Annotated in this window: 103 protein-coding genes and 3 tRNA genes (1 of these 106 running past the window's edge); 82 read left to right on the top strand and 24 right to left on the bottom strand. The window is 54.8% G+C overall.

The window, feature by feature from the left end; genetic code table 11:
• From NFR25_RS04765 to NFR25_RS04745, 5 genes are all read left to right on the top strand, one after another.
• On the top strand, window positions 1-184 hold the end of the coding sequence (locus NFR25_RS04765; RefSeq protein ID WP_251198108.1) for a hydrogenase small subunit. Its footprint begins 1,037 nt before the window's first position; the window shows 184 of its 1,221 coding nt (coding positions 1,038-1,221); its start codon lies beyond the left edge, outside the window; the stop codon is at window positions 182-184.
• Window positions 185-186: 2 nt separating this feature from the next.
• Window positions 187-1,890 carry a nickel-dependent hydrogenase large subunit gene (locus NFR25_RS04760; RefSeq protein ID WP_251198107.1) on the top strand — a complete coding sequence of 568 codons (1,704 nt, stop codon included), beginning with the start codon at window positions 187-189 and terminating at the stop codon, window positions 1,888-1,890.
• Window positions 1,891-2,583 carry a cytochrome b/b6 domain-containing protein gene (locus tag NFR25_RS04755; protein ID WP_251198106.1) on the top strand — a complete coding sequence of 231 codons (693 nt, stop codon included), beginning with the start codon at window positions 1,891-1,893 and terminating at the stop codon, window positions 2,581-2,583.
• A gap of 264 nt (window positions 2,584-2,847) precedes the next feature.
• On the top strand, window positions 2,848-3,279 hold the full coding sequence (locus NFR25_RS04750) for a viscotoxin-A3 (RefSeq protein ID WP_251198105.1): 432 nt from the start codon (window positions 2,848-2,850) through the stop codon (window positions 3,277-3,279).
• Window positions 3,280-3,295: 16 nt separating this feature from the next.
• Entirely contained in the window at window positions 3,296-3,781 is a 486-nt protein-coding gene (locus NFR25_RS04745) for a hydrogenase maturation protease (RefSeq protein WP_251198104.1), read from the top strand.
• Between the two features lie 47 nt (window positions 3,782-3,828).
• On the opposite strand, the gene NFR25_RS04740 is transcribed toward NFR25_RS04745, so the two are convergent.
• A complete protein-coding gene (locus NFR25_RS04740; RefSeq protein ID WP_251198103.1) occupies window positions 3,829-4,608 on the bottom strand; it encodes a YczE/YyaS/YitT family protein in 780 nt (259 codons plus the stop codon).
• Window positions 4,609-4,683: 75 nt separating this feature from the next.
• Window positions 4,684-5,355, bottom strand: coding sequence for an endonuclease III (nth, locus tag NFR25_RS04735; RefSeq protein WP_251198102.1), 672 nt, complete (start codon window positions 5,353-5,355; stop codon window positions 4,684-4,686).
• A 173-nt stretch (window positions 5,356-5,528) separates the two neighbouring features.
• Between nth and mfd the strand changes: the two genes are divergently transcribed.
• Window positions 5,529-9,134 carry a transcription-repair coupling factor gene (mfd, locus tag NFR25_RS04730; protein ID WP_251198101.1) on the top strand — a complete coding sequence of 1,202 codons (3,606 nt, stop codon included), beginning with the start codon at window positions 5,529-5,531 and terminating at the stop codon, window positions 9,132-9,134.
• A 195-nt stretch (window positions 9,135-9,329) separates the two neighbouring features.
• On the opposite strand, the gene NFR25_RS04725 is transcribed toward mfd, so the two are convergent.
• From NFR25_RS04725 to NFR25_RS04705, 5 genes are all read right to left on the bottom strand, one after another.
• Window positions 9,330-9,731 carry a PaaI family thioesterase gene (locus tag NFR25_RS04725; protein ID WP_251198100.1) on the bottom strand — a complete coding sequence of 134 codons (402 nt, stop codon included), beginning with the start codon at window positions 9,729-9,731 and terminating at the stop codon, window positions 9,330-9,332.
• 153 nt (window positions 9,732-9,884) lie between these two features.
• A complete protein-coding gene (locus NFR25_RS04720) occupies window positions 9,885-11,114 on the bottom strand; it encodes a 4Fe-4S binding protein (RefSeq protein ID WP_251198099.1) in 1,230 nt (409 codons plus the stop codon).
• Window positions 11,115-11,184: 70 nt separating this feature from the next.
• Entirely contained in the window at window positions 11,185-12,681 is a 1,497-nt protein-coding gene (gene gltX / locus NFR25_RS04715; RefSeq protein WP_251198098.1) for a glutamate--tRNA ligase, read from the bottom strand.
• A gap of 93 nt (window positions 12,682-12,774) precedes the next feature.
• Window positions 12,775-13,557 (bottom strand): lipoprotein intramolecular transacylase Lit, encoded by a 783-nt coding sequence (locus NFR25_RS04710; RefSeq protein WP_251198097.1) that lies wholly within the window; start codon window positions 13,555-13,557, stop codon window positions 12,775-12,777.
• A 1-nt stretch (window position 13,558) separates the two neighbouring features.
• Window positions 13,559-14,956 carry an ATP-grasp domain-containing protein gene (locus NFR25_RS04705; RefSeq protein WP_251198096.1) on the bottom strand — a complete coding sequence of 466 codons (1,398 nt, stop codon included), beginning with the start codon at window positions 14,954-14,956 and terminating at the stop codon, window positions 13,559-13,561.
• 297 nt (window positions 14,957-15,253) lie between these two features.
• Here NFR25_RS04705 and NFR25_RS04700 point away from each other — a divergent pair, with 297 nt between their 5' ends.
• From NFR25_RS04700 to priA, 3 genes are read left to right on the top strand one after another with little or no spacing between them, the layout of a single operon-like run.
• Window positions 15,254-16,744, top strand: coding sequence for a radical SAM protein (locus NFR25_RS04700; protein ID WP_251198095.1), 1,491 nt, complete (start codon window positions 15,254-15,256; stop codon window positions 16,742-16,744).
• Between the two features lie 16 nt (window positions 16,745-16,760).
• Window positions 16,761-18,017: a methionine adenosyltransferase gene (gene metK / locus NFR25_RS04695; protein ID WP_251198094.1), complete on the top strand. Its 1,257-nt coding sequence runs from the start codon at window positions 16,761-16,763 to the stop codon at window positions 18,015-18,017.
• A gap of 39 nt (window positions 18,018-18,056) precedes the next feature.
• The gene (gene priA, locus NFR25_RS04690; RefSeq protein ID WP_251198093.1) at window positions 18,057-20,330 is read left to right on the top strand and encodes a replication restart helicase PriA; all 2,274 of its coding nucleotides are present in this window, start codon (window positions 18,057-18,059) and stop codon (window positions 20,328-20,330) included.
• Between the two features lie 48 nt (window positions 20,331-20,378).
• Here the strand turns inward: priA and cysK are convergent, their stop codons facing one another.
• Entirely contained in the window at window positions 20,379-21,305 is a 927-nt protein-coding gene (cysK, locus tag NFR25_RS04685; protein WP_251198092.1) for a cysteine synthase A, read from the bottom strand.
• A gap of 301 nt (window positions 21,306-21,606) precedes the next feature.
• Here cysK and NFR25_RS04680 point away from each other — a divergent pair, with 301 nt between their 5' ends.
• On the top strand, window positions 21,607-23,022 hold the full coding sequence (locus NFR25_RS04680; protein ID WP_251198091.1) for an alanine/glycine:cation symporter family protein: 1,416 nt from the start codon (window positions 21,607-21,609) through the stop codon (window positions 23,020-23,022).
• On the opposite strand, the gene NFR25_RS04675 is transcribed toward NFR25_RS04680, so the two are convergent.
• From NFR25_RS04675 to NFR25_RS04665, 3 genes are all read right to left on the bottom strand, one after another.
• Window positions 22,962-23,429 carry a DUF488 domain-containing protein gene (locus NFR25_RS04675; protein WP_251198090.1) on the bottom strand — a complete coding sequence of 156 codons (468 nt, stop codon included), beginning with the start codon at window positions 23,427-23,429 and terminating at the stop codon, window positions 22,962-22,964. The genes NFR25_RS04680 and NFR25_RS04675 overlap by 61 nt on opposite strands.
• A gap of 121 nt (window positions 23,430-23,550) precedes the next feature.
• Window positions 23,551-24,003: a PIN domain-containing protein gene (locus NFR25_RS04670; protein ID WP_251198089.1), complete on the bottom strand. Its 453-nt coding sequence runs from the start codon at window positions 24,001-24,003 to the stop codon at window positions 23,551-23,553.
• Window positions 23,987-24,301, bottom strand: coding sequence for a hypothetical protein (locus NFR25_RS04665; protein ID WP_251198088.1), 315 nt, complete (start codon window positions 24,299-24,301; stop codon window positions 23,987-23,989). The genes NFR25_RS04670 and NFR25_RS04665 overlap by 17 nt, the downstream gene beginning before the upstream one ends.
• Before the next feature lie 133 nt (window positions 24,302-24,434).
• Here NFR25_RS04665 and NFR25_RS04660 point away from each other — a divergent pair, with 133 nt between their 5' ends.
• Window positions 24,435-25,094 (top strand): nucleotidyltransferase domain-containing protein, encoded by a 660-nt coding sequence (locus NFR25_RS04660; RefSeq protein WP_251198087.1) that lies wholly within the window; start codon window positions 24,435-24,437, stop codon window positions 25,092-25,094.
• Between the two features lie 25 nt (window positions 25,095-25,119).
• Here NFR25_RS04660 and NFR25_RS04655 read toward each other — a convergent pair whose 3' ends face one another.
• Complete coding sequence (locus tag NFR25_RS04655) at window positions 25,120-25,668, bottom strand: M48 family metallopeptidase (protein WP_251198086.1); 549 nt, start codon at window positions 25,666-25,668, stop codon at window positions 25,120-25,122.
• Window positions 25,669-25,765: 97 nt separating this feature from the next.
• Complete coding sequence (locus NFR25_RS04650) at window positions 25,766-26,308, bottom strand: DUF2510 domain-containing protein (RefSeq protein WP_251198085.1); 543 nt, start codon at window positions 26,306-26,308, stop codon at window positions 25,766-25,768.
• A 179-nt stretch (window positions 26,309-26,487) separates the two neighbouring features.
• Here NFR25_RS04650 and NFR25_RS04645 point away from each other — a divergent pair, with 179 nt between their 5' ends.
• The 19 genes from NFR25_RS04645 to NFR25_RS04555 all read left to right on the top strand — a co-directional run bounded on the left by NFR25_RS04645 (window position 26,488) and on the right by NFR25_RS04555 (window position 45,727).
• Window positions 26,488-27,684 (top strand): glycosyltransferase, encoded by a 1,197-nt coding sequence (locus NFR25_RS04645; RefSeq protein ID WP_251198084.1) that lies wholly within the window; start codon window positions 26,488-26,490, stop codon window positions 27,682-27,684.
• 14 nt (window positions 27,685-27,698) lie between these two features.
• Window positions 27,699-28,202, top strand: coding sequence for a phosphatase PAP2 family protein (locus tag NFR25_RS04640; RefSeq protein WP_251198083.1), 504 nt, complete (start codon window positions 27,699-27,701; stop codon window positions 28,200-28,202).
• Between the two features lie 428 nt (window positions 28,203-28,630).
• Window positions 28,631-29,818, top strand: coding sequence for an RNA polymerase sigma factor RpoD (gene rpoD, locus NFR25_RS04635; protein WP_420840608.1), 1,188 nt, complete (start codon window positions 28,631-28,633; stop codon window positions 29,816-29,818).
• A gap of 11 nt (window positions 29,819-29,829) precedes the next feature.
• A complete protein-coding gene (rlmKL, locus tag NFR25_RS04630) occupies window positions 29,830-32,154 on the top strand; it encodes a bifunctional 23S rRNA (guanine(2069)-N(7))-methyltransferase RlmK/23S rRNA (guanine(2445)-N(2))-methyltransferase RlmL (protein ID WP_251198082.1) in 2,325 nt (774 codons plus the stop codon).
• A 51-nt stretch (window positions 32,155-32,205) separates the two neighbouring features.
• On the top strand, window positions 32,206-32,544 hold the full coding sequence (locus NFR25_RS04625; protein WP_251198081.1) for a hypothetical protein: 339 nt from the start codon (window positions 32,206-32,208) through the stop codon (window positions 32,542-32,544).
• A gap of 164 nt (window positions 32,545-32,708) precedes the next feature.
• The gene (locus NFR25_RS04620) at window positions 32,709-33,572 is read left to right on the top strand and encodes a DegV family protein (RefSeq protein WP_251198080.1); all 864 of its coding nucleotides are present in this window, start codon (window positions 32,709-32,711) and stop codon (window positions 33,570-33,572) included.
• A 37-nt stretch (window positions 33,573-33,609) separates the two neighbouring features.
• Window positions 33,610-34,086: a MarR family winged helix-turn-helix transcriptional regulator gene (locus tag NFR25_RS04615; RefSeq protein ID WP_251198079.1), complete on the top strand. Its 477-nt coding sequence runs from the start codon at window positions 33,610-33,612 to the stop codon at window positions 34,084-34,086.
• Window positions 34,087-34,091: 5 nt separating this feature from the next.
• Window positions 34,092-34,310: an acyl carrier protein gene (locus NFR25_RS04610; protein ID WP_251198078.1), complete on the top strand. Its 219-nt coding sequence runs from the start codon at window positions 34,092-34,094 to the stop codon at window positions 34,308-34,310.
• Between the two features lie 17 nt (window positions 34,311-34,327).
• The gene (locus NFR25_RS04605; RefSeq protein ID WP_251198077.1) at window positions 34,328-35,299 is read left to right on the top strand and encodes a DUF561 domain-containing protein; all 972 of its coding nucleotides are present in this window, start codon (window positions 34,328-34,330) and stop codon (window positions 35,297-35,299) included.
• Window positions 35,300-35,313: 14 nt separating this feature from the next.
• Window positions 35,314-36,237, top strand: a complete 924-nt coding sequence (locus NFR25_RS04600; RefSeq protein WP_251198076.1) for an ACP S-malonyltransferase — start codon at window positions 35,314-35,316, stop codon at window positions 36,235-36,237.
• Window positions 36,238-36,250: 13 nt separating this feature from the next.
• Window positions 36,251-37,078: a beta-ketoacyl-ACP reductase gene (locus tag NFR25_RS04595; RefSeq protein WP_251198075.1), complete on the top strand. Its 828-nt coding sequence runs from the start codon at window positions 36,251-36,253 to the stop codon at window positions 37,076-37,078.
• A 37-nt stretch (window positions 37,079-37,115) separates the two neighbouring features.
• A complete protein-coding gene (gene fabF / locus NFR25_RS04590) occupies window positions 37,116-38,393 on the top strand; it encodes a beta-ketoacyl-ACP synthase II (RefSeq protein WP_251198074.1) in 1,278 nt (425 codons plus the stop codon).
• A 10-nt stretch (window positions 38,394-38,403) separates the two neighbouring features.
• Window positions 38,404-38,847, top strand: coding sequence for a 3-hydroxyacyl-ACP dehydratase FabZ (gene fabZ, locus NFR25_RS04585; protein WP_251198073.1), 444 nt, complete (start codon window positions 38,404-38,406; stop codon window positions 38,845-38,847).
• Between the two features lie 95 nt (window positions 38,848-38,942).
• Window positions 38,943-41,495: an acetyl-CoA carboxylase carboxyltransferase subunit alpha gene (locus NFR25_RS04580; RefSeq protein WP_251198072.1), complete on the top strand. Its 2,553-nt coding sequence runs from the start codon at window positions 38,943-38,945 to the stop codon at window positions 41,493-41,495.
• A 267-nt stretch (window positions 41,496-41,762) separates the two neighbouring features.
• The gene (locus NFR25_RS04575) at window positions 41,763-42,404 is read left to right on the top strand and encodes a succinate dehydrogenase/fumarate reductase transmembrane subunit (RefSeq protein ID WP_251198071.1); all 642 of its coding nucleotides are present in this window, start codon (window positions 41,763-41,765) and stop codon (window positions 42,402-42,404) included.
• Window positions 42,405-42,412: 8 nt separating this feature from the next.
• Window positions 42,413-44,284, top strand: a complete 1,872-nt coding sequence (gene sdhA / locus NFR25_RS04570) for a succinate dehydrogenase flavoprotein subunit (protein WP_251198070.1) — start codon at window positions 42,413-42,415, stop codon at window positions 44,282-44,284.
• Window positions 44,271-45,050, top strand: a complete 780-nt coding sequence (sdhB, locus tag NFR25_RS04565; protein WP_251198069.1) for a succinate dehydrogenase iron-sulfur subunit — start codon at window positions 44,271-44,273, stop codon at window positions 45,048-45,050. Before sdhA ends, sdhB begins: the two co-directional genes overlap by 14 nt.
• Before the next feature lie 89 nt (window positions 45,051-45,139).
• A complete protein-coding gene (locus tag NFR25_RS04560) occupies window positions 45,140-45,634 on the top strand; it encodes a PaaI family thioesterase (RefSeq protein WP_251198068.1) in 495 nt (164 codons plus the stop codon).
• An 18-nt stretch (window positions 45,635-45,652) separates the two neighbouring features.
• Window positions 45,653-45,727: transfer RNA gene (locus NFR25_RS04555), tRNA-Val, on the top strand.
• A gap of 131 nt (window positions 45,728-45,858) precedes the next feature.
• Here the strand turns inward: NFR25_RS04555 and NFR25_RS04550 are convergent.
• Window positions 45,859-46,866: a PspC-like choline-binding domain-containing protein gene (locus NFR25_RS04550; RefSeq protein WP_251198067.1), complete on the bottom strand. Its 1,008-nt coding sequence runs from the start codon at window positions 46,864-46,866 to the stop codon at window positions 45,859-45,861.
• Between the two features lie 317 nt (window positions 46,867-47,183).
• Between NFR25_RS04550 and NFR25_RS04545 the strand changes: the two genes are divergently transcribed.
• Window positions 47,184-48,092: a patatin-like phospholipase family protein gene (locus NFR25_RS04545; protein ID WP_251198066.1), complete on the top strand. Its 909-nt coding sequence runs from the start codon at window positions 47,184-47,186 to the stop codon at window positions 48,090-48,092.
• Window positions 48,071-48,748, top strand: coding sequence for a putative ABC transporter permease (locus tag NFR25_RS04540; RefSeq protein ID WP_251198065.1), 678 nt, complete (start codon window positions 48,071-48,073; stop codon window positions 48,746-48,748). Before NFR25_RS04545 ends, NFR25_RS04540 begins: the two co-directional genes overlap by 22 nt.
• Before the next feature lie 114 nt (window positions 48,749-48,862).
• Here the strand turns inward: NFR25_RS04540 and NFR25_RS04535 are convergent, their stop codons facing one another.
• The 3 genes from NFR25_RS04535 to NFR25_RS04525 all read right to left on the bottom strand — a co-directional run bounded on the left by NFR25_RS04535 (window position 48,863) and on the right by NFR25_RS04525 (window position 53,274).
• Window positions 48,863-50,911, bottom strand: a complete 2,049-nt coding sequence (locus NFR25_RS04535; RefSeq protein WP_251198064.1) for a PAS domain-containing hybrid sensor histidine kinase/response regulator — start codon at window positions 50,909-50,911, stop codon at window positions 48,863-48,865.
• A 216-nt stretch (window positions 50,912-51,127) separates the two neighbouring features.
• Entirely contained in the window at window positions 51,128-52,567 is a 1,440-nt protein-coding gene (locus NFR25_RS04530; protein WP_251198063.1) for a sensor histidine kinase, read from the bottom strand.
• Complete coding sequence (locus NFR25_RS04525; RefSeq protein WP_251198062.1) at window positions 52,564-53,274, bottom strand: response regulator transcription factor; 711 nt, start codon at window positions 53,272-53,274, stop codon at window positions 52,564-52,566. The genes NFR25_RS04530 and NFR25_RS04525 overlap by 4 nt, the downstream gene beginning before the upstream one ends.
• A gap of 189 nt (window positions 53,275-53,463) precedes the next feature.
• On the opposite strand from NFR25_RS04525, the gene NFR25_RS04520 reads away from it, so the two are divergent.
• Window positions 53,464-54,243 carry a C39 family peptidase gene (locus NFR25_RS04520; protein WP_251198061.1) on the top strand — a complete coding sequence of 260 codons (780 nt, stop codon included), beginning with the start codon at window positions 53,464-53,466 and terminating at the stop codon, window positions 54,241-54,243.
• Between the two features lie 143 nt (window positions 54,244-54,386).
• Here NFR25_RS04520 and NFR25_RS04515 read toward each other — a convergent pair whose 3' ends face one another.
• Together NFR25_RS04515 and NFR25_RS04510 are read right to left on the bottom strand one after the other, a co-directional pair.
• A complete protein-coding gene (locus NFR25_RS04515; protein WP_251198060.1) occupies window positions 54,387-55,250 on the bottom strand; it encodes an aldo/keto reductase in 864 nt (287 codons plus the stop codon).
• Window positions 55,251-55,384: 134 nt separating this feature from the next.
• Window positions 55,385-56,431, bottom strand: coding sequence for a helix-turn-helix transcriptional regulator (locus NFR25_RS04510; protein WP_251198059.1), 1,047 nt, complete (start codon window positions 56,429-56,431; stop codon window positions 55,385-55,387).
• A gap of 564 nt (window positions 56,432-56,995) precedes the next feature.
• Between NFR25_RS04510 and NFR25_RS04505 the strand changes: the two genes are divergently transcribed.
• From NFR25_RS04505 to NFR25_RS04485, 5 genes are all read left to right on the top strand, one after another.
• A complete protein-coding gene (locus tag NFR25_RS04505; RefSeq protein ID WP_251198058.1) occupies window positions 56,996-57,604 on the top strand; it encodes a hypothetical protein in 609 nt (202 codons plus the stop codon).
• 39 nt (window positions 57,605-57,643) lie between these two features.
• Entirely contained in the window at window positions 57,644-58,525 is an 882-nt protein-coding gene (locus NFR25_RS04500; protein WP_251198057.1) for a hypothetical protein, read from the top strand.
• A gap of 44 nt (window positions 58,526-58,569) precedes the next feature.
• On the top strand, window positions 58,570-58,821 hold the full coding sequence (locus tag NFR25_RS04495) for a hypothetical protein (RefSeq protein ID WP_251198056.1): 252 nt from the start codon (window positions 58,570-58,572) through the stop codon (window positions 58,819-58,821).
• Between the two features lie 2,350 nt (window positions 58,822-61,171).
• A complete protein-coding gene (locus NFR25_RS04490) occupies window positions 61,172-62,170 on the top strand; it encodes a PspC-like choline-binding domain-containing protein (RefSeq protein WP_251198055.1) in 999 nt (332 codons plus the stop codon).
• 787 nt (window positions 62,171-62,957) lie between these two features.
• Window positions 62,958-63,365, top strand: a complete 408-nt coding sequence (locus NFR25_RS04485; RefSeq protein ID WP_251198054.1) for a YraN family protein — start codon at window positions 62,958-62,960, stop codon at window positions 63,363-63,365.
• A gap of 324 nt (window positions 63,366-63,689) precedes the next feature.
• Here the strand turns inward: NFR25_RS04485 and NFR25_RS04480 are convergent, their stop codons facing one another.
• Together NFR25_RS04480 and NFR25_RS07475 are read right to left on the bottom strand one after the other, a co-directional pair.
• Complete coding sequence (locus tag NFR25_RS04480) at window positions 63,690-64,772, bottom strand: AAA family ATPase (protein WP_251198053.1); 1,083 nt, start codon at window positions 64,770-64,772, stop codon at window positions 63,690-63,692.
• On the bottom strand, window positions 64,765-65,016 hold the full coding sequence (locus NFR25_RS07475; protein ID WP_420840607.1) for a helix-turn-helix domain-containing protein: 252 nt from the start codon (window positions 65,014-65,016) through the stop codon (window positions 64,765-64,767). Before NFR25_RS07475 ends, NFR25_RS04480 begins: the two co-directional genes overlap by 8 nt.
• 182 nt (window positions 65,017-65,198) lie before the next feature.
• Here NFR25_RS07475 and NFR25_RS04475 point away from each other — a divergent pair, with 182 nt between their 5' ends.
• Both NFR25_RS04475 and NFR25_RS04470 read left to right on the top strand, forming a co-directional pair.
• Window positions 65,199-66,083, top strand: coding sequence for a hypothetical protein (locus NFR25_RS04475; protein WP_251198052.1), 885 nt, complete (start codon window positions 65,199-65,201; stop codon window positions 66,081-66,083).
• Window positions 66,084-66,168: 85 nt separating this feature from the next.
• On the top strand, window positions 66,169-67,437 hold the full coding sequence (locus NFR25_RS04470) for a tyrosine-type recombinase/integrase (RefSeq protein ID WP_251198051.1): 1,269 nt from the start codon (window positions 66,169-66,171) through the stop codon (window positions 67,435-67,437).
• Window positions 67,438-67,536: 99 nt separating this feature from the next.
• On the opposite strand, the gene NFR25_RS04465 is transcribed toward NFR25_RS04470, so the two are convergent.
• Both NFR25_RS04465 and carB read right to left on the bottom strand, forming a co-directional pair.
• A tRNA-Asn gene (locus NFR25_RS04465) sits at window positions 67,537-67,611 on the bottom strand.
• 94 nt (window positions 67,612-67,705) lie between these two features.
• Window positions 67,706-70,939, bottom strand: coding sequence for a carbamoyl-phosphate synthase large subunit (carB, locus tag NFR25_RS04460; RefSeq protein WP_251198050.1), 3,234 nt, complete (start codon window positions 70,937-70,939; stop codon window positions 67,706-67,708).
• Window positions 70,940-71,190: 251 nt separating this feature from the next.
• On the opposite strand from carB, the gene NFR25_RS04455 reads away from it, so the two are divergent.
• The 6 genes from NFR25_RS04455 to NFR25_RS04430 all read left to right on the top strand — a co-directional run bounded on the left by NFR25_RS04455 (window position 71,191) and on the right by NFR25_RS04430 (window position 78,849).
• A complete protein-coding gene (locus NFR25_RS04455) occupies window positions 71,191-71,679 on the top strand; it encodes a hypothetical protein (protein ID WP_251198049.1) in 489 nt (162 codons plus the stop codon).
• A 179-nt stretch (window positions 71,680-71,858) separates the two neighbouring features.
• Window positions 71,859-71,933 (top strand) — tRNA-Ile (locus tag NFR25_RS04450).
• A gap of 154 nt (window positions 71,934-72,087) precedes the next feature.
• A complete protein-coding gene (locus NFR25_RS04445; protein WP_251198048.1) occupies window positions 72,088-72,594 on the top strand; it encodes a heme-binding protein in 507 nt (168 codons plus the stop codon).
• A gap of 115 nt (window positions 72,595-72,709) precedes the next feature.
• Entirely contained in the window at window positions 72,710-73,756 is a 1,047-nt protein-coding gene (gene trpS, locus NFR25_RS04440; protein ID WP_251198047.1) for a tryptophan--tRNA ligase, read from the top strand.
• 16 nt (window positions 73,757-73,772) lie between these two features.
• On the top strand, window positions 73,773-74,207 hold the full coding sequence (locus NFR25_RS04435) for a hypothetical protein (protein ID WP_251198046.1): 435 nt from the start codon (window positions 73,773-73,775) through the stop codon (window positions 74,205-74,207).
• 253 nt (window positions 74,208-74,460) lie between these two features.
• The gene (locus NFR25_RS04430; protein WP_251198045.1) at window positions 74,461-78,849 is read left to right on the top strand and encodes an acyl-CoA dehydratase activase; all 4,389 of its coding nucleotides are present in this window, start codon (window positions 74,461-74,463) and stop codon (window positions 78,847-78,849) included.
• 329 nt (window positions 78,850-79,178) lie between these two features.
• On the opposite strand, the gene NFR25_RS04425 is transcribed toward NFR25_RS04430, so the two are convergent.
• Window positions 79,179-80,435: an acyl-CoA dehydrogenase family protein gene (locus NFR25_RS04425; protein WP_251198044.1), complete on the bottom strand. Its 1,257-nt coding sequence runs from the start codon at window positions 80,433-80,435 to the stop codon at window positions 79,179-79,181.
• 517 nt (window positions 80,436-80,952) lie between these two features.
• On the opposite strand from NFR25_RS04425, the gene NFR25_RS04420 reads away from it, so the two are divergent.
• From NFR25_RS04420 to NFR25_RS04245, 36 genes are all read left to right on the top strand, one after another.
• Window positions 80,953-82,119 (top strand): acyl-CoA dehydrogenase family protein, encoded by a 1,167-nt coding sequence (locus tag NFR25_RS04420; RefSeq protein ID WP_251198043.1) that lies wholly within the window; start codon window positions 80,953-80,955, stop codon window positions 82,117-82,119.
• A 106-nt stretch (window positions 82,120-82,225) separates the two neighbouring features.
• Entirely contained in the window at window positions 82,226-82,981 is a 756-nt protein-coding gene (locus tag NFR25_RS04415) for an adenine nucleotide alpha hydrolase family protein (RefSeq protein ID WP_251198042.1), read from the top strand.
• A gap of 23 nt (window positions 82,982-83,004) precedes the next feature.
• Window positions 83,005-83,889 carry an electron transfer flavoprotein subunit alpha/FixB family protein gene (locus NFR25_RS04410; RefSeq protein WP_251198041.1) on the top strand — a complete coding sequence of 295 codons (885 nt, stop codon included), beginning with the start codon at window positions 83,005-83,007 and terminating at the stop codon, window positions 83,887-83,889.
• Between the two features lie 65 nt (window positions 83,890-83,954).
• The gene (locus tag NFR25_RS04405) at window positions 83,955-85,271 is read left to right on the top strand and encodes an FAD-dependent oxidoreductase (RefSeq protein ID WP_251198040.1); all 1,317 of its coding nucleotides are present in this window, start codon (window positions 83,955-83,957) and stop codon (window positions 85,269-85,271) included.
• Entirely contained in the window at window positions 85,268-85,570 is a 303-nt protein-coding gene (locus NFR25_RS04400) for a ferredoxin family protein (protein WP_251198039.1), read from the top strand. Before NFR25_RS04405 ends, NFR25_RS04400 begins: the two co-directional genes overlap by 4 nt.
• 203 nt (window positions 85,571-85,773) lie before the next feature.
• The gene (locus tag NFR25_RS04395; RefSeq protein WP_251198038.1) at window positions 85,774-86,706 is read left to right on the top strand and encodes a LysR family transcriptional regulator; all 933 of its coding nucleotides are present in this window, start codon (window positions 85,774-85,776) and stop codon (window positions 86,704-86,706) included.
• A 169-nt stretch (window positions 86,707-86,875) separates the two neighbouring features.
• Window positions 86,876-88,924, top strand: coding sequence for an ABC-F family ATP-binding cassette domain-containing protein (locus NFR25_RS04390; RefSeq protein ID WP_251198037.1), 2,049 nt, complete (start codon window positions 86,876-86,878; stop codon window positions 88,922-88,924).
• 161 nt (window positions 88,925-89,085) lie between these two features.
• On the top strand, window positions 89,086-89,562 hold the full coding sequence (locus NFR25_RS04385; protein ID WP_251198036.1) for a tRNA (cytidine(34)-2'-O)-methyltransferase: 477 nt from the start codon (window positions 89,086-89,088) through the stop codon (window positions 89,560-89,562).
• A gap of 12 nt (window positions 89,563-89,574) precedes the next feature.
• Window positions 89,575-90,237, top strand: coding sequence for a site-2 protease family protein (locus NFR25_RS04380; RefSeq protein ID WP_251198035.1), 663 nt, complete (start codon window positions 89,575-89,577; stop codon window positions 90,235-90,237).
• A gap of 16 nt (window positions 90,238-90,253) precedes the next feature.
• Window positions 90,254-91,114 (top strand): segregation and condensation protein A, encoded by an 861-nt coding sequence (locus NFR25_RS04375; RefSeq protein WP_251198034.1) that lies wholly within the window; start codon window positions 90,254-90,256, stop codon window positions 91,112-91,114.
• The gene (scpB, locus tag NFR25_RS04370; protein WP_251198033.1) at window positions 91,114-92,094 is read left to right on the top strand and encodes an SMC-Scp complex subunit ScpB; all 981 of its coding nucleotides are present in this window, start codon (window positions 91,114-91,116) and stop codon (window positions 92,092-92,094) included. Before NFR25_RS04375 ends, scpB begins: the two co-directional genes overlap by 1 nt.
• Before the next feature lies 1 nt (window position 92,095).
• Window positions 92,096-92,845 carry a pseudouridine synthase gene (locus NFR25_RS04365; RefSeq protein WP_251198032.1) on the top strand — a complete coding sequence of 250 codons (750 nt, stop codon included), beginning with the start codon at window positions 92,096-92,098 and terminating at the stop codon, window positions 92,843-92,845.
• 55 nt (window positions 92,846-92,900) lie between these two features.
• Window positions 92,901-94,031 carry a prephenate dehydrogenase gene (locus NFR25_RS04360; RefSeq protein WP_251198031.1) on the top strand — a complete coding sequence of 377 codons (1,131 nt, stop codon included), beginning with the start codon at window positions 92,901-92,903 and terminating at the stop codon, window positions 94,029-94,031.
• 3 nt (window positions 94,032-94,034) lie between these two features.
• Entirely contained in the window at window positions 94,035-95,357 is a 1,323-nt protein-coding gene (gene aroA / locus NFR25_RS04355) for a 3-phosphoshikimate 1-carboxyvinyltransferase (RefSeq protein ID WP_251198030.1), read from the top strand.
• Window positions 95,354-96,040: a (d)CMP kinase gene (gene cmk, locus NFR25_RS04350; RefSeq protein WP_251198029.1), complete on the top strand. Its 687-nt coding sequence runs from the start codon at window positions 95,354-95,356 to the stop codon at window positions 96,038-96,040. The genes aroA and cmk overlap by 4 nt, the downstream gene beginning before the upstream one ends.
• Window positions 96,041-96,202: 162 nt before the next feature.
• On the top strand, window positions 96,203-97,036 hold the full coding sequence (locus NFR25_RS04345; protein WP_251198028.1) for a lysophospholipid acyltransferase family protein: 834 nt from the start codon (window positions 96,203-96,205) through the stop codon (window positions 97,034-97,036).
• A 2-nt stretch (window positions 97,037-97,038) separates the two neighbouring features.
• Entirely contained in the window at window positions 97,039-97,884 is an 846-nt protein-coding gene (ispH, locus tag NFR25_RS04340) for a 4-hydroxy-3-methylbut-2-enyl diphosphate reductase (RefSeq protein ID WP_251198027.1), read from the top strand.
• A gap of 13 nt (window positions 97,885-97,897) precedes the next feature.
• Window positions 97,898-99,208 carry a ribosome biogenesis GTPase Der gene (gene der / locus NFR25_RS04335; RefSeq protein ID WP_251198026.1) on the top strand — a complete coding sequence of 437 codons (1,311 nt, stop codon included), beginning with the start codon at window positions 97,898-97,900 and terminating at the stop codon, window positions 99,206-99,208.
• A 3-nt stretch (window positions 99,209-99,211) separates the two neighbouring features.
• Window positions 99,212-99,865 carry a glycerol-3-phosphate 1-O-acyltransferase PlsY gene (plsY, locus tag NFR25_RS04330; protein WP_251198025.1) on the top strand — a complete coding sequence of 218 codons (654 nt, stop codon included), beginning with the start codon at window positions 99,212-99,214 and terminating at the stop codon, window positions 99,863-99,865.
• Window positions 99,865-100,872 (top strand): NAD(P)H-dependent glycerol-3-phosphate dehydrogenase, encoded by a 1,008-nt coding sequence (locus tag NFR25_RS04325; protein WP_251198024.1) that lies wholly within the window; start codon window positions 99,865-99,867, stop codon window positions 100,870-100,872. The genes plsY and NFR25_RS04325 overlap by 1 nt, the downstream gene beginning before the upstream one ends.
• A gap of 9 nt (window positions 100,873-100,881) precedes the next feature.
• Window positions 100,882-101,394 carry a methylated-DNA--[protein]-cysteine S-methyltransferase gene (locus NFR25_RS04320; protein ID WP_251198023.1) on the top strand — a complete coding sequence of 171 codons (513 nt, stop codon included), beginning with the start codon at window positions 100,882-100,884 and terminating at the stop codon, window positions 101,392-101,394.
• On the top strand, window positions 101,394-102,089 hold the full coding sequence (rpe, locus tag NFR25_RS04315) for a ribulose-phosphate 3-epimerase (RefSeq protein ID WP_251198022.1): 696 nt from the start codon (window positions 101,394-101,396) through the stop codon (window positions 102,087-102,089). The genes NFR25_RS04320 and rpe overlap by 1 nt, the downstream gene beginning before the upstream one ends.
• 6 nt (window positions 102,090-102,095) lie before the next feature.
• Window positions 102,096-103,313 (top strand): cysteine desulfurase family protein, encoded by a 1,218-nt coding sequence (locus NFR25_RS04310; protein ID WP_251198021.1) that lies wholly within the window; start codon window positions 102,096-102,098, stop codon window positions 103,311-103,313.
• Window positions 103,304-104,119 carry a histidinol-phosphatase HisJ family protein gene (locus tag NFR25_RS04305; RefSeq protein WP_251198020.1) on the top strand — a complete coding sequence of 272 codons (816 nt, stop codon included), beginning with the start codon at window positions 103,304-103,306 and terminating at the stop codon, window positions 104,117-104,119. The genes NFR25_RS04310 and NFR25_RS04305 overlap by 10 nt, the downstream gene beginning before the upstream one ends.
• A 17-nt stretch (window positions 104,120-104,136) precedes the next feature.
• Entirely contained in the window at window positions 104,137-105,015 is an 879-nt protein-coding gene (locus tag NFR25_RS04300) for a Nif3-like dinuclear metal center hexameric protein (RefSeq protein ID WP_251198019.1), read from the top strand.
• Window positions 105,016-105,045: 30 nt separating this feature from the next.
• The gene (locus NFR25_RS04295; protein WP_251198018.1) at window positions 105,046-105,783 is read left to right on the top strand and encodes a zinc ribbon domain-containing protein; all 738 of its coding nucleotides are present in this window, start codon (window positions 105,046-105,048) and stop codon (window positions 105,781-105,783) included.
• 3 nt (window positions 105,784-105,786) lie between these two features.
• Entirely contained in the window at window positions 105,787-106,839 is a 1,053-nt protein-coding gene (locus NFR25_RS04290) for a deoxyguanosinetriphosphate triphosphohydrolase (RefSeq protein ID WP_251198017.1), read from the top strand.
• 268 nt (window positions 106,840-107,107) lie between these two features.
• Window positions 107,108-107,809 (top strand): AzlC family ABC transporter permease, encoded by a 702-nt coding sequence (locus NFR25_RS04285; protein ID WP_251198016.1) that lies wholly within the window; start codon window positions 107,108-107,110, stop codon window positions 107,807-107,809.
• Window positions 107,796-108,119 (top strand): AzlD domain-containing protein, encoded by a 324-nt coding sequence (locus tag NFR25_RS04280; protein ID WP_338024381.1) that lies wholly within the window; start codon window positions 107,796-107,798, stop codon window positions 108,117-108,119. Before NFR25_RS04285 ends, NFR25_RS04280 begins: the two co-directional genes overlap by 14 nt.
• A 342-nt stretch (window positions 108,120-108,461) precedes the next feature.
• The gene (rplS, locus tag NFR25_RS04275) at window positions 108,462-108,806 is read left to right on the top strand and encodes a 50S ribosomal protein L19 (protein ID WP_251198015.1); all 345 of its coding nucleotides are present in this window, start codon (window positions 108,462-108,464) and stop codon (window positions 108,804-108,806) included.
• A gap of 100 nt (window positions 108,807-108,906) precedes the next feature.
• Entirely contained in the window at window positions 108,907-109,689 is a 783-nt protein-coding gene (locus tag NFR25_RS04270) for a ribonuclease HII (RefSeq protein WP_251198014.1), read from the top strand.
• Between the two features lie 173 nt (window positions 109,690-109,862).
• Window positions 109,863-110,327, top strand: a complete 465-nt coding sequence (locus tag NFR25_RS04265; RefSeq protein ID WP_251198013.1) for a YraN family protein — start codon at window positions 109,863-109,865, stop codon at window positions 110,325-110,327.
• A 7-nt stretch (window positions 110,328-110,334) separates the two neighbouring features.
• On the top strand, window positions 110,335-111,894 hold the full coding sequence (locus tag NFR25_RS04260; RefSeq protein ID WP_251198012.1) for a YifB family Mg chelatase-like AAA ATPase: 1,560 nt from the start codon (window positions 110,335-110,337) through the stop codon (window positions 111,892-111,894).
• Window positions 111,895-111,945: 51 nt separating this feature from the next.
• Complete coding sequence (dprA, locus tag NFR25_RS04255) at window positions 111,946-112,863, top strand: DNA-processing protein DprA (protein ID WP_251198011.1); 918 nt, start codon at window positions 111,946-111,948, stop codon at window positions 112,861-112,863.
• A 12-nt stretch (window positions 112,864-112,875) separates the two neighbouring features.
• A complete protein-coding gene (gene trmFO / locus NFR25_RS04250; RefSeq protein ID WP_251198172.1) occupies window positions 112,876-114,333 on the top strand; it encodes a methylenetetrahydrofolate--tRNA-(uracil(54)-C(5))-methyltransferase (FADH(2)-oxidizing) TrmFO in 1,458 nt (485 codons plus the stop codon).
• Window positions 114,330-115,298 (top strand): tyrosine recombinase, encoded by a 969-nt coding sequence (locus tag NFR25_RS04245; RefSeq protein WP_251198010.1) that lies wholly within the window; start codon window positions 114,330-114,332, stop codon window positions 115,296-115,298. Before trmFO ends, NFR25_RS04245 begins: the two co-directional genes overlap by 4 nt.
• Window positions 115,299-115,343: the final 45 nt, after the last annotated feature.

Below are 115,343 nucleotides of genomic sequence, written 5' to 3'. Positions count from 1 at the left end.
TATTGCTTGGACCGTTACCGGTATCCTCGCAGCAGCGCTCGTGGTTCATGGCTTCGGCATGAAGAAGGCTGGCCGTACGGACGGCGGTGCTCCATTCGAGAAAGAACGCGAGTGGGATATGAAGCATCCAAATGAATCCATTGGTATCTACACCCTCGATGACAACTCGAAGGGAGGCAACTAATCATGGCTCGTTCTATCATCGATCCCGTTACTCGTATCGAAGGCCATCTCCGTGTGGAAATGGAAGTCGATGGCGGCGTCGTAACTGATGCTTGGGTTTCTGGTGGTTGTTTCCGCGGCATGGAGCTCGTAGTTCAGGATCGTACTCCTGAAGACGCTGCACATATCGTTCAGCGCATCTGCGGCGTTTGCCCGGTCTCTCATACTCACGCTTCTTCTATCGCAGCTGAAGCAGCCTATGGCATCGTCATTCCGAACCAGGCTCGTATCATTCGTAACCTGGTCGAAGGCGGTCAGTTCCTCCACAGCCACATCCTGTGGCTCTACACCCTGGCGGCACTGGACTATGTCAATCCGCTGAACGCTCTGAATGCGAACGTCGGCAAAGCTTATGACCTGATGGAGGCTGCAGGTACTTCCTGCAACACCGACCTGAAGAGTCTCATGAGCACCCTTACCAAGTTCGCTAACAACGGTCAGCTCTCCATCTTCAGTGGTGGCTGGTTCCTGGATGGCTTGGCTCCTGAAGCATTCAAGCTCGATCCTGAAGCAGACCTCATCTGCACCGCTCACTATCTCGAGGCTCTTAACATGCAGGCTAAGGCTTCCGAGATCTGCGGTCTGATCGGTGGCAAGATGCCGCACATCATGACGCTCGTTCCTGGTGGCACGGCATTCGTTCCGACCGAGGAGAAGCTCGACGAGCTCTATGCGCTCGTTCGTGAACTCCGCGACTGGATCGACTCCACCATGCTTCCTGACACCAAGATCATCGCAGCTGCTTATCCTGAAGCTCTCGGCTTCGGTCGTGGTTGCGGTCGTTACGTTGCTTGGGGCGTCTTCCAGCGCCCGAACTTTGAGATGGCAGACCGCTACATGCCTTCTGGTGTTGTTTACACCAATGGCGAGCTTCGCCTCGAAGATGTCGATGAAGCAGCGATCAAGGAATACGTCGGCCACTCTTGGTATGTTGGCGACTCTGACTTGAACCCGCGTGAAGGTGTTACCGATCCGCTGTACACGGAATACTATGTCGCTGGCACCGAGCACGAGGAAAATGGCCATATGGTCGGTACGGTCAACGATCGTTACACCTGGTCTAAGGGCCCCAGCTACAATGGCGAATGCATGGAAGCTGGTCCGTTCGCTCGCGTTCTCGCAGCTTATCTGCGCGGTGGCGAGAAGAACCAGTATGTTGTGAACTCGCTCGACAAGCTCATGGCTGACCTGGGTCTTACCCTGCCTCAGCTCCAGTCCACGCTCGGTCGTGTGGCTGCTCGTCAGGTTGAATGCTCCTACATCGCTCACCTTATGGTCGATTGGGTCGACGAACTCATCGCTGCCCTCAAGGAAGGCGACAGCGAGTACTTCCGTGCTCCTGAGCATCTCACCGGTTCTGGTACGGGCTTCTGGGAGGCACCTCGTGGCGCTCTCTACCACACCGAGCATGTCGACAACGGTCGCATCACCGGCTACCAGATCATCATTCCTACTACTTGGAATATCGCTCCTCGTAACGCAGAGGGCGTTCGCGGTCCTATGGAGCAGGCGCTCATCGGAACCCCTGTTACCAATGTTGATGCTCCTATCAACGCACTGCGTACCGTCCACAGCTTCGACCCATGTACTGCTTGCGCTGTTCATGTGTCTGAACCTGCAACGGGTAAGCACTTCGAAACCGTTACAAGCCCTTGGGGGGTGAGGTAAATGGCACACCTCGCACACTATAAGCAGGCGCATCCATTGCCTATGAAGGTTACCCACTGGGTCAACCTCTGTTGCATGGCGCTGTTGATCTTCACCGGTTTTCTGATCCACTTCCCGTTCTGGGCAGCGCTTACCGGTGTCGCTCGTGGCGTGCATGTCTTCTGCGGTATCATCCTGGTGCTCAACTGCATCGTTCGTATCGTCTTGTCGTTCCTGCTCACGTCTTCCCCTACGGGTGGTACGCGCAACATGGTTCGCGACTTCAAGACCTACCTGCCGCAGGCTGACAACAAGCATCAGCTCATTCCGTGGATCAAGTACTACTTGTTCATCAAGAAGGATCATCCGCTCTCAGCAAAGCTGGGCGTGCCCCAAAAGCTCTCCTATCTCTTTGTCTGTCTGCTGATCTTCATCATGGGCTACACTGGATTCTGCCTGTGGGTCCCGACCGCTTCTTGGACCTTCTTCGCAGCAGGTACTTCGCTGGTCGGCGGTATGATGTCCATGCGCATCATCCACTACTTCCTCATGTTCGTCTTCATCTGCTTCTCGATGATCCATATCTATCTGGTATTCATCGAAGGCACTGCGAATGCTGCGAACATGCTCGCTGGCAAGGAGCATGGCGGCCTGGTCTATGACCCAGAGCGTCACTGCATCATCGGTGAGGATCACAGCGTTGATGCTCACTAATCGCACTGCTTAGCGAAACCAGCCAAATGGCTAACACCACTGGCTATGAAGGGACCCCGCATGGGTCCCTTCTTTTTTGGGGACGGGTTCAATTCTGTCCCGGACAAAATGGGGACAGGTTCAGCTTGACCTAGGCGGTTGTTCGGTCTGGTCCGTCTGATCTATTTCATGGGTCGAATCGATGCCGTTCGGGTGGTGTGGGACGGACGGACTGGTCGCGGTGCTTGTATGATGGAAAGGAACGAAAACATAGAGAGGGTTGGCATGAAGAAGGAAGAAAAGAAGGAGAAGTCCTATCGTGAAGAGCTGATGAAGGGGCTCCTTCCTATCAATTTGGGCGCGCTATTCATGCCGCCTATCTGGGGTCCTGCCAACGGTATCTGGATCACCATCCTGTATTACCCGCTGTGGCTCTTTGCTGACAATCTCTTCTATGAGGCGCTCATGAACCCTACGACGCTCAGCGTTGTGTTCGCGATTGTTGTTGCGGTGTTGCTGGCGGTGGTGACCATCGTGTTCGCTCGTGTTTCTCAAGGATATGCATGCGAGCGTGCCATCAATATGGGAAAGACCAAGGAATGGTATATCAAGCGCCAGCGTGTGTGGGCTGTTGCAATGGGCATCCTTGCTGTGGTGATGATCGCGGCAGCTACCTATTACAATCTGGTGATTCGCCCTGGAATGCCCGTAGCTTAGTGGGTAAGGAGCATCGATGAAGATCGCAGTGTTTTGCGTAGGAAACCGTTTGATGCTCGACGATGGCATCGGACCAGCGGTCTATGACGAGCTTATCGAGCATTACCAGATTCCTGAGAACGTGGACCTGCATGATATGGGCTGCATGACCATGAGCCTTATCGGGAAGGTGAACGAATACGATTTCATCATCGCGGTAGATGCGGTCGATGGTACGGATGCTGAGCCAGGAACGGTGTTTCGCTATAAGCCCTATGACATCGCACGTCATGGGAGTGCGATGGCATCGCTGCACGAATTGAAGCTGGCCGATCTGTTCGATGCGGCTGCGCTCTTGGGGTATGAGTGCGATGGCATCTGCTATGGCATGCAGATCGAGAACATGTCGCCTGCTGAGTTGACCGAAGGATTAACACCTAAGGTATATGATCGCCTGCCATTCTTGGTCGAATCGGTCGTAGCTGAGCTTGATCGCCAAGGCGCGACTCTTATTCGTAAATAGTCTTTCTGGCACCTGGCTCTTCTTGCTGTTGTTGGGATCTTTTCGGTCTATTCGGAATCTTCGTGTTTGGCGCGGGCTTCGGCGGCTAGCTCTTTTACTGGTTTACCAGGGGCTTCCAAGGTGGCCGCAGTGAGCGTCTTGTGGCCTTCGAGCGGAACGATCTTCTCGAAGTTGGGGAAGAGCTTGTTGAACAGCCCGATGATGATGCCAACGAACAAAGCAGAGATGATGGTACCTTCACGTACGCCGTAAAGGCCACTCATCACTACGAGCGAGATAACGGCGCCGATGATGGTCTGCGATGTGTCGAAGGCGACCTTCAGTTTGGGGAAGGGGATCTTGCTCGCGTTGGCAATGGCGAGCACCACACCTTCACCAGGGAGCGTCAAGATAGAGGCTTTCACTTGCAAGAAGATGCCAAAGGCGGTCATGAAGCACCCGAGCGCCATATAGAAGAATTCGAAGCCGTAATTCGGCATAGGAATGGTATCGCAAAAGGGCACGAAGAAGTCGATCATCGCCGAGAATACGAAGACGAATGCTACTTGCAACCATTGGATGGGCTGGAAGTTTCGGCGCAGGATGGCAACTTGGATGAGCACGAGCAGCACATTGAAAAGGAAGGTCCATACGCCGATGCTCCATACAGTAGCGAAGCTGAGCACCGCAGGGATGCATGAGATGGGCGAGGTGCCAAGACCTGAAGCGCGCGTGAGTGCAACGGATGCTGCAACGAAAGCAAGGCCGATGAACATGACGACCAGGCGGAGGATCATATTGGGAACAGGTTTATTGGAGAACACGTGCCAACGTGCTGCAAGTCTCATGTGCGCTCTTTTCTCGGATGTGCTCGCTAGATTCTTGTGCTCATTCAATTGTACGTTGCAAGATGGCAGGTGCAGCTAGGACGTGGGGTCTTTTACGTAAATGGGGCTTGAAGGGCAGATGTCATTGAGGAAGCAGTCGGCGCACTTGGGACGGCGCGCGATGCAGGTCTCGCGCCCGAAGAGCACCCACTGATGGTTGATAGGCCCCCAGTATTCGCGCGGGTAGAGCTTGAGCAGGTCTTGCTCAGTTTTTAGCGGTGTGTCGGCGTTCGAGAACTTCAGGCGATGCGCAATACGGAATACGTGCGTGTCCACCGCGATGCCCTCAACGATGCCGAAGCCTTCGTTCAGTACGATATTCGCGGTCTTGCGCCCTACGCCAGGCAACTTTTGTAGGCTTGCCATGTCGCGTGGAACCTCGCCGCCAAAATCACTCATGATCATTTGCGCGCACGCCACGCAGTTCTTCGCCTTGTTTCGATAGAAGCCGAGCGAATGGATGATCTCGGCCACATCTTCAACACTGGCCTGTGCCATGGATTCGGGCGTGCCGAAGCGTGCGAACAATTCAGGGGTGACCTTGTTCACGTTCACGTCGGTGGTCTGTGCTGAAAGCGCCACCGCAATGGTGAGCGTGAAAGGCGTAGTATAGTCGAGCGCGCATTCGGGTTCAGGGTAGTGCAGGCTCATGCGTCGCGCTACCTCGATCGCTCGCTTTTCTTTTTCGGCCTTCTTCTCACGTGCCATGTGCGCTCCTTGCATGTTCGGTCTCTTCGCATTGTAACAGGTGCGTTGCAGGTGTGGGAATGCGCGCGCGATGCGGTGTTCGAGCGTGGTAGACTGGTTGCACCGATGATGCCGCTTTTGCGGCTTTTCGTGTTGGTCTTTACGTGGCTGCAGGTGCACGGGAAGGAAATAGCATGCTCATCAATCTGTTGGCCGATACGCTCGAGCGCTCGGGGGCGCTGGAACATTTTTGGGGCAAGCTCGATGCGGGTCAGGACGCCACCATCGGCGTAGCTTCTTCGGCGCGTCCGTTCCTGGTGGCCGCGCGTTTTGCATTGCATCCGCAGCCTACCTTGGTGGTGGTGCCGGGCGAAGAGGGCGCAGAGACCTTCGCGCGCATGCTGGGTGCCTATATCGGTGAAGAGAATGTCTATCTTTACGAAGAGCTTTCCGAAAACCCCTTCACGCTCGTGCCGCTTGGCGGGGTGAAGGATTTCGAGAAGCGCGCACGTCAGAGCGCTCACCGTTTAGAGGCGCTGTGGGCGCTCCAGAGCGGTAAGCATTGTGTGGTGGTGGCATCGGCTCGTGCGCTCTTGCGCAAGGTGGTTCCTGCGGCTGAGAAGATCGCAGCTCCGCTGGTGCTGCGTGCGGGCGAAGAGTTGTCCGATCAGGGGATCCTTGGTGTTGAAGAATATGAGGACCTGGTCATCAAGCTTGTGGACATGGGGTATGAGAACACGGGTAAGTTGGCTGGGCCTGGTACGTTCAGTGCGCAAGGCGGAACCATCGATGTGTTCGCAGGCAATCTGGTGAATCCTGTTCGTCTGGATTTCTTCGGCGATGAACTGGAAGAGATCCGCAGCATCCTACCAGGTACTGGTCAGACCTTTTCATCGCGCGAGATGGTGGAGATATTCCCGGTGCGCGAATACGAGATAACGGGCCGAGGCGTAGGGCAGGCGCGAGCGCGGTTGGTGCCGCAATCGACCACTACGCCGATCTATCGCGACTTGATCGATGCGCTCGATAAGACCGAGCTCTATCAGCCGCAAGCGCTGCTGCCGTATCTGTATGAGGAAGCTGGTTCGGTAGGCGAGTATCTTGCTCCAGGGTCGTTGACAGTGGTGGTAGAGCCGCGCAGCTTGATCGACGATGCGCTTCATTACCGTGAAGAGCTGCTGAAGAAAGCCGATGCTTCGGTATTGCTGCTCGAAGAGATGTTCTTCACGCCACAGGAATTGAATTTCGGCGCGAACCAACGAGCCACCTATGTCTCGATCATGCGCGTTGGTGTGGAGCTCGATGATGAACTGGTGGTCAAGCGCGTGGATGTGGCGGGCGACCAGGATAAGCTCTTCGGAAAGTTGCTCTCGCTGACGCAAACAGGTTTCACGGTGGTGTTCTCGGTGCCGCATTTTCGTGCCCGCCAAGAGATGAAATTGGAATTGGTCGATCGAGGTATCCCGATCAAAGAGGAGCTCGATGTGCTCACCTCGGGGGATTTAGAGGCTCCTGGGGCGAGCGAAGCGGCTGGCAGCGATGTTGGGGATACTGGAGATGTTGGGCGTGGTACGCCTGAAGAGGATATCGCACCCAAGGATACGGCATCAGCTGTGAAGGAACCGCGCAAGCCGAAGCTTCAGCGCGGGCTAGTGAACATCGTCGATGTGGATATCCCTCTTGGCATGATCTTTCCTGCTGCTAAGTTGGCACTGGTCTCGCTCGCTGATACGCAGGGCAGCATGGCGGTTCGACGCGCTCGTCGCATCGATGTGACGGACGTGACGTTTCCCTATAAGCCCGGCGACTACGTCGTGCATGCTCATCATGGCGTGGCATTCTTCCGTGATCTGGTGCGTCGCGATGTTGGTGGCGTTGAGCGCGATTATCTGTTGCTGGAATATGCGGAAGGCGACAAGCTCTACGTGCCCGTCGAGCAGTTCGATCGCGTTACGCGCTACGTTGGTCCGGAAGGGTCGAGTCCGCGTCTGACGCGTTTGAACACGTCGGACTGGTCGCGCGCTATCGGGCGTGCGCGCAAAGCGACCAAGAAACTAGCCTTTGACCTGGTTGACGTGTATACGCGCCGCTCAGCAACGAAGGGCTATCAGTACAAGGAAGACACGCCGTGGCAGCATCAGATGGAAGAGGCATTCCCGTATCAGGAGACGCCTGACCAGCTGGCGGCCATTGCAGATGTGAAGACCGATATGCAGTCCATCCATCCTATGGACCGCCTGGTCTGTGGCGATGTGGGCTTCGGCAAGACCGAGGTGGCCTTGCGCGCGGCATTCAAAGCTACGCAGGACCACAAGCAGGTGATGGTGCTGTGTCCAACGACCATCTTGGCACAGCAGCATTACACCACCTTCAAAGAGCGCTTCGATCCCTTTGGGGTACGCGTAGAGGTGCTCTCGCGCTTTCGCACGCCCAAGCAGCAGAAGAAGACGCTCGAAGATTTCGCCAATGGGGAAGTGCAGGTGCTCATCGGTACGCATCGCTTGCTCTCGCGCGATGTGAATCCGAAGGACCTGGGGCTCGTGATCATCGACGAGGAGCAACGTTTCGGCGTGGGTCACAAGGAACAGCTGAAGAACATGCGTGAGTCCATCGATATCCTCACGCTTTCGGCGACGCCTATCCCGCGCACCATGCAGATGGGGCTTTCGGGCGTGCGCGACATGAGTCTGATCATGTCGCCGCCCGATGATCGCCGCCCGGTCGAGGTGCATGTGGGTGAGTGGGACCCTGACCTGGTGGCGGATGCGATCCGGCGCGAGCTCGACCGTAAGGGACAGGTCTACTACGTGAGCAATCGTGTGCGCTCGATCGATGAAGCGGTGAAGCGCGTGCGAGCAGCGGCGGGCGAGGCGCGCATCGGCGTGGCGCATGGCAAGATGTCCAAAGAAGAGCTCGAGATCGTGATGGAAGATTTCTCGGCGGGTCAGATCGATGTGCTGGTGGCCACGACTATCGTGGAAAGCGGCTTGGATAATCCGCATACGAATACGCTGATCATCGAAGATTCGCAGCGATTGGGCCTTGCGCAGATGTACCAGCTGAAGGGGCGCGTGGGGCGTTCGTCGACGCAGGCGTATGCGTACTTCCTGTTCCCCGATAACGTTCCGCTGACGGAAGAAGCGCGTGAGCGTTTGATCGCCATTGATGAGAATGCGGATCTGGGCAGCGGCATGCGCATCGCGATGAAGGACTTGGAGATTCGCGGCGCGGGCAGCATCCTGGGCGCCGAGCAGAGCGGCAACATGTCGGCGGTGGGCTTCGACCTGTACGCGCAGATGCTCGCGCAGGCGGTCACGCTCACGCGCGAGGGCGCGACCATCGCGGACAACTATCTGCCTGAAGCGCTTTCTGATATCGTCATCAACGTGCCTGATCACACGTATATTCCTGAAGAATACGTACCCGATGCCGATGAACGCGTGATGTTCTACCGCAAGTTGGCGAGTGCGGACAGCATTCCGATCGTCGATGAGCTGGCAGAAGAGATCGTGGCGAAGCACGGTGAGATGCCGCCTGCCACGGTGAATCAGTTCCAGAAGGCGCGCTTGAAGGCATTCGCAAGTGAGCACAACATCGAGTCGATCTCGGTTACGGGTGGTCGTTTGGTGGTCGAGCCTATCACGCTCACGAAGGCGCAGGCTTCGCAGATCCGCAAGAAGTCAGGCCGATACCTGGCTGACAAGAAGAAATTGATGGTGCCTATGCGCGTAGTAGGCCAAAGCGAAGACGGCACCACCCTAACCGCCGTCCAATCATTCCTGGAATCCCTCTACACCTAATTGGGGACGGGTTCAATTCTGTCCGGGACGAAAAGGGGGACAGGTTCAAAACGTCCAACAAACACCTTTGAACTAGATGTGATTCTGCTCGGGACAGAAAAGCGCTAGAGACAAAAAGAACGACCAAGGATTAGCCCTGGTCGTTCTTTTTTGCTCGTTATTGTCTGACAGGTGTTTCGCGAGCGCTTCAACGGTCTAGCTGCGGTGGGCAGTGCAGACGAATTGGGCGACGTTGGTGCCGAGTTCGTCGGCGATATCGACGGTGTAGAAGCCAACGCTACGGCCACCCTTGTTGGTGCTGCCGGTGGCGATGAGCTTCTGGCCTTTAGCAGGCGAGAAGAAACGGATGGTGCAGTCGATGGCGACGGTGGGCTTGTTGTCGAGATTCGAGATGACCGCCATAGTGAAGTCGGCCAGCGTGAACATAGCACCACCCATCACGGTGCCGTTCGCGTTCAGGTGGTTCGGCGTGATGGGCATTTCGCAGATGGCGTGATTAGCTCGGGCTTCTACGATCGAGCACTGGGCCTGAGCTGCATATTTGTCTTGTGCGAAGTATTCGCGGATCTCTTCCAAGCTGTTGGTTTCGTCTACCATGGTCGCTCCTTTTGAAGTTGAATCGATGGATCGAATGAGGGTTTCCCTCTTATTCGATTATAAACCTTGGCAAGTGTCACTAACCAAGAACCCTGCGAGGCCTGCCCCCAAACTGTCCGGGACAAAATGGGACCTGTCCCCGAAGTGTCCGGGTTATTCTGCTTCGGAGATCTCAGGGGATTCGGGGAGGAAGATGCGCGCGTCGGTTTCGTAGAGGTAGGCAGCGCCAGTGGGGCAGTAGAGGGCGCAGTTACCGCAGGCGATGCAGAGATGAGCGTCCACGGCGATGGTGCCAGCTTCGTCGACGGCGCGTGCGCCAGCGGGGCAGTGGGAGAAACAGGGTTCGTAGCAGTGTTCGCATAGGGCTTCATCCACAGCGGCGAAATAGCGGGGGATGTTGGGTGCGATATCAGGATGCGCTTCAACCGTGTTCGTGATGAGCTGTAGGCGAGGCCAGACCTTCTTCAGCGGTTGGTTGGCGCGTGACGGCACGTGATAATGATGGTGGCGATTCTTCGCATGGCCTTGTGCGCGCATGGCCTCTTTGCGTGCGTGAAAGCTGTTCAACGTATCGGAATTGCGCTTGCGGTGCTTGCCTGACGCGATATCCTCTACTTCATTGATGAGCGAAGTGGCGATCCCTCGGCGATGGTATTCATCTGAGGTGGCATCGAAGAAGCGCGTGAGCAGATCGGCTTTTTCGGGCAGGCGGTCTGCTTTGCCCATATGGATCTGCGTCCACTGCTCGCCAAGGTTCACCGCATGGGTGAAGAACGCGCGAGCATCGGGTCCAGCGGTGGGGCAATCCTCGCAGAGCGCAAAGTTGCAATAGATCTGGAGTTGCGGAGCAGCTTCGAGCGCTGCAGCCCAAAATTCGGGGGCAACTGCACCGATGCAGGGCAACACGATCACATTAGGGTGCACCTCGAAATCATCAGGGATCTGGTCGTAGCAAGTGAAGAAGACCGGCTCGCCATCAGCGGAAAGGCGCTCCACCTTCTCGAGCAGATCGTTCATGGTGATGCGCTCGGTCACGAAGGTGTCGCATATGCCACAGCAGAGCCCGCAGCGGGTGCAGAAATCGGTCTCGATCTGGGGGCGATTCTCTTCATCGAAGGAGATCGCACCATAAGGGCACACATAGGTGCAGCGATCGCAGGTGCTACCCGCAAGACGCGTACAGAATCCTGGCAGTACGGTGATAGGGAAGCGTGGATCTTCTTGCCGAGCTTCAGTTTCGCTCGCGCGGTTCTCCCTGGATGAGCTTGGAGCAGTCTTAGGAATAGCCGTGGATAGCCCAGAGCCACTCTTAGTAGCACTTGAACCAGCAGCGAACGCTTCGAGCGCCGCAGCGTTGATAGGTATGCTCTTATCGTCGCTCATGAACCCCCTGGTCAAAAAGAAAATGGGACACTTTGGTGACGGAGGCAAAAGTGTCCCATGTCGTGCGGGTCTAGGCGCCGAAGACCTCGGCGAGGGTGTAGTCGATGCGGGCGAGCACGTCATCGCGGTCCATCAGCTCGATGCTCTCGAACAGTGGCGGGGAAACCTGCGAACCGGTGACCGCTACGCGAACAGGCTGGAATACCAGCTTGGCCTTCAGGTCGAGTTTCTCGGTAAGTTCGCGCACCTTATCCTGCAGCGGGTCGCATTCCCAGGGGATGGACTCGTCAGCCAGGATCTCGCGCACTTCGCGCAATACCTCATCGGCGCGGCAACCTTCCTTGAGCAGGTTCTTTTGCACGGATTTCTCGTCGAGCGTGACGTTGGGGCCGTCGAAGATGAAGGCGAGCTTTTCGGGCGCTTCGGTCAGGCGCTTCATGCGTTCAGCGACCAGCGGATAGAGCTTCTCGAACCATGCGCGATTCTGTTCGATGTCTTCCGCGGTGCACAGGCCAGCTTCGATGAGGAATGGTGCCACGGCATCGACCCACGCGGATGCGCCCATGTTCTGGATGTAGATACCGTTCATCCAGTCAAGCTTTTCCTCGTCAAGGATCGCGTCCTTCTTCGTGATGCGGTCAAGCGAGAAGTTCTTGGTGAGCGTATCGCGGTCGATGATGGTGGTCTCGCCGTCGAGCGACCAGCCCAGCAGCGCCAGGAAGTTGATGAGCGTGTCGGGCAGATAACCCATTTCCTTGTACTGCTCAACTGACGTGGCGTTGCGGCGCTTGGAGAGCTTGCGGCCGTCGGGGCCCAAGATCATGGAGAGGTGGGCGAATTCGGGCACGTCGTAGCCGAGCGCTTCGTAGATGAGTACCTGGCGCGGCGTGTTGGAGAGGTGGTCGTCGCCGCGGATGACATGCGTGATGCCCATGTTGGCATCGTCGCAGACCACTGCGAAGTTGTAGGTAGGGGTGCCATCGGAGCGCACCAAGATCATGTCATCCATCACGTCGATGGGGAAGCTCATGGGACCATAGACCGCGTCATCGAATTCGACTGGGCCGTGATCCAGCGGCACCTTCAGGCGCCAAACATGGGGTTCACCTGCGTCGATGCGCACCTGTGCTTCCTCAGGGGAAAGCGAGCGGCAGGTGCGGTCGTAGCCAGAATAGCCGCCTTCGGTGGCTTCGGCTGCAGCGCGCTTGGCATCAAGCTCTTCTTTGGTGCAGAAGCATGGATAGACCATGTCGCGCTCTTTGAGCACTTCGAGCGCAGCTGCATACGTATCGAAGCGTTCGGTCTGCAGGTAGGGGCCGAAATCGCCGCCGACCTCAGGGCCTTCATCCCAATCAAGGCCGAGCCACTTCATGGCGCGCAGGATGATCTGCTTGTTCTCTTCGGTGGAGCGCTCGGGATCGGTGTCTTCGATGCGCAGGATGAACGTGCTGTTATTTGCTCGAGCAAACGCCCAGTTATAGATTGCAGTGCGTGCGCCGCCGATGTGCAGCTCACCCGTGGGCGAGGGGGCGAAACGGACGCGTACAGGTTTTTCAGCTGAGGTCATTGCGATCCTTTCAGGTGTCGCTTTCAGTGTTCGAAGTGCTTGTATTTTACAACGGCGCGCTCTCGCGCAGGCGTGCGGTCGGGCGGGAGGGGGCTATCGTTTCACGAAGCGCCCGATAAGGCATACCACAAGACACGCAAGGATGCTGATGAACACCCATACCACGCCCATGCCCATCCAGAATGCTTCAGGGAAGAGCGTGATGAGCAATGAATCGGCGGGGAATATCCAAGTGCCGTTCGCGAAGAAGAGCCCATGAAGCGCGGTGAATAGCGAATCGAAATCAACGAAAGCCCAGATACCAAGCGCGGCGATCGTAGCGATGACCACCAACGGCGTGACGAACAAGACCCAGCCTGCAAGCTTGCGGCGGCGGCGGATGATGAGCAGCACTACGCCCAAGAGGGCGAAGACCAAGCTCAAGATGATGGCGATGCGTGATGTGACGAAGATGGGGATGCAATCTTGCAAATGATCGACCGCGCTCGCAGGGAGCGTATAGACCGAGATGACGTTCCCAATGCCAAGGCCTCCTGCGAAGAGGTTGCCGCCAACATTCTGGTTCGCGCCATCGAGTTCGCCGCCGCGATTGAGCGATGCACTGATCTCGGGGTAGTGCTCGGCCAGCGCGCCAGCAACGGCATCTTCGAGCGCTTGACGCCCCGTGTCCTCGATGGAAAAAGAACGGACCGCTTCGGCAAGCTCTTCCATGGTCTCTTGAGGGTAAGTGGCATCGTTCCAACCCGAGAAGTTGTCTCCTAAAAGCTGCGTGGTCTGCGGCAGCATGCACGCGACCAGGCCCGAACCGAAGAGGCCGAACGCGAGCAGCAATGCCGTCAGAGCGGCGATGACTATGTCGAGCGAGCGCTTGACCAAGCTAAGCCCTATCGAGCACGCGAATGGTGGCTGCGGTGATGCCTTTGTGCTCCTTGCTGATGGCAGGTAGTGGCCCTAAGCGCGAGAATACGCCTGTGAAGGTGCCGTTGAACAAGTACAGTCCGCTGATGTTGTTGTAGGGCACTCCCTTGATGGGCTCACCAGGAACAGGTTCTTCCATGAAGCCATGCTCTACGAGCCAGGGGATATCCGAATCTGGTGGGAGCGTGAGGGTCTTGAATGGCGTGATATAGCGCTGCACCAAGAAAGGCGCGCCAGCTGCACCGTTAGCATAGCGATCGATCAGGTGGTCCCACTCGCTTTGGCTGCAAGCGATGCCCGCATACACATCCCGAGCTCCGTAGCTATCGGTAGGTTTGATGATCCAAGCATCCTTGTTCGCACGAACAGCCTCAAGATCGCAGTCGTCATCGGCAAGGAAGTACGTTGCAGGGACCTGACTTTCGATGAAAGCGTTCTCCTCTTCGGTAAGGAAGGCTTTGGTCAGGGGGTTTCGCAGCGCTTCGAAGATCTGCTTGTCGTGGATGATATGACCAGAAAATGCTCCGATCAGCGCCACGGCTCCTTCGCGCACGGCATTGATGAGGTCTTGGGATTCATCCCAGTGCTCGATCACGTCATTGGTCACGCTCCGGCGCCAGATGGCGTTGATCACGCGCCCTTCGCTATCGCACAGGTCGGTACCATCGAAATACAGATCGCGTACGTCGGCTACAACGCATTCATAACCTGCAGCTTTGAAGTAATCGCTGAAGATGCGGAATTCGTCGACCACGCCTACATCCAGGTAGTCACAGATAGCGAAGCGGGGGTTGTCCACCTTGTGGTCGAAGGTGTTGTAGATGCGGATGAATTCCTGCACCCAGGTTTCGAACAATTCACAGGAAGCGAGCGTGTGCTGTTCGGCGAAGCTACGGAAGGTGGCGCTCTGCTCGATGGAGTGAACGATCTCGCGATCTTCGTTCAGACCAGCTGAGCCATCACCGTTGATCTCGCAAAAGGCGCTCTCGAGCGTATTCTCATCGAGGAAGATATCCAGACGCGCAAAGGGAAGCACCGCGTCGTAACCGCGCGGGAGCAGCGCAAGCTCTACCAAACGTGGGTCGTAGTCGAAGATCTGGCGATAGTCCTCGTCGCTGCGGTACCGTTCGATCACCTTACAGAGGATGGTATGGGTGGTCTCGGCCACATAGCGAAAACGCTCCCAGACCACATCATTGTAGAGGCGTGGTACGAAGGTCGAGCCTACCACACGATGATGAACGATGGCGCTCGAAGCGTCCATATACGCTTGAGCAGCCGCGCGCCCTTCCGCATCGCCATCTAGGGCGTTCATCGTATCGAAGTATTCTTGAGTGAGCTTATCGTCGCTTAGCATGCGAACCCTTTCTTGTCAGGCGAACCACAACAGAACTTTCGTTATCTCAAGATGCTGCTGACCTGGTCTGCAGCTTGAAGACCGTTCGTCTGCGCGTTCCTCTTGAACATGGTAACCCAAGGAAGACAGGCGAAGCAGTTTCGTCGGGTAACTTCACAGGGAATTCTCTATGGCTAGAAACGCATCGAAAACCGAGAGCTGCCTGTAAGGACCCGTGAAAAAGTGGCATAATACTAGGTTATACGTTTGCGAAAGGCAGGTGCAAGAGCGCCCGCAACAAGAGAAGAGGAGGGGTTTGTGAAAGCAACTGACACTATCAAAAGGGCAGCGCTCAACAAGTTAGTGAACTACCTTCTTGATGATCCAGAGACGAACATCAACAAGATCATGGATGCTCTTGATAAATTGGTCCCAAATGCTCTGTTCACCGAACAGCGTGCGGCATTCCGCAACTCGATCGAGTCAAAGAACAATTGGTATCAACTTATTATGAAGCTCATGGACCTTAATCCTGAGGTGCGCGATGAACTGCTCAGGACATTCATCGTGGATGCGAATATCCTTGCATGGGGAACGCAAGAGCAGAATCGCACCAAGTACGACTGCAATATCCCGTGGGCCATCTTGCTCGACCCCACCAGTGCTTGTAACTTGCATTGCACGGGCTGCTGGGCGGCAGACTATGGTCATGCGCTCAACTTGTCCTATGACGATATCGATTCCATCATCAAGCAGGGCAAAGAACTGGGCGTGCATGTTTACATCTACACAGGTGGCGAGCCGCTGGTGCGCAAGAAGGACCTGATCAAGCTCTGCGAAGCTCATCCTGATTGTGCGTTTTTGTGCTTCACGAATGCCACGCTGATCGATGAGGAGTTCTGCCAGGAGATCATCCGTGTGAAGAATTTCGTACCCGCGATCTCTGCTGAAGGTGACGAAGCCGCGACCGATTCTCGCCGTGGTGAAGGCACCTATCAGAAGGTCGATGAAGCCATGGATCTTCTGCGCAAGCATAAGCTGCCCTTCGGTGTTTCCATCTGCTATACCTCAGAGAATTCCGCGAGCGTCACGCAGGAGGAATACTTCGATTGGTTGATCGACAAGGGCGCACTGTTCGCATGGATCTTCACCTATATGCCGGTGGGCAAGGATGCTCCCACCAGCCTGATGCCAACGCCTGAACAGCGTGAGAAGCTCTATCTGTTCGTTGACAAGATGCGTCAGACCAAACCCCTGTTCACGCTCGATTTCCAGCATGACGGCGAATACGTGGGTGGCTGCATCGCGGGTGGCCGTCGCTACCTGCATATCAATGCGGCGGGCGATGTGGAGCCATGTGTGTTCATCCATTATTCGAATGCGAACATCCACGATATGTCGCTGCTCGATTGCCTGCGTTCGCCCATCTTCATGCAGTACTATCATGAGCAGCCCTTCAACGACAACTACATGCGTCCCTGCCCGATGCTCGAGAATCCTGAGTGCTTGGAGTACATGGTCGCTGAATCGGGCGCGCATTCTACCGATCTGGTGGCGCAAGAGAGCGCTGAAGAATTATGTGCGAAGACGAAGCCTGCTGCTGAAGCTTGGGCTCCTGTAGCTGAGCGCCTCTGGACTGACGAGCATGGCCCGCGTACGGCGAACCGCGAACGCGATAACATCGGCATGGCAGAGACCGACATTGCGAAGTTCAAGCAGATCGGGCGTACCATCCATGGTGCATGGGACCCCGACCGCGATCTTCGATCGGTAGTTGCCCAGAAGACGGAAACCCCTGTTCAAGAGTAGGAAGCGCAAGACCAACATGGCGAATTCGTTCATCTTCACCTCGGAATCGGTTACCGAAGGTCACCCTGATAAGATCTGCGATCAGATCTCAGATGCTATCTTGGACGCGATCTTGGAAAAGGAGATCGCGCTAGCGGCTGACGGCTACATTTCTCCTTCGGGAGCGCCAGCCGACCCCACTGCGGTACGTTGCGCCTGTGAGACCGTGGCTACTACGGGCATGGTGCTGGTCACCGGCGAGATTCGCACTCAGGCTTATGTCGATGTGCCTTCGATCGTGCGCGATGTGGTCAATGATATCGGCTACAACCGTGCGAAGTTCGGCTTCGATGCTACTACCTGCGGCGTTTTGAATGCGATCCATGAACAGTCGCCCGATATCGCGATGGGCGTCGATCAGTCCTATGAGGCTCAGCATGGCGAAACCGAAGGCGACGCGCTCTCAGAGATCGGTGCGGGCGACCAGGGCATGATGTTCGGTTATGCCTGCAATGAGACGAAAGAGCTCATGCCGCTACCTATACATGCGGCTCATCGTTTGTCCGAGCGTTTGACGCGTGTGCGCAAGGAAGGCGTGCTACCGTACTTGCGTCCCGATGGGAAGACCCAGGTCAGCGTGCGTTACGAAGACGGCAAGCCAGTAGCTATCGACAAGATCGTCGTTTCCACGCAGCATTCTGAAGATGTTGAGACTGAGCAACTTCGTCGTGATGTGGTGGAGCAGGTGATCGACCCGGTCTTCGACGAACTGGGAATCTCTTATGAGGGTGCTGAGCTGTTCATCAATCCTACGGGACGATTCGTAGTGGGTGGCCCTATGGGCGATGCTGGCCTGACCGGCCGTAAGATCATCGTGGACACGTATGGCGGCATGGGTCGTCATGGTGGCGGCGCGTTCTCAGGTAAGGACTGCACGAAGGTGGACCGTTCAGGTGCCTATGCTGCACGCTGGGTGGCAAAGAACGTAGTGGCAGCTGGTTTGGCTGATCGCTGCGAGGTCCAGATCGCGTATGCCATCGGTGTTGCCCATCCCGTTTCAGTGATGGTCGATACGTTCGGCACGAACCATGTTCCTCAGGAAGAGATCGAGGCGGCGGTCGCTCAGGTGTTCGATCTGCGCCCAGCTGCCATCATCGAGGCGCTCGATCTGCGTCGTCCGATCTATCGCAAGACTGCAGCTTATGGACACTTTGGTCGTGAATTGCCCGAGTTTACCTGGGAACAGACCAATAAGGTCGAAGATTTGAAGGCAGCGTGTCCTTCGCTTTCGTAGCTGCGGAACGTACGCGTTGCGGTATATACTAGGGGCACCATGTATGCCTCAGTGATCCTGGACATCCCTACACAAGCGCTTGATAGTGCTTATACCTATGCGCTCACGCCCGAGACCGCTCATGTGCGGGTCGGTTGTGCGGTGCTCGTGCCCTTTGGCGGCCGACCTGCGGTCGGTTATGTGGTGAGCCTTACCGACGAAACGCCTGCGAATGTTGCGCGCGTGAAGCAGGTGGAGTCGGTCCTTTCCGATTCTTATTTCGACGAAGCTGGCGCTCAGTTGGCTTTCTATCTTTCCGATCGTTATATCGCGCCGCTCTCTTCGTGCGTGCGCTTACTGCTTCCACCAGGGGCAACGCCGAAGATGAAGCGCGTGGCTGGTTCGTGGGAGGTGCTCTACCCGAAGGTCCAACAGGTCGATGAGCGATGGGCGGTGCGTCTGCCTGCAGCCGACCAGTACGAACCACGACGCAGCGCCGTGAAGCAGATCGCCATCCTAGAGGCTCTCAAACAGGGTGATCTGCGCGTTGCAGAGCTCACAGCAGAATACGGTTCGGTCTCTTCGGTGTTGAAGGCGCTCGAATCGAAGGGTGTCGTAGCTATCGAAGAGCGCAGGCGTGTGCGCGGGAATGCGCAGATCAGCCCCGCATTCGCCAAGCGCATCCATGAGCGACCCGAGCTCACTTCTGCCCAACGTGATGCGCTCGAGCTCATCGGTAGTGCACAGCAACGAGCTGATGGGGAAGTGATCGTGCTCGATGGCGTGACTGGCTCTGGCAAGACCGAAGTGTTTCTGTGCGCCATCGAAGAGGAGCTGAAGCGGGGGCGCAATGCCATCGTGTTAGTGCCTGAGATATCGCTCACGCCGCAGACGGTCGCGCGTTTTCGAGGCCGCTTCGGCGACACAGTGGCGGTGCTGCATTCGCGCATGAGCCCTGGTGAGCGCTTCGACCAGTGGGATCTTATCCATTCGGGCGCGATCCGCGTGGTAGTGGGAGCGCGGAGCGCATTGTTCGCTCCGCTTGCGAATGTGGGCATGATCATCGTCGATGAGGAACACGAAGGTAGCTACAAACAGGATCAATCGCCACGTTATGTGACGCGCGATGTGGCGGAATGGATCGCCAAGCGCAACGGGGCAACGCTCATTCTGGGGTCGGCCACACCTTCCATCGAGGCGCTCTATCGAGTCGAGTCTGACAAGGATTGGCACTTGGCAGTGATGGGGGAGCGTGCGAATGGCAAGCCGTTGCCATCCATCCAAGTGGTGGATATGGCTCGTGAATTCGGCGGTGGCAATCGCAAGATGTTCTCGAAAGCATTGCAGGCGGCGCTCAACGAAACGCTGGATAAGAACGAAAAGGCCGTGCTGCTACTGAATCAACGCGGGTTCGCTCAGTTCTTGCTCTGTCGCGATTGCGGTTACGTGCCTGAATGCGATTCGTGCTCAACCTCGCTCACGTTCCATGAAGAGGGCAACAGGCTGGTGTGCCATCATTGCGGGCAAGAGCAGCCTGCCCCAGCGGTTTGCCCTGAATGCGGTTCACCTTATCTGAAACGCTTCGGCGCAGGAACCCAGCGTGTGGAGGCGGAATTACGCGCGTTCTTGCAGGATCGCGAACGCCCCGTAGAGATCGTGCGCATGGATGCTGATACAACGGCCCACAAGGGCGATCATCAGCGTCTGCTCGAGCAGTTCGCGAAGGCTGAAGCAGCGGTGCTCTTGGGCACTCAGATGATCGCGAAGGGCCTGGACTTCGATGACGTTACGCTGGTGGGCGTGATCAATGCGGACACCATGCTGCATCTTCCTGATTTTCGCAGTTCAGAGCGCACGTTCGATCTGATCGAACAGGTGGCTGGTCGTTCGGGTCGTGCCGATCTTCCTGGTAAGGTGATCGTGCAGACCTATAGTGCTCAGGAAGTTGCGGTCAGGTCGGCCGCGCGCTATGATCGCGAAGGTTTTCTCGAGCATGAGCTCAAGATGCGCAAGGATGCGAATTATCCACCATATGTGCGCTTGGCGAATGTGCTCATTTGGGGAGAGCGCGAATCCGAAGTGATCGGAGTGGCGCAGAAGCTGTTCTTCGATTTGATGCAACTTGCTGAAGAGCAGGGACTCCAAGGGGTTCAGGTCTATCCTCCAACGCCGTGCGTCCTTTCACGGCTGAAGAAGAACTATCGTTATCATATCCTGATAAAAGCCCAGCCTGAATGCGATATCTCTGCATTCTGTCGCGAGTATTTCCGCACCCGCAAGCCCGATAAGACCGTCAACGTCTCCATCGACATCGACCCTGTGAGCGTTTTGTAGCTTTTGACCGAAGGCCGAGGGCTATTGCGCAAGCAGAATGTCTGGTACTTAGGCGAAGAGATCGGTCGAGAAGTAGCGCTCGCCCGTGTCGGGGAGGATGGTGACGACCGTTTTACCAGGGCCAAGATGCGTGGCAAGACGACGGGCAACCGCAACGTTCGTGCCCGAAGAGATACCGCACAGGATGCCTTCCTTCTGAGCAAGTTCGCGGCTCGTTTCGATGGCTTCTTCGTCGCTCACCAGGCAGATCTGATCGTAAATGTCATTATCGAAGATAGCAGGGATAAGGCCATCGCCGATACCCTGCTGCATGTGCGAGCCGATAGGACCACCTGAAAGGATCGCGGCCTTGTCGGGTTCGGCCACCCAGATGACCAGATCGGGATAGGCCTCACGCAAGATCTTGCCAACGCCAGAGATGGTGCCTCCTGTGCCGAAGCCTGAGCAAAACCCATCGATGGGCGTATCGATATCGCTGAGGATCTCTTGTGCGGTGGTAGTGGTGTGAGCAAGAAGGTTGTCGGGGTTTTCGAACTGCTGGGGAATGTAGACATTGGGGTCGCTTGCCTCCATCTCTTCTGCAAGAGCAATGCAGCGTTCGATGCACTCTCCGATATCGCCTTCATCGTGAACCAAGATGACCTCAGCGCCATATTGCGCGACCAGTTTGTGTCGCTCTGCCGAGACAGAGTCGGGCATGATGAGACGCGCCTGATAGCCTTTTACGGCGCAGACCAGCGCAAGTCCGATGCCTTGGTTGCCGCTGGTCGGCTCTACGATGATGGAGTCTTTGGTAAGGACGCCACGCTCTTCAGCGCCTTTGATCATCTGCAGCGCAGTGCGCGTTTTGATCGAGCCACCTACGTTCAAGCCCTCGTATTTCACCACGATGCGAGCCTGATCGGGCGTTGTCATGGTATTGAGTTCGATCAGCGGCGTGTTGCCAACATAATCCAAGATCGTGTGATAGACCATAGGGCTTCCTTCAGGAGCTAGTGGTGCGATTTCGTTCTTCACATCATAGCCGATTTGTCTTTGGTTTCTGGCTACACTTCGCTTTGGAAGCGCTTTAGCTTGGGGAACTCTGCTGCCAGCGTGTGTCGATGTTTGGGAGGATCTATTGCCAGCGTGCGCCTGACGGCATCGTTGCATTCTGGCCTGTCCCCATTCTGTCCCGGACAAAATGGGACCTGTCCCCAATGTGTCTGGGTGAAGACTTCCCGCTTGCGCGAAACGTGAAGTGGGTCATGCGGCATTAGGGGATAATGGGAAGGCAATGGAGATCCTCGATCAAATAGACGCTTTCGTATGGGGTCCAGCAATGATCGTATTGCTGCTGGGTTCGCATCTGTTCCTTACTTTCCGCACGCGCTTCATCCAGCGAAAGCTCCCTGAAGCTATCAAACTTTCGTTCAAGAAGAACGACGGCGAAGGCGACATCTCTCCTTTTGGCGCTCTTGCAACAGCGTTGGCGGCAACGATCGGCACTGGTTCGATCGTTGGTGTGGCTACCGCCATCCTGGCTGGTGGTCCTGGTGCGATCTTCTGGATGTGGCTCACGGGCGTGTTCGGCATAGCGACCAAGTATTCCGAGGTGTTCGTGGCGATCAAGTATCGCGTGAAGGACCATAACGGCAACATGCTCGGCGGTGCGATGTATGCCTGGCAGCGCGGCTTCATGAAGAACGGCAAGACCCCCTGGTATGCGCGTTTGGGTGCCGTGGCTTTCGCGCTATTTGCGGCCATCGCAGCCATCGGCACGGGGTCCGCCGTGCAAGCATCAGCTATGACGGGCATCCTCACCTCGAGTGGCATCGAGCTAGAGTCTTGGATCATCGGACTGGTCATCGTCATCTTGGTGGCAGTGGTCATCTTCGGCGGCGTGCGCATCATATCTGATGTGTGCGAGCGTCTTGTACCGGTGATGGCTATCGGTTATACGCTCGGGTGTTTGATCATATTGATATTGAACTGGGCGTATCTCTGGGATGCGATCGTGCTCATCTTCGAGTGCGCATTCACGGCGAAGGCTGCTTTTGGCGGCGCGGTGGGATCGGGCATCATGGTGGCGCTCCAGTTCGGTTGCGCACGCGGTCTGTTCTCCAATGAATCGGGCCTGGGTTCGGCTCCCATCATCGCGGCAGCTGCGAAGACCAAGAACCCTGCTGAGCAGGCACTCATCGCCATGACGGGCACATTCTGGTCCACGGTGGTCATCTGTGCGCTCACGGGAATCGTATTGGTCTCCACCATGCTTGCATATCCGAGCATCCAAGAGCAGATCTTAGTGGATCCTTCGATCTTCTCGGGCGCACAATTGGCAAGTCTGGCGTTCTCTCAGATTCCCTTCATCGGCACGCCGCTTCTGGTGCTGGGCATGGTGGCATTCTCTTATTCCACCATCCTAGGTTGGTCGTATTACGGTAGCCGTTGTATCACGTACCTGTTCGGCAAGCATGCGATCAGGCCTTATCAGGTGGTCTATGTGGCGGCAGCGTTCTTGGGAACGCTCGGTATCGGTGATATGGTGTGGACCATTTCCGATATCGGCAATGCTTTGATGGCTATTCCGAACATCATCATGGTGCTCTTGCTATCAGGACTCATTGCGCGCGAGACGAAGTATTATGTCTACGATGGCAATATCGATGTTGAGGACGAGGTTCCTATCCCAACGGTCGAATCCAAGTGACTTTCGACTAATTCATGGAGCACTTCGGCATGAGAACGGCGTTTCTTCGTGGCGGTGCCGATAAGAACGACCGAATCGTATTCGCCATATCGCTCGATGAAGTCATTGATGGCATTGCGCTCTTCCATTTCCTTTTGGTACTCCGCAAAGTATTCTTCCCAGGTGAGTTGGTGGTCGAGATACTTCGCAAGCGTAGTGGTGGCGGGGGAGAATTCGACATCATGAGCATAGTTCGCGTTCAAGATGCGATGCGTGAAGTACTCGATGTCGTGTAATTTCGTGAAGCCTGCAAGCTGGTTGGTGTTCTTCAGGCGGATATCCACTACCATGTCCACATGCCAAGCCTCGAGTTGTTCGAAGAATTCTTGTGCGCTGGTTTCGTAGGCGCTGATAACGTTGAGCTTCATCGCGTGCTCCTTCAAATGCGATTTGCGCTTCATGGTCGAAGCGCCTTACTCTTCATAGTAGTGAATCTGCGCAGATTAGGTGTCTACAGCCTCGAATCAATACCGAAATGTTGAGATGAACTCAAAGCGATAGTGATAGTTCCTCGTATTCGATATCGTATTTGGTCTTAAGCATCGAGAAAAATTCTGCAGGATTCAGGACGGGTACTGGTGAATCGACGAACCCGTGTAGGTCGCGGGTGATAAGGTAGTCTGCTTTGATGCGCTCGGCACACCTTGCGATAAGAAAATCTTCCAAGTCGGGCCAGGTCGACATAAGAGCGTCTTCAACATCAGCAGCCTCAAACGTAGCAATCTGAAGAAAATCCAGGCTCTTAGCCATCTTTTCGCGAACTTTTTGCACGGGATGTATTCTTCCGAGGATATATTCGATGTCGGAAAATGATTGAGCACTTGCCCATAATTCAGCATCTCCAAAAAAGTCGACAATACGAAGCTTATTCGCTTCTTTGCAGAACGGTTCGCGCTGCGCAAAGTAGTCAATAAGGATATTAGTATCAAGAAAGATTTTCATAGGACTCTCTCAATGCGTCAGCCAATAAGTCGTCGTACGTGGTGTTCTCGAAATATGATTCGGGGGTAGGGAGGGTGGTTTCCTTGATGCTGTTCATGAGACTGGACAGTGCAGCTCGAGAAAACTTACGTTTGCCAGGGCGCGGAGCTTCGATAGCAGAGGGCAATTGTCGCGTTTTGAGGAAGAACTCGTAAGCGCTATTGATCAGCTCGGTCGGAGACGACCCCGCTTTGCGCAATTCTTTGTTCACCTGATCTCTGAGTTCAACGGGAACTCGAGCTGATACCATTGGGTCCATACATACTCCTGTCATACCGTATGACAATCTTAACATAGGAATTGATACTTGAGAGCTTCAAGCAACAGGTTGTTGCTTGATGTGGGCTAGGGGATTTGCGAGAATGAAAGCGTATTGTCGAGGGATGGTTTGCATGGTGGAGATCGATGTCAATAGCTGGATGCGTGAACTGCGGGCGAAGCTTGTAGATGCGTTCGGGAATCGCTTGGTGCTTGTGGGAATCCAGGGGAGCCGCGCACGCGGGGAAGAACGTGAGACCAGCGATATTGATTCGGTCGTGGTTATCGAGGAACTTACGGCAAAAGATATCGAAGTCTTTCGTGGCGTCGTTGGAACAATGCCCCATGCGGAACTTGCCTGCGGTTTCATTGGTTCACCCGAGGTGTTGGCTGCTTGGCCGCGCTACGATGTGTTCAACCTCGTAAATGATACGCGCGTCCTTCAGGGGTCGTTCGATTTCATGAATACGAACTTCACGACCAACGATGCGCTGCTTTCAGCAAAAGCGGGTGCTTCGGAGATCTATCACACGCTTTGTCATACTCTGGCGTTCGAATCTGAAACGCTCGAGGCGGTGGTCGAAGCGTGCGTGAAAAATACGTTCTTCGTCATGCGTGCGCTCGTGTTTGCGCGAAGTGGTGAATACCTCGTGAGTCGCGCGCGGATGCGCTCATTCGCCAGCGACCAGGAGCTTGTTTTCTTAGATGCGTATGACGCAGATGAAGCGCTCGATGCTGCTGCACTCGCAAACGTCCTGATCGAGTGGGCGCAAGTCGTTATCACGCAGACATAAGCCCAGCTGATCCTAATTACACACGTTAATTCAGCTTCTTCTTGCGGGTGCGCCAGTCGGGCATGACGCGGTCCATCAGGGCGTGGAACCCAGGGCCGTGGTTCGCTTCCAAAAAATGGCACAATTCGTGTACGACCACGTATTCCAGGCACTCAGGAGGATAGAGCGCCAGACGAATGTTGAAGCAGAGCCGCCCTGTTTCTGGCTGACAGCTGCCCCAGCGACTTTTCATGTTGCGATAATCGATCTTCTTCGGGTGAACGCCTAGGATGGGCGCCCACTGCTCAACAAGTGGTGGCACGCAGGCTTTCACCACGGCACGCCAGGCCTCGATCTCTTCCTTGCTCGCGGATTGCGCATGCGCGGCAGGGGAGGCGGCGATCCGTGCTCGTTGGACACGTATCCAGTCGATGCGCGAGGCAGCGAAGCGCTCCAGTTCAGCGTTCGTCACATGGTACGGAGCCGACATGCATACCTCGCCTCCAGGCGACTTCACCTTCAGGCGCACGGTCTTCATGCGTTTGCGCACGATCGAGATAGGGATCCCTTCAACATGGAGCGTAGTTTCTTTCATGTTCTTAGTATGCCAAGCGCACGTACAAAAGAAAAGCAGCACCCGTGATGGATGCCGCTCAAGAAGATCGAACGCGTACAGGGCTGCACAGGGCAATTTATTGTACGGGTGGGTTGTTGCCAGGGTCACCTGCAGGTGCTTGATCCCTGTTCGAAACAAGCAGCAAGATGCCCGAGACCAGGTTCACGAAGATGAGCGTGCAAACACCGAAGGCAGTGGTGTTGGGGCGCTTGCCCTTGTAGAGGCTCCAGCTGTAGATGGTCATCGGCACCATCCATGCCAATGGGAGGATGGCCCATGCAGCACATACGCACGAGACGATGTTCAAGATGAAAGCGATAAGGCGCAGCGTGCGATCTTGGCTGGTCATAGGGTAGATCTGTTCAGCATCGAACGTTTGGTAGTTCATATTGGATGTGGCAGAAGTGGCATAGGGTGCAGCGCCCTGAGTTGCACCTTGAGTCCCGGTATTCGCACCAGTCGGGGCTGACGTACCAGCTGACGCGGTATCAGCGCTCGCACCTGCTTGTGCAGCGCCAGGAGCAGCGGTATAGTCGCTGGTCCATTGGGTTCCATCCCAGTAACGCAAGCGAGTCGTATCGCCCTCTGGATCGGGATACCATCCTGCAACTGCTGCCATATGCTTCTCCTTTTGCTTGTGAGCGACCACTTCGTGTCGCGATTTGCGTGTCTTCGGTGAGTGTTGAATAGGATACCCCATCCTTGGCGTAAAATGAGAACAGCCCACCAAATTGTCACCTGGTGGTGCCGCTTCCCTGCGAGGAAGCTTCGACCTCGACGAAGAAGGACCTCACACACGTGGAGACCAACTACGTTAACCCGCACCAGCCCCTGAAGTTCGTTGACGAAAGTCGTATCGATGGGATCGACTATGCAGATCCTACGCTCGAGCCAGTGGTCTCGGTGGTAGTGCCCATATTCAATGCAAGCTATACGCTCGATGAAGCGCTAGCCAGCCTTGAGGTGCAAACTATGGACAACATCGAGATCATCTGCGTCGACGATGCGTCAACGGATCGTTCGCGCGCCATCATCGATGCGCATGCTTCCCGCGATGGGCGCTACGTGGTCGTTTCCCATGCACGCAATTGCGGCTATGGTGCGTCCATGAACGATGGCATTGCCGCAGCTCGCGGCCAGTGGATCGCCATTCTCGAGCCTGATGATTATGTGCTCCCCGATATGTATGAGAAGCTGCTTGCCACGCCTGCTGAAGTCGACGCGACCGATGTCGAGATCATCAAGTCTCCCTACATTCGCGAGATCCGTGAAGATGGCGTGCGCCGCGGCGATGTGGCGAAGACGCATCTGAACTGTCGCTATCGTGGGCTCATAGAGCCCTCATGGCAACCATTCTCCATGAAGGATCCAGGTGTTACCCATTTGCTGCGCCATCATCCTTCGATCTGGTCGGCGCTCTACAGCACGACATTCCTCGCTGAATATGGGCTGCGTTTCGTGGAATATCCTGGCAGCGGCTGGGCCGACAATGAATTCTTCTATGACACGCTGCTGCGTGCTCGCCGTATCGTCTATCGCGATGAGCCATTCTATGTCTATCGCGAAGAGACACCCGCTGAATTTGATTCGTTCGCACGCGATCGCAAGCTCTTGCGGTTCGAACGCTGGCAATCGATGGCCGACATCATCGAAGAACTTGGCATCGATGATGAGGTGATCCGCGCGAGCCATGTATCGAAAGGCTTTACCTATCTAGGCGAACAGATCTCTACATGGGGTGAAGACGACCCTGAGGTGCGTCAGGCCATGGAGAAGATGTTCGCGCGCATGGATCCTCGCTTGGTGGAGAAGGAGCGCCGCGTTTCCCCGCATCTGAAGAAGCTCTATTTCGAGGCGCGTGGTATCCCGCATCGCAGCGCTGGCGATCGCCCCCGCTATTATCGAGCGCTGGCTAAGGAATTCGTGCACACGCTCCGGAGCAACGGTATACGCTATACTGCCGACCAGGTGAAACAAACGATCAAGCGCCACTAGCGCCAAGGAATTTCGTGAACGAGCAACGCTATCAGGCTATCAGCCGCCCCTTCCAAGAAAACCCCAACGCCGCCCTATGGTTGATCTGGGCGAACAAGGCTCTTACGGTGGTTGGCTACGTGGCTTACCCCGTGCTGCTCATTGCTGTTGCGCTTGCTGGTGCATGGATGGATCTGGTTAAGTTCGTCGTCGTACCTGCGCTCGCTTTCGCGCTGTTGAGCGTGTTCCGTGCGCGCTATAACGCCCCGCGTCCTTATGAAGTGCTTGCCATCGAACCCATCATCCACAAGGACACGATAGGGAAGTCTTTCCCCAGCAGGCACACCTTCTCTATGATGATGATCGCTTGTTCTTGGCTGGCGTGGTTCGCTCCGGTAGGTATAGCATTGATCATCTGCGCGTGCGTTATGGGAGCTCTCCGCGTGATCGGTGGGGTGCATTTCCCTCGTGACGTGGTAGCAGGCGCGCTCTTCGCAGTAGTTTGCGCATCGATCGGCTATTGCATCATTCCCTGGTAGGGCGCCTTCTGAGTTCACGCGATGATGACCTGCATTCGTGAAACCTGTGTATGGTGCTGCGTCCTTACCCTGCGGCCGTAGCGCCTCATGGTCTTCACCGAAAGGGGCGAAAATACCCCCTTTTGAGATGGGGTGCTTTTTTATATAATAGTTCGATGTCTTATAAACCCTAAGACGCATTTCATTGGTAAACGAAGGGACTAAGTGTGGCTAAAACCTCTTCAAAAGCTAGTAAGAAAACTACCGTAGAGGCCGAAGAAGGCACAGCAACGAAGAAGGAAACCAAGAAGTCCAAGACAACCGCCAAGAAAGCAACGCCAAAGAAGGCTGCCACCAAGAAATCAACGAGCAGCAAGAAAACAACGAAGAAAGCTGTTGCAAAAGAGCAGGTTGTCGAAGAGGCGATCCAAGAAGAGATCCAGGAAGAGATCAAAGAAGAACTTGAGGAAGCGATCGAAGCAGATCTGCTCGAAGACGATTCCATCGAACCCGATCTTTCCAAATCAGACGAAACAACCGCAGAGGAAGCCGATGTCGAAGCTGACGCTAACCTTTCCGATGACGAGCTGCTCGAGGGCATCCCGCAGGAGGAATTGAAGGCCAGCACAGAGATCGCTGTTCCGCGCGTTTCGTCAAAGACCAAGACGGCACGCACTCGCAAATACAGCTCAGATGGCTCGGTGGCTATGCTCACGGGCGATCCTGTTCGCATGTATTTGAAGGAGATCGGCAAGGTATCTCTGCTCACTGCAGCAGAAGAGGTTGACCTGGCCATGAAGATCGAAGCAGGCGTTGAAGCTATGGCGCAGCTCGATGCATCCGAAGAAGAGGGCGGTGTACCCTTGGAGCGTCGCGAGCGCAGGCGCCTGAGCCGTATCGAGCAGGTGGGCCTGGACGCGAAACAGCAGCTCATCGAAGCGAATCTGCGCTTGGTCGTGTCCATTGCGAAGCGCTATGTTGGCCGTGGCATGCTGTTCCTCGACCTGATCCAGGAAGGCAACTTGGGCCTTATCCGCGCGGTGGAGAAGTTCGACTACACCAAGGGCTTCAAGTTCTCCACGTATGCAACGTGGTGGATCCGTCAGGCTATCACCCGCGCTATCGCCGACCAAGCACGTACCATCCGTATTCCGGTGCACATGGTCGAGACCATCAACAAGCTCGTTCGCATTCAGCGTCAGCTCTTGCAAACGCTCGGCCGTGAACCAACTCCTGAAGAGATCGCAGAGGAAATGGGCCTTACCCCTGAGCGCGTTCGTGAGATCCAGAAGATCTCGCAAGAACCGGTCAGTTTGGAAACGCCCATCGGTGAAGAAGAAGATTCTCAGTTAGGCGACTTCATCGAAGACGATGCTGCGGTGGTTCCGCCTGATGCGGCAAGCTTCTCCATGTTGCAAGAACAGCTGGCGAAGACCCTGGAAGGCTTGGCTGAACGCGAGCGCAAGGTCATCACGTTGCGCTTCGGTCTGGAAGACGGGCATCCGCGTACGCTCGAAGAAGTCGGTCGCGAATTCGGCGTGACCCGTGAGCGCATTCGTCAGATCGAGAGCAAGACGCTTGCGAAGCTGCGCCATCCTTCCCGTTCTCAGAAGCTCAAAGATTATCTGGAAGATTAAGGGCTGCTTCTTTGGAGTCGAGTGAACTAGAGTTCTATGCGATGTGCCCGGCTGGGTTCGAGCAGGTCGTTTCCGAAGAATTGAAGAGCCTTTCAGCGAAGCGAATACGCCCCCTTCAAGGGGGCGTTGCCTTTTTTGGCGCGCTGGAAGATGGCTTGCGTGCGTGCTTGTGGCTGCGTAGTGCTTCGCGTGTGTTGCTGGTCTTAGCGCGCGTGGACGCGAGCAGTGCCGATGCGCTCTATGAAGGTACGCGCGAACTTCCCTGGCAAGATCATATCAACGAAGGCTCGACCATTGCGGTGCATGTCCGCGGAACCAATGCAGAGCTGCGAAATACCCAGTTCAGTGCCGTGAAGGTGAAGGATGCGATCGTAGATGAGCTTCGCGCGACCACGGGCAAGCGTCCAGAAGTGAGCAAGCACCATCCTGATGTAGCCATTCAGGTCTTGCTCCATGCGAAGAAGGCCACCATTACGCTCGACCTGGCAGGCGATCCGCTCCATCGACGCGGCTATCGAGCCGAAGGCGAGAGCGTGGATGCACCACTCAAGGAAGCATTGGCGGCGGGAATGTTGCTGATATCGCCCTGGGCAGACGCGGTGCGTTCGCTGCGGGCAGGGGAATGCGCACCCGAAGCGTGCCTGCTCTACGACCCTTTTTGTGGCAGCGGTACGCTCGTGATCGAGGCGGCTATGCTGGCTGCCGATATGGCACCGGGTATCCTGCGTGACTACTGGGGATTCACGGGTTGGAAGCAATTCGACCCTACCGTATTCGAAGGCCTGTTGGCTGAAGCAGATGAGCGCCTTGAGGCGGGCCTTAGGAAGATGCCGCAGCTTTACGGTAGCGACAAGGATGCGCGCGCAGTAGCGATCGCGCAAGCTCAAGCAGCACGTATAGGTTTGGGCGATCGTATATCGTTCACCTGCGCCGACTGTTCCCACATGGACGAGACGTTGAGCTCGCTTAGGGCTGGGGCTGCTGCGACGGGTTGTTTGGTGGGCAATCCTCCTTATGGCGTGCGCTTGATGAGCAGTGATCTGGATATCTTCTACGGTGCGTTGCAAACAGGCTTGAAGAAGTTGCCGGGGAGCTGGACGTTCACCGCTATCACGCCTGACGAGCATTTCGATGATTACGTAGGCGCGCAGCCTATCAGCGAGAAGCCAGTCTATAATGGCGCGCTCGAGACCTCCATCCGCACCTACCGATTAGGGGACGTGACGCAAAAGACGCTCGAACTGGTCACGCTCTCCGGCAAGGATCTGAGCATCCCTGTCATATCCGATCACCCTGACCAATTCGCTGCACGCTTGCGCAAGAATGCCAAGGCGCGTCGCAAGTGGGCCGAAAAGCAGCATGTTCATGCGTTCAGAATCTATGATGCCGATCTGCCTGATTACGCGGTCGCTATCGATCTGTTCATGGCGACCGATGAACTTCGTACGCCTGAAAACAAGCGGACGTTCGATGTTCCTTACCTGGTCATATCTGAATACCAGGCACCTAAGAGCATCGACGCGAACAAAGCGTATCGCCGCTTCGAGGACGCGGTGCGCATCGCTGCAGCCTTGCTCGAAGTACCACGGGCGCATGTGTTCACGCGCGTGCGCAAGCAAGAGCGGGGCGGCAGGCAATATGCTCTCAAGAAACGTGCGCCCAAGCAGGTGCTCACGCGTGAATCAGGACTTACCTTCGAGCTCGATCTGGCAAGTTATGTGGATGTGGGATTGTTCTTGGATCATCGCATCACGCGTCAGTTCATCGCGGCTCAGGCGCGCGAAAAGGATGTGCTCAACCTGTTCGCCTATACGGGTAGCGCGAGCGTATATGCAGCTGCTGGCGGTGCGAAGAGCGTTACCACGGTCGACCTTTCCCAAACCTATCTTGATTGGGCGCGTCGCAATATGGAATACAACGGATTCACGGGCAGTGCTTATCGCTATATCAAGGCTGACGTGCGCCAGTGGTTGCGCGATGAACGCGATGGCCGGCGTTCGAAGAATGGCGCTTCGCGCCGCTATGATCTTATCTTCGTCGATCCGCCCACGTTCTCGAATTCCAAGTCCATGGGAAAGCGCACATGGGATATCCAGCGCGACCACTTCTATATGCTGCGCGATGTAGCGCGCCTTCTGCGCCAGGATGGTGTCATCATCTTCTCGGGCAACCTGCGCAGCTTCAAGCTCGACGAAAAGGCGCTTATCGATCTGGGCTTCAACGTGCTCGATATCACCGCGAAGACCATCCCTGAAGACTTCGCGCGCAATGGGAAGATCCACTTCTGCTACCTGCTGCAACGCCGTCCGCGTGAGGATGCCCGTGATACAATCTAAGGGCATTTGAAGCTCGATCAGATCACGTGATCGTAAGGGAAGGGGAGACCCATGGTAGAACAGATCTGCGAAAAATGCGGTGCGCGCTATTCGATGTATGCGCCCGCTTGTCCGAAGTGCGGCGAACCTTCGCCTCAACCCGCTAAGAAGACTGGTTGCCCACAGGCTCCTGCGCCAACTAAGCCTGCGCCGAAGCCAAAACCAGCCGAAGGAGCGAACACCGCAGCCCAACCTGCGGCTCAGCAGGCATCAGGCGCGCCCGAAGCTCTTGCATCGGTCTCGGTCGAGGGCGCTTCGTCTTGTCCGGTCTGCCAGCTTGGCCTGGCCCCATTGGCGCTCATCGGTGCCATTGTGGCGGTGGTCGGTATCTTGAAGCTGTTCAAGAAATAGTTAGACGCTCAAATCATTTGACAATCTAATCGTTTGTTCGATAATGGCAAAGGGCACGGTGCTTCGTCTGTTGAAGGCTGTAGCCCTTTTGTTATATCGAAGGACCTAAGAGCGCCCGCGCAAGAGATCCTCCGTGCGAATGAACGTTAGGATGGAAAAAGAACATGAGTTTGGCGATCGTTGTAGATTCTGTTGCAGACATGAACTTCGATGAGTGCGAACGCTACGGCTTCGTAGCGGTCCCGCTCACCGTAGAGGTGGGTGGCGAGCGTTTCAAGGACCAATATGAGATCACTTCTGATGAATTCTATGATCGCATGATCGCAGCAGAAGATCTGCCGAAGTCTTCGCAACCTGCCCCTACTGAATTCATCGAGGCTTACAACAAGCTTGCCGATGAAGGTTATGACAAGGTCCTTGCTCTGCATCTCGCAGCGGTGCTTTCGGGTACGCTCGAATCTTCCAACCTTGGCGCAAGCCAGGTCGAAATCCCTGTGGCTGTGGTCGATACGCTCAACGCAAGCGCTGGTCAGGGTCTTCTTGCCATCCTTGCATCTGAGTTGCGCGAAGCTGGCGTACCTGATGATCAGATCATCCAGCGCGTGGAGGACGCTCGCAGCCAGACACGCTTCTTCATCGCATGCGGTACGCTCGAGAACCTGCTGAAGAATGGTCGCCTTTCCGCTTCTGAGGTGGAAGGTGCCACCATGCTGAACATCAAACCCATGATGTCCTTCGATGAGCAGGGCGTTCTGCGCGCCATCGACAAGGCGAAAGGCATGAATGGCGTCATCAAGAAGTATGTCGAGAAGATCCAGCAGCTCACCGAAGAAGAAGGCATCCAACGTATCCGTTTTTGCCATACACGCAATGAAAAGGGCGTTGCTAAGCTCAAGAAGTCCCTCGAAGAAGCAGGCGTAGAGTATCTTGACTACGGTACGTGTCAGTGCGGTCCCACCGTGGCAACGCACCTGGGCATGGAAGCGCTCGGGTTCGGCTCGATGCCCGATTCGCTCGCGCACGTTTAGTTCACGAATCCACGGAGTTACGGAGTTCACATCACGCATGGAAAACACCGTTAACAACATCGATCGTAGTTCCATCGACGAGATGCTCACGAGCACCTTCAATTCGATCTTGCGCATCGAAGAGCGCTCGCTCAACAACCGTTTGACCGAAGGCCTTTCGATCGCTGAGCTGCATACCATTTGCGCCATCGGTCTTCACGAGGCGAATCCCATGAAGGTCGTTGCCAATCGCCTGGATGTGACGCTTGCCACTCTTACGGTGATGATCAACAAGTTGGTGAAGCGCGGTTACGTGCAGCGCGAACGTGATGAGGCTGATAGAAGGCAAGTTCTCATCTCTCTTACCATCAAGGGCCGCAAGGCGATGCGCGCCCATCGCGCCTTCCACAAGAATATGATCGAGAGCGCACTGGCCGATTTGCAGCCAGACGAAGAAAGCGCGTTCGTGAAAGCCATCACTAAGGTTAAAATCTTCTTTGATAAAGAAAGCCAGAAGGAACGAACGAAAGGATAACCATCATGGCAACTCTTGAAACCATCCAGAAAGTCCTCAACGAAAACCTCGACATCGAGCCCGAGACCGTTACGGTCGAAGCTACCCTCGAAGGCCTGGGCGTCGACTCTCTCGACATGGCAGAGCTCATCTGCAGCCTGGAAGAGGAGCTTGACGTTGATTTCGGCGAGCCCGAAGGCATCGAGACCATCGGTCAGCTGGTCGAGTACATCGAGACCCTCTAAGAGGTAGCGATACTTATATGAAGACACGTGTAACGGAGCTGCTCGGTATCGAGCAGCCGATCATTCAGGGCGCTATGGCGTGGATCGCCGATGCTCGTTTGGCAGCTGCGGTCAGTAATGCTGGTGGTCTCGGCATCATCGCATGCGGTTCAGCGCCGCTTTCGTGGGTGCGCGAACAGGTAGAGCTGGCTCGCAGTCTTACCGACAAGCCATTCGGCGTGAACATCATGCTCATGAACCCTGATGCTCCCGAACTTGCACAACTTCTTGCTGAACTCAAGGTGCCCGTCATCACGACGGGCGCTGGTAGTCCAGCCCCTTATGTGGAGATGTGGAAGGAAGTGGGCGCAAAGGTAGTGCCAGTCGTGGCATCTGCTGCATTGGCCAAGCGCATGGAGCGCTGTGGCGCTGATGCGGTGATCGCAGAAGGCTGCGAAGCAGGTGGCCATATCGGCGAGCTTACTACCATGGCTCTTACGCCTGCAGTGTGCGAAGCGGTCTCCATCCCTGTTATCTGCGCTGGCGGCGTGGCTGACGGTCGCGGTATGGTGGCAGCATTCGCGTTGGGCGCGGAAGGCGTGCAGATCGGTACGCGCTTCCTTACCGCTCATGAGTGCGGCATCCATGAAGCTTACAAGCAGAAGGTGCTGGCAGCTAAGGATTCTGACACCATCGTCACGGGTCGCGACAATGGACACCCCGTGCGCCAGCTGAAGAACAAATTCTCGCGCGGTATCCGCAAGATGGAAGTGGACACGCAGGTCTCTCTCGAAGAAGTCGAGCAAGCTCTTGCTGGTTCGTTACATCGTGCGGTCACTGGCGATGTTGACAATGGCTCTCTCATGTCTGGCCAGGTGGCATGCTTGGTCAAGGACGAAAAATCCGCTCAAGAGATCGTGGACGATCTGATGCGCGAAGCGCAAGCATGGTCCGCGAAGAACCTTGAAGCCATGGCGCAGGCGAACGCAACGCGCTCGTGGCGTTCCTAGGAGAAGAAGGCAAGATGACTGTTTGGATGTGCTCGGGGCAGGGCGCTCAAAGCGTTGGCATGGGCGCTGACCTGCTCGACGTTCCCGAGGTGTATCAGGTTTTCGAGCGTGCTTCTGAAGTGCTCGATATCGACTTGGTTCGCCTGGTGAAAGAGGGGACCGAAGAAGAGATCAACGATCCGTTCAATGCTCAGGTCCTTACCATGGTGCTCTCAGTAGCTATTGGCAAGGCTATCTTGGCCCAGGCGAAAGGCCCCGATGCCATCATCGGTTTTTCGCTCGGTCAGATCAGTGCGCTCGCGATAGCGGACATCCTTACGCTCGATGACGCGCTCAAGCTGCTGAAGGTACGTGCTTCGGCCATGGCGGAAGCGTGCGAGGTGCGCGACGGCGCGATGCTCGCATTGCTCGGTGCGACTCACGAAAACGCTGAAGCGGTATGCGCAGCATGTGCGGGGGATGACCTGCTCATCGCTGCGAACTATAATTGCCCTGGTCAGGTTGTCATCTCGGGCGATGTTGCCGCGATCGATCGGGCTGAGGAGCATTGGAAGGGCCTGAAGAAGAAGTGCGCTCGCTTGAAGACGGCTGGCGCGTTCCATAGCCCTTTGATGCAGCCTGCAGCCGATGCGCTTGCTGCTTATTTTGCCAGCGACGAAGCCCCAGAATTCAAAGAGGGCACCATGGTGCTCTTATGCAATACCGATGCGCAGCCTTTCAAGGTCAGCGAAGCCGCCGATCGATTGGCCAAGCAGGTCATCTCTCCGGTCCGCTTCGAACAGAGCGTCGATGCGCTCATCGCTCAGGGAGAAAATGAATTCGTCGAGATCGGTCATGGGGGAGTGCTCTTCAATCTGGTGAAGCGCATCTCCAAAGATGTCGATCGTCGCCGTGTGGGCAACCGCGAACAGCTCGATGACTATCTCAGCACATTATAAGTAGGAGTTTCTGATGACAGGATCCACGCAAGCAACAGAAGAACAGGCACCCATCAGGCGCGTTGCCTTGGTCACAGGTGCAAGCCGCGGCATTGGTGCTGCTATCGCACGTCGTTTCGCGCTCGATGGCTATTCGGTGGTATTGAATTATGCTTCGGATTCCAGTGCTGATGCGGTAGCCAGCCTGTGCGCCGAGCTGGACATCCTCGCTCGCGAACAGGACGCTCGCGCGCTCGACATCGACGAACCTGAAGAGCCCCAGCGTTTCGTTGGCATGCAGGCCGACGTTTCGCTCTTCGATGCTGCGAAGAACCTCATCGCTGATGTGAAGGAGCAGTTCGGCCGTATCGACGTGCTGGTGAACAATGCGGGCATCACCCGTGATGGACTGCTCATGCGCATGAAGGAAGATGCTTTCGATCGCGTGATCGAAGTGAACCTCAAGGGCGCTTTCAACTGTCTGCGTCACACAGCTCCCATCATGATGAAGCAGCGCTATGGCCGCATCGTTTCGGTATCGAGCGTAGTGGGTGTGGCTGGAAACGCAGGTCAGGTGAACTACGCTGCCTCTAAGGCGGGTATCATCGGCATGACCAAGGCGGCAGCGAAGGAACTGGCAGCACGCGGCGTTACAGCCAATGCGGTCGCTCCTGGCTTCATCGATACCGCCATGACCGATGCGCTCTCTGATGCTATGAAGGAACAGATCCTCGGTCGCATCGCTAGCGGAGAATTCGGTCAGCCCGACGATGTGGCGAATGCGGTCGCATTCTTCGCTGATCCTGCAACAGGCTATGTTACTGGCCAAGTTCTGTGCATCGATGGCGGTATGTCGCTTTAAGCATTCGAAACTCGTAAGAGACGATCAGGAGACCCTCATGAGCCAACAAACCAATCCGAACATGAAGACAGCACCTGTCCACCGCGTGGTCATCACGGGTATGGGGGCTATCTCACCCGCGGGAACAGGTGTCGATACCTTTTGGGATGCAGTACTGCATGGCAGATCATGCATCCGTCCGCTCACGCCTGAAGAGCAGGAGCGCTTCGGCATCACGGCCTCTGCACGCGTCCCAGATTACGATCCTATCGAGGCGGGTTTCACGAAGAAGGAATCGCGCCGCCTCTCGAAGTTCTCGCAGTATGCCATCATCGCTTCAGATGAAGCTATGGCGCAGGCGGGCATCGACATGGAAAAGGAAGATGCAGACCGCTTCGCTTGTATCTTCGGCAGCGGCATCGGCGGCATGGAGATCTTCGAACGTGAATCGGTGGTGCTCAACACCAAAGGTGCTAAGCGCGTGAATCCGCTGTTCATCCCCATCATGATCCCAAACATGGCGGCTGGCAATCTTTCTATCCGCTATGGTCTGAAGGGTGATTGCTTCACCATCGTTACCGCATGTTCGACTGGTGCGCACTGCATCGGCGAAGCGTATCGCTTGATCAAGCACGGCTATGCTGATGCTGCGCTTGCGGGAGGCACTGAAGAGGGCGTGAACCCGGTTTCGCTCTCTGGTTTTGGCAACTTGGGTGCGGTCACCAAAGAGACCGACGTTACGAAGGCTTCGCGTCCCTTCGACAAGAACCGCGCTGGCTTCGTCATCGGCGAAGGTGCGGGTGCGCTCGTGCTGGAATCGCTCGAGCATGCCAAGGCGCGCGGTGCTAATATCATCGCCGAGATCACCGGCTTCGGCTCCACGGGCGATGCGTATCACATGACCGCTCCTGATCCAGACGGCGCGGGTGCTATCCGTGCGATGGAGCAAGCACTGGCTGAAGGCGGTTTTACCTCTGATGACCTGGGGCACCTGAATGCTCATGGCACCTCTACTGCAGCAAACGACAAGACCGAGGCAAAAGCGCTCCAGGGGTTGGCGGGCGATCGTGCTGCCGATATCCCGGTCACGTCCGTGAAGGGTGCGATGGGGCACACCTTGGGTGCTGCTGGTGCGCTCGAGGCCATCGCTACTACGCTTTCGGTGGTCAATTCGCTCGTTCCGCCCACCGTGGGCTTTTCCGAACCTGATCCTGAAGCGCCCGTGCGCGTCTTGACCGAAGTGCTCACCGACTATCCGCAGAAGGTGGCGCTTTCGAATTCGCTCGGCTTCGGCGGGCATAACGCATCGTTGGCGATCTCTCCCTATACCGAATAAGGAGCTTTCCATGGACTTCACCTTCCCGTGCGATCAGGAAGTGGTCAAACAGCTGCTTCCACATCGCGATCCGTTCTTGTGGGTCACGCGCATCCTTGAATGCGAACCAGGTGTCTCTATCGTGGCCGAGCTTGACGTTGATCCAGACTTGCCGCTGTTCAAAGGCCATTTCCCTGATTATCCAGTATTTCCTGGCGTGCTCATCATGGAGGCATTGGCTCAGGCGGCATCATGCTGCTTGCTCGCTCAAGATGACAAGGCTGGATCGCTCGGCTTCTTCGCTGGTATCGACAAGGCGAAGTTCCGCGAGCAGGTGCGCCCAGGCGACACCATTCGCTTGGAAGCTACCATCACGCGCAATTCTTCGCGTATGTGCGTTGCTGATGTGGTGGCGTACAAGGGCGATAAGGTCTGCGCGCAAGCTACTCAGAAATACGTGATGGCGCGCGCCTAGCTCGAACGCTCCATCGATCGATCGCGCGACCGCGCGGCCAAGCACTGTGCTAACAGGACATCTTTCGAGATCATAAATGACTAGGATAGGCTGCTATGTGTGCTCAAAAGAACTACATCAAGATCGAATCCGCGGATGATTCCAAGGCTGCTGCGCAAGATACCCAGCAGGGTGCTGCGCCTGTGGCTGAGATCGATCCAACGCTCGTTGCTTATCAGCTTGGCTCGCTCATCCAGGCTGCAAAGGTGATGGATTCCAATACGCCTGCCATCTTGCTCGCTGGCTTTGGGTCGCCGCTCAAGGAAGCGGTGCGCGCCATCAAGCAGGCAGGTGCCGAAAGCGTGTATGTTACGGGCACGGCAGACAAGGAACGCGCGTTCACCTTCTCGGGTTTCGCGAAGGTCATCGATCTGGGCGAGAAGTTCGACAAGCGCCTGTTCAGCAACGCATATTCTTTGGTCGAAGCCGCCAAGGAATGCGGTGCTCGTTATATGTTGCTTTGCGATGGGGACGCGGTTTCTGAGCTGCTCTTGCAGGCAGCAGCCGAACACGATATCCGCGTACTTTGTCCTATGCAGGGCGACCGTTCCTTCAATAACTGGGTGCTCATGCGTCCGCAGGATCCTCGTCCTGTTGATGCCGAGCCATTTCAATGGAAGAAGTGCCCGCATTGCAAGTTGAATCATGAAGCGAGCGAAGTGATGTCCGATGGCGGCACGTGCCCAACGTGTGGCGGCCTGTATCGACTCACTTCAGAAGAGCGTATCGCGTACCTCTTCGACCCTGATACGTTCGAAGAGTGGGAAACGGGCTTGCCCGAGACCGATCCGCTGGGATTCCCTGGATTCGAAGAGCTCATCAGCAAGAACCGTGCCAAGAGTGGCCGAGAGGAATCGGTGCGCTGCGGTAAGGCGAAACTGGCTGGCATGGAAGTTGCTCTTTGCGTGATGGAGACCACGTTCATGATGGGATCCATGGGTTCGGTCGCAGGTGAGAAGGTCACCCGTACCGTAGAGCACGCTACGGCTATGGGCTTGCCGCTGGTAATCTTCTCAGCATCGGGTGGCATGCGCATGCAAGAAGGCTTGGTGTCGCTGATGCAGATGGCTAAGATATCGGCCGCGGTCGAGCGCCATGGGCGCGCAGGCTTGCCTTATATCTCGGTCATCACTGACCCCACTACTGGTGGCGTGACCGCGTCGTTCGCGACCGAGGGCGACATCGTGGTCTCTGAGCCTAATGCGCTCATCGGCTTTGCGGGTCGTCGCGTCATCGAAGATACCATCCGCCAAACGCTGCCCGAAGGCTTCCAGACAGCTGAATTCGCACTGGAGCATGGTCTTATCGACGCGATCGTCGATCGTAGCGATCTGCGCAGTTTCCTTGCGCATGTGCTGGCCATCCATATGGCTTCAGTGCAGGAGCGCAAGAATCAAGAGAATCGTGCTGCTACCATGGCTGCTCTTGGTGCAGAAGAGAATCTTGGTCCTTCGGCTACGGTGATGAAGGACGCAGAGGTTGCTCACGAAACATTCGGGTTCCTGCCCGCCAGCGAAGATGTGGTGGACATCAAGATCTATAGCCATCGCATGGTCGAAGATAATCTGAAGGATCCTTACAGCGTGTATGCGCAAGAGGGTCATACCATGCAGGCTATCCAGGATGCGCCTGCTGCGGCTCCTACTGGACGCAAGAAGAAGGGCATCCTTTCGGGTATCACGGGCCTGTTCAAGAAGAGCAAGACCCCAGAGTCGGAAGGCTCTGCGATCCGCCGCGAGCTTTCCAAGCGCGGCGTTGCTGATGCTCCGAGCGTAAAGCCGCTCGCAGATAAGGAATTGCGCGACGCACAGCAGGCAAGCGAGGACGAAAACGCTGCTTGGGATAGCGTGCTGCTCGCACGTAACGTGCATCGTCCTACGGCGAAGTATTACATCGACCACATCGTCGATGGGTTCATCGAACTTCATGGTGACCGCGCGTTCGGCGACGATGGCGCTATCTTGGGTGGTATCGGTTGGATCCAGGGTTATCCGGTCACGGTCATTGCTGAAGAGAAGGGTGAAGACCTGAATCAGCGCATCGCGCGCAACTTCGGCTGCCCTCAGCCTGAAGGCTACCGTAAGAGCTTGCGCTTGATGAAGCAAGCAGAGAAGTTCGGCAGGCCTATCGTGTGCCTGGTCGACACCCAGGGCGCATATTGCGGCATGGAAGCTGAAGAGCGCGGTCAGGGCAATGCTATCGCTGACAATCTGGTGGCCCTTTCGGGCATGGATGTGCCAGTGATCAGCGTGGTGCTGGGCGAAGGCGGATCTGGTGGTGCGCTGGCCTTGGCAGTGGGCAACAAGGTTGCCATGCAGAAACATGCGGTCTATTCAGTGCTCTCACCTGAAGGGTTCGCTTCCATCTTGTGGAAGGATCGTTCTCGCGCGGCTGAAGCGGCTGCGGTTATGAAGATGAGCGCAGATGAAGCCTGCGAGATGGGCATCATCGAAGAAGTGCTCTCTGAAGGCGATGGTCCTGCCCACGAAAACCCCGAGCAAGCGGCCGACCAGGTGCGCAACTTCATCGTACGCAGCCTGCGCGAACTTTCCCCGCTCACTCCTGAACAGCTCCGCAACCAGCGCTACGCCCGCTTCCGCAAGTTCTAACGGGGGACGGGTTCATTTCTGTCCCGGACACTTTTAGATCCGTCCCCATTTTGTCTGGGACACTTTGGGGACAGGCCAGAAGTACCAAATGGGATCTCTGGCCTGTCCTTTTTTTCGTCCGGGACAGTTTTGGACCTGTCCCCAACCTGTGTCTTAGGCAGTTCGAGAGATGACCTCACCCATGCAACCTTACCGCCTGCGCAGAGCGGTGAGCCCAAGATGAAGTGTGGTAATCTGTAGAACAGGGCACACGAACGAGGGGATGATATGGCGGAGCCTACGCTCTTGCAACAGGGAAGGCGCATCAACTTCTTGAAGAAGCTGCAGTCGCTTTGCGGTGTGGTGCCGCTTGGCATCTTCTTCTGCTTCCATTTGGTTGCGAACTATACGCTCACCTGGTCCATCCCTGCTTATGATGCTTTCAGCCACTTCCTCGAGACCATGCCCTATAAGGATCTGCTCGAGATCGTGGTCATCTTCCTTCCGCTTCTCTTCCACGCGATCATCGGCATCTATATCGTCTTCACAGGCAGCAACAATGTGAGTACCTATGGCTATATGCGCAACTGGCGCTATCTTTTCCAGCGCATCACAGGCGTTATCGCTTTCGCCTTCTTGGTATGGCATGTTATTGGCCTGAAGTGGGCGGTAAGCCTCATGCCTGATGGAGGCTCCACGTTCAGCATCCTGCAGACAGCGGTAGCGAACCCCGTGGCGCTGGTTGCCTTCATCATCGGCGTCTATAGCTGCCTTTATCACTTCGTGAACGGTCTGTGGACCTTCTGCATCACGTGGGGCATCACCCTAACGCCGCGCTCCCAGCAGATAACTTCTTATCTCTGCTTGGCTCTGTTCGTTGTTGGCGCATTCTTCGTGGGCCAGATGATTTTCTGCATGGTAACTGGGTAGGGTGAACGATGAGCGATCGTCATAAGAACAGCGGGAAGACCATGAACCACAGCGAGGCGACCATGAATGAAGCGCAGGCGAAATACGTAGGCGGCACTGGTCGTGCCGTGGTGGTTGGCGGTGGTCTTGCAGGCCTGATGGCTACGCTCAAATTGACCGAGGCAGGCATCCCTGTTGATCTGTTCTCCGTGGTGCCCGTGAAGCGCTCGCATTCGGTGTGCGCGCAAGGTGGCATCAATGCGGTACTCGATACCAAGGGCGAAGGTGACACGGTGTGGGAACATATCGACGACACCATCTACGGAGGCGATTTCCTAGCAAACCAGACCATGGTGGCGCGCATGTGCGAAGCTGCACCTGCCATCATCAATCTGTTCGACCGCATGGGTGTGATGTTCAATCGCACGCCTGAGGGCTTGCTCGACCTGCGTAGGTTCGGCGGTACTCAGAAGCGACGCACTGCGTTCGCGGGAGCTACCACAGGCCAGCAGCTGCTCTATGCGCTCGATGAACAGGTGCGCGCGCAAGAGGTCGCAGGCATGGTGCGCAAGTTCGAATTCTGGGATTTCGTTTCCGCCATCATCGATGATGGGGTATGCAAGGGCATCGTTGCCCAGGACCTTGCTTCTATGGAAGTGCGTGCATTTCCTGCAGACGCGGTGGTGGTTGCCACGGGCGGACCAGGCGCCATCTTCGGCAAGTCCACGAATTCCACCATCAACACGGGTTATGCGGCGGCCAAACTCTATAAGCAGGGCGCGATCTATGCCAATGGCGAATTCATCCAGATCCATCCCACTGCCATCCCAGGGGCGGACAAGAATCGTTTGATGAGCGAATCGGCCCGTGGCGAAGGCGGCCGTATTTGGACCTACAAGGATGGCAAACCGTGGTATTTCCTCGAAGAGAAGTATCCTGCTTATGGCAATCTGGTCCCGCGCGATATTGCCACGCGCGAGATATATGACGTGATCTATGACCAGCACCTTGGCGTGAACGGGGAAGACGTGGTCTACCTGGACGTTTCGCATATCCCTCCTGAGGTGCTCGATAATAAATTGGGCGGCATCTTGGAGATATACGAGAAGTTCGTAGGCGACGATCCGCGCAAGGTCCCCATGCGCATCGCGCCGAGCGTGCATTATTCCATGGGCGGCCTGTGGGTCGATGTCGATCAGCGCACGAACATCCCGGGCTTGTTCGCGGCAGGGGAGTGTGATTATTCTCAGCATGGCGCGAATCGCTTAGGCGCGAATTCGCTGCTGTCAGCGGTCTATGGTGGCATGGCGGCTGGGCCAACTGCGGCGAAGTGGGTGAATGCGCTCGAGGGCTCTGCCTCTGATTCGCTCTACGTTGATGCGCAGGCGCAAGAGATGGCAGCTTATCAGGCGTTGCTCGCGCTCGATGGCCCTGTGAATCCCTATGAGCTTTATCAGCGCTTAGCAGAGCTCATGACAAAGAACGTAACGGTGGTGCGCAACAATGTGAAGTTGCAAGAGACCTTGGTCGAGCTCGATCACCTTGCGCAAGACTATCAGCGCATCGGCATCGAAGACAGGTCGACCTGGAACAACACCACCACGGTGTTCGTGCGTGAATTAGGCGCGATGATCGACCTGGCGAAGGTGATCACAGCAGGCGCGCTCGCGCGCGACGAGAGCCGCGGTTCTCACTACAAGCCGGAATTCCCTGACCGCAATGACGAAGAATGGCTGAAGACCACGTTGGCCACATATGACCCCAGTCTTGATGGGCCTGTGCTCAGCTATGAGCCCGTGGATACTTCGCTCATCGAGCCACGCAAGCGCGACTATACTACGGTTCACGAAGTAGGCAAGCCTCGCACTTCCAAGGAGGTGGACGAACATGGCAACCGATAGCTCCCGCATCATCAAGATGCGCATCAAACGTCAAGACAGTCCTGATGCTCCTAGTCGTTGGGAAGATTTCGAGATTCCCTGGAAGCCGAACATGAATGTGGTATCGGTGCTGATGGAGATCCGCGCTCATCCTGTGCTTGCAAACGGCCAGACCACTACGCCTGTGGTGTGGGAGAGCGTATGCCTTGAAGAGGTTTGCGGTGCTTGTACGATGCTGATCAACGGCGTAGCGCGTCAGGCTTGCTCGACGCTGATCGATTCGCTCGAGCAGCCTATCAAGCTCGAACCGCTGACGAAGTTCCCGCTGGTGCGTGACTTGAAGGTGGACCGCCAGAAGCTCTTCGAGCATCTCAAGCAAGTGCATGCTTGGATCGATATCGATGGCGTGTTCGATCTTGGGCCAGGCCCGCGTATGTCGCAGCATAAGCGCGATTGGGCCTATGAGCTTTCTAAGTGCATGACCTGCGGCTGTTGCTTCGAAGCATGCCCGAACACGAAGCGTGCAGATGGGCCTGCGAATTTCATGGGTCCCGCACCGCTTTCGCAAGTACGCCTGTTCAACGCGCATCCAACAGGAGCGATGCATGCGGGAGTGCGACTGAATGCTATAATGAACGACAATGGCGTGTCGGGTTGTGGCAATGCGCAGAATTGCGTGCGCGTGTGCCCTAAGAGCATCCCGCTGACCACCTCGATAGCCGACATGAACCGTCAAACCTTGAAGCAATCTTTCAAGAATGCTCTTGGTTCATTCGGTGGGAAATAGCCAAACGTCCAGTTACGCAAGGCGCAGCAAGACTCGAAAACGAGGGTCGAGGAAACAGGACTCAGGCAAAGGATCCAGAGAGGAACCCTATGAAGCTCAATCCAAAGCATATCGAAGAAGTGATCGAACTGATCAATCAAGGACCTTATTTCCAGTTGCTCAATATCGATATCCAAGTGCTAGAGGAAGGCCACTGCCATGTAGAGGCGAACATCGAACGTAAGCACATGAACTGCTTTGGCGGCATGCATGGCGGCGTGTATGAATCCATCATGGACACAGCCGCTTATTGGGCGCTCTATGCGGAAATGCCCGAAGACGCGGGTTTCATCACGCTCGATCAGAACGCGAACTTGGTGCGTGCGGTCCAGGAAGATACGCACGTTCGTTGCGAGGGGCGCGTGGTCAAGCGCGGTGGCTCGATCTGCATCTGCGAGGCCGAGATGTTCGATGATCAGGACCGACTGCTTGGAATAGCCACATCGAAGATATTCGTTTCCCCTGGTTTGCAGCCTATTAGCGCTGCGATCGACTCACTCGATCCCGCGCGCAAGCTTCCTCCGAAATTTCTGCCAGAATCGTGATAGAATAGGTTCTCACACGGACGCTTAGCTCAGCGGGAGAGCATCGCCTTCACACGGCGGGGGTCGCTGGTTCAAACCCAGTAGCGTCCACCACTAAAAACGCAGGCCAGGAAGCATTTTGCAACCTGGCCTGCTTTCTGCTTTGCTCGGTAAATCCGAAAACTATCACAGAACTGTCACACTTTGTTTGTTCGTGAGTGTATTCAGGAATGATCAGCTGACAATCATCGTGTCCAAACGCCGTTGCTGTCTACCCAGTACTTGCCCTGGACCCAGGTGTTCGTCTTCATCACGCCAGAGCCATCATGGTAGTACCACTTGTTGTTGGTCATGCGCCAACCCGTGTACATCTCACCAGTTGAACGCAGATAATAGGTCTTGCCAACCTTGGTCATAAGGCCCGTTTGCATAACGCCCGTGGTGGGGTGCAGGTAATACCACTTGCCCTTGACCTTGCACCAGCTGGTAGCCATTTCACCTGAGCTCTTGTAATAATGCCATTTGTTCGAGATCATGCGCCAGCCCGTATAGACTTCGCCAGTGCTGCGGAAATAATACTTCTTCGTGCCGATGGTCTGTTCGCCGGTCTTCATCGCGCCCGTGACGGAGTCCATGTAGTAGCGCTTGCCCTTCACGGTGGTCCAGCCCTTCGCCATTGCGCCCGATCCGTTATGGTAGTACCACTTGTTCGACACCATGCGCCAACCCTTGTACATCGCACCCGATTCGGTGAGATAGTAGGTCTTGCTGTCGATATCCTGCATGCCGGTCTTCATCGCGCCATCGCTGCCCAGATAATACCAGTTAGTGCTAGGTTTCACCCAACCCGTGCGCATCGCACCATCAGAGCCGAAGTAATAGCGCTTACCGTTGATCGTTGCCCAACCCGTGCGCATGTAGCCTTGGCTGTTGAAGCTGTAGCGCTTGCCGCCGATGGAGAGCCAGCAGTCAGTGGGGTAGTCAAGATCGGTGCCCAGGATGGTCTGGGTACGCCAGTCCAGCTTGTACCACCATTGGTTGCCCGACTTCTTCCAAGTGCCGCCTGTTGAGATAGGGGCGGTAGTGGGGTCTTGGGCTTGCAGCATGCCCGAACCTGCGCCCGCCTGAGCATCGGCTGCATAGGCAGGTTCAGTATCAGCCGCAGCAAGGGCGAATGCGCAGAGGAACGCTGCCAATGAAGCAGCCAGGAATCGTTTGATGGTCTTTGATGTGGAGAAAACAGCAGTTTTCATGAGCAGGATCCTTACCAGAATCGAAAACGTGGAGCCATTCGCGCAAAGAGCGCAATATGCCCCTTTATTCTACTCTCCTGAACGCAAGATATACAGAGGGCAATCTGTAATATCATGGGGTTTTCATAGGGTGGCGAACGGGCATTGACGCAGCATTCTGTGGATTTCTAACAGCTTTTGAACAGATGGGTATATTTTTCAGTATCACGCTGCATAAAATCTCAGCTGGACTATGCTAGATATTGTGAATGAGGGCTCTGAGGAACGAGTCAAGGTCCTTGCTGCTCATCAAGGACGAATCAAGTAAGGCAAGAACAGTGACAGACCGCGATCTGGACATAAACATCGACGATGTGGCGCTCATCTTCGAGGGTGGCGGCATGCGCGCAAGCTACACGGCGGGCGCGGTGGTCACGTTGTTGGAGAACAACCTGAACTTCGGGAAGGTCTATGGCATCTCGGCGGGATCGAGCCACACCGTGAATTATGTGTCGCGCGATGCTGCGCGTGCCAAGGCGTCTTTCGTCGATTTGGTGAACGATCCAGACTTCGGCGGTGTAGGCAGCTTCCTTGCGGGCAAAGGATACTTCAATGCGCATCACCTATATGAGGGCATCGCTGAAGATCTGGCAGGCACCGATGAGCTGTTCGCGTTCGATTTCGATACCTTTTGCGCCAATCCAGCCGATGTGCACATCGAAGCGTTCGATCGCGATACTGCAGAAACGGTTGGCTGGACCAAGGCAGACATGCCCACCATGCGTGACATGATGCTGCGCGTACGCGCTTCTTCGACGATGCCCATCTTCATGCCTCCGCTGGAGATAGAGGGCCGCACCTATATGGATGGCGGCCTAGGGTCGAGCTGGGGCATTCCACTGGAAGCGGCTATGCGTGATGGTTATGAGCGCTTCTTCATCGTGCGTACGCAGCCGCGTGGGTATCGCAAAGGACCTATCAGCGGGGGTGCGCAAGCACTGTTCAAACTGGTGTTTCGCAAGCATCCTGCGGTGTGGCAGAACACCGTTGCGCGCCCGAGCCTTTACAACGATCTGTGTGACCAGATCGAAGAGCTCGAACGAACTGGCGCGGCATATGTCTTCTATCCCGAAGAGATGAAGCTCACGAATCGAACGACTGATCACAACTTGCTGCAAGCTGCTTACGAAGCAGGCTATGATCAGGCGCAACGCGAACTTGATGCATGGCAGAAGTGGTTGTCATGACCGAATTCAAAGATTTTGCATTAACCGAAGACGACGAGCGGAAGTATTTCGCGCCGAAGACCTGGTTCTTTTGGCGCGGCATCATCATCTGCTTTTGCTTGTTCTCGTTGGTGGGCCATTGGCTCGAGATTCCCTACTGCATGTTCATGGATTGGGCTTTCGGCGTGGTTGAGGACGATTACGATGTGTGGACCGACCCGCTGTGGGTGCCTTATTGGGTCTATGGAGTGGGCACTGCGGTGATCACGCTCACTTTATTCCCGTTGAAGATCCACATCATGGAGCAACGCAAGACCATGGTAGGGGCGATAATCCAGTATTTCGTCATTGCGGTGGCGGCCTGTGCAGTTCTTGAGCTGGTGCTGGGTCTGATATTCAACCAGCCTGACGCAACGGGGAAGTATCCCTTCTGGGATAACTCAGTGCTGCCCTTCAATATCTTCGGCCAGGCATGGTTGGTCAATGATGTCATCTTGGGTTTGGTTTCGGTGTTTTATGTATTCGTGGCGTTCCCGTTCATTCAGAAGGCCTTTTCGGTGATCAAGCCACGCACGGCTCACCACTTGTTCATCTTCGTGTTGATCTTCACCGCATTCATCTGCGTGCTCACCTACGTGGTGCCGCTCATTCCTGACCTCTACGACTTCTTAACCTAATTGGGGGACGGGTTCATTTTTGTCCGGGACAAAAAGGGGACAGGTTTAAACTTGCTGCTTGGCAAGCTGAACCTGTCCCTAAACTGTCCGGGACAAAAATGAACCCGTCCCCGATTAGAGATACTGTTCTAGGGTGAAGAGCAGGTCGGTCACGTTGATGGGCTTGGCCAGGTGGGCGTTCATGCCGCTTTCGAGCGAGAGACGCTTATCTTCATCGAGTGCGTTAGCCGAAAGCGCGATGATGGGCAGGTCGGCGATATCTTCACGATCTAGAGCGCGAATAGCACGCGTAGCATCGTAGCCATTCATGATGGGCATTTGGATATCCATCAAGATCAGGTCATAGAATCCAGGCCGTTCGTGGCGCATGGTGTTCACAGCTTCGGTGCCGTCCTCCACGATATCCACCACCATGCCCGCATCGGTCAGGATGGTCTCGGTGATGAGCGCATTCAGTTCGTTGTCTTCTACCACCAGCACGCGTTTGCCGCGAATGCGCGCAAGTTGCGCCGCACTCTCTTCGTCGGTGGCGAATGCAACGCTGGCCGCTTCAGGAGCAGCCACATCGAAGGTGAGCTTGATGGTGAAGGTGGAGCCTACGCCTTGTTCGCTTTCAACGTCGATGGTACCGTCCATCATATCGACCAGGGCTTTCATGATGGGAAGACCCAGTCCGCTGCCAGCCTCTCGCGTCTGAGTGGTGTTCGCACCACGCTCGAAATTGTCGAAGATGCGCTCCTGCAGTTCAGGGCTCATGCCAATTCCCGTATCGGTAATGGTGTAGGTGTAGTTGACCTTGTCGCCTTCGAGCACCCCGCGCGCGTCAACGCTCACTTTGCCACCAGGGCGATTGAACTTGATCGCGTTGTCGATCACTTTGTAAAGGATGCGGCGTAGCTTCGCGGTGTCAGCCATGACCTTCACACCAGGGTCGTCCACGCTAACCTGGAGCGTGACCTTGTGTTCGGCCGCCACGTTCATGAGCGTGGAAGTGACATGGTCGATCTTGTCAGGCATGCTGCATGCCATAGGACGAACGTCCATGCTGCCGCTTTCCAGCTGACTCATATCCAGCACATCGTTCACCAATGCAATAAGCTGGTCGCTTGCGGAATCGATAGCATCTAGGCATTCGCTCACGCGCACCGGATCGTTCAAGTACTTGCGTGTGAGGGTGGCAAAGCCCACGATCGCGTTGAGCGGCGTGCGCACATCGTGGCTCATGTTGAAGAGGAAGGCGTTCTTCGCCTGTGTAGCCTGGAGCGCCTTGTTCAGTTCTTGCTTCGTGCGCAAGTGAGCTTCTGCTTCTTCTTCCACACGGGTCATGTGCTCGGTCACGTTCTTGAAGCCGAATACCACCTGCGGAAATTCACTACCAGAATCAACGTCCGCAACGGAGATGCGGATCCATTGTTGCTGTCCTTGATCGTCAAGGATGCGGTAATTCAGCATGAAGTGACCATCGTGTTCAGTATTTTGCTCGATCCGGTCAAGATCCACCGCATCAAGGAAGATCGCGCGGTCGTCTTCGACCACGGAGCGTTGTGCGTAGTCGAGGAACATCTTGTCGATTTTGTCTCTGGTCCAGATGATGTCGTGCATGTATTCAGTAGGAGCGCCATTGATCATGTAAGGACGCGCGGCATAATGCTCAAGATCGAGCAGGAAGATATCGTCATATTCCGAAGCCAAACCGTAGATAACAGCATCGCGTTTCTTGTTCTCTAGGCGTTTCAGACGCATTTCGGTGGCATCCGAGATGAACACGTAGAAGATATCGCCATAGGTTTCGGTATGGACGAAGTGGCCATAGTCGGTTATCCAGCGGATCTCGCCATCGGCGCGGATGATGCGATATTCAACATAGTCGAGATTGTTCTTGTTGGCGGCGATCTGCTCGGCAATGGCGGCTTCCGTACGTGCCCTATCTTCGGGGTGTACCAGGCCAGGGAAGGTGAAACCCGTAAGCTCCTTGAACTGCTCCAGGTCTTCGCAACCAAAGATGGAGAACATAGCCTTGTTGGCATAGAGCAGTTCTTCGTTGCCGTCTGCGTGGTAGATGAAGAAACCGCCCGGCATAGCATCGCCCAAATGTTCGATGACGGGGAGTGTTTGTTCGTTTATTACCAGGTCAGAGGGAATTTGAGGAGTTGTGGTATCCACAGGATGCCTTCCGCGTTGGACGTTGTTCGTTCGGTCATGCCAAAGTGGCTCCTTTCACAAGGGCGCACGTTTGGCACAGAAATTTTACCCGAGCATCCAAGTCATTTTGCAGTGGCTGTCGTTTCGTTAACTTCCCGTAAGATTGAAAAGGGGACAGGCCGGAATTACCAAATGGGACCTCTGACCCGTCCCCAAAGTGTCCGGGACCTGTCCCCTTTAGCGGGGGAGGCGCATGGTGAACGTGGTGCGACCTGCAGTGCTTTCTGCAACGATGGTACCGCCATGAGCTTCAACGATCTCGCGCGTGATAGCAAGGCCGAGCCCTGCGTTCGCGCCCTGACCACGCGAAGTGTCTTCACGATAGAAGCGCTCGAAGATGGCCTCCAGATGCGTTTTGGATATCTCGCGGCCCTGATTCGAGCAAGAAAGCACTAGTTCAGTTTCAGAGACCACAGCATTCAACGTTACTTCGCTGTGCGCATCGGCATAGGTGATCGCATTCTTCATCACGTTGCCCAAAGCGCGTGCCATCTTGGACGGATCAAGAAAGGCGTGAGCCCCTTCGGGTGCGATGGTGGTAAGGGTGATGTCGCGTTCTTGCGCTGCAAGGCCGAATTCGTCCACTACCTGGTCCAGGAAGAGCTCAACATCAACATTCTCGCGTTCGAGCACGATAGAATCCAGATTGTAGCGTGTGATCTCGAAGAATTCCTCTACCAGCATCTCAAGCCGTTCGGCTTTTGCTAGCGCTATGCCAGCATATTCGGCACGTTTCTCGATGGGTAGATCAGGTGATTCCGCAAGCAGGCTTAGATAACCCACGACCGAAGTGAGCGGGGTGCGAATATCGTGCGCCAGATAAGCCACCATTTCGTTCTTGCGCTGTTCGGCCATCACGGCAGCTTGTTCGTGATCGCGCACTTTGGTTTGCAGCAGTTCGAGCTGTTGGGATGCGATGGTAAGCTCTTTGGGTAGCTTGACCTGGCCACCTTCGATCAGACGCGGATCGGAAAGCGCGTTGGATAGCTTGCTGAAATATGAGAGCGAACGGTTCAGCGTGCGAATGATGATCACGATGAATCCGATGGCATACACCACGATAGCGAAGGGGATCTTCATGGTTCGAATCCATGCATAGGTGGAAAGATCGCGCGCCGCATAGGACCCATCGCCTATGACAGCCACCTGGATGTTCGCGCCTCCATTGGGGTATCCCAGTTTGTCGTAGAGCTGCTGGATCTGATCTTCGGGATTTCTCGTTTGCTCGAGCTGATACTTGTAGTCTTGTTCCGTTATGGTCTCAAGATCAGTTTGGGCCTCGTTGCTTTCAGTGACAGCTGAACCCGCAGATGCAGCGGCATCAACATCAACCCCTGTATCATCTATGCTGGTCAGATCAGGGTCAGTTTGGGGCTGCGAATATATCCATTCGGATGTTGCATCGGCGATAAGATTACCAAGACGATCCGAAATGAAAGTCTCGAAGAAAACGCATCCGAGCGAGAAGATGATGGTCCAAGCAAGCAGCATTGCGCCCATGCGTCCGAGCAGACGAAATCGTAGCATGCGGGCTTGCTCGGTGTTCTCTTCGCGCGCAAAACGAAGCATAGTAGCGTCGTTAGCGCTGGTATTCAGGTGTTTTGGCTTGTTTTTCATACGGAGTGTTCGTCGGTTCCGGTGGCTTCTGTCTCTATTTTATAGCCAACACCGAATACGGTCTCGATGAAAGTTTGAGACGAATCAACCGCGGCAAGCTTCATGCGCAAGCGACGAATATGCACCATGATGGTGTTCGCGTCACTTGCACGGTAGGGTTCCTTCCACACGTCTTCGAACAGCTCTTCGGTAGAAACTGGGCGCCCACCAGCACGAACGAGCAGCGTCAAGATGTCGAATTCTTTAGGGGTGAGCTTCAAGTCAACGTCGTGCAGCGTGGCCGTGTGCGCACGCGAGTCTATCTCGATGCCACGTGCAGCTGAAAGCAGTCCATCGGATCGCGCATCGTTGCTACGGCGCAGGCGTGCTTTCACGCGAGCGACCAATTCGCGCGGCTTGAAGGGTTTGGTTACGTAGTCGTCCCCGCCTAACGTGAAGCCTACCACTTTGTCTGCTTCTTCGTCCTTTGCAGAAAGGAAGATGATAGGAACATTGGAACGCTGGCGGATCTGTCGACAGGTTTCAAAGCCATCGATGCCTGGCATCATCACATCAAGGATGACAAGGTCGAATGCTTCCCGATCGAGCGCATCGATCGCTTCGCGGCCCGATGCGGCACCTGTCACCTCGAAACCTTCTGGTTCGAGCACGGCCTTCACCAGCCCTACGATAGCAGCATCGTCGTCTGCTACCAGCACACGTGCCATGGGAGGCTCCCTTCGTCATCTTTAGTGGCGTTCAGTATTTCTATTGTACGGTTCGTGCGGCTACATGTCCCTGTTCCAGTGCGCGCCATGTCAAAACTTAAGGAATTATTAAGACAGCGTTATGAGAAAGGTAAGGGCGCTTTGCGCGACCATCTAAGTGGTCGAATTTCCCTAAGAGAAAGGCGTCGCATGCAGCAGAATCACTCCAACGAACGTCCTAACCTTTGGCATGATGTCCCGACCAATCGATTCTCTCGCAAGAGCGCACGGTATCGTGCGCGACCGATCTTTCGCCAGCAGCAAGACCTGTTCGCGCGATTGTTTCCCACCGTCCTGCTCGTATTGGCTACTGTGTTCGTGTTGATAGCTGGATTTCTTACCGTTGCCAACGGGGCGTGCAGTTCTGCTGATGCTGCTTCTGCCGAAGAAGGACAGAAGACTGTACAACCCGTGAAGAGCACCGCGCGCGATCAGTGGATCCGTGGGAAAATGCCTTATCTCTATCAGATCGATGCTGAATGGGCGGCTACACCCTATGCCGGAGGGACCGTAGCTGACTCGGGTTGTGGGCCAACCTGTCTGTCGATGGTATATGTTTGCCTCACAGGGAAGAAGGACAAGGATCCAGCACAAATGGCAGCGTTCTCTACGAACAATGGCTATATCGACTGCGGCATGACCAGCTGGATGTTCATGACCGACGGCGCTGCACGCTTGGGGCTTTCTTCTCGTGAATTGCCTGCGGATGAGAGTGTGATCCGTCGAGAGCTTGATGCGGGCCATCCTATCATCGCAAGCGTTTCGCCAGGCGATTTCACGGAGAAGGGCCACTTCATCGTGCTTGCAGGAACTGATGCATTCGGCCGTATCTTGGTGCGTGATCCTAACAGCGCCGAACGTTCTGCGCAAGCCTGGGATTTAAGTCGTATCTTGTCTCAGACCCGCAACCTTTGGTCCTTCTCCTATTGAGCAACAGACACTTCGGACACTTCGGGGACGGGTTCAAATCTGTCCAGGACAAAAAGGGGACAGGCCAGGATTCCCTTTCACGGGAGTCGCTGGCCTGCTCTTGAGCTATTCGGATGATGGACGTGTCGCTTGACTGAAAGCTCCTATAGCTTGCCACCGTAGACGGGGAAGGCGGAAGCGTCGCCGTAATCGATGGCGCCGACGGATTCCAGTGCGCTCATGTCCTCGGGCGAGATGACAAAATCCACTTCGGCGTTGGTTGCCATATGTGCGGGATTGGAAGTCTTGGGAAGCGTGACGCAATCGAGCTGCAGGCAGTAGCGGATGCACAGCTGCGGCACGGACACGTTGTACTTGTCTGCGATCGCGGCCACGGTGCTGTTGTCCAGGATGGCGCCATGAGCAACAGGGGAGTATGCCTCGGTAACGATGTTGTGGTCGTTGTCGAATTCGATCAGATGAAGCGGCGTGTTGCCCACATGGCACAGTACCTGGTTCACCTGCGGAACCACTGAACAATTAGCCAGGATGTTCTCCAGGTCGCCCTGCTGGAAGTTTGAAACACCAATAGCGCGTAGCTTGCCAGCGCGCAGTGCATCTTCCAGCGCACGATACGCCTCAACGTTGCCCTCAAAGAAGCGATCATCGCTCTGGTTCACATCCATCCAAGGCTGCGGCGAATGGATGATCATCATGTCCAGGTAGTCCAGGCCCATGGTCGAGAGTGTCTGGTCGATGCTTTGCGCGGCGCTGTCGTAGTCCTTATGTTCGGCGGCAACCTTGCTTACTACGAACAAGTCTTCGCGGGGCACACCACAGGCGCGCACGCCGCGGCCCACACCCGCTTCATTGCCATAAGCCTGCGCGGTGTCGATGTGACGATATCCGATCTTCACCGCATCGATCACAGCCCGCTCTGCTTCAGCGTCTTCCATCAACCACGTGCCAAGACCCAGCTTGGGGATTGAAACGCCGTTATTCAGTTCCATTGTCTCTTGTAAGATCATGATGCATCCTTTCCTTCGCGCATGATCGATTGTGTGAGCGTGGGCTCTTGATGTCATGAATCGATTATAGGAGCCAGGATCGGGGTGCAGGTGAAGGTAGGGAATAGGTTTGGCAACGAATTAGTGACAGAGTGTCATTCTTTTGGCTCGAATGCTTTCATCAGCAGCGCAACGATGCCGCACAGCAAGCCTCCGATAGGCCACGGCAGCCAGAAGAACGCGACAAGGCCTGAGCTGTAGCTATCCACCGTGCCGTTTGCGAACGGGACGAATAGCAAGAGTAGCGCGATAGCGGTGGCCAAGATCATGATGGTGCCGCAGATCGCGCCGATGCGCTTGTCGGTAGTGCGCGTTCTGCGAAGGCGGCCCTTGTGTTCTTCGGCGATGGGTGCAGCTTCGAATTCGGCTTCTTCCATATCTTCGGCTGCGGAACGGTTGTAGTTTTCGATATTGATGCGCCCGAGCGTCATCGACCCATTCACGATGAAGGCAACCCCGATAGAAACGCAGGCTAACATCAGCGTGACACCAAGGGTGCTGGTTTCGTAGCTGCCGAACAAGATCACCAAGCTCACGCCAACGAAGATGCACAGGATGCCTCCGACCAGCTGATACGCAAATGAAGCGCGGGCCTTCGTCTTGTCTTCGCTGGTGTAGAAGTCTTCGATGAAGGGATGGGCGCGCACGAATTGAGCGCGCGCCAAACTCGCAGGGATGATGAGCGCTAGACCTGCCGCTATGCCTAGCAGGATGATGAAGGTGCCGAGCGCCGCAGCAACATTGTCCGTGATTCCCAGTATGGGGGCCAGAGTAGGACCGTCCTCGCTGAGGAAGGGCATGGCAAGCGCGGTTCCCATGATGAAGGCAGCCACACCAAACGCGATCTTCAGGCCGAACGTGCGCATGGTCTTGTCGTAGTCGAACACGTCCGCAGGCGGTGTTGAGGGGTTCGATGGGGAAGCTTGGGGTGCCTGGCGTCCAGTGAGGTCGCCTTGGACCAGTTCGTCTAGTGTACAGTCGAAGATCTGACACATCTTTATAAGCTTATCCATTTCAGGATACGACCGATCCGATTCCCATTTGGTAACCGCCTGACGGCTGACACCCAGCATCATAGCGAGTTGTTCCTGGGTCATGTTGTGCGTCGCGCGCAAGTGAATAAGGTTGTCGCGAAAGCTCATCATTGCCACCTTTCTGAGGTTTCATTTTCGTTGTTATTACTAAGGCCGGCAATGAAAAGATTATGGAACAACAGCCCTTGGCACCACCAACTTCTGGCAGCAATTTTCAATTCGAGATGCTACCGAAAGTTGCAAACTCCTGATGACGTCACCTTTTTTGGAAGCTCTTATGTTTAGGCACCCGTCGCATAGCATAGGAGCTAGCCATTTTGAGCATACTCACGATGATATAATCACGATGCCAGACAACTTAATACTGAAGGCGTAAACCACGATAAAGGAGGGCATCTGCTCACCCTTCTAATGCGTGGTTGCGTATTTTTTGGTTGTCTGGCGACTCGGGTGGATGCCTTCCTTTTTTGTTGCTCGCTAATTGCAGTCTTATTTTCCCAAGTAAAGCGCTTATGCTAAGCTAGACAATGCCAGACAACCTAATAGTTTTCAAAGTTAACCACGTTTCCAGGTGAAGTTTTCGCCTGCTCTTTCGTAGTTCAACTGAATAATGCCTTGTTTGTCTGGCTTATGCGTAAATGAAGGATTTTGCTACATGGGCTAGGTGAAAATATGTCTGAAAAAAAGCGCATCTTTGTTCCAAAAGGATTAGTGCTTGCAGGATTTGTCGCGATTACCGTTTTTATGGTTGTGGTCTTGACCGCATGCGGAAATACTACAAGGTCTAGTAGCGAAATAACTTATGAAAATAAAATTGCTGGATTTTCGGCTTCTTTTCCAAAAGAGCCAGAAGTTGAGACATCGAGAGAGAACATAAATGGTTTGGATGTCTCTACGATGGATTTTGATAGTGGTAGTGGTGTTGAATTTACTGACGTGATGGTGAGTACGCCAGTAAAGAAAATCGCTATTTCAAAGATTCCAGAAGAGGAATATAAGGAATATCTGATTGACGGCCTTAGAGGAACATTGCATATGTTTGATACCGTCTTGAAGCCAAGAGATAGTGGATTTAATTATGCAATATCGAGTGTTGATGAATATCCATGCGCAGTTGCAATTGAGCCATATGTTTGGATTGACGAAGACGGAGTGGAACGTGAGGAAGTTTATTGCTATGCGATGTTCTTAATTACCCCACAACAGATTTATGTCGTTTATGGTACTCGAACTAGCTATAACGCTGCTCAAGCAGCTCTAGACTCTTTTAAGTTGATTTAGTAGGGCTCAGTCGTATTTCGCGAATTTGAAAGGGGAAAAATGAAAATCGAAAGCAGCCTTCACAGGTTTTCCTGGCTTTTTATCTCGATCATGTTGGTACTTTCTACTGCATTTTTGGTCGGATGTTCGGTTCAAGGTAATGGCTCTTCTAAAAACACATCGAATGAGAGTGGGTATGAAGAAGCTGTTTTTCAAGGCATATGTTTTGATATTCCCAAAAACGTGGAACTACAGGTCGAGCATGACACTTCAGCCATGTATGGCTTGGATGAAAAAGCGAAGAATCCGTATGCGCTAACAATTTATTGGGAATATGCCCCCGGCGAAAAAACAACAGCTCGAAGTTGGTATCAGACGTTTAGCGAGTTTGAGGACTGCGAGTTAGTAACTGCTAATGGAATAGAGATATGTGTTCAGACAGATTTTGCCTACTCAACGATAAGTCTGCATTTTTCATATAATGGTGCATTTTATTCTGCGATGATCAGCTACGACGATGGTACAAAGTCTGAATATAAGGAATATGCAAAGAACTTTTACAAGAGCATTCGAGCAGCTAGTGGTTCTGCTAGCAATAAGGAATCTGTGAAATCATCCTCTAACGTTCCAGATGGAGCAGTTGAGTGGTCTAAGGCAAGCCAGTATGTAGGAAAAACGGCAACTTTCTATGGCAAGGTTGTAGATGCGGAATATGCTTCGACAAGCAACAGCAGCCCTACTTTCCTTGATTTGGGCGCAGCTTATCCCGATCCAAATCGTCTTAGCGTAGTTATCTGGGGAAAGAACAGAAAGAACTTTTCATCTGCTCCCGAGAATGCATACAAGGGAAAGACTATCGCTGTAACGGGTGAAATATACCGATATGACGGAGTCTGCAATATAGAGATTTCCTCGCCTAAGCAAATTGAAGTATTGGATTAGCGAAAAGACTTTTATCTCGCTTTATATCAAAAAGGAGAGAGACCATGGAGAACTCTCAGAAACGCACCGATTCAGGTACTGTAAAACCGACAATTGTAAAACGGACTTTTGTGGGAATCGGACTAGGTCTAATTATTGTATTGATTGTACTAATTGCCGTTGTTGGGCTGTTGTTCATGTGGCAAGTTAATCCTTTTCTGCGCTATTGGTTTGAATCAACAGCGGGGCCTATCGGTTTATTGATTTGCGATGCTATGGATTCTGCTTCAAATGCACTTTTTGGCTGGATATGGTGAAGTTTTAGGAATATGCATTTGCTCTAATATGGATTGGTTTGGCTTCTTCATAGTTTTCGGCTTGGTGGCTTATGGGATCCTCATGGCCATATTTGCGAGTTGGGCTAACAAGAAATAGGGCAAACAAAAAGCACCCATTTGGGTGCTTTTGAGTTCTTATGGCTCCCCGGGTAGGACTCGAACCTACAACCCTTCGGTTAACAGGCCGACACATCTGCAATATGCAACCATTTCTAGCTTTATTTGCGCTGGTCAAAGCTATAGATAGGCATGTGTAACAACTACTGAGATTATGACCATTGTGTCCTGATTGTGTCCTGAATCCCAGTTAGGGAAAAGGGGATAATCAGGACACATTTCCCATGCTTGCTCTAGCTGCGCTACTCTTTATTATTGCGAACAAATGTTCTATCATTCTGTCCATGTCTCATATCTATAAAACAAGCAACGGGAAGAGCGTGCGCCAGTATAAGCGTTACGTGGATGTCTTGCTTCGCCATACCTCATTAGGCGGCATGATCCCCTATGCCATTTGTTGGGTAGATGGAAGAACTTACTACATAGACGAAGTCCTGAATGTCGAGGATCCATGGCCCGACTGTAAGGGGCATTGGGAAGTGAAGTACACAATTCGCCTAGCTGATCATGTGACCGATCTATACCTAGAGCAGACTATTAGAGACAAAGACTCAGATGAGATAGCCAAGGCGCGCTGGTGGGTCATGGCTGTCGAGTATAGGGATCGCAATCGTCTTTGTGATAAATAGTCCAAGTCTAGATTACATGTTTCATTAGGTGCTATACTTATTTTGCCAAACATCCTGAAGCAAGAAAGCATCGTAAGAAAACTTATGCTGGAGGGCATCTGTTCAACCAGTTGTGCTTTCTTGCTCAATATGGATTTTGGCGACATATGGGCGGATGCCTTCCATCGTCGCTGCGATTCACGGATATTCACCGACTTGTAAAGTTAGATAGGCTGCTGATATGGCTGCAGTTGCTATCGCTATGATCAGATGGGTCTCCGACATTTACTGGATTGTTGCCTTCGGTGTGATGACTCGAAAATCCTGGGGCGATAGATACAGGCACTTTGCCGGCGCTTATGGCAAATGGATTCAGGATACACGTAAGCAACCTGCTTGGCTAATGGACAACGGTTTTGTTAACGAAAGGAGAAGATGTGTTAGAGCGCAAAACTTCTATTCGTAATCCCTTATTTAAAATTGGCTTTCTTATGGCAGCTTTGCTGGCTTGGGCATGTATATCGATATGTCCTCAAACAGCCTATGCTGAAAAGGTTCAGATAGGTGAACTAACATATACTTTTAACAATGGGTCCATCGATAATATACAGAGCAATACTACGATGAGCGCTGTTGTACCAGAAAAGATTAACGGTGTGCCTGTTACTAATATACACCTGTACAAAAAAAGCATAGCCCACCTTGACGTTTCTAAGTGTTCTTCGCTCGAATCCTTATACTGGTACGGTGATACCCTTACTTCCCTCAACGTGTCTGGCCTCACTTCGCTAAAAACCTTATTTTGCCGGGATTACAGTCTTACCTCCCTCAACGTGTCTGGCCTCACTTCGCTCGAAACCCTAGACTGCAGTGGCTGCAACCTCGCCTCTCTTAACGTGTCTGGAGCCACCTCGTTGAAAGAGTTAACGTGCTACAGAAGCAATCTTACTTCCCTCAACGTGTCTGGTCTTACTTCGCTCGAAACATTAATCTGCTATTCCAACAAGCTCACCTCCCTCAATGTGTCTGGGGCTACCTCGTTAAAAGAGCTAAATTGTTATTCCAATAAGCTCACATCCCTTAACGTATCTGGCTTCACTTCGCTCGAAACTCTAAGTTGTTACTCCAATAGCCTCACCTCCCTTGACTTGTCTGGAGCAACCTCGCTGAAGGCCTTAGACTGCTGTTCCAACGAGCTTACCTCCCTTAACGTATCTGGCCTCACTTCACTCGAAACTCTAAATTGTTACTCCAATAGCCTCACCTCCCTTGACTTGTCTGGAGCAACCTCGCTGAAGACCTTAGACTGCTGTTCCAATGAGCTTACCTCCCTCGATGTTTCGAAGCTTAAGTTATTGAGTGTTCTCTATTGTTGGCGCAACAATATTGCAGATACTTCTGCACTCGAAGCGTGGTCAGCCGTAGCGGGGCATGATGGTAGTGTCCTTCCACAAAGAAATCAGAGTGGTTCGAGTAGCAATCTTGGCAACACGGGAACAGCTACCAATCCTGGTCAATCGAGCGGCAGCTCTTCAGCTAACTCGACTGGATCAAGCACCTCCGCAACTCAACCTCCTTCCGCACCATCGATTTCTGGTACATGGGTGAAATCGGGTAATCGTTGGTGGTTCAAGTACGACAGTAAGACCCAACAAGCTCTTAAGAGCAGCAAGAACTACCCGACCAACACTTGGGTCACCATCAAAGGAAAGCGTTATCACTTCGATGCCAAAGGCTATATGCACACCAAATGGCAGAAGCTGAACAACAAGTGGTATTTCTTCGGATCCGACGGTGCCATGAAGACTGGCTGGCAGAAGTCATCTGGCAAGTGGTACTTCATGGCAAGTGATGGCGTGATGAAGACTGGCTGGCTCGACAATGGTGGCAAGCGTTACTACCTAAACGGCTCGGGTGCTATGGTCAAAGGCTGGCAAAAGCTCTCGAACACCTGGTATTACTTCAATGGGTCTGGTGTCATGTCTAAAGGCTGGACCAAGGTAAAAGGCAAATGGTATTTCCTCGATACCTCTAGTGGAGCTATGAAGACTGGATGGCTGGATAACGGCGGACAACGCTACTTGCTGAATTCTTCAGGGGCCATGCTTGCTGGATGGGCTAAGTTGGGAGGCAAATGGTATTACTTCAACAAGTCTGGCTACATGCAGAAAAGCAAATGGATATCTGGCAAGTATTGGGTTGGCAGCGATGGCGTTATGGCAACCAGCTCATGGGTTGACAATGGTAAATACTACGTAGATAGTGCTGGTAAATGGGTCAAGCAAGGCTCGTCTGCTGGAAAGCAAATTGCCGTTAATAAGCTGACATCGAAAACCTGGATCACGCACAAATCGATCAAGCCCAGAGAATATCAGATCAACTTCTATAGTGACGGAACGTACACGCAACAGTTCTATTGGCTTAAGTATCCTTACAGTTCTAACACGACATATGGAAGATGGAAATATGCAGGTATGGAGAATGGCAGCTATCGCTACAATACGTACAACACCAGTGGCGTTTACGATGGATATGTATGCATCTCATCTTCAGGAACCATGTCATTCGTTCGGAGTAGCGGAAGCACAATTGCGCTCTATTAAGAGTTGTCATAGAAGGCTTAACGAGACATAGTCAGGGTAAAGTCTCAAACTGTCAAGCTTAATAGAACTGTCCTGATTGGAACCGACTATTTACAAACAGCATATATCTCTGTCCATGCAGGCCAACTAGAGTGCTTCAGTTGGCCTGTTTTGCTCTCCCTATCGGTCAACAAGCCATCCTCTCTTGTCAGAATGCCCGCAAGAAACCATCGGACAATTCAGGCTCTCCGCAACCTTAGATGTTAGCCTTATAGAAAATCTGCTCAGAGAGATGTCTCTTGCCCACCTTTGGAATCCCAGTACTACTTAGCTACTACTTAGTTACTACGCTGCTAGTCCTCATTTTTTCGACCCTGAGAAACGGGGGAGATTGTCTCACGGGTCCTTCCTAATATCCTAATACCCTCATCATCTTAATATACCTACCCCCCCCTGGTTACATAGGCAACCACTGTTGCCACCTCCTGTGGGCTGCTGTCATGTCTTCAGCTGAATCCTTCGTTTGCCAGTGGGGATGACTTCGTGCAGATCGGAGCGTCATGCCCTAGCGTGACCGGCTTGCCCGTGGCTTCCGATTCTCGCGCCTGCAAGCCTAATCCCACCTAAGATCCCTATTCAGTTGTCAAGGTGCATTTGCCCACCTCGGTTGCCATGTTGGCCTCTTATAGCGTCTCGAGCCCGCTCAGACCATCGCCTTTGATTTCTGGGCTACTGGGTTAAAGGAGAGGACCAGCTCCTCTTCTGTCCTTGCGACCCAATGTAATCCCTAAGCGAAAGGAGAGGTCGAATGGAAACAACACTAGAGGTGGCAGCAACTACTAACCAAGTTCAGGAGTGCGATGCTTCGCTCAACAGGCGTGCCCGTAAGGCTGCGGCAAGCTTTCTCAAACGGAGAGACTTCGAGATCTTGGAACATGACTGGTTCTGTCCAGCTGGTTCGGTTGACGTGGTCTGCATGGATGAGGACACCCTCGTTTTCGTGGAGGTCATTGCTCGCTCAGATGCCAGCAAGGGCTTCCCGAGTGACAAGGTAGACCAGAAGAAGCGAGAGCGCTACGAGAAGATCGCTGCAAGTTATCTTCAGCAACACACGCTGACCGATACAAGCGTCAGGTTCGACGTGGTGAGCATCCTTGTCCTTGGTGAGGACAGGGCCTTCCTGAGACACCACATCAACGCGTTTGGTTGCATGTAAGTCCGAGAGAACTAGCAGGGCTAGTCGGTTGAACTGGCTAACCCTGCCTATCTAATCATGAGTGAGGTAAAGCCTCACATCATAAGGAAACCAAGTAATGCTAGGAATGTAATTGCTTGTGTTACTAAGTTAACTAGGAAGCTTTCTCCTGGGGGCGGTGCCCCATCCACAAGAGTAGGAGTTTTAGATAACCTTGCCATCCCAGCAATCCAATTCGCTTCGCGTAAAAGATAAATAAGATGACTTAGTTAACCAAGAAAGCTAGGCAGCAGGGGGTACCCCTACTGCCAATTTCTATAAGGATGACCCCCCCTCAAGCCAATGCTATCTTCTGAACACATGACTGAAGTTATTGCCAGACTGATACCGGAACTTGATACTCTTGTTGAGCAACCTGTTTACTTTTTCCAGAGTCATATCCGAAGCTCGTATTACTTCAGCTCGGTCAACCCACTCTTTGTTTTCAAGGAGCTTCTCGCACACGGCCTCTAGCAGCTCAAGCTCGGCATTATCCTTGTCCGTTTTGCTTCTACGACTGGTTCTTGATGAAGCGCAATCAAAGCAGGCGAGCTTACCAGTTGTGTCAGGAATGCAAAGAGGATGTTCGAACCTGTAATTGACAGGTCGCTGCTCAGGATAGTCTCGAAGAGCGAACTCCATACGCATGGCATTCTCATCTGGTTTCAGCCAGCTTACGTCCATAATCGCATCGAAGTATCTTCCAAGGACGCTTGAGCCGCAGGATCGCTCTGTAACATCCTTTTGGGTCTGTGAACCTTTGGAGTGATGATGCACGACACCTACGGCGCATCCAAGCACTTTGCAGATCCGATCGACCTGTTCACAAAACTCCTTTATCACATGAGTTTCGTTTTCGCTTCCATTGACGAGGAAGTACATAGGGTCAATCAAGACCAAACTTATCTTGTCTTGTCTGAATTTTGATATGAGCGACGTGGCCAGTTCGGCTGCGTCAAAAGGCTCGGCCGTGCGAAGCATTATATCGAGGTTACTTTCAAGAAGATCGTTGTCCACGTCCATCGCTGTTGCGATGTCAGCCACACGCATCCTGAATTGGTTATCATCTATTTCCAGGTTCACATAGAGCACCTTGCCCTGCTTACATGGAAAGCCAAGCCACTCTTTTCCCGTGGCAATAGAGATGGCAAGCTGGATCGCGAGGAAGGATTTCCAGCCTTTAGCTGGTCCGTCAATTAAGAACTTGCCGCGCTCACGCACAATGCCTTCGATAAGCGCTGGTGGCCGTTCAGGAATCTTAGATTTATCGCGAGTTGCTGAGACGGTTTCTAAGCTCATGGGCAATTCTGGGTTCTTGGATCCCTGCGACGGACACATGAAACCAGGCATGACTGGACAAAAACTATTGTTGTTGGAGCTGTTAGCCATTGATGCCACCTCCCGTGATGACATAGTTAATAAGGTTCACTTTGGGCACGTATAGCCTCCGTCCGATTCGGCAACCAGGTAAGCCACCGTTGTTTATTTCGGTTCGGATTGTCTGCTCGGATAATCCCGTCAGAACTTTCATATCCTGGACGGTTAGTAAATCTGGGAGGTCCTGGAAAAGGGAACCCGGTCGCTCCCAACTGTGAGAACCTACATGTTCTGAAAGAGCGTCAAGTGCGTACATGACAGACTCCTTTCTTTATCTAACAATAATTACTATAAAGTAACTCTGACCTGGGAAAATGTTCCTCCTTCCTGTTGACGTAGCGGGCTGGTCAGAGTAAAATGATGTTGTCCCGCAAAACACATGATACATAGCGGGACGATTTGTTAACATCTTTTCTTTGGCGGGACAAAGGAGACGCAATGGAGCAGACAGCCCTCGATGTTTTAGGAGCGCATACAGAGGTGTTCGATCAAGAAATGGATCTTGTTCACCCGATTTGTTGGGTAGTTGTAGATTCGGTGCAGCTTTGCACCCTTGAAGAAAGCCCCCTCTCAGAAATTAACTATTACATCGCCACCTTGGATCCTGATAGCGAGCGCAACCCAGAAGTCATGAGCTATGAGGAGCTTCCAATTGAGTTCTTTAATCATCAGCTCATGGAATGCGATGAAGGGAGTTCAGAAAGCGTGCTTAATTTTATTAAAGAGTGGGGAATGCCTTTTAGCCCAGTTCGCACTGATACAGTCTGCGACGCAGGATTTGATGCTTTGCGGGGCAAGTCTTCTGAGGGGGTCATCGAAACCGATTATTTGTATTCAGTAGAGGAGCTACAAGGCTCCTGGATCATTTCTGAAAAAGAGGCAAGGTCAACTATTGGCCTACTTAAGAAAGTTGTTGAGGAGCTAAGGGATTACGTGGTTGAGTTTCATGAGTCTACAGGGGATCCTAGTTCTCCTGAAAAAAGAGAGCAGTTGATGCGTAGGCGTTATCGGATTGGCTCTGTGCTTAACGCCGGATCCTGCAACCCGCTTAGCGTTGGCCCAATGATGAACGAGCAATTGCATATTGATGCGGATATAATCCCTCTTTCTTGCTTGGGTTTACTGACTTCAGCAATATGCAATCAGATTATTGAGTCGATTGGGAACAAGGAAGTCCCATGGCGCAAATGCGCGTGCGTTGGTTGTAATGCAGTCTTCAAGTACCAGCAATCATCGGCCAGAAAGCCCTATGCGGATTCCTATTACTGCTGTGTTCTACATGCAGAAAGACAGAGAAAACGAAACAACAGAAAACCCCGGTAGAGGTTTAGCCAAATTCACTCAGGTCGCTGGGTGTTTTGGATATAGCAATTGACCAGCGCAGATAGGCAGAAAGGAGGTTAGTAAAATGGCAAAAGGAGACGGATCGATCATAAAGCTCGGAAGAGATCACTGGCGAGTTCGCGTTGACTATGGCAAGGATCCGCTAACAGGGAAGCGGCAGGTTGTGTCAAAGACAATACACGGCACAAAAGCTGACGCTCGAAGACTTCGTGATAAGCTTCGCGCTGAGAAGGAGAGCGGAATCAGACCCAATGCAGGCAAGATTACATTGTCAGAATTTATTGTGGACTGGGCGAACTCACGGAGGACAGTGGGTAAGGCAAGCGAGCGAACCATTACGGGCGAGCAACGTGCTTTGCGTCACGTAGAAAAGCACTTGGGGTCTTGTCGCATTGCTGATATCACACCACAGATGATTGAGCGGGCCTACGCTCTGATTCGAGAAGAAGGAAAGATTGGCGGCACCACGCTCAACAAGATTCATACTTCTTTGAAGAACGTGTTTAGAAAGGCACATGATTATGGTCTTATTATGAGAAACCCATGTGACCACGTTGAGGCACCTCAGCGAGACAAGGCTGAAAGAAAATCCCTTACCAAGGAGGAGTTCTCTCGTTTGGCTTCCCGTCTTAGTGAGGCGGAACGTGCAACCTACGAAGCCTTATCAGAAAAGGAAGCTAAACAATTCGAGCGAGGAAACACTTTTGGACGATCGTTCATTAGAGGTATTGCTCCGATTAGCTGTGTTCAGGTTGTGCGTATTGCTGCCGCAACTGGCATGAGACGAGGCGAGATTCTTGGTTTGACTTGGGGTGCGGTTGACTTACAGCGAAAGTCGATATCTGTTAGGCAATCTCTATCAGCAGATGGCGAGCTTAAGAAACCTAAAACCCAAGCGGGTATAAGAACAATCAGTATGGGTGAAAGCAGTGTGCAGAGCTTGCTGCAGTGGAAAGCAAGGCAGGCAGCAGAACTGCGGAAATTCGGGGTAGTCCAAACAGATGACACACCAGTCTGCTGTTCGAATGTTGGCGGCTTCCTCAATGGCTCCAACTTCGAACACTGGTGGAAGAAGTTTAGGATAGCCAATGGTTTCCCTGATCTAAAGTTGCACGAACTACGGCACACGCAGGCAACCCTGCTCGTAGGTGAGGGCACAGATATCAAGACAGTCCAGGATCGTCTAGGCCACTCAAGCGCATCAACAACGCTCGATTGGTATTCCCATGCCATGCCAGAAAACGATCTTGCCGCTGCGCAACATATTGACAACTTGTTTGATGAAGAATCACAGTCAGTGATTACTAAATTTGAGGAACGCAAATCTGCATAATCGGTGTGTCGTTGTGTCCTCGTTGTGTCCTGGGGAAGAAATAGAGGCCATAGAAAAGAAGCAGGTCAGACAATAAATACTGCCTGACCTGGTAAATCCTGGCTCCCCGGGTAGGACTCGAACCTACAACCCTTCGGTTAACAGCCGAATGCTCTGCCATTGAGCTACCGAGGAATATCTGCCTCATCTCTGACGCTTGATAAATTATAGAGCAACGGAAAATCTTTGCAATATGAATCACAAACTTTTCCAGGTGAGGTTAGGTTCCTTACTCGGTGATGGTGGCGTGGATCTCTTGCAGAGAGGTTACGCCGCCTTCTTCGTTGCTCTCCACGGTGGCGATGCCCTTCGCAGAAGCGAGCGCCGCTGCCATGGTGGTGAAGTAGGGCGTATGCGCCTTGATGGTGGTCTTGCGTACGTAAGAGTCATCTTCCACGCTTTCGCTGGTTGCGGCAGGCGTGTTGATCACCAGGTCCATCTCGCCGTTGGTTATCATGTCCACCATGTTCGGACGACCTTCGTGCATCTTCTTCACGGTGGTCACTTCCAGGCCTTCGTCAGCGATGACCTTCGCGCTGCCGCCCGTAGCGTAGAGCTTGAAGCCCGCATCTGCCAGCGCGTGAGCCAGCTCGGGCAGTTCACCCTTGTCCTTGTTCGACACAGTGACCAGCACGTTGCCACCCTTGGGCAGGACGGTCTGCGTGGCTTCCTGCGCCTTGAAAAACGCTTCACCGAAGGTCTTGGCCATGCCCAGAACTTCGCCGGTCGAGCGCATCTCAGGGCCCAGCACCGGGTCAACTTCGGGGAACATGTTGAACGGAAGCACAGCTTCTTTCACGCCGTAATATTCGTAGTTCTTTTCCTTCAGCGCAGGGATGGGTGAAGGCAGACCCGTGAGCGGCATGGTGATGACCTCGGTAGCGATGGGCACCATCTGGATGTTGCAGATCTTGGATACCAGCGGCACCGTACGGCTTGCGCGCGGGTTGGCTTCCAGCACGTAGACCACGTCATTTTCGATGGCGTACTGCATGTTCATCAGGCCGCGCACATGCATGGCTTCTGCGATGCGTTTGGTGTAGTCGCGAATGGTGGCCAGGTGCTTGTCGGAGATGTTCACCGAGGGTAGTACGCAGGCGGAGTCGCCTGAATGGACGCCTGCCAGTTCAATGTGTTCCATAACGGCCGGGATGTAGGCTTCTTCGCCGTCGCAGATAGCGTCCGCTTCGCATTCCAGTGCATGATTCAGGAAGCGATCGACCAAGATGGGGCGATCGGGTGTTACGCCAACTGCGGCGTTCATGTAGTTGATCAGGTTCTCGTCGTCGTAGACCACTTCCATGCCGCGGCCGCCCAGCACGTAGCTGGGGCGCACCATAACGGGATAGCCGATGCGATGCGCGATCTCGAGCGCGTCGTCCACGGTAACGGCCATGTCGGATTCCGGCATGGGGATGCCCAGTTCGTCCATCATGGCGCGGAAGCGATCGCGGTCTTCAGCCAGGTCGATGATCTCGGGGCTGGTGCCCAGGATGTTCACGCCCGCAGCCTTCAGCTCGGCCGAAAGGTTCAGCGGGGTCTGACCGCCGAACTGCGCGATAACGCCCAGCGGCTTCTCTTTTTCATAGATAGAGAGCACGTCTTCGGTGGTCAGTGGCTCGAAGTAGAGCTTGTCGGACGTGTCGTAGTCGGTAGAGACGGTCTCAGGGTTGCAGTTCACGATGATGGTCTCGAAGCCTAGCTTCTTCAGCGCGATGGATGCATGCACGCAGCAGTAGTCGAACTCGATGCCCTGGCCGATGCGGTTCGGACCGCCGCCCAGGATCATGACCTTGCGGTTGTTCGTGGTGGTGGAGTGGTCAGGCGCGTTGTAGGTTGAATAGTAGTACGCGCTATCCTGCGTGGAGCTTACATGCACGCCTTCCCAGGCCTCGGTCACACCCATGCCTATGCGCTGTTCGCGGATGTCCTTTTCAGGGATGTTCATCAGCTGCGAAAGGTATTTGTCGGCGAAGCCATTCTGCTTGGCGCTCTTCAGCATGCCATCAGGCAGCAGCTGGCCAGGATTTTCCTTCGCCCAGGCTAAGATCAGTTCCTCTTCGTCCACCAGTTCCTTCATCTGTTCGATGAAGTAGCACTTGATCTTGGTGCGGTCGTGCAGTTCTTCCACCGTGGCGCCCTTGCGCAGTGCTTCATACATTGCGAACTGGCGCTTCGAGGTAGGAGTGGAAACGTAGCGTAGCAGTTCTTCCTTGGTCTGGTCGTGGAAATCGCCCACGAAGCCCAGTCCGTAGCAGCCCTGCTCCAGCGAGCGGATGGCTTTCTGGAAGGCTTCCTTGTAGGTCTTGCCGATGCTCATCACTTCGCCCACGGCGCGCATCTGAGTGCCCAGTTCGTCCTTCACGCCCTTGAACTTCTCGAATGCCCAACGTGCGAACTTCAGTACCACGTAGTCGCCGCCAGCAACGTATTTGTCCAGCGTGCCGTGCTTGCCGCAGGGGATCTCGTCCAGGTTCAGGCCTGCTGCCAGCATCGCGGAGATGAGTGCGATGGGGAAGCCCGTGGCCTTTGAGGCCAGCGCAGAGGAGCGCGAAGTACGCGGGTTGATCTCGATGATTATCTCGCGGTCGGTGACAGGGTCATGTGCCCACTGAACGTTGGTGCCGCCTACGACCTGGACCGCTTCGACGATGCGATGGGACTTCTCTTCCAGGCGCTTGATGACGTCTTCGGAGATGGTCTGCATGGGCGCGGCGCAGAACGAGTCGCCAGTGTGAACGCCCATGGGGTCGATGTTCTCGATGGTGCAGATGGTGATCATGTTGCCCTTCGAGTCGCGGACTACTTCGTATTCGAGCTCTTCCCAGCCGATGACGGATTCTTCGACCAGTACTTCGTGCACTGGGGATGCTTGCAGGCCGCGCGCCACTACGGTGCGGAGTTCATCGATGTTGTAGACCAGGCCGCCGCCCGTGCCGCCCATGGTGTAGGCAGGGCGCAGCACGCAGGGATAGCCCAGGCGCTCTGCGATCTCGACCGCATCTTCGACGGTGTAGGCCACTTCAGAGCGTGCCATCTCGATACCCAGCGATTCCATGGTCTTCTTGAATTCGTTGCGGTCTTCACCGCGTTCAATAGCGTCCACCTGAACGCCGATGACCTTTACGTCGTACTTGTCCAAGATACCCTTGTTCGCCAGTTCAGCGCACAGGTTCAAGGCAGACTGGCCACCGAGGTTCGGCAGCAGCGCATCGGGGCGTTCTTTTGCGATGATCTGTTCCAAGCGCTCACAGTTGAGCGGCTCGATATAGGTGACGTCGGCCGTGTCAGGGTCGGTCATGATGGTTGCGGGGTTGGAGTTCACCAGCACGATCTGATATCCAAGGGCTCGGAGCGCCTTGCAGGCCTGAGTGCCTGAATAGTCGAATTCGCATGCTTGCCCGATGATGATAGGTCCAGAGCCAATGATCAATACCTTATGGATATCGGTGCGCTTTCCCATATTCGCTCCTTCTGCTTGCGAATGGTTTTGGCAGCTTGCACGCGTGCGCGCGGGCGACCAAAACCCGTGCCAGTATTTCTTTTTCAAGGCTTCATTATAAGACACTTTTTCCTGAACAAGGGCGCGCGCCGGTGTATGTTTAACTGAAAGGAAACAAGCGGGTGTCAAAATCGCATCTATCAGGTGCTCGCACGGGTGCAGGGCTACAATAAGGCCATAAGAAAATGAATTCTGCGAGGAAAGGAATCGCTATGAAATTGGATGCAGCACTCGACGACATGGAGCAGGGTGTCTTGACCGATGCAGAGTTTGCCGATCAAGAGACCGAGCTTGAGGACGTGCAGAACTATCTTCAGGATGAAGTGATGGATCCGGGCAGCATGGACAGCGATTTGGAAGATGCGTACCGTGATTTTCACGATAACAAGGGCTTCGATGGCATCGAGGTTGGAGGCTATACGAACACGCAGCTTGAAAATGCTGTGCTGGATGAAGTGGGGCTTGACCTGCCGGAAGAGGGCTTCCATGTAGAAGATGCGTTCGGTAATTATGAATCGGAGGCAGATATTCCCAACAGTGGTCGTTTGGACGACTATGACGTTGAAGAGCTTTCCAACGATGAACCCGAAGTGACCATGCTCGAACCTGATGACATGCTGATGGGCTTCGAGATGGAACGTGATACCACCGAAGATGGTCATGTCCACATGGATGTTGTCACTCCTGACGTTGACGAATAATAGGGGACGGAGGCAGAACTGTCCTAGGCAGCCTTGCTTGCGTTTCTGGCCGGGTCACACCGGAGATGGTTGAAAGGGAGCGTTCGTGCGCTCCCTTTCATTTTGTGGACGATTCAAGGCGTGTCCCTTTCTGTCCAGAGGAAATACGATAGAATAGCAACGCGCCGCAGGGTGCATTCGGGCCCATAGCTCAACGGTGGAGCAGGGGACTCATAATCCTTTGGTTCTCGGTTCGAATCCGGGTGGGCCCACCATTTCAGGCAGACGCGAGCACGACACGAGCCTATTTCGAAGCGGTCATGGCGCCAAGTTCGAAAGGGTGCTGCGCCAAGGCGCAGGTCGGGCTCGCTTTTCTTTTGATGGGGAAACCATTTGGGACAGGGAAACCATTTGGACGAAAGGGGAGCAATGGAGCCGACCAACGATATCGACGCGCTGATGGAGCGCATCAAGATCCAGGAGACCACTTACGAATTCGATCACTTGGATGAAGAACTTGCGATGCAGATGGGCATCTATGTGATCCGTCGTGCTCGTGAGCTGGGCAAGCCCGTTGCCACCCGCGTGACGCTGAACCATCGCACGCTATTCGCTTATTCCATGGCGGGCACGAAACCTGAAAGCGACAATTGGATCCGCCGCAAGGAGAATATCTCGTACGCCACCAATGGCAGTTCCTACTATTGGGAGTGCTGGTGCGAGCTGGGTCAACATCCGCTCGAGTGGCGTGGCATGTCGTATGAGGATTATGCGCCTGCGGGTGGTTGCATGCCGCTGCACATCAAGGGCGTGGGCATGGTGGGTACGCTCACCATTTCAGGCATGGCAAGCCATGAAGACCACGCGCTGGCGTTCGAGACCATTGGCAAAGCGGCAACGGGCCAGCTTGACGTGGATCTGAGCGGGCTGTTCTAACAGCGCTGCGCTCTTCGTCGTTCACGGAGGTAACCCAGTACCCGCTGTGAACCCTGATATACTTTAGTACCGTATCCATCCACAAATTCAGTCGATCCATAGGGGAAGAGACCGCATGAGTAGCGATAGTTTTGCAACGAGCGTAAAGAAGAGCGATGCTTTGAAGGCGGACTTGCTGGAGCATCCGACGAAGTACATCATGCTCACGGGCGACCGCCCCACTGGGCGCTTGCACATGGGCCACTATTTCGGCACCATCCAGGAGCGTGTGAAGCTGCAGGATACGGGCGTGCCGACGCGCGTTGTTATTGCGGACTATCAGGTGATCACCGACCGCGACACCACCGATGCCATCCAGGACAATGTCTACAACATGGTCATCGACTATCTGGCGTGCGGGATCGATCCTGAAAAGACGCTCATCTTCACCCACTCGGCGGTGCCGGCGCTCAATCAGCTGATGCTGCCGTTCCTTTCGCTGGTCACGGAATCCGAGCTGCACCGCAACCCTACCGTGAAGGCGGAAATGGAAGCATCGGGTCATGCGCTCACGGGGTTGCTGCTCACCTATCCCATTCACCAGGCGTGCGACATCCTGTTCTGCAAGGGCAATGTGGTGCCCGTTGGTAAGGACCAGCTGCCACATATCGAGATCACCCGCACCATCGCTCGCCGTTTCAACGAACGCTATGGACACGTGTTCCCTGAACCTGAAGGCCTGCTCAACGATGCTCCCGAGATCCCTGGTCTTGATGGTCGCAAGATGTCGAAGAGCTATGGCAACGCCATCAGCCTGTGCTTCACTGAAGAAGAAACGGCGAAGCTCATCAAGAAATCCCAGACCGACTCCGAGCGTTTCATCACGTTCGACAAGGAGAACCGACCAGGTGTTTCGGCGCTGCTCACCACGGCAGCATTGTGCACGGGCCGTACCGAAGAGGAGATCGCAGAACAGATCGGCAACGATGGTTCGGGCGCGCTGAAGAAGTACGTCACCGAAAGCGTGAACGAATTTCTGGCGCCCATTCGCGCACGTCGTCGCGAGCTCGAAGGCGACCTGGGCTACATCAAGGACATCCTTCACGAAGGCAATAAGAAGGCCAACCTTATCGCGGACGCGACGCTCAATGAAGTGCGCGAAGCGATGAACATGCTCTACTAGCACAGGCGTTGCCATTATGAGCCTGCCAAAGGATCGTCGCATCGCGATAGCCGCGTGGGTCTGCCGCGTGTGCTTCACATTCGTGTTCGTGGTGAACGTGCACTGCGCGCTTTCCTATGTGCTGGTCCCGCGCGATTTCATGGGTGGATTCCAGCTTTCAGGCATCGAGGGTGTGGTAGCTATCCAGGGTATTGGCATCGCATTCTTGATGTGGAATGCCACCTACCCAGCCTTCATCGTGAAACCGCAGCGCTTCATCGTGCTCGGGTGGGTCATCCTGGCACAGCAGGTCATCGGGTTAGTAGGTGAAAGTTCGATCTACCTTTCGCTTCCAGCAGGCAACGTTGAACTTGCGCACAGCATCGGCAGCTTCATCATATTCGATTCATTGGGTCTGGTGCTGATGGCTATTTCGTTCATCGCGTTGCTGGTGTGCAAGCGCAAAGCATAGGGGATCGAGCTGTTTTGCTCTTGGGCGTTGCTGCAGCACGTTCTCTTCACGCAAACCTTCATGCAAAGTGTGTAGCTTAGGTTGAGATACGAACAACTGGGCGGATTGTCTATTTTATTTTCACTATGCGCTCTATACACTAGTCCTTGTACGAATTCATGGGGGAGCCACTTGGTGGTTACCTCCTTATTTATTGGTGGTAGTAGGGCACACTGCGCCACTGGGCTACGTTCTAGAAGGAATCACCGACGCAATGAGCTTGACCTACATCGTTGGCATCGACATCGGCTCGACCACTGTGAAAGCGGTCGTACTCGATCCGTTGTGCAATAAGGTCGTGTTGCGTTCTTATCAGCGTCACCATTCGCGCCAGGTGGAAACAGCAGAGAGCATCATCGAGCAGATCGGCCACGATTTCCCTGATGCGATGCTGAAGCTCGTATTCACGGGTTCAGGTGGTGCAACGGTCGCTCAAGCATTGGGTGCTGGATTCATCCAGGAGGTTGCTGCTACGTCTTTGGCTATCCAAAAGCTCCATCCTGCTGCTCGTACCATCATCGAGCTGGGCGGGCAGGATGCCAAGGTGGTGCTGTTGACGCAGGGCGAAGACGGTACGCCGCAGGTCAGCGACATGCGCATGAACGGTTCGTGTGCTGGCGGCACAGGTGCCTTCATCGACGAGATCGCCGCTTTGCTCGACACGCCCGTTGAGCAGTTCAATAGCTTAGCCCAAGCAGGGGATACGGTGCATGCAATTTCAGGGCGCTGCGGCGTTTATGCCAAGACCGATATCCAGCCTTTGCTCAACAGTGGCGTTGCCAAGGAAGACATCGCGCTTTCGGTATTCCACGCTATCGCAAAGCAAACGATCGGCGGTTTGGCTCAGGGCTGCTCCATTGATCCGCCCGTGGTGTTCGCGGGTGGCCCGTTGCTGTTCAATCCGCGCTTGATCGACGTGTTCGCAGAGCGTCTTGGCCTTTCGCCTGATCAAGTCATCATCCCTGATCATCCTGAAACATTGGTGGCATTGGGCGCTGCCTTCGCCGCTAACGAGAAGATAGCTGATTCATGCCCACAGTTCGAACCAGCGCATGTTGCAAAAGCACTGAAAGCGCTGGCCAGTGAACATGAAGGTACGATCGACAACCCTCCGCTGTTCGCATCTGAACAAGAGCGCACTGCATTCGATACACGCCATGGACGCACCGAAGAAGCACGCGGCCCCCAGGCAGGCTTGACTCAGGCATATCTGGGTATCGATGCGGGAAGCACCACCACCAAGGTGGCATTGATTGCAAAGGATGGATCGCTGCTGGACTTTCGCTATGGTCCCAATAATGGCGAGCCGATCGAGACTGCACGCGCGTTCCTGCTCTCTATCTACCAGGCCTGGCAAGAAGCTGATGGCGATCTGGAGGTGCTTGGATTCTGCACCACGGGCTATGGTGAGGATCTGCTGGCGGAAGCGTTCAAGGCAGATTGTCATGTAGTGGAGACCGTGGCGCACTCGCGAGCAGCTCTTGAGGCGCAACCAGGCGCTACCTTCGTGCTCGATATCGGCGGGCAGGACATGAAGGCCATTTGGCTCGATAATGGCATCGTTACTGACATCATCATCAACGAAGCGTGTTCTTCAGGCTGCGGTTCGTTCTTGGAAGGCTTTGCGGCATCGCTTGGCTTCGAGCGTGAACAGATCGCTCAAGCTGCGTTCGCTTCCAAATCTCCCGCCAGCTTGGGTAGTCGTTGTACCGTATTCATGACCAGCAGCGTCATCTCAGAGCAGCGTAATGGTAAGAGCCCCGAAGATATCATGGCGGGTCTGTGTCGCGCCATCATCGAGAACTTGTTCACCAAGGTCATCCGTGTTTCCAATAAGGACAAGCTGGGAGATGCGATCGTGGTGCAGGGCGGCACGTTCTGCAACGATGCAGTATTGAAATGCTTCGAGGACTACCTTGGTCGCGAAGTTACGCGAGCAACGAACCCAGCGCTCACGGGCGCTATCGGTGCGGCACTCATCGCGCGCGAGCAGCGCCAGCAGGAATGGGGTGCTACCAAGCCAGCGCCATCGCGCTTCATCGGCTTCGAGGCGCTGAAGGAACTTTCCTATGAACGCGAGGACGGCGTGGTTTGTTCGCTGTGCTCGAATCAGTGTCCGCGTACGATGGTGCGCTTCTCAACGGGTGCGGTCCATGTGACCGGCAATCGTTGCGAGCGCGGCGCGCGGATCGAGAAAGATATCGCCGAGCCTTTGGTGGCGGACTTGGATTCTTATGGTGTGCCGCAGGACAAGGCGAAGAACCTCTTCAATGATCGCAAGAGCTTGCTGCTCAAGAAGTATCCGTATGAACAGGTCGGGCCGTCCATGGATGTGACCATCGGGCTGCCCCGCGTGCTCTCGATCTGGGACAATGCGCCTTTTTGGACCACCATGCTGCGTGCGCTCGGATTCGAGGTGGTGCTCTCGAGTCCTAGCACGCGTGAGATGTTCGAAGCAGGGCTTCCTTCGGTCATGTCGGATACCATCTGCTTCCCAGCGAAGCTCGCGCATGGTCACGTGCGGAATCTGGTCAAGCGCCAGGTCGATCGCGTCTTCATGCCCATCGTTGCTACGGTGGAAGCTGAAGGCATGGCTGAAACGGCCGATTCCATGTGTGCGGTGGTGAAGGGCTATCCGCTGGTCATCCGTTCTTCGGATGATCCCGAGTCTACTTGGGATATGCCTTTCGATACGCCTATCTTCCACTGGCCCAAGAAGGGCGATCGCGTGCGTCAGCTCTGCGACTATTTCGAAGAGAACTTCGGTATTGCTCCTGACCTTACCGAACGCGCTATCGCGCAGGGTGATGCAGCTCAGCAAGCATTCCGTACTGAGCTTGTGCGTCGCGGCGAAGCAGTGATCGATCAGGCCCGCAAGCAGGGAACCTATGCGGTGGTCATCGCTTCGCGTCCCTATCATAACGACCCGCTCGTCAACCATGATGTGCAAGAACTGTTCACGAGCCGTGGCGTCTCGGTGATCCCGGCCGATGCGCTCCCAGGGCTCGATCAGGTCGATCTTCAGGGGAGCAGGCTCGATATCGTGAATAACTTCCACGCGCGCATGTTAGCATCCGCGCTCATAGTGGCGCGGGATGAGAATTTGGAATACGCGCAGCTCGTGAGCTTCGGCTGCGGGCACGATGCGTATCTCTCTGACGAGATCGTGCGCATGATGAAAGAGACCACGGGCAAGGTTCCGCTTATCTTGAAGGTTGATGAAAGCGATGCTACGGGGCCGCTTGGTATCCGTGTTCGTTCGTTCTTAGAGACCAACGATGCGAAGCACCGCAAACTCCATGCTCGTTCAGCTTACGAGACGCAAGAGCAACAGCGTGCGCGTCTTGCGCAGACCGCAGAACTTGGCGACCCGTATGAGGTGAAGTTCTATTCAGAAGATGTACCTGAGCGCACCATCTTGGTTCCGAACACGTCGCATGCCTTCAGCATGGTGATGTCTGCCGTCTTTGCCATGCAGGGGGTTCGCACGGTTTCGCTTGGTATTGGCAGGGAAGAGGCCATCCGTCTTGGTAAGCGCTACGTTCACAATGACATCTGCTTCCCAGCCCAGATCGTTATCGGCGAAGCGCTCAGTGCGCTCGAGAGCGGGAAGTATGACCCGAACAACACCGCCGTTATGATGGCGAAGTATCTGGGCGACTGTCGTTTGACCCACTACAGTGCACTGCTGCGCAAGGCGCTCGACGACGCTGGCTATGAACAGGTTCCCATCGTCACCAATGATGACCAGGATGATCGTAACCTGCACCCGGGATTCAAGTTCAATACGCTCTCAGCGTTGCGCACGGCTTTCTGCTTGCCGATGATCGATGCGTATGAAGAGCTCTTGCGTAAGATCAGGCCCTACGAACTGGTTCCTGGTTCGGCGGACGCTGCGTTCGATGAAGCGCTCGATCTTCTGATCGAAGGCCTGGTATCAGGCGGGATCCGCGGAGCGAAACGCGGCTTCAAGCGTGGTATCGATGTGCTGTGCAGCGTGGAGTACGATCGAAGCGTACCGCGTCCTAAGGTGTTGATCGTAGGGGAGTACCTGCTCAACTTCCATCCTGGTGCCAATAATGATATCGAGGGCTATTTGGAGAATAATGGCTTCGAAGTGGTCGAGGCGCGCATGACCGATGTTATTCGCAAGACCTACTTCTACCGACTCACGCAAGTGCGTGAATTCAAGGTAGAGAGATCGATCCAGGAACGAGCCTTCTTGCGCATCACCGATATGGCTTTCGAGGCTGCTCATCGTATGACCGATCGCATCGCTCGCAAGCATCCGCTCTATGAACCTCCTGCTCATTTGCCCGAATTGGTGAAAGAGAGCGATTCTATCATCCACCATGGATTCGATGCTGGCGAAGGCGTGCTCATTCCCGCCGAGATCTTGCATAATTACAAGAAAGGGTTGCGTTCCTTCGTCATCTTGCAGCCCTTCGGCTGCTTGCCCAATCATATCGTGGGGCGTGGCATCGTTAAGAGCTTGCGCAAAGAATGTCCCGATGCACGCATCCTTACGCTCGACTACGATCCTGACGTGAGCATCGCTAATGTGGAGAATCGCCTTCAGATGCTCATCATGTCCTCCAAATGATCCTCCTTCACGCAGGCAGATTCTGTAAGGGAGCTGGAGGTTCTTCTTTATTGAAGATCGTGCTGGTGCTATAGCCCGCCAGGTAAGGGCGCAGAACTTACTCTGAACACCATATTCAATAGATAGAAGGAACCCACGAGGGTTCCTTCATGTAAATGAAGCATGAGGCAGTAGGGCGCATGAGCCAAAGGCGAACAGCGTAACGGGTGAGTTATGCATCCTTGCCTGGCAAGCTATAGCGTCCCTCAAAATACAAAAAGAGAGGGAGCATAAGCTCCCTCTCTCCGGAATCTACCAAGTTTTCCTTGGTGCGCGAATGGATCCTCGGCTTAGAGGTCCATCTGTGCGAGCTGCTCAGGAGTGAAGTCGAGAGCAGTACCAGCGATCCAGGTCTGATAGTCGATGTGACCATTGTGGTCTTCGACACCCTTAGCAATGGTGATGCGCTGGACGGTAGGTGCGCCTTCCTCGAGCCACATAGCGCGGCAGTCACGATAAAGGAGCTCGGTAGGACCATAAGGAGAGTCCTCGAAGTAACCGTCGCCACCGAAGATCTCGAGCATCTCGTCAGAGACAAGACGGACGGTGTCGATGGAGAACAGCTTACAAATAGCAGCCTTCTCAGCGATGAACTCGCCCATTTCGTCCTTGTCGTAGTCATCGCAGAAGTCGATGATGGTACAACGCAGAGCATGGAGCATCATCTGCATGTTAGCGAGCTTCATACGGATAGCCTGACGCTTGATGATCGGCTTGCCGAAGGTGACGCGATCGCGAGCACGAGCGATGGACATCTCGAACATGCGCTGACCAATACCGAGGTTAGAGGTAGCGATGTGAACACGAGAAACAGCCAGGGAGTGCATAGCGACCTTCATGCCTTCGCCACGCTCGCCCAGCATGAGGCTAGGATCGAGTTCAACGTTGGTGAACTTCAGACCAGTGTGGCCAGAACCACGGCAGCCCATCATGTGAGGCATAGGAACGAGCTCGAAGCCTTCAGCGTCCATGGGGACGAAGAATGCGGAGAGGCGCTCGTCGCCTTCCTTATCGGGGTCGGTAACGCAGATAACATAAGAGAACTGGGAGCAGTCAGTGTGAGAAATGAGCCACTTCTCGCCATTGAGGATCCACTTGCCCTTTGCCTCGTCCCATACAGCGGTGGAGTGAAGGTCAGCACCGGTGCCACCAGTCTTCTCGGTCAAAGCGAAGTTGGTGAAGATGGTCTTGTCCTGGAAGAGAGGCATGTACTTCTCTTTGATCTCCGGCTTACCGAAGTCGTCGAGGATACGCCAGTTCAAGTCAGATGCATAGTGCATGTGCATACGCATGCCCGAAGGACCACGAGAGAACTCTTCCTGAACCTGCAGGATCTCTTTCTCGTTCAGGCCCCATCCACCGTACTCGACGGGGAGAGAATAACGATAGATGTCGTTATCGATGTTGGACTGATAGAACTTCTCGGGGAACTTGTTGGTAACCTCGATCTCCTTCTGCCATTCGGTGTAAGGACCTTCTACGAGATCACGAACTTTGCGCAGGAAGTCTTGAAACTGCACGTCGGTGATAGTTGCATTCGGATTCATAAACCCTCCTAATCGGTTTGAGATTGTGGCATTGCTGCCTGACCCTGATGCGGCAGATTCCGGATAATCCGCTTCAAGAAGTGTAGCATTGAGCGCTAGGAAACTGTCCAATAGGTAATAGGCGCTCGATGCGATAGCAATCATAGGCGCAAGCTATCAATAGGCTCGATCCATAGGTTTTGGACACGAAAGCCATAGATTCGAGCCATTTTGCAGCGAAAAGAGCGCTTCAGCGCCAGGGTTCATTCATAGGCTTTACCCGAATGTTCGAAGTTGTCCGCATGAAGAATATTATTAGTTACGCGCGCGTTCTTTATATATTGGCGAAGCTTATCGATTAGAATTGATAGAACGTGCCTATAGGTTGAGCCTACTAAATATGTTTATTACCTATTGGACAGTTGTTTTAATCAACCTCAAACTCTTATTAGGAAAAAGTCCAGTTTCAGGGGCCTCGTAAGATGCACTGGAGCGTGTTCGCCTGAGGGGTTTTTGGGCGAGGAGTAGGAGAAAGACTATGGATTTTAGCTTTACCGAAGATCAGGAGTTGATGATTGACAGCCTCAAAGAGTTCGCTGCTCAATACTTCACTGATGAAGCTGTAAAGGAAATGTATGAGGTCCATCATGGTGTGCCTGACGAGGTTCAGGATGCTTATCGCGACCTCGGTTTCGCCTTTATGGGTCTGCCCGAAGAGGTCGGTGGCATTCCTGCTACTTGCGTTGACCTGGGCATCCTCACCGAAACCCTGTATCGCGCTACTGGCTGCATGACTCCGTTCATGACCGGTATGCTCGCTGCGTACGACGTTGCGGAATTCGGCTCTCCTGAGCAGATCCAGCTCATCGTCGATCATTATGAGAAGTCTGGTCGTAGCTTCGCTGCTATGTGCCTTTCCGAGCCCGGCGCTGGTTCTGACAACATGGGCATGACCACCGTCACCAAGAAGCAGGACGACGGCACCTTCATCCTGAAGGGTCAGAAGACCTGGGTGACCAATGGTGCTGCAGTACCTTACCTGGTCGTCATCGCTAAGGACGAAGATCCTTCCCGCGAGAACAAGAACATGTCCCTGTGGCTCATCCCGTCCGACACCCCGGGCGTTTCCACCGCAGGTCTGACCAAGCTCGGTCAGCAGACCGTTCCGTTCGTTGACGTCTTCTTCGACGACGTTGTCCTTACTGAGGAGAACCGTCTGGGTGAAGCTGGTCAGGGCTGGTTGCTGCTCATGAAGAACTTCGAGTTCGAGCGCTGCTTGGTCGTTGCTCAGGGTCTGGGTCTTGCTGAAGCTGCCCTCGATGACGCTATCGATTATGCGCTCGATCGTATCGCCTTCGGTAAGCCGATCGCTGACAATCCTCGTGTTCAGGACCTCATCACCGAGTCCAAGCGCACGATCCTCTACACTCGTATGATGCTCTATTTATGCCTCTGGATGCTCGATCAGGGCATGTCCTGCAACGCTGAGGTTGCAATGCTCAAGTCCGAATCCACCAAGACTTGCTTGAAGGTGGCCGACAACGCTATCGAGATCTTCGGTGGCCTTGGTTACACCGAGGAAGTTCGCGTTGGTCGCATCTGGAAGGACCTCCGCGGTAACGCTCTGGCTGGCGGCACTTGTGAGGTCATGGACTACATCGCTGGTCGTGCTATCGTTAACAAGTATCGCGCCCGCAAGAAGTAAGCAGGTATCTAAGCATGCAAGTGGCCCGCGTAAGTGGGTCACTTGTGTGAGCGAGTAAGGCAAGTTCGATCCCCGTTTGCATCCGCAAACACGAAAAGGAGCAATTATGAAAATTGTTGTTGCTGTTAAAGTTGTGCCAGACGATCAGGACATCTTCGTCTCTGCTGATCGTACTCTGGACTATTCCAAGGCTAAGCCGAAGATCTCTGAATACGACAAGAACGCACTCGAGGCTGCAGCTCAGTTCGCAGCTGAGAACGCTGGTTCTTCCGTGATCGCCATCAGCGCTGTTCCTTCCAAGAACGACGACACCAAGGCGAAGCAGAACATCCTCGCACTCGGCGTTGACGAGCTGTTCATGGCTACTGACGACGCACTCGAGACCGCCGATTCCTATGCTACCGCACAGGTTCTGAAGGGCATCGTCGACTCCAAGGTGCCTGATTATGACGTTATCATCTGCGGCGACGGTTCCGCTGACCTCTATGCAGGTCAGGTGAACATCCAGCTCGCTGCTGCTCTGGGCGTTCCTACCATCAACGAGGTAACCTCGATGAAGGCAGAAGGCGACAAGCTGGTCGTCGAGCGTACGCTCGATACCGAAGTCGAAGAGATCGAAGTTCCGCTGCCCGCAGTCGTCTCCGTTTCTCCCGACATCGCAACGCCTCGTATCGCTGGTATGCGCGACATCCTCGCTGCGAAGAAGAAGCCTCAGACCGTCGAAGCAGCTGCTGCTCCTGTCGATGTTAAGGTTTCTGTCGAGGATATCAAGGCACCTGAACTGGCACCTCGTAAGAATCAGATCTTCGAAGAGGGCGACATTGACGCATTCGTTGCTGCTGTTGCCGAAGCACTCAAATAATCTAGAGAAGGCGGTATAAGAATATGAAAGCATTAGTATTGGCAGAAACCACCGACGGCCAGCGCGATCTTTGTGCTGGTGCTCGTTCCATCGCTGATGAGGTCGTTCTTGCTGTGGTCAAGGGTGCTCCTGTTGCGGGCATCGCTGACAAGGCATATGACATCGAGCTGCCTGCAGGCGAGCCGGTCGAGAACGCTGCAGCTGGCGTGAAGGCTGTCTATGACGCCGAAAACCCCGATGTTGTGCTCGTCGAGCCCACTCCGCGCGACAAGATCTTGGCTGGTCTGCTCGCTGCAAGCCTGGGTACCTCCGTCATCTCTGACGTCACCGCTATCGATGGCGACGTTGTGACCAACATGTACTTCGGCGGTTTGGCAGAGAACAAGCAGAAGGCTAATGGCGCTAAGATCTACACCATCGCTGCTACCTGCTTCGATGATGCTGAGCCCACTGGTACCGACGTTGTCGAGACCATCGCCTACACTGCTCCTGAAAAGCCTCTCGTGCTCCGCGGCACCAAGGAAGTTCCTCAGACTGGCGCAGACCTCACCAAGGTCGACGTTGTTGTTGGCGCAGGCCGTGGCTTCGCAGAGGAATCCGAGCTTCAGATGGCTCGCGATCTTTGCACCAAGGTCGGTGGCGAACTTGGTTGCTCTCGTCCGCTGGCAGAGAATGTCAACTGGCTGCCCAAGAACCTCTACATTGGCGTTTCTGGTCTTCAGCTGGCTCCCAAGGCTTACATCGCACTGGGCATCTCTGGTCAGATGCAGCACATGGTGGGCGTGACTGGCGCTGATACCATCATCGCTGTTAACAAGGACGCGAATGCTCCTATCTTCAAGCAGGCTGACTACGGTATCGTAGGTGACATCAAGACTGTTGTTCCTGCTCTTATCGAGAAGCTCTAAGTTGCTCTTTGGGGCGCCTCGCAAAGGGGCGCCCTTTTTGTTGTTCACCCTTTGAAAGGAAGAAAATGGCCGAGATCACATTGGACGTCGATTTCGAACCTGATTTCGACGTCATCGTCGTCGGCGGTGGTTGCGCAGGTTGCGTTGCTGCCTACAAGCTGGCCGAAGCTGGCAAAGCTGTTCTCGTTGTTGAGCGCGGCAATTATTCTGGTGCGAAGAACATGACCGGTGGTCGTATCTACACGCACTCTTTGGCAAAGGTCTTCCCAGATTATCTGGATGCTCCTCTGCAGCGCAAGGTATCCCATGAGCGTATCTCGCTCATGGCTCCAGACTCGAATTTCACGGTCGATTTCACCTCTCGTGAGCTGACCGAGCCTGGTCAGGAGTCCTGGACCGTTCTGCGCGCTCCCTTCGATCAGTGGCTGGCTGAAAAGGCAGAAGAGGCAGGTGCCGAGATCATCCCTGGCATTGCCGTTGAAGATCTGCTCATGGCCAACGGTAAGGTCGTTGGTATCTCTGCAGCTGGTGAAGAGATGACCGCTCGCATGGTCATCCTTGCCGACGGTGTCAACTCGCTGCTCACCTCGAAGGCTGGCCTTTCCAAGCCTGCTCCTGCGATCGACCAGGTCGCAGTAGGTGCTAAGGAGACCATCCAGCTCGATCCAGCGGTCATCGAGAGCCGTTTTCTTTGCAATCCTGGTGAAGGTGCTTCTTGGCTCTTCGCTGGCAGCATGACCAATGGCGCGATCGGTGGTGCTTTCGTCTACACCAATGAAGACAGCATCTCCATTGGTATCGTTGCCACCATGTCCGAGGTCATCAAGCAGGACATCCCGGTCTATCAGATGCTCGAGAACTTCAAGAATCGTCCTGAGATCGCTCCGCTCATCCGCGATGGCAAGCTGGTCGAATATTCTGGCCACGTTGTTCCAGAAGGCGGCTTGAAGATGATGCCCGAGCTGGTAGGCAATGGTGTTATCGTTGCAGGCGACGCTGCTATGATGTGCATGAACCTGGGCTATACCGTCCGTGGTATGGACTTGGCTATCGCTTCGGGCGAGATCGCGGGCAAGGCTGCGATCCAGGCGCTGGATGCAGGCGACACCTCCAAGGCTGGCCTGCAGTGCTACAAGACCATGCTCGACCAGTCCTTCATCATGCGCGACATGAAGCAGTATGAGAACTTCCCTGAGTTCATGGAAGAATGCCCGCGTCTGTTCAAGGGTTACCCAGAGATGATCCGCGACATCATGAACCCGATGTTCATCGTCAACGGTCAGCCGCGTGAGAGCCTGAAGAAGATGGCTATGGGCCCGATCAAGGAGATCGGCATGTTCACCATCGCTAAGGACGCCATGAAAGGAATGAAGGCACTATGATAGAGAACGTTTGTGATATCACGGTCAACGTTGACGAGAAGCTTTCCATCGACAAGTTCAACGTTGATGAAGAGAACGCTCATATCGTTCTCAAAGAGAATCCTTCTGATGAAGAATTCCGCAAGCTTGTTCTGTGCTGTCCGGCAGCGCTCTACAAGGTCGAAGAAGATGGTTCCAAGCGCTTCGACTACGCTGGCTGCCTTGAGTGCGGTACGTGCCGTATGATCTGCGGCGATACCATCCTTGAGAAGTGGGAGTATCCGCAGCCCACCATGGGTATCGAATACCGCTTCGGCTAGGATAGCGGTCGGCAGGCGCGTGCCTGGTTCGACCACTGAGCACAGATTTGCAACGTAATAGGCCCTTCGGGGCCTATTACTGTATGTGATGGATTCATGCTTAATCTATCGGTTTCTGCTATAATTCTTGCGAATGATAAGACTTGTTATCGAGCGGACGTCACTCCATCCACCCGACAGCACCTTCGCGTTTTGAGGTCCGTATGAATCTTTCGCAACTCTACTATTTCAGCAAGCTTGCTGATATGCAGCACTATACGCGTGCCGCAAAGGAATTGTTCATCACCCAGCCCACGCTCTCAGGCTCCATCTCTTCTTTGGAATCGGAGTTGGGCGTCGCGCTGTTCCAGAAGAAGGGGCGCAACGTTGAGCTGACCAAGTACGGTGCTGAATTCCTAGGCTATGTGAATGCATCGCTCGAACAGCTCGATAAGGGCGTTGCAGTGATGAAGAGCTATTCGGGGGAAAGCGACGGCGGTCTTATCGATCTGGGCTGCATCATCACGGTGCAGACCGACTACATTCCGCAGCTGTTGAACCTTTATCACAAGTCGAGCGACCATCGCTACGATTTCAACATCTCTCAGAAGCCCTCGCAAGACCTGCTCGCATGCTTGAAGGACGGACGCTATGACGTGGTCTTCTGTGCGCGCGATGACGAAGCGGGCGCGGAGATAACCTATGTGCCAGCTTTGGCTCAGGAATTCATCATCGCCATGAATGCAGATTGCCCACTGGCGGACAAGGATTTCATCACGCCTGATGATCTTGTCGATGTGGAGCTGATCACCTATCGCGAGCAGATCCCGCTGGGAAAGGCCGTGAAGAACGTGGTTGATCAATGGGGCTTCGATAACGTGCGCTACGCTTTCGACGACGAATCGATCCTGGCTGGTTTTGCAGCTAATGGTGTTGAAGTGGCGCTCATGTTGGATACGTTCTTCCTGAAGCATGTTCAGGGTATCGTGGTGAAGCCGTTCTATAACAATGCTGAAGAGCGCAAACGCTACTACCACACTATCTATATGGCTTACAACGAGAAGAAGTATCATCCTTTCTGCGTGGACGATTTCATCAAGTTCGTCGAAGCGCATCAGCTTGATCGCGAAGACCCTTCCATGTCCTTTTTCGACTAACGAATGGATCGAGGCCTGTCCCCGATCTGTCCCGGACAAGATGGGGACGGGTCCAAAAGTGTCCCGGACAGAATTGAACCCGTCCCCAAAGTGTCCAGGACAGTTTTGGACCCGTCCCCGAAGTGAACGCATTTGCGCAGGAAGGCTTGATTGCATACACTGGTTGAGCATGATCTTGCAACTTGAACAGATCGCTAAGTCGTTCGGCTCTCGAGAACTCTTCTCGGGGGTCTCTTTGCGTTTGGAAGAATTCGATCGCTTGGCGCTCGTGGGTCCTAACGGCGCAGGCAAGACCACCCTGCTCAATATCATCTCAGGCAAAGACGACCCTGACGAAGGGCGCGTGGTCATCGCTAAGGGCGCCCGTGTGGGTTATCTGGAACAGGAAGCTATCGAGATGGGGGAGCGTCCCATCTTCGAAGAGGTGCTCTCAGCGCAATACGAAGTGGTGGAGCAAGAGAAGAAGCTGCGCGAACTGGAGCGCAAGCTGGAAGAGGACCCGAGCGAAGCGAACCTGACCGCCTATGGCAAAGCGAGCGATATGTACGAAGCCATGGGAGGTTACACGCTGGAGTCGCGCGTGCGTGCCGTGTTGTTCGGCCTGGGCTTCAAAGAAGAAGATATGCAGCGGCTCACTACGGAGTTCTCGGGTGGTTGGCAGATGCGCATCGCGCTGGCGAAGTTGCTCACGCGCAACCCCGAAGTGCTTCTGCTCGACGAGCCGACCAACCATCTTGACCTTGAGAGCGTGAAGTGGCTCGAGGGCTTTTTGAAGAGCTACCAGGGTGCGGTGCTGATGGTAAGCCACGACCGCGAATTCCTTGACAACACCGTCGACCGCGTAGCTGAGATCGACCTAGGGCGCGTGATGCTCTATACCGGCAATTACTCCAGCTACCTGAAGCAACGTGAAGAACGCTTGGCGCTCCTGCGTGAACAGGCTGCCAAGCAGCAAGAAGAGATCGCGCACATGGAGGCGTTCATCGAGCGCTTTCGCTATAAGGCTACGAAGGCCAAGCAGGTTCAGGACCGCGTGAAGAAGATCGAGCGCATGGAGATCATCCAGGTGCCCGAAGAGCGCAAGAAGGTCCATTTCAGCTTTCAGCAACCTCCTCGTACGGGAGACAAGGTGGTGGCTGCTGAAGACCTCCATAAAGCATTCGGCACCAAGCAGGTCTACGATGGCCTGGACCTGTCGCTCTATCGTGGCGAGAAGGTGGCGTTGGTGGGACCCAATGGTGCGGGCAAGTCGACGCTGCTCAAGATGCTCGCTGGCGTTCTCGAGCCTGATAGCGGCTCAGTTACCTACGGCACCCACGTGACCAAGACCTATTTCGCGCAGCATCAGCTCGAAGAGCTGAATCCAGGCAATACCGTATTCGAGGAACTCGATCGCGTAGCACCTGGTTGGACCATCTCGCAAGTGCGCACGCTGCTGGGGTCGTTCTTGTTCGGCCCGAATGACATCGATAAGAAGGTTGCGGTGCTCTCGGGCGGTGAGAAGTGCCGTTTGGCGCTTGCGAAGATGCTCGTTGCCCCTACGCCGCTGCTCTGCTTGGACGAGCCTACCAATCACTTGGACATCGCAAGCGCGGATATCTTGGAGCAAGCGCTCAAGCAGTTCGAAGGGACCATCGTGCTCATCTCGCACGATCGTCATCTTATCCGTTCGGTGGCCAACCGCATCATAGAGATAACGCCTGAAGGGGTCACTTCGTATCCGGGCGATTACGAGTACTACTTGTACAAGACCGAGCTAGAGGATCAGGCCAACGATCAGGCGAAGGGGCAACCTAAGGCGTCTACCAAGCAGTCGTCTGCCTCTGTGCAGGCGCGAGCGGATACCGAAGAGGGGAGCGCTACCGAAGTTACCGTGCGCTCTCATCGTCGCAAGCAGGCAAGCTCCATGCCCAAGACCAAGGAGCAGAAGCGCCTTGAAGCGCAGAAGCGCAACGAGCTCTATGCGGCGCTCAAGGATCAGCGAAAGCGCGTTTCTGAACTGGATAGGATCATCGAGAAGGAGCAGGCGCGCCTTGAGGAGCTGATGGCCCTGATGGCAGATGCGAGCTTCTACGAGGACGAGCAGGCATCAGCTCAGGCGATCGCTGAACATGCTGAACTGAAGAAGAATCTGAGCGCGCACGAAGAAGAGTGGATGACGCTCTCGGAAGAGATCGAGGCGGAAACGCGCAAATACGACAAAGCGATGCAAGCGTAAGGTCGCGGGGTTAGCTGAAGGGCAGGGCCGCACCCTTCAACGGATCAGCTTCTCCACGACCCATGACTCATGACCCATGCACTATGACCTAACATCCCAAAGCACGCGCACCTTACAATGAACACCATTGCCCTTACGACCAGATACCAGCGAGGAAGACCATGGATAATCCATTCAAGCTCCATATCGTTCTGTTCGAACCCGAGATCCCGCAGAATACGGGCAACATCGCGCGCACCTGCGCGTGCATCGGCGCTACCTTGCATCTGGTCGAACCGCTGGGCTTTCGTCCTTCAGAACGCAATCTGAGGCGAGCTGGGCTGGACTATTGGGATGATGTCGCCATCGAGCACCATGCCAGCACGCGCGCGTTTCTCGATGAATACGGTGCCCGTAACCTGTTCTTCTTCACGGGGCGGACCGAACGAAGCTACACTGAAGTAGACTATTCAGGAGAAGTATTCTTGGTGTTCGGACGTGAAAGTCGCGGTATCGACCCCGAGATACTCGACCGCGAGCAGGCCAGGCTCGTGCGCATTCCCATGAAAGGGGAGTCGCGTTCGCTGAACCTATCGAATGCGGTCGCGATCGGCGCTTACGAAGCGCTACGTCAGAATGGCTTCATTGGTTTGGCTTAAGACCGAGGTGTGATGGATTACCAGATTCCTTATATCATCTGCAGCGTGTTGGCTTTCATACCAGCGATCGTCTGCCACGAATTCATGCACGGGTTCGCGGCCTACAAACTGGGTGACAATACCGCAAAGCAAAGTGGCCGCCTGACGCTCAACCCCCTTAAGCATATCGACCCGTTCGGCACGGTCATCTTGCCGCTGCTGCTCATCTTCATGGGTGGCCCTGTGTTCGGTTATGCCAAGCCCGTGCCTTATAACCCCAACAACTTCAAAGACAAGCGCGTGGGTGATGTGGTCGTTGGTCTGGCGGGCCCTGCAGCTAATCTGGTGTTGGCCTTGATCGGCTCGGCCTGTATGTTCGCACTTTCGGGCGTAACGATGTCGGCCAACAACATGTTCTTCGTGTATTTTTACGGGCTGTTCTTGCCGTTGTTCATCATGATCAACCTCTATCTGATGTTCTTCAACTTGCTGCCCATCCCGCCGCTCGATGGTTCGTCCATCATCGCGTTCTTCTTGCCGGTGAAATATCTGCCAACGTATTATCGCGTGCAGCAGTATGCGCTGCCCATCTTCTTGATCGTCATCTTCGTGCTACCCTATATCATCCACGTGAATCCCATCAGCTTGTATTTGAATGCGACCGCGGGCAACCTTGGCGCATTGTTGATGCCGTAGAAGGAAGGAACTACGCGTGTCTTATAAGGTGAGGATAGAGAGCTTCGAGGGTCCCTTCGACCTCTTGTTGCATTTGGTCCATCGCCAGCGCGTGGATATCGGTTCCATCTCGCTGGCTGATATCACCGATCAATACCTGGCCGAGATCCGCCGTATGCAAGCGCTCGACCTCGAGATCGCAAGCGACTTCATCCTGGTCGCTTCTACGCTGCTCGAGATAAAGGCAGCAAGCCTTCTTCCGCGTGAAGAGATGGCTGCAAGCGATGAGGAAACTGAAGAATACGAACCTTCCGACCTGCGTCGTATCCTCATCGAGCGCCTGATCAACTACAAGAAGTTCAAGAACGCTACGGCGGCATTGGAGCGCCGCTTCGAGACCGAGACGCGCATGCATGAACGCCCCTTCGGGCCTGATGCATCGCTGTTCCGCTTGATGCCTGACTATCTGCGCGGGGTATCGGTGGAGCGTATCGGGGAATTGTGCGCATCGGTCTTCAGCAGGCAAGATATCTTCCTGCTGGAATCTGAGCATATCGCAGCCCGCGCCATCCCTGTGGAAGTGCAGATCGAGCGCATCTATGACCGCCTGCGCCATCAACGCGTGGCGAAGTTCTCCGATTTCGTGGACAAGGACACCAGTTCACACGTAGTGGTGGTCACTTTCCTGGCGTTGCTCGAGTTGTTCAAGCAGGCGAAGATATCGCTGCGCCAAGACGAGCTGTTCGGAGATATCGCCATCAGCTATATCGATCAGCCCGAAGAAGACGATGGGTTCGCGCCTATCGAAGAAGCGCTCGAAGAAGCAGAAGAGAGCGAATCCGATGATGCGGCACTGGTTGCCGAGAACGATCACGATGTGATCGAGGAGGAACGTTAGTGGAATACAGCAACGAAGAAGCCATCGAAGTTGAAACTGAGGTCGAAACCGAGGTTGAAGTCGAAGTCGAAACCGAAGAAGTGGTCGTGATCGAAGAGATCGCTGAAGCGGATGATGCTTTAGAAGGCGATGTTCTGGCAGGCGATATCCTGACAGACGAATGGGCCGACGAGGCGACCGATGAGGTGTCCGATGAAACGACTGACGAGGCGACCGACGGATCGACCAACGGATCGAGCGATGATGCGGTCGTATACGCTGAAGAGGAGCTGATCTCTGAAGTTGAGGGCGGCATGTCCGAGCATGATATCTCTTCGGCAATCGAGGCTATGCTGTTCGTCACAAACGACCCCGTAGATGCGCGAGCGCTGGCAGACCAGCTTGGTGCGCCCATTGAGCAGGTCGATCGAGCTTTGCACATGCTCCAAGAAACCTACGCAAACCAAGATCGCGGCATCCAACTGAACGAACGCGCTGGTGGTTGGCGCTTGGTCACCCATCCGCGCTATCATGAATTGCTCGAGAAGTACGTGGTCTCTTGGGATAAGCGCAAGCTTTCCCAAGCCGCGCTCGAAACGCTTGCCATCGTAGCGTATTGCCAGCCGGTCACCCGTAACGATGTTTCAGCTATCCGTGGCGTGAGTTCCGATAGTTCGGTCAGTTCGCTTCTGGAAAAGGGCTACTTGCGCGAAGTTGGCGTGCAAGAACCACCATCGAATGCGGCGCTCTATGGCACCACGAAGGTGTTCCTTGAACGCTTCGGACTGAAATCCATCAACGAATTGCCCGACCTTGAATCTTTCGCGCCAGACGAAGCCACGCGTACGCTCATCTCTGAGCGCTTGGGTCTGGTCAAGGAGCAGACGCAGTCCTATCAGATCGAAGAGGAGCCCGAGCACAACATGCTCGAAGCGCTCACAGGTGCGCTCGGCGCGGTCGAGAAGATCGATCTTGAATCCATCCGTTTCGACGAAGAATGATATGGAACCAGTGCGCCTTCAGAAATATCTTGCTCGCTGCGGGGTAGCCAGCAGGCGCGCATGCGAGGCGCTCATCACTGAGGGGCGCGTGAGCGTGAATGGCACGGTCGTCTCTGAGCTGGGCACCAAGATAATACCAGGCGTGGACGAAGTTTCTCTTGATGGGGAAATGGTGGAGCTTCCTGATAAGAAGGTGGTCGTCATGCTCAATAAGCCTGCGGGCTTCTTGAGTGCCATGTCCGATGACCATGGTGGCCGTTGCGTTTCTGAATTGATCCCTACCGATGCTTATCCGGGCCTTTTTCCTGTTGGCCGCTTGGATAAGGACACTACGGGCTTGTTGCTCTTCACCAATGATGGTGAACTGGGCAATGCTCTGATCCATCCACGTCATCACGTTGCGAAGACCTACCTGGCTTGGGTGAAGGGTTCAGTGGGGCTTCGGGCACTGCAGACCCTCCAAGAAGGTGTCCATCTTGAAGACGGCATCACGCAACCTGCGCATGCTCGTGTGCTGGAACAGGCAAACGATCGCACTCTTTTGGAGCTGACCATCTACGAAGGCCACAATCGCCAGGTCAGGCGTATGGGCGCAGCGGTGAACCACCCTGTCGAGCAGCTGGAACGCATCCAGATCGGTCCTGTGGAGCTTGGCGATCTGCAAGCGGGAAAATGGCGACTTCTTGATGAAGAAGAACACCGCGCACTCCTCGCTGCAACTGGTCTTTCCCGTGATAGAATGGACTCGTAACCAACCTCCGCGCAACGCGCGATATTCTTTGGGAAAGGGGAGTAGCAGGATAGCTATGGATCAGCCGTTCGAATCCGTTGCAGTCGTTGGCCTTGGAGTGATCGGAGCCTCCTTTGCAGGAGCTTATCGCAAGGCGTATCCTGATGCGTTCATCCTTGGCATCGACACACAACGCGAAGCGGTCGATGAATTGCTCTCTCGCGGCTGGATCACCGAAGGGCTCGAGCCAGCCGATCCCACGCTCGCTGAAAAGCTCAATACTTGCGATCTGGTAGTGCTTGCAACGCCGGTCACGGCAACCCCTGAATACTTCCAAGTGCTGGCCGACTGCGACTATCGTGGTGTTGTCACCGACACGTGCTCGACCAAGAATCAGATCGTCGAAACGGCTCTTGAGGTGCTCCCTCATCCCGATAGCTATATTCCCGGCCATCCTATGGCAGGTTCGGAGAAGAGCGGAGTCTTTGGTGCGCGCGCTGATCTGTTCGAGAATGCCCACTGGGTACTCTGCCCTGATGAGCATACGCTTCCCGATGCGTTCGCAGCTCTCCATGACGTGCTCACTTCCATTGGCGCACGCGTGGTGAGCCTTACCCGTGAAGGTCACGACGAAGCGGTGGCCATCATCAGCCACGTGCCCCATTTCGTAGCGTCTTCGCTCGTAGAATTGGCCGTGCGTCATGCAGGTGATCAAGAGGCGCTCTTCCGTTTGGCGGCAGGCGGCTTCAAGGATTCAACGCGCATCGCTGCAGGCTCGCCAGAGCTTTGGACCGGTATTGCTTTTGAAAACCCTCAGGCCATCATGCAAGGCCTTCAAGAAATGCAGGATATCTTGAGCCAGTACGCTTCTGCGCTCGAACAGGCTGATCGCGCAACGTTCTCCACCTTGCTCGACCGCGCAGCTCAGGCTCGCCAAGCGCTCCCCGCGAAGTGGATCCCCGCTACGGAAGATCTGCTGGAGGTGCGCATCCCCATGACCAACCGCACAGGCATCATCGCAGAGGTGACCACCATCGCCAGCCAGGTTGGTTGCAACATCCAGTCCATCGAGATCGATCATGTCACATCTTCGACCGCAGATCTCGTTTTGATCTTGACCGATGAAGGAGACATCGGGAAGCTGTCCACCCAGCTCATCAAGGCAGGGTTCAGCATCTCGTTTCGTCCCTTGAGTTCTAAGGAGTAACTTATGGACGCTCAGGTTATGCGCATCAAACCGCTCTTGCACCCTCTGAAGGGGGCTACTACCGTTCCTGGTGACAAGTCGATCTCGCATCGCGCTATCTTGCTCTCAGCAATGGCAGAGGGCACTTCGAAGCTCTCGGGCGTGCTCGATTCTGCTGATGTTCGCTCTTCGATCGACGTGGTCAGTGCATTGGGAGCGAAGGTCGACTTGAAGGCAGAGCCAGATGGATCGCTCGCTGGTACGGTGACGGGCTGGGGCGATGAAGGTCCTAAGCAGCCTGATGCTCCGCTCGATTGCGGGAACTCTGGCACTACAGCGCGCTTGCTCATGGGCATGGTGGCACCGTGGCCTATTCGTGTCGAGATCACGGGTGATGAATCGCTCACCAAGCGTCCTATGCGCCGCATCATCGCACCGCTCATGAAGATGGGTGCGCGCTTCGAGCCTGAAGCACAGGAAAACCTTCCCATCATCGAGATCGGCAATCCTAACCTGAAACCTATCGTCTACGACGCACCTATGGCATCGGCGCAGCTCAAGACCGCAGTCTTGTTGGCTGGTCTGCGTGCCCATGGCGAGACCCGCGTGAACGAGCCAGCTCCTTCGCGCAACCACACTGAACTCATGCTCCCTGAATATGGCGCCACCACTTCAGCGGCTTATCGCACAGCGATGGTCGAAGGCCCTGTCACGCTCAAGGCATCCGAAGTGGATGTCCCTGGCGACCCATCATCGGCGGCATTCCTCATATGCGCTGCCTTGATGAAGGCGGGTAGCTCTATCAAGGTGGAGAATGTGAGCCTGAGCGCCTCGCGCATCGGCTTCGTTCGTACGCTCGAGCGTATGGGTGCTGATATCGAGGTCTACCATAAAGGCCAAGAAGGCAAAGAGCCAAAGGGTGATATCGAGGTGACCTTCACGCAGAAGCTCATGGGCTGCGAGATCCCCAAGCAGCATATCGCAAGCGTCATCGATGAGATCCCCGTTCTTTCGTTGGTGGCTGCTCATGCGCACGGTCGCACGGTGTTTCGCCAGGTGAACGAACTGCGCAAGAAGGAAGCAGATCGTCTTGAGGCCATCATCGAAGGCCTGGGTCTTCTTGGCGTGGATGCATGGGAAGAGAACGATGATCTCTACATCGAAGGCCAGCCAGGCTTGGTGGTCCCTTCGGGTCTTACCTTCGATTCCTATAAGGACCATCGTTTGGCCATGACCTGGGCGTTGGTTGGCTTGTGCGGCAACGCGCCAGTCGATATCATCGATTTCGATTCGGTGAAGGTCAGCTTCCCGAAATTCCTCGAGAGCTTGGAAGGGCTTGCTCAATGATAGTTGCTATTGATGGGCCTTCGGGCGCAGGTAAATCGACCGTTGCGAAGGCAGTTGCACGCAAGCTGGGCTTTTCGTGCTTGGATACTGGTGCGATGTATCGCGCTATCGCGTGGAAGGCGCTCGATACGGGTGTCGATCTTTCCGATGAAGAAGCGCTCGGCAAGCTTGCTGATGAATGCAAGATAGCCTTCGAACATGATGAAGGTGACCCGATCGCACGTCGTGTGTTGATCGATGGGGAAGACGTTACCGCTGCTATTCGCACGGCCGAGATCGATAAGGCGGTATCGCCTGTTTCGGCAACTCCTGCCGTGCGTGCTGCGCTGCTCGTCCAACAGCAGCGCATCGGCTCTGAGGGCAACTTCGTGGTCGAAGGACGTGATATCGGCACTACAGTCTTTCCTGATGCAGCTTGCAAGGTCTTCCTTACGGCATCGCCAGAAGAGCGCGCTCATCGTCGCGTGCGCCAGAATGTCGACCGCGACTTGGGTTCCATTGACTATGAAGAAGTGCTCGCTGACATCATCAGGCGTGATAAGGTCGATTCAAGCCGTGAAGTCTCGCCGCTGAAGCCAGCCGATGATGCCCATCATCTGGATTCGACGGATTGCTACATCGAAGAGATCATCGACCAGATCTGCGCTATGGCACGCGCAGCCCAAGCCCAAGCTCAAGGCTAAGGCTGAGCTTAAGACCAATGCTAGGGCTGAGACTAAGGCAAAGGCTAATGCTAGGGCTCTGCTGATAAAAATGCACTTCCGCACGAAGATCAGGTAAGACCTGATAAGACTAGATGAGCTAGACAAGACCAGAACCAGGATCGATTTAAGTAAGGACGGCCTGTGAAGACCATCGAACAGCTTTGGGATATGTCAGTCGACGGCAACGATCGCTCGAATCGGATGAGCCATTTCGTCGGCAATATCGAATCGGGCGTGGTCATGGCCATCATGAAGGTGCTCTTCCGTTTCTCTGTGAAGAACAAGGAGGTCATCCTCAAATTCAAGGGCAAGAAGACCGGAGCGGTGATCTTGGGTCCGCACAAATCCTATATGGATGTGGTCATGATGTTCTTGGCATCGTGGCCTCAGCGATGGACGCGCCTGATCGCACGCGAGAACCTCTTCACCATCGCCCACGGAGCGCTTGGTTTTCTAATAGCGCGCGTAGGCTCATTTCCTGTCAAGCGTGATTCCGCGGATATGTCCACGGTCAAACGCGCGGCCCGTTTCCTGAAGAATGGCGAATTGGTGGGGATCTTCCCTGAGGGTACTCGCCGCGGGCGTAGCAAGACCGAACCGTCACTCCATGGTGGCGCGGCGCTCATCGCGCGCTTGGGTCGCGCTCCGCTCATTCCGCTGGGATTGGTGAACGCTAATGAAGTGAAGCCCAAGGGTAAGCGCTTGCATTTCCCGAAGCTCACCGCCATCTACGGTGACCCTGTGGAGCTCTCGTCCTTCGATTTCCTGCCCAAGGAAGAGCGTTTGGATGGCGCGACGTGGTATGTGCTGCGTGAAGCGATGGCGCTGAGCGAAGGCGTTGCTGCGGATCAGATCGACATGGCTGCGCTCTTTCCTGAGAGCAAGGATTTCACCGCCGATTTCGAAGGTCGCAACATTCCCACCTTCGATCCTGCTACCTTGCCCGACTACGTTGCCCCAGCCAAAAAGGAGTAGGCGTGGGAAGGCTCAAGATCGTACGCGCAGAATACGCTGGCGCTTGCTACGGTGTGCAGCGCGCGTTGGACCTAACGCTCGAAACAGCTGAATCGGGAAAGGCGGTCTGTACGCTCGGTCCGCTGATCCATAATCCGCAAGTGGTCAGTGAACTGGAGAGCCAGGGCATTCGCGTTGCTCAAGGCGTCGATGATTGCAAAGATGAAGCGGTTGTCATCCGTTCGCACGGGGTGGTTCCCGAAGTGATCGATGTTCTGAACGAGCGCGGCAACGAAGTGGTCGACGCTACCTGTCCGCACGTGCAACGAGCACAGCGAGCTGCGGCGCGCTTGGCGCGTGATGGTTATCACGTGCTGGTAGTGGGTGAAGCTGGGCATCCAGAAGTTGAAGGCATCCTGGCGCATGCGAGCCGCGAGGGTGAGCATTGTACGGTGGTCGGCTCAGTGGAAGATATCCCTGATGAGTTGACCGAACCAGTTGGCATCGTGGTTCAGACCACGCAGTCGCACCAGAAGCTCGATCAGATCGTCGAAGCGCTTCAGGCGCGCGGGATCGAACCGATGGTGAAGGACACCATCTGCTTCGCTACGGTGCAGCGTCAAGATGCGGCACGCGACCTTGCTAGCTCAGTGGATGTGATGTTGGTGATCGGAGGCAGGAACTCCTCGAACACCACCCGTTTATATGAAATGTGCCAACAGTGCGGCAACGCGGTTTATCATGTAGAGAGTGCACGCGAGATCGACCGCGCTTGGTTCGATGAGGTGTCATCGGTCGGTATCAGCGCAGGGGCATCCACCCCTGAAAAACAGATACAGGAAGTCGTTTCCTACCTGGAAACGCTTTAGTGAGGATATTGATATGGCTTTGCCCGTAGTTGCAATCGTAGGACGCCCGAATGTGGGCAAATCGACGCTGGTCAACCGCATCGCGGAGAACAACGAAGCGATCGTGCACGAGATGCGTGGTGTGACGCGCGACCGTTCGTACCATGAAGCCGATTGGAACGGGCGTGATTTCACGCTCATCGACACGGGCGGCATCGAGATGAACAAGGACGATGCCTTCCAGGAATCGATCCGATCCCAAGCGCTCGTTGCAACCGACCAGGCCGATGTCATCTTGTTCTTGGTAGATGGCAAGACTGGCATCAATGCTGACGACCAGGCGGTAGCGAATATCTTGCGCCGCTCCAACAAGCCAGTGATGTTGGTGGTCAACAAGCTCGACAACCCAGCCGACAACAATGCCATGTGGGAGTTCATGCAGCTGGGCTTAGGGGAGCCTTGGCCGGTCTCTGCGCTCCATGGCACGGGTACGGGCGATCTGCTCGATGAAGTGGTGACGCTGTTCCCTGAAGAAGTGGAAGAGGTCGAATCGCTCGACACCATCAACGTGGCCATCATCGGCCGCCCCAATGCAGGCAAGTCTTCGCTCACCAATAAGATGACCAACAACGACCGCTCTATCGTCTCTGATGTGGCGGGTACCACGCGCGATGCCATCGACACCACCATCGAGCACGAGGGTCAGTACTACACCATCGTTGACACTGCGGGTCTGCGTCGCAAGGGCGTCATCGATCAGGATGTGGAATATTACGGCTACGTGCGCGCCCTGCGCGCTATCGATCGTGCTGAAGTGGTGCTGCTCGTGATCGACGGCACCGTTGGCCTTACCGACCAGGATCAGCGCGTTGCGGGCATGGCGGCAGAACGTGGTTGCGCCATGGTCATCGTGCTGAATAAGTGGGACCTGGTAGAGGGCCCAGAAGCAAAGGCCGAGATACGCGAGCGCATCAAGGACCGCCTGATGTTCGTGGGCTATGCGCCTGTCATCGCTATATCGGCGCTCTCTGGCAAGAACGTTCATCGTATCTGGGCAGCAGTGGATAAGGCTTACGAGAATTATTGCAGCTCCATCTCCACTTCCAAGCTGAACAATTGGCTCCAAGAGATCCGCGACTTCGGTCATACTATCTCCAAGGGCAAGAAGCTGCTCAAGATCAAATACGTTACGCAAACGGGCACGTGTCCGCCGCAGTTCACCTTCTTCTGCAATCATCCAGATATCATCGAACCGTCTTACGAGCGCTATCTTGAGAAGCGCCTGCGTAACGCGTTCGATCTGGAAGGAACCCCTATCCGCCTTCGTTTCAAGAAAAAGGACTGATCGATGAGCTTGGCAGTAATGGCTATCCTCATATTCGTCATCACGTTTCTGCTCGGGTCCATTCCGTTCGGAGTGATCGTTTCGCGCTTGTTCTTCAAGAAGGACATTCGTTCTGAAGGCTCGGGCAATATCGGTACCACCAACGCCATGCGCTCGCTCGGTAAGGTGGGCGGTGCTTCTGTCTTCCTTTTGGATTTCGGAAAGGGCTTGCTCTCGGGCTATCTGGGCACCGTGTTCATGAACATGGCTATTCTCACATCAGGCCTGGCAGCGGGGCAGTTCCTGCTCTCGCTCGCATTCTTGGGCTGCATCGTGGGCCATATCTATTCGCCGTGGCTGAAGTTCCATGGCGGCAAGGGCATCGCTGTGGCCATTGGGGCGTGCTTCTTCACCATCGGCGTGTTCTTCTCCATCGTCGAGCTGCTCGTGTTCGCTATCTTGGTGGTTGCGACGCGCTATGTATCGGTGGGCTCCATCGCTGCTGCACTCATCTGCCCGCCCATCGCATGCTATCTATATTGGGGCAATATCCCCGTTATCGTGGCTATCACCATTGCAGCGCTCTTGATCATCTATGCGCATCGCGAGAACATCAAGCGCCTGCTCAACCATAACGAGAATCGCATCGGCTCCAAGAAGAAGGAGAAGAGCGCCTGATGAAAGTTGCAGTGATCGGTGCTGGTTCGTGGGGCACGGCGCTTGCGAACACGCTAGCTCATAACGGAAATGATGTTTGCATATGGGCGCGCAAGGATGAAGTGGCTCAGACCATCACGCGCGACCATCACAACCCACGCTACTTAAGCGAAGTCGAGCTTGCGCAAACGCTCGTAGCCACGAGCGATCTTGACGAAGCGCTCGAAGGGGCAGGGGCCTGCGTGATCGTGGTGCCTTCGCATCTAGTGCGTGAATTCGCCGAGCGTATGAAAGGCTTGGTAAGCGATTCGCTTCCCATCATCGTGTGCTCGAAGGGCGTTGAGGCTGAGACCATGCTGTTGCCCATCGAGGTCATCGCCGAGGTGCTGGGTAACGAAGATCGCTTGGCGGTGCTCTCGGGTCCGAACCACGCTGAAGAGGTGGTGTTGGGCGTGCCTTCTGCAACGGTGATCGCCTCTCCTTCGGAAGCCACGGCTCTATTCTTCCGCGATCTGTTCGCATCACAAGCTTTCCGTTGCTACGTTTCATCCGACTATATCGGCGTGGAGCTGTGCGCTGCTTTCAAGAACGTCATCGCTATTGCGGTAGGCATGTCCTACGGTCTGGGCATGGGTGACAATACTGCGGCCATGCTCATGACGCGCGGCATGGCGGAGATGGGCCGTTTGGTGGCAGCGCGCGGGGGAGACCCACTCACCGTGATGGGATTGGCGGGTGCGGGCGATCTTATCGCTACCTGCACCTCAGAACATTCCCGAAACCGCGCATTCGGCAAGACCGTTGCCCAGGGCAAGACCTTGGAAGAATACGAGAACGAGACCCATATGGTGGTGGAAGGCGCACTTGCGTGCAAGACCATCGAGCCACTGGCAGCGAAATACGGTGTCGAGCTGCCCATCACGCGAGCAGTGCGAAACGTGCTCTGGGATAAGGCCCCTATCGATGAAGCGGCATCCGTGCTCATCGGGCGCCCCTTCACCACTGAATTCTGGGGCTTCGAGCACTAAGGCTTCAGCGTGGGGCAGGCAACGCAACAGACCTATTTCATCTATCCTACGCCCATGGGCCGCATCACGCTGGCGAGCAATGGAGTGGCGCTCACGCAGCTCGCATTCGGTGCGGTGGAACTGCCTGGCGATCAGATGCCCACAGCGCTCACCAATGAGGCTGCCAACCAGATCCAGGAATATCTTGCAGGTAAGCGCAAGGTCTTCGATCTGCCGCTCGACCCTGCGGGTACCGATTTCCAGAAGCGGGTGTGGCAGGCGCTCCAGACCATCCCGTATGGCCAAACGTGCAGCTATCAGGATGTGGCGTGCATGATCGGCAACCCCAAGGCGCTGCGTGCCGTGGGCGGCGCGAACAATAAGAATCCGTTGCTCATCCTTATACCGTGTCATCGTGTGATCGGATCGAACGGAGATCTGGTCGGTTATGCGGCAGGTCTTAAGATCAAGAGATTCTTGCTCGGTCTTGAGCAGCGATACTCTAACGATACCAACGATCCAAATACTGAGGAGAGAATCTGATGTTCGGCGAAGTGAAGATCGCACCTTCTATCTTGTCGGGGAATTTCATGGATATGGAACGCGATATCCGCATGCTCGAGGCTGCGGGTGCTGACATCATCCATGTGGATGTGATGGACGGGCATTTCGTTCCGAACCTCACTATCGGCGTGCCCTTCGTGAAGCAGTTGCGTGCTATCACCCAGTTGCCCATCGATGTGCACCTGATGATCTCGAATCCGCTCGAGCAGATCGATTGGTATCTGGATGCTCAGCCCGATTACGTTTCGGTCCATATCGAAGCGGTTCCCGATGAAGATCAGCTTCACGGGTTGCTGCGTCATATCCGCAAGCGTGGGGCTCACCCCGTGCTCACCTTGAAGCCCGATATGCCCATCGAAGCGCTCGATCCTTTCATCGAAGATGTTGACATGATCTTGGTCATGAGCGTTTACCCAGGTTTTTCAGGGCAGTCTTATATCGAGGGCAGCGAAGATCGCGTGGGATACGTGGCGCGTTTGGCTGCCCAGCGCAATCCTAACCTGCTCATCGAGGTCGATGGTGGCGTGAATGCTGATCGAACCGCAGGTCTTGTATGCGCGCAAGGGGCAGACGTGCTCGTGGCGGGCTCTGGGGTGTTCGCCGCATCCGATCCAGCTGCCGCGGTGTCTGCCATCCGCGTGGCGGGCGAGGCCGCTCAACCTGCGGGGGAGTAGGACCGGATGAGCAACGAACTGATATATCTTGATTGGGCAGCCACGGCGCCGCTCTCTCAAGTGGCCTTCGATGCGATGGCGCCTTATCTCACCCCCGGCTTCGCTGGCATAGAGGCGGGCGGCGGCAACGCCAATTCTCTCCATGGGCCAGGCCGCAGGGCATTCAAGGTGCTCGAAGCGGCGCGTCGTGATGTTGCACGAGCTATCGATGGGCGTCCTGATGAGGTCATCTTCACTTCGGGGGCGACCGAAGCCGACAATATGGCATTGTTGGGCATCGTTGAAGGCGTGCTGCAAAAGCGCGGTAGTGGCTTCGGAATGGGGCAAAGGGCGCTCGATCCAGCTCCGAGCGTGGTGGTCTCTGCTATCGAGCACGATGCAGTGCTGCAGGCTGCAGAGCTGTTGCGCCGCCGTGGTATCGAAGTTGTCTGCGTTCAGCCGAATGCGGGAGGCTTCATCACGCCTGAGGCGCTTCAGACCCCGCTCGAAAAGGCTCATGATCCTGTGCTCGTATCGATCATGGCGCTCAATAACGAGGTAGGCTCTGTCATGGATATTCCTGCTCTTTCGCGTATCGCCCACGAAGCAGGCGCGCTCTTTCATTGTGATGCTACTCAGGCGCTCGGTAAGGTCCCTGTTTCGGTGAAGGAATGGGACGTTGATGCGCTTTCGCTCTCTTCCCATAAGGTCGGGGGGCCAAAAGGAGTAGGCGCGTTGTGGCTGAAGGCGCGCACGCCCTTCGCTGCGCAGATCGTGGGTGGTGGTCAGGAATCCGATCGCCGCAGCGGTACGCAGAACATCGCAGGTGTGGTAGGCTTCGCCGCGGCGCTCAAGGCGGCGGTCGATGCGCAGCCGCAACAGTCAGTGGCCATGACCAGCCTGCGCGATAAGCTCTTCGCAGGTGTTACTGCGCTTGCAGGCGTGGAGCCTGTGGTCGATCTTTCGGCGGGTGAATATGGTCCGCATATCGTTTCGGTGCTGTGCCCTGGGTTCGAAAGTGAGACGCTCATCTTGCAATTGGACAAACGGGGTATCAGCGTTTCTGGCGGTTCAGCATGCGCTTCGCACTCGCTCGACCCCTCGCATGTGCTCCGTGCGCTGGGCATCGACCGTGACCGTGCATTGGGCATGGTCCGTTTCTCGCTTGGCTCTGAGACTACGGAAGCTGATATCGAACGCGCTATCGCTGCGTTCGGGGAGGTCTTGGAAGATACATGGAACTGATCAACACGCACACTCATACCGGTCTGACGGGCCATGGAAGTGGCACGGTGGAAGAAGTGGTGGCGGCTGCTGAAGCTGCCAGCATCTCTACCGTAGCACTGACCGAGCACTTCCCGCTTTCGGCAGATATCGATCCTACGAATTACATCTCGATGCCCTGGGATGTGCTCGAAGATTATTGTGAGCAGATCGAAGCAGCGCGCGCGAAGCACCCTGGTATCCAGGTGCTCATCGGTACCGAACTAGACTGGCTCGGTGCTGATGAAGATCGCGATCTGGATGCTATCGATTGGGAACGTTTCGACATCATCCTAGGCTCCGTGCACTATCTGGACCTGTGGCCCTTCGATGACCCTGATCAGGCTGATCATTGGGACGAAGTGGGTCATGATGCTATTTGGGAGCGTTACTTCGATCAGTTCTGCGAAGCTTGCACATCGAACATGCCCTATGACGTGATGGCTCATCCCGATCTGGTGAAGAAGTTCAACAAATATCCATCTTCTGCTTTCGACATCAAGCGCGCCTACCAGCGTGCAGCCGAAGCAGCAGCTGCAGGTCAGCGCATGATCGAGGTGAATACTTCGGGCGCGACCTATGCCTGCAAGGAGCTGTATCCGCATATCGATTTGTTAACAGAATTCAGGAAAGCAGGCGTGCCCGCTACACTAGGAACAGACGCGCACGATCCGCGTTTCGTCGATCGCGGTATCGAAGCGGGTCTTAAGCTGCTCCACGAAGCGGGTTATCGTCAGATCACCGTCATCCAGCCTGGAGGCGATCGCCGCACCATCCCGCTCGCATGATCTGAAAGAAGGCGCTCATGGCTGAAACCGATATCAATGCACTGTTCAAGGTTCCCACAGGCCCCATCGCTGCCGTGAAGACGGGTATTTCCGTAGGTACGCTCGAACAGCGACTGCTCCAAGCGTTCCCGCGCGAAGATGCCTGCTCTTGGGATCGCACGGGACTGTTGGTGGGCAATCCTGGTCAGGAGGTAACGGGCGTGGTCGTAGCGCTCGATCCAACGATCAGCATCCTTGAGAAGGCCCATGAATTGGGTGCGAACGTGGTGCTCACACACCATCCTGCGTTCATCGCGCCTGTTGATAACTTCATGCCCGAAACGGTGCAAGGGGCCAAACCTGGCGCCATCATCAACTACGCGCTCTCGCACGGCATCAACCTCATGAATTTCCATACGGCTTGCGATGTTTCGCGCGAGGCGTTGGCTATCTTGCCAGCTATGCTGCGTTTGAACACGCAATACGTGCTCGATCCACTGCCAGGCCACGCTGATAAGGGCTTTGGCATGGTGTGCTCTAGTGGAGATGACCCCGTCTCGCTCGAGCACCTCGCTGCTCGTTGCGTTTCTGTGTTCGGGTCGGTCCCGCGCGTGTGGGGCAACCCAAAGACGCTCTTGAAAACTGTAGTGACCTGCGGTGGTTCTGCTACTGATATGGTGGGGCTTTGCTTGGAGAATTCCATCGATTGCCTCATTTGCGGGGAAGTGAAATATCACCCCGCGCTCGAAGCTCACGAATCGGGGCTCACCATCATCGAACTTGGTCATGATGTTTCCGAGCGGCCGTTGTGCGCATTGCTCGCCACCGAGGCGCTCAATGCAGGGTTGCCAGATTCCTCGGTCATGGTCGTTGACCAGTCCAATAATTGGTACACCCCCGAGAGCATTCGTCAGTAAACTGGTATTCAGAGGAAAAGCGAGGTCTTCATGCTAGCCACCCCAGCTGAAGTTGATGCGCTCGAGCAACTGCAGAGCATCGATATCGAGAACATCCATACGTCGAAGAAGCTCGAAGAGCTTCCACAGCGTCAAGCGTTGCTCGAAGTGCGCCAGAAGCTTGCGGCTATCGTGAAGAAGAAGACCCAGGTCCAAGACATGCTCGATACAGCCGAAGACGAACTTCATGGTCTTATGGCTGAAGATGAGCGCTTGGCAGCAAAGCAGCAGGAAACCCAGGAAGCGCTCGAACGCGTACAGGGAGATTACCGCAGCGTCGAATCCTATACCAAGGACTTGCATGGTGTTGCGAAGCGCCGTGAGAAGCTCGCGGAAGACATGGAACGCGTCGATCAGCAGATCGAACGGGTGAAGCCGCTCATGGACCAGATCATGGACGGGTGCGCGAACCTCGAAGCGCGCGAAAAGGACCTTATCGCATCGTTCCAGCAAGAGGGTGGGGCGCTCCAGCGTACGATCGCAGAGAATAATGCTCGTCATCAGGCACTTCAAGACAAGGTGAACCCTGAGCTCTATAGGGCTTACCAGCGCGCTTGCAAGGAATGTGGCGGCATTGGCGTAGCTCAGATGGTGGATGGGGCCTGCAGTGCTTGTCGTTCGGTCTTCGATGCATCCAAGATCGCCCGCATCAAGCAGGATGCGCCCGTTTCAAAATGCCCCTCATGCCGACGATTGCTCATCGTCTCCGACCAAGCAAAGGAATCATAGTCCATGGAATTGACCACGCGCGATGATAGGACCAAACAGGAACAGCAGCTCCTTAGCAGCCAGGCAGCTCTTTCTGCTCATGCTGCGCGCGACCGCGTTTCAGAGGAAGACCGTTATCGAAGCGAATATCAGAAGGATCGTGACAAGATCTTGCACACCAAGGCGTTTCGTCGTCTTTCGCATAAGACCCAAGTGTTCTTGGCGCCGGTGGGCGATCATTACCGCACGCGTCTTACGCATACGCTCGAAGTGGCTCAGATCGCTCGCACCATCGCTCGTGCGCTTGGTCTGAACGAAGATCTTACTGAGGCTATCGCACTTGGTCATGATCTAGGTCATACGCCGTTTGGCCATGTAGGTGAAGAATCCATCAGCCGTTGTCTGGCCATCCACCAGGGACTCGACCCAGAAGACCCTGCGAGCAAGCAGCTCTATCGCCACAACATCCAAAGCCTGCGTGTGGTAGAGGTGATCGAGAATGACGGCAAGGGATTGAACCTTACCGAAGAAGTGCGCGATGGCATCGTGCATCACACTGGTTCGGAGCGCGCGAAGACCTATGAGGGGCGCATCGTGGCCACTGCCGACCGCATCGCGTACGTGAATCACGACATCGACGATGCCTTACGTGCGGGAACGCTCAAAGAGACCGATCTGCCAGAATCAACCCACCGCATCATCGGCCAGGATCATGCGGACCGCATCCAAACCTTAGTGGAAGACATGATCGAAACGTCCAATGCCCGCGGCGACATCTATATGAGCGAACCTATATGGGATGCCATGATGGAGTTGCGCACGTTCCTGTTCGACAAGGTCTATACCTCTGATCAGGTCATGCGCGAAGTTTATAAGGCGCGCCACCTGGTAGAGGACATCTTCAACTATTTCGTGCGCCACTACGATGAAGTGCCCGCTGAATACCGCGCGCTCGCAGGAGATGATCCCCTGCGTGCTGTTACCGACCATGTTGCTGGTATGACCGACCGGTATGCCATCAACTTCTTCGAGGATATGTTCGTTCCTAAATCATGGAACGCCGACCAGCGCCACTAACCCAGATAGGGGTGCTGCGACTGCAAGATAAGGATGCATAACTTACCCCGCCCTTCGGGCTCATGCGGTCGCTCTCCAGTTTTATTTACGCGAATCCGCTTTCAGCGGCTTCTGTCTTTTAAGTTTGCTCTACGAAGTAAGTTCTGCACCCTTACCTTACACTCGCAGCACCGTGCACTATTTTGGGTAAACAATACCCTGAAGACTGAACGTCTATGGCTGGATTTGGAGACTCGGTTAGGTGATAGAGGGGTATACTGGTGCGGTCATGAAAAAAGACAGCATTGCAAAACAAGCATTTTCGATGGCCGCACCGATCATGGTGGGCTATCTTTTTCTGGGCGTACCCTGCGGTATCCTTTCTCAGTCGGTAGGGATGGATGCGCTTCAGGTGTTCCTGCTCAGCGCGCTATTCTATTCGGGTGCAGGTCAATACATGATCCCGAACATGTGGCTCTTGGGCTCTCCCATGGCTGCCATCATCGCAAGCGTCACCTTGGTCAATTCGCGACAGATGCTCTATAGTGCTTCGCTTTCCCGCTTCTGCGAGAACGTGAACAAGCGCCTTGCGTTTCTGTATGGCGCTACGGTCACCGACGAGTCCTTCGCAGTGAACGTGGTGAAGCTTGAACAAGGGAAGTGGAACATCAAAGGTGCAACGCTGGTGAATCTGTTCTCTCAGAGCGCATGGGCGTTGGCCAACGTGCTCGGTGTGGTGCTCGGTAGCTTGCTCACCGTGCCGACCGCGCTTGCATCCTTCGCGATGACGAGCATCTTCCTGTGCCTTCTTTTCTCTCAGCCAGGGACCAAGGGCAATATCGCTGCCGGTGTTGTTGCGGCACTTGGTGTGTTCTTGGCGAAGTGCGTGGGGCTTTCGGGTCCAGCGATCTTGATCGGCGCGCTCCTGGGTGTTGCCGCTGGCATGATCGTTGTGCGAAAGGAGCGTGTATCTGCCCGTGTCATGGACTGATTTTGCGCTCATCGGACTGGGGTGTGCCATCACCATCCTCGTCTTCCGCACGGTGCCGCTCTTCGCGCTGCGTGGACGGGAACTGCCTGCATGGCTCTCTCAGGCGCTCGCATTCATTCCACCTGCTGCTTTCGCGGCGCTCATCGCTAACGATATCTTGAGCCCAGGGATGTTCGATGCTGGCTTGTGGCCTGCGGCTATCCCTATCATTGCGGCTATCATCGTGGTTCCGGTCGCGATAAGGACCAAGTCGCTGGTTTGGAGCATCGTTGCTGGCGTTGGCTCCTATGGGTTGTTGCTCCTTATTTGAGCTCCTTAGCCGATCGCTTTATCTGATCGCCATGTGCTGCGGTCGGCATTGACCGTTGTGTATGATCATTGGGTTTTGGGTATCAAGCCCGACCATCGGGCTTTAGCCATCGCGCCTGACCCTTGGGCATGATCCATCGGGTGCGAAAGCGAATGTGCCGAGGGCTTTTGCCCTCGTCTTCGCCATATTCCCGAACAAAAGGGAGCAGAAACGGGCATGAGCGGTCGATTTTCAAATTGCCACTTGCGCCCGATTTGGCAGAAACGTATAATTTTCAGCTGTGTCTCTGACATCACGTAGGAATACCTACTTATACGAATTGGAATATAGAAGGATTTAGACATGGATATCATCCGCGCAATCGAACAACAGCAGATCAATCCAGAGGTCGCAGATTTCAACGTTGGCGATACCGTCAAGGTTCACTATCGCATCAAGGAAGGCGATCGTGAGCGTATTCAGGTGTTCCAGGGCGACGTCATCCGCCGTCATGGCGCATCCAACCGTGAAACTTTCACAGTCCGCAAGATCAGCTTCTCCGTTGGCGTGGAGCGTACTTTCCCCGTTCATTCTCCTAAGATCGAGAAGATCGAGGTTGTCCGTCGCGGCGATGTGAGCCGTGCTAAGCTCTACTACCTGCGTGATAAGGTGGGTAAGGCTGCTAAGATCAAGGAGAAGGCATTCTAGTCATCTCTCTCTTGATGAGTTTGAGAAAGGGCGCGATCGTGCGCCCTTTTTTATTGTGGCGAGCAAAACTGGTGAGCAATAGAGTGGAGGACGGTTCCTGGTGAGGACGATCGCAGAAATACAAACAGCGCTCAAGACTGCATCAGCTGCAGAGCTGCCTGCACTTGAAGCGGACTTGGTTGATGATCCGCGCAAAGGCGTGCAGAAGGCGCTCGAAGCTGCCAAGCGACGCATCGAACGCGAAGAGCAGGAACGCGCGCGCTTGGAAGAGATCTATGCCTTCGAGCGGGAACTTGCCGGTGGCAAGGTGATCGTTGGCCTTGATGAAGTAGGGCGAGGCCCGTTGGCAGGGCCGCTCAGCGTTGGGGCGGTGGTGCTCGATCCGAATGCTGCATTGCTCGATGGCTTGAATGATTCCAAGCAGATCCCAGAAGCGAAACGCGGACCTTTGGCTGAAGCGGTGAAGCGCAGTGCTCGTGCTTACGCAGTGGTGCATATTCCACCGCAAGATATCGATGAATTCGGCATCATGGCTTGTCTGAAGCGTGCGTTCTCTGAAGCGATCGCACAGGTCGAGAGCCAGGGAGTTGAAGTGGGTGTGGTCTTGCTCGATGGTAATCCGCTGGGGATCGATCCGCGTGAGATCAATGTGGTGAAGGGTGATGCGCGCTGTGCGTCCATTGCAGCGGCTTCGGTGATAGCTAAGGTCGAGCGCGATGGGATGATGGTGGAATATGATGCCCAGTACCCAGGGTATGACTTTGCGTCCTCAAAAGGGTATGGGAGCGCTCGCCATCGTGAAGCGATCGCGCAGCATGGCCTGACGCCGATACATCGCGTTTCCTATTGTTCGAGCTTCTTTCAGCCAACCTTATTCTCGTGACGAACTTGCTTCAGCCTTGTGAACTGGATTCTTTGCTAAACGCAGCTGCGAGCTGCGTTTTTGTTTGGGATGGAAAAGTTCAGAAAAACGTGAGCTCTCTCTAAGGTTCAGTTCAGATTTCTTTCAAATTTCATTAAGGTTACTTGTCTATCCTTGGTTTCAAGGAGGTAGGTATGCAAGCAACTTTAGAACCTGTCAAAGAAGCTGAAGAAGCTCAAGACGTTGAGGGAGCCAAAGAAGCCCCCGAGCAAGCTGTAGCTGCGAAGAAGCATTCGTATTCCCCTAAAGAACTCGGCAGAAGGGGAGAGGAAGCAGCGGCGAAGTTCTTGCAACGTCGTGGTTTCGAAGTAGTAGAGCGCAATTGGAAGTGCATTGCCGGAGAGGCAGACATCATCGCGCTCCAGGATGACACGTTGTGCTTCGTTGAGGTGAAGACCCGCTCTGATGTTCAGAAAGGGTTTCCCTCGGAAGCGGTGAACGAGCGTAAGCGTGATCGCTACGAACGGATCGCGGCGTGTTATCTGAAGGAGCACGTCTATGACGACCTGCGTGTGCGGTTCGATGTGATCTCCATCCTTGTGCTCAACAATGACCGTGCGTTCTTGCGTCATCATGTGAACGCGTTTGGCTCGATGTGATGGCTTCATGAATCAGCTTTCCTTCAAGGTCCAAAGCGCCGTGCTCCATGGCGTGCAAGCGCTTCCAGTCAAGGTAGAGGTATTGATAAGCAGTGGCATCCCTTCGTTCTCTATCGTGGGAATGCCCGATACCGCTATTCAGGAATCGCGTGAGCGCGTGCGGGCGGCTATCAAGTCGGCAGGGTTTCGTGTTCCGAGCGACAAGATCGTAGTGAATCTCGCACCAAGTTCGCTTCGCAAGACAGGCTCGGGTTTTGATCTTCCTATCGCACTGGCGCTCTTGGCTGCAACTGGTCAGATCGCACCAAGGCATCTTGAGCGCATGCTCGTTGTTGGCGAGCTTTCGCTCGAAGGAGCGGTGCGCAGTGTCGCGGGTCTGATCCCGTATCAGCAGTGCGCCCGTGAGCTTGAGTGCGATCTGCTCACTGGTGTTGCCGAGCGAGGCGCGATCCCTGTTTCAGGTGTTCGTTGCTTTTCGATCGAGCATTTGCGGCAGATCACGCGCGACGATCTTCCAGCCATAACCTTCTGCGCTCCTGGCGATCGTGATCATGAATATGATTTCGCGGACGTGGTGGGTCATGATGCGGCGAAGCGCGCGCTGCAAGTCGCAGTTGCTGGTAGGCACGGCCTCATCATGATGGGATCGCCAGGTTCAGGAAAGACGTTGCTCGCGCAATGCGTTCCCAGCATCCTGCCTCCTTTGTCTGAAGAAGAGAAGATCCAGACCGCCATGATCCATTCGGTGCTCGATAGCGATCTGCATGGTATCTATGGTGGCCTGCGGCCATTCCGTATGCCTCATCATAGCGTGACCGCGGCGGGTCTTTTGGGCGGCGGCAATCCAGTCCGCCCTGGTGAAGTGTCCTTGGCTCATAATGGCGTGCTCTTCATCGATGAATTGAGCGAGATGCAGAGCAACGTGCTGCAGCAGCTTCGTCAGCCGCTCGAAGAAGGCATCGTGCACATCACACGTGCGGAAGGCTCTTATGTATTCCCTGCGAATTTCATGTTCGTAGCGGCTACGAATCTCTGTCCGTGTGGGTACTACGGAGACGAAGAGCATGAATGTAGCTGTTCACCAGGTGTCATCCAACGCTATCAGAGCAAGATCGGCGGTCCGTTGATGGACCGTATCGATATTCGTGTTGATGTCGAGCGAAGCGACCTTTCGCAGTTGAGCAAAGCTCCTGTGGGGAAGAGCTCCGCTGAGCTTCGTGAAGAGATCGTAGCTGCTCGAGAATTCACCCGAGAGAGGACGAGCGAGGAACACAGGCAAGAAAGCTCGGTATGCTCTGAAGGCAAGAACGGTGTGACAGGCGGTGCGTCGGACGGCAGGAGAACGAACAAGTTGCTCGAACTATTCGAACGTTGCCAGTTGACCAGGCCCGCTCATGAGTTTCTGGATAGAGCGGTAGCAACAGGTGGGTTGAGCACCCGTTCGGTAGTGAAGATGCTCTCGATCGCACGGACCATCGCCGATCTTGATCGGTCGTACAAGGTCGACGAGGCGCATATTGCTGAAGCATATACCCTGCGATTCCAAACAGGTTCGTTCGCGGGCTAAGTTCGCTGCTCGATCTGTTGTAAAAGCTTTTTGAGCAAAGGAAGGAAAAGCATGAGAGAATTGCGCCCTACACAACCCCTTGAAGGTGAACGATTCGTGCTCTCTTATGGGCGCGAAGGCTACCCTGAACAGTTGATGAACATACCTGATCCACCGTCGAAGCTCTATGGGATCGGCGATCCAAGCGTTCTTGATCTTGGGCTTGCTATCATCGGGGCTCGCCGTGCAACGCCGTATGGGCGCACCGTAGCCGAGAAGTTCTCCAAAGCGGCGGCTGAGCATGGCATAACCATCATATCGGGCGGTGCGCTGGGGTGTGACTCTGCAGCGCATAGAGGCTGCTTGAGCGTAGGCGGAAAGACCGTGGTGGTACTTGGAGGAGGATGCGATCTTATCTACCCTGAATCCAACCGTGATCTGTTTCAGGAAGTGGTGGATAAGGGTGGTGCGGTCATATCGGAGCGACAGTGGCAATTTCCGCCGTTGCCCTATACCTTCCGAGCACGCAATCGCATCATCGCGGGTTTGGCGCGCGCTACGCTCATCGTGGAAGCGGGTCTTCCTTCGGGAACCTTCTCCACGGCTGACGATGCGCTTTCTGCCAATCGTGACGTGCTCGTGGTGCCAGGGGCTATCACGTCGCCTCATTCTCGCGGCGCGAATCGGTTGCTCTATCAAGGAGCAACGCCCGTTATCGATGACGAGACATTCGAAGATATGCTCGTCGACCTGTTCGGATGCATGAAGATCCAGGATATGCGCAAGCAGGCTGCTACCGAGAATTCTCCGCTCTATGCAGCACTTCAAGCAGAAGCGCTCACGGTGGACGCGCTGATGAAGCGTGAGACCATCGTGAACCCGAAGGATCGCGACCGTTTGTCTTGGATCATGGTGGAATTGGCCAAGCTCGAACATGAGGGTTTCATAGAAAGATTTCCGAACGGCAGTTATGGTGCAGTGGTTGTGTAGTACCCTGTGACCATGGAAAAACGCGTTGACATCATCGGCGGTGGCCTTGCAGGAAGCGAGGCGGCGCTCCAGCTTGCTGCTGATGGATTCCGCGTTCGCTTGATCGAGATGCGCCCCTTTCGTTCCACGGGTGCGCACGAGACTGGTCGTTATGGCGAACTGGTCTGTTCGAATTCTTTGAAGTCTACGAAACCTGCGAGCGCAGCGGGCATGTTGAAGGCCGAACTTGAAGCGCTCGGTTCGCGTTTGCTGGCGTTCGCCTATGAAAGTCGCGTTCCTGCTGGGGGAGCCCTGGCAGTGGATCGCGATCAGTTCTCTGGATTGATAACTGATGCCATTGTAAGAGCAGGTATCGAGCGTATCGAGGCTGAAGTGGTCTCGATCGAGCCCGATGGCACCTTGATGTTGATCGATGAAGCCCACGCGGATCCTTTTCCGCTCGAAGATCCTGCGCCGCTGTGCATCGTGGCCTCGGGGCCTCTTACCTCTCCTGCTCTTGCTGAAAGCTTGCAGGCGTTGACCGGTCAAGATCATCTTGCGTTCTACGATGCTGCTGCGCCTATCGTATTCGCGGATTCGCTCGACTTGGATGTGGTGTTCACCCAGAGCCGCTATGAAGATGGAGTGGGCGATTACCTGAACGCGCCATTCAACAAAGAAGAGTACGGAGCGTTCATCGATGAATTGGTCGACGCACAATGTGTCATCAAGAAGAGCTTCGAGACCAAAGAGCTCTTCCAAGCTTGCCAGCCTATTGAAGAGATCGCCCGCAAAGGGTTCGATGCTCCGCGTTTCGGGCCCCTGAAACCAGTAGGGCTCACCGATCCGCGTACTGATCGCCGTCCGTGGGCAGTGGTGCAGCTGCGCGCCGAAGGCGTGGACAAGCAATGCTTCAATCTGGTGGGTTTTCAGACGAACCTCACCTTCCCAGAACAGGAACGCGTCTTTCGTATGATCCCTGGGCTCGAGAACGCCCAATTCGAACGTTTTGGTGTGATGCATCGCAACACCTTCATCAATGCGCCTGCCTTGCTCGATGCTCATCTGCAGCTGCATTCGAGCGCGGCTGATGCTCTTCCCGTGCAGTTGTTCATTGCGGGTCAGCTTGGTGGTACGGAAGGCTATGTTGAGGCCATTGCCTCAGGCTTGCTTGCCAGTATGAATGTGCGTGCCACCGCCGAGGGGGTCGAGCTCGATCCGCTTCCGCGCGAAACGGCGTTAGGCGCACTGATCGATTACGCTACCGATCCCAGCACGCAGGACTACCAGCCCATGCATGTGAACTTCGGCATCTTGCCTCCCTTTGAGCAGCGTATTCGCAATAAGCAAGAGCGCTATGAACGTTATGCGCAGCGGGGTAGCGAAGCGCTCGATGGCTACCTTGCAAAGCTTGCTGAACAAGGTCTTGCTCCGCTTCCGTTTGACGGAGAAAGGTCATCCAGGCCATCGTGTGAGGAGGCTCGCGCATGACCGATCGTGCTCCTATCGAAGGCGGTGAAGAGAGCGCAGAGCTGCGCGCCAATATCGTGCTGATCGATGAATACCTGGACTACCTGCACATGCTCAACCACTCCGACCAGACCATGAAGGCCTACGGCAGTGACCTGCGTTCATTCTCAGAGTGGTGCGTGGCTCGTTCGATCCCGTTCGACAAGCCAACGCATCAGCAGATCCGCCGCTATCTAGGCTCGCTCGATATGCACGGTGCATCCCGTAAGACATCGAATCGCCATCTCAGTTCGCTCAAAGGCTTCTACCAGTGGCTCATGATCGATCATGGGTACGCTTCGAATCCGGCGGCCGTTCTGCAAGGGGCCAAGCAACCTAAAACACTCCCCAAGACCATCGCACACCAGGAAATGGAGCGTTTGCTCTCGGTCTACTCGAGCGAAGACCAAGTGAAGCGCGACCCTGTGGTTGCTCTGCGAAACCAGGCATTGCTCGAGTTGCTCTATGCCTGTGGCATGCGTGTTTCTGAGGTTGCGAACCTTAGCCTTGGGCAGCTTTCGTTGCAACAAGGGCTCATCTCGGTGGTTGGTAAGGGTAACAAGGAGCGCTTGGTGCCCGTTTATCCAAAAGCGATCGAAGTGCTGAAGCGCTATTTGCGCGAGGCGCGCCCTAAGCTCGAGGCACAAGCGAAGCAGACAGCAGAACCTACTGAAGTATGCTTCCTCTCTACGCGCGGGAATCCGCTGAGCACCACAGCTATCCGCTCGGTCTTCAAAGAGGCGCTGCAGATCGCAGGACTCGATCCATCGCTTTCGCCGCACGCTATGCGCCATTCGTTCGCTAGTGACCTGCTGGTGGGCGGTGCGGATCTGCGCAGCGTTCAAGAACTCCTTGGGCATTCGAGCTTATCCACCACGCAGATCTATACCCACGTCTCTCCCGATCACCTGAAGCAGGTCCAGCTCCAAGCCCACCCCCGCGCCTAACGTCTTTGGGGACGGGTTCATTTCTGTCCCGGACAGAAATGAACC

Origin of the sequence: Anaerotardibacter muris (assembly GCF_943192915.1) — a bacterium.
GTDB lineage: Bacteria > Actinomycetota > Coriobacteriia > Coriobacteriales > Eggerthellaceae > Anaerotardibacter > Anaerotardibacter muris.
This window is presented reverse-complemented; position numbering and strand designations above follow the sequence as displayed.

Excerpts from the sequence above, each read along its gene's own strand:
- NFR25_RS04760 (WP_251198107.1), top strand. The coding sequence starts at position 187 with ATGGCTCGTTCTATCATCGATCCCGTTACTCGTATCGAAGGCCATCTC.
- NFR25_RS04245 (WP_251198010.1), top strand. The coding sequence starts at position 114,330 with ATGACCGATCGTGCTCCTATCGAAGGCGGTGAAGAGAGCGCAGAGCTG.
- NFR25_RS04445 (WP_251198048.1), top strand. The coding sequence starts at position 72,088 with ATGGAGCCGACCAACGATATCGACGCGCTGATGGAGCGCATCAAGATC.
- trpS (WP_251198047.1), top strand. The coding sequence starts at position 72,710 with ATGAGTAGCGATAGTTTTGCAACGAGCGTAAAGAAGAGCGATGCTTTG.
- NFR25_RS04510 (WP_251198059.1), bottom strand. The coding sequence starts at position 56,431 with ATGAGCTTTCGCGACAACCTTATTCACTTGCGCGCGACGCACAACATG.
- NFR25_RS04485 (WP_251198054.1), top strand. The coding sequence starts at position 62,958 with ATGGAAACAACACTAGAGGTGGCAGCAACTACTAACCAAGTTCAGGAG.
- NFR25_RS04745 (WP_251198104.1), top strand. The coding sequence starts at position 3,296 with ATGAAGATCGCAGTGTTTTGCGTAGGAAACCGTTTGATGCTCGACGAT.
- NFR25_RS04680 (WP_251198091.1), top strand. The coding sequence starts at position 21,607 with ATGGAGATCCTCGATCAAATAGACGCTTTCGTATGGGGTCCAGCAATG.
- NFR25_RS04380 (WP_251198035.1), top strand. The coding sequence starts at position 89,575 with ATGGATTACCAGATTCCTTATATCATCTGCAGCGTGTTGGCTTTCATA.
- NFR25_RS04480 (WP_251198053.1), bottom strand. The coding sequence starts at position 64,772 with ATGGCTAACAGCTCCAACAACAATAGTTTTTGTCCAGTCATGCCTGGT.
- NFR25_RS04520 (WP_251198061.1), top strand. The coding sequence starts at position 53,464 with ATGCAGCAGAATCACTCCAACGAACGTCCTAACCTTTGGCATGATGTC.
- NFR25_RS04550 (WP_251198067.1), bottom strand. The coding sequence starts at position 46,866 with ATGAAAACTGCTGTTTTCTCCACATCAAAGACCATCAAACGATTCCTG.
- NFR25_RS04325 (WP_251198024.1), top strand. The coding sequence starts at position 99,865 with ATGAAAGTTGCAGTGATCGGTGCTGGTTCGTGGGGCACGGCGCTTGCG.
- rpe (WP_251198022.1), top strand. The coding sequence starts at position 101,394 with ATGTTCGGCGAAGTGAAGATCGCACCTTCTATCTTGTCGGGGAATTTC.
- NFR25_RS04580 (WP_251198072.1), top strand. The coding sequence starts at position 38,943 with ATGTGTGCTCAAAAGAACTACATCAAGATCGAATCCGCGGATGATTCC.
- NFR25_RS04600 (WP_251198076.1), top strand. The coding sequence starts at position 35,314 with ATGACTGTTTGGATGTGCTCGGGGCAGGGCGCTCAAAGCGTTGGCATG.
- NFR25_RS04290 (WP_251198017.1), top strand. The coding sequence starts at position 105,787 with ATGGAATTGACCACGCGCGATGATAGGACCAAACAGGAACAGCAGCTC.
- NFR25_RS04660 (WP_251198087.1), top strand. The coding sequence starts at position 24,435 with ATGGTGGAGATCGATGTCAATAGCTGGATGCGTGAACTGCGGGCGAAG.
- NFR25_RS04260 (WP_251198012.1), top strand. The coding sequence starts at position 110,335 with ATGAATCAGCTTTCCTTCAAGGTCCAAAGCGCCGTGCTCCATGGCGTG.
- NFR25_RS04605 (WP_251198077.1), top strand. The coding sequence starts at position 34,328 with ATGAAGACACGTGTAACGGAGCTGCTCGGTATCGAGCAGCCGATCATT.
- NFR25_RS04495 (WP_251198056.1), top strand. The coding sequence starts at position 58,570 with ATGGAGAACTCTCAGAAACGCACCGATTCAGGTACTGTAAAACCGACA.
- NFR25_RS04285 (WP_251198016.1), top strand. The coding sequence starts at position 107,108 with ATGAAAAAAGACAGCATTGCAAAACAAGCATTTTCGATGGCCGCACCG.
- cysK (WP_251198092.1), bottom strand. The coding sequence starts at position 21,305 with ATGGTCTATCACACGATCTTGGATTATGTTGGCAACACGCCGCTGATC.
- NFR25_RS04575 (WP_251198071.1), top strand. The coding sequence starts at position 41,763 with ATGGCGGAGCCTACGCTCTTGCAACAGGGAAGGCGCATCAACTTCTTG.
- dprA (WP_251198011.1), top strand. The coding sequence starts at position 111,946 with ATGAGAGAATTGCGCCCTACACAACCCCTTGAAGGTGAACGATTCGTG.
- der (WP_251198026.1), top strand. The coding sequence starts at position 97,898 with ATGGCTTTGCCCGTAGTTGCAATCGTAGGACGCCCGAATGTGGGCAAA.
- NFR25_RS04540 (WP_251198065.1), top strand. The coding sequence starts at position 48,071 with ATGGCAGAAGTGGTTGTCATGACCGAATTCAAAGATTTTGCATTAACC.
- rplS (WP_251198015.1), top strand. The coding sequence starts at position 108,462 with ATGGATATCATCCGCGCAATCGAACAACAGCAGATCAATCCAGAGGTC.
- fabZ (WP_251198073.1), top strand. The coding sequence starts at position 38,404 with ATGGACTTCACCTTCCCGTGCGATCAGGAAGTGGTCAAACAGCTGCTT.
- NFR25_RS04390 (WP_251198037.1), top strand. The coding sequence starts at position 86,876 with ATGATCTTGCAACTTGAACAGATCGCTAAGTCGTTCGGCTCTCGAGAA.
- NFR25_RS04400 (WP_251198039.1), top strand. The coding sequence starts at position 85,268 with ATGATAGAGAACGTTTGTGATATCACGGTCAACGTTGACGAGAAGCTT.
- NFR25_RS04755 (WP_251198106.1), top strand. The coding sequence starts at position 1,891 with ATGGCACACCTCGCACACTATAAGCAGGCGCATCCATTGCCTATGAAG.
- NFR25_RS04430 (WP_251198045.1), top strand. The coding sequence starts at position 74,461 with ATGAGCTTGACCTACATCGTTGGCATCGACATCGGCTCGACCACTGTG.
- NFR25_RS04740 (WP_251198103.1), bottom strand. The coding sequence starts at position 4,608 with ATGAGACTTGCAGCACGTTGGCACGTGTTCTCCAATAAACCTGTTCCC.
- NFR25_RS04720 (WP_251198099.1), bottom strand. The coding sequence starts at position 11,114 with ATGAGCGACGATAAGAGCATACCTATCAACGCTGCGGCGCTCGAAGCG.
- NFR25_RS04515 (WP_251198060.1), bottom strand. The coding sequence starts at position 55,250 with ATGATCTTACAAGAGACAATGGAACTGAATAACGGCGTTTCAATCCCC.
- NFR25_RS04610 (WP_251198078.1), top strand. The coding sequence starts at position 34,092 with ATGGCAACTCTTGAAACCATCCAGAAAGTCCTCAACGAAAACCTCGAC.
- NFR25_RS04310 (WP_251198021.1), top strand. The coding sequence starts at position 102,096 with ATGAGCAACGAACTGATATATCTTGATTGGGCAGCCACGGCGCCGCTC.
- NFR25_RS04620 (WP_251198080.1), top strand. The coding sequence starts at position 32,709 with ATGAGTTTGGCGATCGTTGTAGATTCTGTTGCAGACATGAACTTCGAT.
- NFR25_RS04305 (WP_251198020.1), top strand. The coding sequence starts at position 103,304 with ATGGAACTGATCAACACGCACACTCATACCGGTCTGACGGGCCATGGA.
- NFR25_RS04525 (WP_251198062.1), bottom strand. The coding sequence starts at position 53,274 with ATGGCACGTGTGCTGGTAGCAGACGACGATGCTGCTATCGTAGGGCTG.
- NFR25_RS04300 (WP_251198019.1), top strand. The coding sequence starts at position 104,137 with ATGGCTGAAACCGATATCAATGCACTGTTCAAGGTTCCCACAGGCCCC.
- NFR25_RS04505 (WP_251198058.1), top strand. The coding sequence starts at position 56,996 with ATGTCTGAAAAAAAGCGCATCTTTGTTCCAAAAGGATTAGTGCTTGCA.
- fabF (WP_251198074.1), top strand. The coding sequence starts at position 37,116 with ATGAGCCAACAAACCAATCCGAACATGAAGACAGCACCTGTCCACCGC.
- NFR25_RS04595 (WP_251198075.1), top strand. The coding sequence starts at position 36,251 with ATGACAGGATCCACGCAAGCAACAGAAGAACAGGCACCCATCAGGCGC.
- aroA (WP_251198030.1), top strand. The coding sequence starts at position 94,035 with ATGGACGCTCAGGTTATGCGCATCAAACCGCTCTTGCACCCTCTGAAG.
- NFR25_RS04265 (WP_251198013.1), top strand. The coding sequence starts at position 109,863 with ATGCAAGCAACTTTAGAACCTGTCAAAGAAGCTGAAGAAGCTCAAGAC.
- gltX (WP_251198098.1), bottom strand. The coding sequence starts at position 12,681 with ATGACCTCAGCTGAAAAACCTGTACGCGTCCGTTTCGCCCCCTCGCCC.
- metK (WP_251198094.1), top strand. The coding sequence starts at position 16,761 with ATGGCGAATTCGTTCATCTTCACCTCGGAATCGGTTACCGAAGGTCAC.
- NFR25_RS04455 (WP_251198049.1), top strand. The coding sequence starts at position 71,191 with ATGAAATTGGATGCAGCACTCGACGACATGGAGCAGGGTGTCTTGACC.
- sdhB (WP_251198069.1), top strand. The coding sequence starts at position 44,271 with ATGGCAACCGATAGCTCCCGCATCATCAAGATGCGCATCAAACGTCAA.
- cmk (WP_251198029.1), top strand. The coding sequence starts at position 95,354 with ATGATAGTTGCTATTGATGGGCCTTCGGGCGCAGGTAAATCGACCGTT.
- NFR25_RS04395 (WP_251198038.1), top strand. The coding sequence starts at position 85,774 with ATGAATCTTTCGCAACTCTACTATTTCAGCAAGCTTGCTGATATGCAG.
- NFR25_RS04295 (WP_251198018.1), top strand. The coding sequence starts at position 105,046 with ATGCTAGCCACCCCAGCTGAAGTTGATGCGCTCGAGCAACTGCAGAGC.
- plsY (WP_251198025.1), top strand. The coding sequence starts at position 99,212 with ATGAGCTTGGCAGTAATGGCTATCCTCATATTCGTCATCACGTTTCTG.
- NFR25_RS04435 (WP_251198046.1), top strand. The coding sequence starts at position 73,773 with ATGAGCCTGCCAAAGGATCGTCGCATCGCGATAGCCGCGTGGGTCTGC.
- NFR25_RS04360 (WP_251198031.1), top strand. The coding sequence starts at position 92,901 with ATGGATCAGCCGTTCGAATCCGTTGCAGTCGTTGGCCTTGGAGTGATC.
- carB (WP_251198050.1), bottom strand. The coding sequence starts at position 70,939 with ATGGGAAAGCGCACCGATATCCATAAGGTATTGATCATTGGCTCTGGA.
- NFR25_RS04475 (WP_251198052.1), top strand. The coding sequence starts at position 65,199 with ATGGAGCAGACAGCCCTCGATGTTTTAGGAGCGCATACAGAGGTGTTC.
- NFR25_RS04705 (WP_251198096.1), bottom strand. The coding sequence starts at position 14,956 with ATGCTAAGCGACGATAAGCTCACTCAAGAATACTTCGATACGATGAAC.
- NFR25_RS04560 (WP_251198068.1), top strand. The coding sequence starts at position 45,140 with ATGAAGCTCAATCCAAAGCATATCGAAGAAGTGATCGAACTGATCAAT.
- NFR25_RS04420 (WP_251198043.1), top strand. The coding sequence starts at position 80,953 with ATGGATTTTAGCTTTACCGAAGATCAGGAGTTGATGATTGACAGCCTC.
- NFR25_RS04615 (WP_251198079.1), top strand. The coding sequence starts at position 33,610 with ATGGAAAACACCGTTAACAACATCGATCGTAGTTCCATCGACGAGATG.
- NFR25_RS04415 (WP_251198042.1), top strand. The coding sequence starts at position 82,226 with ATGAAAATTGTTGTTGCTGTTAAAGTTGTGCCAGACGATCAGGACATC.
- NFR25_RS04425 (WP_251198044.1), bottom strand. The coding sequence starts at position 80,435 with ATGAATCCGAATGCAACTATCACCGACGTGCAGTTTCAAGACTTCCTG.
- sdhA (WP_251198070.1), top strand. The coding sequence starts at position 42,413 with ATGAGCGATCGTCATAAGAACAGCGGGAAGACCATGAACCACAGCGAG.
- NFR25_RS04500 (WP_251198057.1), top strand. The coding sequence starts at position 57,644 with ATGAAAATCGAAAGCAGCCTTCACAGGTTTTCCTGGCTTTTTATCTCG.
- mfd (WP_251198101.1), top strand. The coding sequence starts at position 5,529 with ATGCTCATCAATCTGTTGGCCGATACGCTCGAGCGCTCGGGGGCGCTG.
- nth (WP_251198102.1), bottom strand. The coding sequence starts at position 5,355 with ATGGCACGTGAGAAGAAGGCCGAAAAAGAAAAGCGAGCGATCGAGGTA.
- trmFO (WP_251198172.1), top strand. The coding sequence starts at position 112,876 with ATGGAAAAACGCGTTGACATCATCGGCGGTGGCCTTGCAGGAAGCGAG.
- NFR25_RS04385 (WP_251198036.1), top strand. The coding sequence starts at position 89,086 with ATGGATAATCCATTCAAGCTCCATATCGTTCTGTTCGAACCCGAGATC.
- NFR25_RS04650 (WP_251198085.1), bottom strand. The coding sequence starts at position 26,308 with ATGGCAGCAGTTGCAGGATGGTATCCCGATCCAGAGGGCGATACGACT.
- NFR25_RS04670 (WP_251198089.1), bottom strand. The coding sequence starts at position 24,003 with ATGAAAATCTTTCTTGATACTAATATCCTTATTGACTACTTTGCGCAG.
- NFR25_RS04530 (WP_251198063.1), bottom strand. The coding sequence starts at position 52,567 with ATGAAAAACAAGCCAAAACACCTGAATACCAGCGCTAACGACGCTACT.
- NFR25_RS04625 (WP_251198081.1), top strand. The coding sequence starts at position 32,206 with ATGGTAGAACAGATCTGCGAAAAATGCGGTGCGCGCTATTCGATGTAT.
- NFR25_RS04365 (WP_251198032.1), top strand. The coding sequence starts at position 92,096 with ATGGAACCAGTGCGCCTTCAGAAATATCTTGCTCGCTGCGGGGTAGCC.
- NFR25_RS07475 (WP_420840607.1), bottom strand. The coding sequence starts at position 65,016 with ATGTACGCACTTGACGCTCTTTCAGAACATGTAGGTTCTCACAGTTGG.
- NFR25_RS04470 (WP_251198051.1), top strand. The coding sequence starts at position 66,169 with ATGGCAAAAGGAGACGGATCGATCATAAAGCTCGGAAGAGATCACTGG.
- NFR25_RS04750 (WP_251198105.1), top strand. The coding sequence starts at position 2,848 with ATGAAGAAGGAAGAAAAGAAGGAGAAGTCCTATCGTGAAGAGCTGATG.
- NFR25_RS04655 (WP_251198086.1), bottom strand. The coding sequence starts at position 25,668 with ATGAAAGAAACTACGCTCCATGTTGAAGGGATCCCTATCTCGATCGTG.
- NFR25_RS04725 (WP_251198100.1), bottom strand. The coding sequence starts at position 9,731 with ATGGTAGACGAAACCAACAGCTTGGAAGAGATCCGCGAATACTTCGCA.
- NFR25_RS04665 (WP_251198088.1), bottom strand. The coding sequence starts at position 24,301 with ATGGACCCAATGGTATCAGCTCGAGTTCCCGTTGAACTCAGAGATCAG.
- NFR25_RS04410 (WP_251198041.1), top strand. The coding sequence starts at position 83,005 with ATGAAAGCATTAGTATTGGCAGAAACCACCGACGGCCAGCGCGATCTT.
- NFR25_RS04405 (WP_251198040.1), top strand. The coding sequence starts at position 83,955 with ATGGCCGAGATCACATTGGACGTCGATTTCGAACCTGATTTCGACGTC.
- NFR25_RS04675 (WP_251198090.1), bottom strand. The coding sequence starts at position 23,429 with ATGAAGCTCAACGTTATCAGCGCCTACGAAACCAGCGCACAAGAATTC.
- priA (WP_251198093.1), top strand. The coding sequence starts at position 18,057 with ATGTATGCCTCAGTGATCCTGGACATCCCTACACAAGCGCTTGATAGT.